Below are 115,343 nucleotides of genomic sequence, written 5' to 3' on the forward strand. Positions count from 1 at the left end.
GCCCTCGCTTGCCCCTTCCGCTTCGCTACAGGGCCTGCGCTCCGTCCTGTCACCCTTTTTGCGCTCCCTCCGCCTTCGTTCGGGCAGCTCCCGGTCTGGCTAAGGGCTGTTTTTACAATAGGTGGCCTTTATGCCCGCCATCCCTTCGCTGCCCATTTTGTCCGCCCCCCGCCCGCCACCCCCGGCCTTTCATTTTTGATTTTGCCGTCCGCTGGCGCTCCCGGCCAGACATAGGTCGAAGGCGCGGCCTGCTGCGGCTCGCCCTCGCTTGGCCCCTCCGCTGCGCTACGGGGCCTGCGCTCTGGCTGCCGCCGCAGCGGCCGGGGGTGGAAGGGCGGCGGGGGCGGGGCGACAGTAATCCTATTTAGCGGGAGATTATAGCTGCCCGACGATAGTACCCTGATTGAGCGACCGACGTGAGAACCAGGCGCGCGAACACCAGCATCTGTACCCTGGTCAGCATTGTACTATCGCGCGGCGTCCGTGCTGGTAGATGATGGGAGCAACAGTTGAACAAAGGCTCAACAGCATCGCTTTGACCGGCGAAAGAATATTGGCCCGGCTTCAGTTACCCATCATCTACCATCCCGGACGTTTGCCGTTTGTTCCTGTATTGTTTTTTGAACTGCCTTTTTCCTTAGCTGGTTAATGATTGTCTTTCCGACAAGAGAATCCATTCATGGCCTGGTAGCCTACTGACCACCGCGGTCCCCCCAGGTGGATCGGCGCCGGCCTCCGTGGCACATAACTTCCCACCACCGGAATGAGCAAGGGAGCTACGGTGAAAACAGAAGGTTACTGGCACAGCAAATACTGCTGATCTGCCGCGCCGGCAAGCCTTATACTACTGATGTTGTGAATTTTGAGAAAAAGGTGGAGAGGTTAACGCCTTTTTAGGGCTTTTTGTTCCAGGTGAAACTTTTCCCTGGCTTCTTTCAGGTCTTTCAATAATAAATCTGGATGGCCCCAGTATTTCAGGCTTAATTCTTCCCTGATTTTTCTTACTTCAGCCACTGCGTCATACTTTTTACTTTTTTTCATGGTCGTTTGGCTTTAAGATTTCGCGCGGGGTTCTGATTTCTATTAACCGGTACCCCATACGCAAATTTATGGAATTATATAGTTTAATCCGGTCAAGGTTTACAATATGTTTAAAGTTCCAGCTGGCGAGGATATCAGCGCCATGCAATGTAGCAAGTGCAATATGTAGCGCATCGTTGTAACATTTGTTACTTAAAGCGCCTTCTGCAATGTAGGTTTCAGCCAGTTTAATGGCCTTTGGATGGCTTTTGATCTCAACCTTAAACCGGTCGGGGATTTCCGTCAGTTTGGCTTTAACTTCATCTTTTGCCGGGTCCAATTCCATCATGACTACATCAGATAAAACCAGTTTCTTTATGCCCTGTCTAAATTCATTAAGCAGCGCGTTACTATGTTCTTTAAATTCCTTATCAAAACAACCTCCAATTACTGAGGTGTCAGTATAAACATTCAACATGGTTGGTATTTTATTTAAGTGAGGAAGAGGGTTAAAACAAACTGCCTGATATAGGCACATAGTTGCCCTATGAACACCCGGTGTTCGTTGGTAATGGCTTTTTCATCTTAAAACATAGCTGAAGGACAACCGATCTGCGGAAGATGTGCCGGTTGCTTTGGGTTAACAAAAAGAGGGGTTATTCCTCCTCGTTCAGGTTTATGGAAGCCAGGAGGCGGCTTATTTGTCGCATCTTTCTTTTGCTGGCAGTTGGTTCCGGTTGGAGGGGGACAACTGGCAGTTTTTCATTAGTAATTACTAAACGGTTGCGTCGCACCTGGACATTAACCCGGTCACCAATAGCAAAGCCGGCATCATAAAGCCAGACACCAGCAAGTTGAATACAGGAAACGGATATCCATTGATCGGCTCGTTCCTGATGGAGTTGTTTGACTGTTAAACTTCTTGTTTTTAATTTGCTTTTCATATTGTTAACTATTTATCACAAATATACTGATTATGTTATAAATATGTAGTTTTATAAGTGCTATTTCAATAGTTTTTACGTCATTTTAATGTCATTTTGTGTTAACTATTTATCACATTCTGTATGCCCTTTGTGTTTGGTAATCTCACAACTTAACATTTAATTTTAAATCAGTAGTTTAGCGCGAAAATCATCCATTATGACATTTGGTGAAAAAGTTACCATTGCGAGGAAACAAAAGAAGTTAACACAAACGGAATTGGGAGATAGTGTTGGTACATCACGGGATATAATAGGAAAGTATGAACGTGATGAAACAAAACCATCAATTGAAGTAGCAGCAAAAATTGCTGATGTTCTGGACTGCTCACTGGACTATCTAATAAGAGATATTAACCCCGAAGACGCACTTGCGAAAAAAATCAGGCAGCTTTCTCCAATCAATAAGGAATACGTAATGGCTGTAATTGAAGCTTTTGAAGCTAAAGAGAAATTACAGGGTAAAAGATAAAGGCTCCCACTTACGCGGAAGCCTCTACACCAAACAAATCCCAAAGGTAACCACACCTTAGCCGGGAAACTATTTATCAGCGGCCTAACCGCCTTCATTTGACACTGCTGTCTGGCTAACCCCGGTCATGACGGTACCAGCAACGGCGACATAACCGGCAATTTTTACGATGATAGCAGGAATGGCGGGAATACCCATCAGGGCGCCGCTAATCGCTGTCAGAATCAGACCTATATTGCGCATCTTACTAAAAAAGGGCGGTGTTGATGCGGTGAGTCGTTGTGTAAGTTTCATATACACAGTTTAGAGGTGGAGAAATGCCGGCCCATGTGGACCGGGTTATTAAGGGTTTGGTGCTGCCGGCATACCGGAAACGTCCACCAAGGCCAGCGCGTTGTATGCGCCGTTTTTAAGGCTGTACAAGGCCCCGTTAACTTGCTGGTAGAACTCCACGCCCAAAGCCAGAAATAATGGCTTGGTGGAGTTATCCGTCACGTTTACGGTCAAATTCATGACAGCAGTCGGGGTTGCATCGATGGGCAGCTCAGCACTGGCGGCACTTCCATTGATGAATGTTTCCGCCTCGAAATCAATCTCCGCACCGGCTGCCTGGACTTTGAAATGGGTAGCACCTGCAGGAGCGGCCACCATGTTGATGGGGACGAACGCGGGAATATCGACGATCAGGGTACCGGCAGCGCGATCAATAGCAGTGCTGAATGGAGCGTACAACGTACCGCCCAACCGCGCATTGCTGTTGAATTCAAAACCTTTGAGCAGCTCGGCCTCACCGTCGATGACGTTACGTTGTCCACGCACGTTGGTTGCATCTGCCTGAATCACCTTCACCATTTCACGGGTCAGGCGGGACGACATATAACTGTCGCCTATGCTGAGCAGCAACGCCCGGAAGGCGGTCCGCAACAGTTTACCGGCTTTGCCGGCGCGTCCAAATTCCGCTCCGTTCTCACGGGTCCGGACAAACGCGGGATCTGTTGCGATGCGGTTGGCATCAACGCCGCCTTTCTCACGTGCCAGGTGTCCGGCTTTCGTTTTGTAAAAGGTGATATTGCCGATTGTTCCTTTCAGGGGAATGATTCCACTTTGTCTTGCCATATAGAAACAATTGAATGATAGAATGGGCTGTTTGCATAGCCAAGCCCGTTAGGCTCACATCTGCGCAGGATGCACTACTTTTGCGGTAACCACCCCAAACCTAAGCCGGCATTTTAACCCAGAAAAATTTCCATTCCGATTATGCCATTTTCGCAGAAAATAGTACCTAACCGCATAGTGATTTATGCAAAAGACGTGATGAACATTACAGGCAGAAGTGAGCGGACCGCCCGGAAGATCCTGCAACAGATAAGGCAGGCCAGCGGGAAGAAGAAGGGGGATATGATAACCATAGGGGAGTTTTGTCGGTTTACTGGTCTGGAAGAAACTATTGTTACTAAATTTCTAGTATCTTGACGGAAGAAAAAAGATATAGTTGATACATTACGTATGTGTTAAGCTGGGCTCTGAAACAGTTATTTCAAGGGAACAATTTTTATAATGGGAGAGAAACAAAAAGTCAATCAAACAAACATTCCTAAATGTCCTATTTGCGGAAACCCAGCAAATAAGACTAATGTCCATTTGATTCCATGGTTTATAATTAAATACTATGTTACAGAGGCAGGCGGCGGAGCAAGAGATAAAGAACTCTCGTTTAGCATATCATCAGGACATTTTACCAGAATGTTTGCTGGCCGTAGTGTTCTGCCTGATAAATTGGAAGAATTCGGAGATTTACACGATTTAGAGAAAGAGCAAAGTAACCCCTATGCACGGGATTATCTTTGGTGTAGTAAGTGTGAGGAGAAATTTTCTAGGTTGGAGGCGATCTTTGCGGTTCGATTTAAAGAGGAGAAAATTCGCAGTATGAAAAATCTTCCAACCCACAACAATCAGGATATACTGATAGATACTGGATTTGATAATTCGATCTATCAGCTATTTGTTCAGTCGATATTTTGGCGGTGCTCAGTTGGTAAATTTGATGGATTTACATTGGACCCTCCTATAGAGAGTAAGATAACGGAGAATCTGAGAGAAGCATTTAAACAACCTGATTTTCTCCAGCTGAAGGCTGGTGATCAAGTATCTTTGGTTCATAGCTTTCCACTCCTTACATCATTCATGTATGCCAAGCCAGACGACGACCCGACTATTAACTATATAATGATCAATAAAGCTAACTCTCCATATTTCATTATGGCTGAAAAGTGGTTGTTTCAGTTGTTTGTAAAAGATGTACACACGCGCTCATCTCAAGAGTGGCTGTATGGCTTACGAACCACCATTGATGCTAGTGCGTTGTACCCCAAGGTCCACAATACATCTCATGCAATATTGCTTACAGAATCTGTAAGTAATGAGTTTCATAAAAATAGGCTTGATTACATAGTTGTGAAGAAACGTCAAGGGATACTCAGGGACATTCGTGGGGCTCATAAGCAAGTGTTTGGACGTAAACCATCCATACACATAGAACATTATATTTATAAACAATACTTAGCTCATCGAGAAGCCGGAAACCCGGAGTTCCAATCATTTATTCTTGCTTTTCTTGACTTGAAAAAATTATGATGCTTATGGGCTCGACGGAACTTGTTCAGGCTGCCAGAATCCTAAAGTGGCTCAATGGTAATTTACAACTTGGAGAGGCTTCATTGAAATACCTAGAGAAGAATATGCTTCAGCAATATTCACTGCCCAACTGGAACCAGGGGGAGTTGAATTTATTGCGTGTTACAATGTATTGCACAGTCAACAGTATGCTAATATGGTATAACTCTTTTGAAAAAGAGTTCCTTGCCGGATTCCGTACTGCTGCCATAGCCTATGATAAAACTAACTTCATCGAATTAAATAAGGTCTGTAAGTCGTACTTTAATGTTATCCGGGAAATCTTTCCCAACCTTAATGACATTCGAAATACTATTTTGGCGCATGGCTACAGATGGAACGACAAAACATTTCTTAACGATCATGAAATAGATACATTCATGAACGAGATAACCAACAGAGGCTCTCTCTTGGAATACTATCAGTTGAGTAATATTTCTAATTTGGTATTTAAAGAGATAGAAAAGGTTCATGGAGAAATTAATGCTGAGCTAAATGTAGATGAATCTGACAAATTTGAGGAATAGTATTGACTCTGGTTGATTGTTAGGTAATTTATGGTAATAGACCAAATTGCCGGATTTCTCCGGTAATACAAAGCCATATCAAAAGCGTATATACTTTACCGTTTCAGTGAATAATATAATTTAAGCCCGTTTGTGCTTATTTAGCAAGGGTTTTCGTATCTTTGTAGTGTTGTAAAGTTCTTTCAAACCTCTACAAAATAAGCTAATCCAGAAGGATACAAAATCGGATACACCAGCAAAAAAATCCTTGAAAAGCGGCGCTAATTAAGCCTTTGATATAGTCCCAGCGGGATCACGAAAGACTCTAAAACCTGCGCCCAGCGCAGGTTTTGCTTTTTTAGTCGAAGGCTCACTTTTGGCGGATGCTGACATTTTCACCCATAACAACAAGCAAAATGACCATAAACTGTAAAACCCCCGCCAAGAAAAGGTTTCACATTTTATGTTTTCTATCCCCTATAAAAACTTTTCAATCAATTTTTTCCTGGTTTTTTTATCCAAGGCCTTATCAAATGCTTTTTCAAATGCAGTAATAAATTCTTCTGCTTTTTGATGAGGAGTAATGGAAGGTGTTTTAACTGTTTTTAAATGCTTTGCGGTGGCAGTCTTAGTTCGATTATTGCTGCTTTGATTTATATATCCTTGCCCCATTGGTATCCAGCAACAATGTAACTCTACTTTTTCTGTTTGTTCGACTGTGCCGTAACTCTCTAAATAAAAGGAGCTTCCTTTTTTAATGGGGACGGTCATGGTATGCCCTTTTCTGAAATCGTTTTCGTATCCACTACGACTGCCAATCAACGACAAGTAAAAAGATTTACCACCAGATACCAATTTAATCCCTATTGCATGGTCTTCCGCTTGCTTAAGTGCAGATAAAGAAACAACTACATATCCATCTGTGGTAACAGTGTACTTATTGGCCTTACTGGGAAAGTAGTTTGATTCAATAAATAATGAGGTGTTGCCCAAAATATTTATTTCGCGCTTAGGTAAGTTGGTTAAGATAGAATTTGATATCGTACTCTTTGAAAGCAGGTCGGTTGAAAGTTTACTGGCTGCATAATTTGATAAATTGATGCTATCAATTACCGTTACCTGATTGAACGACTCATTCGCATCTTTGATCTTCACGAGATATTCCTGGTAGTGCGTTTTGCCTGCTTTGGTTGCTTCGATAATGAAGGTGGTATCACTTGTCAAACCTTTATCAATCCTATAGAATTTAGCAGTCTGGGTAGTCGGTTTTAAGTTTGTTTTTGAGTATACTTTAAATGCGTCGCCATTGCTCTGCCAGGTCAACTGGAGCCCTTTGTTTTTCTCAAACTCAGCCACCGGATGACCTGTAGCAGTTAAAGAGGAAGCCACCACATTGTTCAGAAAAAATGCTTCTTCGCCGGATTTCTTAATATCTAAGGTCGTTGTTTTTTTCATGTATTTATTTTCAGTTGCTTTGGTGGAGTTTTCTATTACTTGAATACCTGCGATTCCGCTGTTCTGGTTGACAGTTCCTTCCAGTGTGATTTTAATTTCCGCATTCACTGCTTTATCCTCCGCGGTGTTTTTGAAAGGAATTGTTTTCATATTGGGTGGATTGCTATTCGGATTTGCTGCCAATCTCCAAGGAGCCCATAGAATTGAACCCGTAGGGGTGGGGGATACCCGATACATGTCTGTAGCACTATCTCCAATTGGTATCTGCACTGTAATATCCTTGCAAAGAATTGTTGGATTTGCCCCGATGGTAATAATTATTCTGGCAGTAGCAGGTTTGTTAGGCGAACTGATATTAACCGGACTGGGTTCAGTTTTGATCGTATAGGAGAGTAGTGGAGTTGAGTTACTTTTTTTCATAGTTAATGTAAAGATGAAACCATTACGAAGATGAAATTTTATGACACCTGCTTACCTCAAATACCAGGCAATAGATGCGTATCACCTACCCCAATCCAATAATAATTAACCTTTGCATCGCCAAATCCGCCTGACTGGAGATAGAAAGAAGTGCCTTTTTTTACAGGAATAATTTTGGTAGTAATATTGGGTGCTGTACAGGTAGCGTCACCGATGGACAAGGTTAGCTGTATATTAGTCCCAATCAGCACGGAGGACGCATCTATGTTGACGATTAAAAACCCATCCCCGCCGGCAATATATGGCATGTTCGGAGGATAGGAGCCATACTGGATCGTAGAAAAATTAAATGCATCAAAAAATACCTGTGAAATATCCAATGATTTAATCACCGATAAATCACTAATCACCGCATCGGGGGCATTCACATTCAAAACGTATTGCTGATATACGGAGTTGTTATCTTTTATTGCTTCAATGATAAAAACTGTATCGGTTATCAGCCCTCCGGACATAACGTATTGCTTGCTTTCTCCCTGTGAGATAGGCTTTAGGTCAGAGCCCGCATACACGTTAAAGTAGTCTCCATTGCTATCCCAGGTGAGCTGTATGCCCCGGTTCCTGTCTGGTAAAGCGGCCGGTACCCCGGGTGTATCCAAATAGGTCACAATGATGTTATTGAGGTAAAGTGTTTCTACGGCAGTTTTTGTAATGTCCTGCAATTGTTTTCTCATCATATAGGTTACATTATTTATTAATGTTGAATCTTCTTTTATGACAATGGCTGCAATGCCGCTACTGTCATTTACAGTGCCATTAATCGTGATCTTGATGCCACTGGTAACTGCTTTGTTTTCGATGTTATGCTTAAAAAGAAAAGTGGTGTAATTGCCATCACTGTCACTCATCCCTGGTACCACATCTGTACTCAGTATCCAGTCCGGATTGTCGTTGGTGCCGGTAGGGACGGGACTTACCTGGTACATATCAGTTGCATCATTGCCAATCGGCACCTGTATGGCGATATATTTGCAAAGCACATCCGGATTTGCTGCAACTGCGATTTCGATGGTAGCTGCAACAGGATCGTTGTCTGCGCTTATATATACAGGCGATGGTGTTGTGGAAATAGTATACTGCAACAACGTGGCTGTTTGATCCCTTATTGCCATAGCTTATTTTGGGTGATTTTAGGGAGATGAAAATGCATTTATTGCAGGAATGAATCGATTAGTAGATCTCTTGTCTCTGCCTTGAGCTGCTTTTCAAATGCGACTTCTAAGGCTGCAATAAAGTCGGCCGCTTTTTGTTTGCGCTCACCTGCTTGTTTTGCAAACCAGGCCTGCCCTAAGCTTCCTTGACCTATTGCTGTCCACAGGCAAGTCATCCAGCAGGAGTTACTACCTTGATGATTATAATAGCAGGTGACCAACAAGCGATCTCCTTTTTTAACCGGAATGGTCATAGTATTGGCCGAATACTGCCCGGTGGCTGAAGTATGGTAATATTGGGCCTGCCCGCCTGAACTGGGCCAAACCTGCAGGGCTACGCTTGCGCAATCGTCGCTAATAGTGGTGTTCATCGAGATGGTAATGGTGATGAATCCATCTGAGCTGGGGGAGTAGGTGTTATTCGGGAAATTTAATCCGTCGTAAAAAACGACGCTGTTGCTAAGGATGTCTACTGTTCCCTGGGACAGACTGGCAGACTGGTTTACATCTATTTGAGTGAAGGAAGCCTTTGATCTCTCTAACTTAATAAAAAACTCCTGGTAAAGAGTTTGGCTGTCTTTTGTTGCTTCCACAATAAATACGGTGTCACTCGCCAAGCCGCTGCCAATATCATAGTATTTGTTACTTCCCTCGCTCACCGGGGCAGTATTGCCGCCGGCATATACTTTGAAATAATCCCCATTGCTTTGCCATTGCAACTGAGCGTCCCGGCCACTTTGTAATAAGGTGACAGGAATGCCTGGGGTATCAGTGTATGTGGCGATAACGTTGTTTAGGAAAAAGGTTTCCTCAGCCGCCTTGGTGATGTCTTCAGGTTTTTGTCTGGTCATATAGGTGCCGTCTGTAGTGAGAGTAGATCTTTCATTGATGAGTATTACCGCAACGCCGCTGCTACTATTAACGGTGCCATCTACGGTAATGGTAAACGGGGTGTTTACCGCCATGTCTTCCGACACATGCTTGAATAGGAAATTTTTTGAATTACTCGTGCTGGTACCCATGCCGGGTACCACATCCGAACTTGGCGCCCAATCGGGGTTATTACTGGATGCCGTGGGTAGTGGACTAACCTGGTACATGTCCGTGGCATCGTCCCCTATGGGCACTTGTATGGCAATGTATTTACAGTCTACATTTACATTTGCGCCTGCACTGATGATGACCTTTGCCGTAGCCGGATTATTTGCCGAGCTTATATTCACCGGTGAAGGCTCCGTTGTTACATCATAACTCAGTAGCGTAGAAGATTGATCTCTTTGTTCCATATAAATTTTTGACGATGATCGACGTTATTGGAGATAGCTCTCTATGAGTTTATTTTTTACATGCTCATCCAACTCTTTTTCAAATGCCATCTCTAGCGCACCGATGAACTGGGCTGCCTTTTGCCTTTTTTTATCTACATGCAGTGAGGTGTCATTTATGATATTCATGTCAGTATTATTTTCATGATCTTCGCTTTCGATGGCGGTTGCAGGTGGTATTCCCAGTGGTAAGAATGAAATGTTGTAATATACAGGCGTGGCAAAATATCCGTATTCGACAATATAGGGAGTGCCTTTTTTTACAGGTATCGTCAATGAACCTGGTGTTTCCCATGATGGGTTACCTACAATAGACAAGCCATATTTTTTATCGTATATTTTTATGGTGATAAAGCCGTAAGCTGTCAGGCTCGTTTTTGCAATGACAGCATCAACAAGGAGAAAGCCATCAGCCTCGGCTACACGCGATGCAATATTTCTCCTTATTGTGCCTAAGGAATAGATGGTACTGGATCTGATGTCGCATTTGTCGAAAACCGTTATTTCACTGAAAGTCGTTTTAGGTTCATCAATGTTTATGATATACTGCAGATATAAGGTTTTATCGCCTTTGGTAGCTTCAATAATGTAGGTGGTGTCTTTTTCCAGGCCGCTAATGTTGTAATATTTATTGCTGCTGGTCATTAAGGGCTGGGAAGATGTACCTGAGTATACGCGATAAATATCCGCGTTTCCTTCCCATAGTAATTGAATAGGTTTGTTTTTTTCAAAAACCGTAATGAATGCAGTAGGAGAACCTATATAGGCAGCCCTGATGTTTTTTAAGAAGAAGGCTTCTTCCGCTGCTTTCGTGATGTCTTCAGGTTGTTGTCTGGTCATATAACTGTTGTCATTTATGAGGGTGGAGGATTCGTAAATTTGAATGGTGGTAACGCCGGAGATATTATTTACAATGCCGCTGATACAAAATGTCACGTCCTTTGTAACAGCTTTATCTTCACTGGTGTGTGTGAATGTAAATACCTTCGTGTTTTCCGTATTGTGAATTACATCAGGAGGTATGATGGTACTGGGCGACCATTCTGGTGGTAATGGCGGCGCCGAAGGGATGATGGGGGCAGGATCTTTGCGATACATATCGGTACTTGCATCACCAATATTTACCACTATCTGTATTCTTTTGCAATTCACATTTGGATTAGCCTTTACTGCAATCAATATTTTGGCCGTCACCGGATCATCGGAGGTGCTCACATTCAACGGCGTAGGATCTGTACTAACGGTATACTGTAGCAGTGGTGGTTTGACGTCTGCATTCATTAGTATTAATTTTTATCAGTTGATAAATTGGTCACGAATTGCAATACCCCTTCCCTGATCATGGCTGGCACTGGTGTCATTTGCGCTTTTTCATTTGAAATATTGAGTCCGTATCCTTTCCAATCAGCGTTGACTGACCGGTCCCACCAGCTCCAGCTGCCATTTTTTTCAGCTATAGGAAGATGATCAATGCCATCTGGAAATATAGTGACGGTGTCTGTATTCTGATTCGCTCCAATGCGTGTCAGCAATGGTCCTACCGTGAACGTAATTTCCATAGACGATAGTGGTTTGTCGACGAACTGATTAGGCAGCAGTAATTCTTTTACAGGGAAGATGCCGGTAAATGCGTGTATGCTTGCCCGTGGGTCCATCAGCAGGGTGATGTACTTTGTAGTGCCATCAAAGGTCAGCTGCACATAGTTGCCATCTGCTTGCTGCAAAGGACCAATCTGTTGTACATAGTTTTGGCCACTTGCGGGAACAGCTACACTATTAAACTGATTGTATTGCGTCTCCTCAAAATACCCTATGACACCATCAGCAGGAGAGGAAAGATCACCAAATCTGATACTGAAGGGGGAAGAGGTGAATGCGGGGATATTCGCATTTGGTGGAACCGGCCTGACGGGTGCAGGCCAGTCGCATGGCCCAATGGGCAGTCCATCCAACTCAAATTGCAACCTTGTTCTGACTAATGCCAGTGGGCGGCCTATCAGCAAACTGAGATTTTGGTCGGTCCTGTTGCCTAACGGATCGGTTGTCCAGAGCGTTGTATCAATCGCCCCAATGAACGCATGAAACTCATTTCCTGATTTAGTAATGATCGCTTTTACAAAAGCGCCGAGTTGAGGAGAGGCGGTGGTCAGTAAATCGATCGTGGTGATATCATTATGCGGCGGCGCGATCCAAACGGGATGTTGTTCACCCTGACTATTATATCTCAACGCCACTTCACCTGCATTGGTACCATCCGGTAGAAATACCAGGATTGATTTGTCGAGATGATTGGATAATACCCAGCCGCATACCGGGTTTACATCTACTGCAAGGTTGAGCAGATTATTATCATTTTTATAATCCACCAGATCGAAGTTGAACCTTGCCGGCTGCAATAGCCTTGGTGGCAACTGAAATGGTGCTTCAATGTTGGCAGAGAGTTTATTTTTTATCGACAGTGCCTCGTCCACGATTAATGGGAAGCTCTCGTAGCTATGTACCCCTTCATCGTTGCCGTATCTGATATAAGGGAGTACCCTTCCGAATTTGTCGTAAATAATCAGGTTAATGAAATAGAATTGCCCGCTGCGGATGGCGTGAAATGGATAGTCGCTCGGACCGCCAATTTTCACGGCTGGCAGTGAATTAACCATGCCTTGCCCGTAGGTAGGCGTGTCGTAAGGCGGGCTGGAGGTGGTATCAGGATAACCAATTACTTTGGCGAAGGTGAGCTGCTGGTTCTTATAGGTGAATTGTTCAAAAGAGGGGCGTCTGTAGGCTCTTATATCTCTTTGCGTCAAATGTTCATTGAATGAAACCAGCTCCTGGCTGAGGAAGCGCCAGTTATCGGTATCCTGGATGGCCTGGTTGATCTCACTGAAGGGGCCTTCGCTATCGCCATACAAATTAACGAATGCCTGAAGCCTTGCGCCAAATGTAAACTGCGTATGCGGGCTCAGTAATGACCTGCCGCTAAAGGATGGTGGCTGGGCAATTGTTTGCTGTGATACGCCTTTAGGATTAGGTTTCATGTCGTAATCGGTACCGTTGAATGTCCAGTTACGATAGGTGGTACCATCTTTCCATTCAAATGGTACTGGCACATACATCACCTGCCATTCCATGTACATGGGGTTCCATTTCTGTCTCCACATAGCAAGATCTGTATCTGGTAATACACCGTTGGTATAGATGCTGCTGTCATGTGCTTTCATCTCCTGGCTAACCTGATCTTTATCTGCGCCGGCTTTTGCCGCCAGCAATGCTGCATTGGCGGGGTCTAGTAGGAAAAATTCCTTGTATAGTGGCTGCACTGCCGCAGGCACAGCGCCAAAATTATTGATGGATGGAATAATATTGCCCAAACTATCTGCACTAAGCGTATTTCCCCCTAGCTTAATCCTATCGATGATATGAGTCGATAGGCGAATCTCAAGGCTGGTTTCCGGGTCAGCCAGCGGATCTGGCGTAACGCCGGAGATGACCACGGAAGGATTGCTGTTATGCCAATATCGTGGCATGTTTACGGCCTTCAGAATTTTGCCAGGTCCGAGGTGACCGTTGCTAAAATTGGTAACACCTTGGTTGAATGCATCTTCTGCGCTCAGTCCTGGTGTAGTTGCAGGCTGCGGAACCTGGTTAAGCAAGGCGTTTACTACTTCTAACTGAGCAAGCACTTTTCTGAGATCGCCGTCAGCATTGTTTGGATCGATAAATGGCGCCAGATCTGAATCATCTAAGTGGATATTGTTTACAAATTGCTGTGCATCGGCTTTGAGGTAGCCATGCTTCCACCAGGAGCTGTTGAGGTTCCATTGCAAGGAATAGAGTTTGCCTAGTTCCTGATCCAGCTGACGTTGGTTATTGTTTAACTGTACAAGCCATGTTGTTTCATCGGGGGTGAGCGCAATGGTAGGGTTTTGCTGGTTGTTATCGGTGGTGTCGGCAATAACTTCCCATCGGGTACCTGCAAACTTAGCATCGAACCACTCTTTTTTTAGGCGTTGGCTGATGGCTGCATCGCCATCCGTTTCGTTGAGGTATGGGAGCATGTCATATTGAAATGCCCGCAGGAGTTCTACCAGGTCGGCAGCATTGGAATAGCCGGGAATATTATGGAGTTGCGTGCCCACTAACGTGGTAAAGGCATCGATGCTGTTGTTGGCAATCGCAATGGTCATGTTATTGGTGTCCCTGGTGTCCTCCAGTTCATCTGGTATAGGGAAGTTGGTGTCATTGGCTTTCCAGGCGAGTCCGAATGACATGCCTGTATAAAAAGTGGTGTCGATGCTACCTGGATCATCCCCTTTTGCGATCGTCCAGTTGAGGGCGGCCAGCACGTCATTGATGGACTGTCCGGCGGTAAATCCATTTACTTTAATGATATCGGATGGATTGTTTGCGTACCAGCCACATACGAAATAGCTGAGCGTGGTTTGATCAGGTACGCCGTTTAGATCGTCATAAAAGGAGAAGACGCCGAGGTTATGAGGTACATAGCCGCTGAAGTCAAGGTTGCCGGGGGCTACGGTGTGGAGGAATTGATAGTCTGCCGCCATTTCAGACCACGAGCTCAATGGTGTTTGTACGCCCAGGTGCGTATAATAGCTGGTGTTGGCGGGGTCGTCGCTCATAGCTTCCGGCCTTCGTTGATTTCGCTTTGGATCACTGCTATTTCTCCAATAATTAACTGTTTCTTTTGTGACCATAATGGCAGAGGCGTTGTCGGCAGTGCCTTTAGGGCAGTCGCTTTCCTGTACCCAGGCATTGGCAACATTGTTTCCGCTGGTATCTCTATGTATCCTTACAATCAGCCATCGATTGGGTGCTAATGGAAAATTGCTGCCATTATCCAGGCTTCCCGAACGAAGCGAGCGGGGTAGTGTCCAGTGTAGCCAGGCGCCTACTTTCATATCCAATACATCGTCTGTAAAGCCTTCTGGCTCTGCATCATGAAAAGTATCGTCGGCCAGGTTGGCGTATTCAAATCGCCACGTTCTGAATTGGTTTGTCTTTTTTAATACTGAGTTTATCAGTAATACATCCAGTGCCATAGGCACCATAGCAGGTGTGCTCATACTTTATTTTTAAGATGCCTGGCTATTGAAAACAATCGCTTCGGCAGATTTAATCATTTGAATGGCGAAGGTGGCGGAGGTAAGTGCATTGCCTGGTACGTTGATATTTTTTTGTTTCAGTGCCGTCACAATGTTCTGTATAAGGCCCTGGGAGCTGTCTGGGGAGATGTCAAGTACCCTGCTGCCGGCTGCGCGCATAAATAACTTTTTAGCGCCGGTCAGATCACGTATTTGAAGGAAGTCCACCTGGTCACCTGTGGTTCCGCTGGTGGAGATGTTTCGCAAAACGATTTTGCCGTCATCATCAACGCCAAACCCTAGTGACTCATTAGGTTCGCTAAAGGCAACATTTATCGGTACGCCATCAAATATTACCAGGAGGATATTAGGTGCGAGGTGGTCCATCCGTATTATTTTCAGGCTATTGCTGGTGTCATCCCTGGCTTCGATCTGAAGGTTGGGCCAGCCGGTGACGAGCGCGGAGCGCAGCAGGAAACCGCTCATGATATCAGGTGTTGTGCTGGTTTTCATCGAGGGTTTTCTCAGGAGTTGTGCCCGTATATTCCCTACGCGATCCTTTGCTTTTGCTAACACCCGCTTTCTGATCTGCTGATTGAAATACACAGATTTGCTGGATTCCAGGCCCAGGCTCATAGCACCATCAACAGCGGCATTGAGCCAGTTTTTGTCGAGGTAGAAGAATCGGAGGGACTCATCCGGCAGCAGCCGTTCATCGGGCACGAGGCTGTCGAAAGGCAGCTTATACAGCAACATTAGTTGCGATACCCAATCGGCGATGGGGTCATTGGATTCGTCTGTAAATTTATCCAGCTGCTCCTGTACATCATCAGTGGAGATGACTGCCTGGTAATTTTCCAACGAAAATGGTGCTTTGGTGGGGGCAGCCAGGTACGAACGTTTTACCACTGCCTGGTCGGCCACTGCTTTGATTTGATGAAGCCTTTCTGGTGTCATCAGTTGTAAGAAGTTGGACTGAATTGTTTCATCGCTCTTGAAATGAGGGGAGGTGTCGCGGTAGTAAAGTTGATCTGCTTTTCTGCTTACATTCTTTCTCAAATCAATCAACAACTGTTCAAACTTAGTATCACCAAGTGCTGCGGAGCGTCCGATTTCCCAGGCAGCTGCCAGTGATACGTCGAAGATGCCACGTGATTTATCGAAGATCAGCGCAGCATCTGCGCTGTTATAAGGGGAAGCAGGAGGGTTGGCCTTTGGCAATAATGGGGTTAGCGGGCCCCTGTACCATGCAAAGGTATTTTCTCCATTCCTGGTATGATAGGCCATTGGTACATAACCATCTTTAATACGTTTGCTGACTTCCTGTTCAGCATCGCCACCGCCGGTATTTATGGCCGGTAATTTTAACCATAGCAGTGTTGGATCTATTGTATTGGAGGTAGTAGTTTCCTGTGCTACCAGGTTAAGTACTAAGGCCCTGAAATCTTGTTTTAGATCCGGCAGGGAATAAAATGCCCAGCTATCCAGTGTAATGAGGGAGATGCTGCTAAAGCCGGAAAAATTTGCATTTGGATTTAGGTAATCGTGTAGCCCTTCCAGTGATACCAGGTGTACAATGTTTTTTACAGTCTTCACATCATCAGTAGTGGGGGCTTTGGCGAACTTGTTGGAGGCAATGACGGAGAATAAACCATGTTCATCCAATCCCATGATCACCCTGTTGCCGGTATTGATTTTGCGTACATGTGCCAAATACGGCAGCTCGTTGAGGTAGGGCATATGCTCCTGGAATACCTGTATGGGCATATTGATATATCTGCAGGGAGAGGAATCGGGAACGTCTGCTTCCAGCTCCGGCATTGGCACCAGTACATTTGCAGCCTGTTTTCTGAATGCTGCGATGGTCGTGCCTGTGGATTTAACAGTGGCATCGTCGCCATCTGCTAACTCTTCTTCCTGAAAAACGAGGAGCGCCATCCAGGGAGCGCCTTTTGTTTGCATATCCCTTTCCCATGGTAGCATCGGATCTTTCAGCACAATATGAGGTAATACTTCTCCATATAAACCGGTGGTTCCATTTGGAGGGTATCGGTTAATGACCTGTGAGGAGTCGATCGAATATTGCGGAGCACTTACAAAAAATTCCTGTATGGTCTCGAGGGGATCGCTGTTAATTGGAGTGCTGCCATCCATAAGGGATTGCGAAACATGAATGAAGTGGCTGCCTGCTGCCAGTGCTGGAATGTAGTTATCGTATAGTTGGAGATCTCCAATAGGAATCTCCTGGTTGATGTCCAGGTTTGTGCTCATATTTTATGCTATTTCCATGGGGATGCTGGTGAATAAATTATTTGCATTTGCGGCCATATCATTCATTGGATCATTGCTGCCGGCATAAATGCTGTGCTGTTGTAGTATGTTGTAGATATTGTTTCTTGATGCGGCAAGTTCGCCTGCGATGTTGCCTATATCCGAAATGGTTGTGTTGCTGGATGTTGGCAGATAATCGGCATTTGTAGGGTTACTCCTGTTAAGCGGGTTCTGAGGATTTTTGTCCTTCGGAATCCATTCTTTTTGCAGGGTAGCCATTTGTATTACCCCGAAACTACTGCCGGGTACGGCGCTTGGCCCAGTGATGCTATATCCGGTTAGCAAATCCGTCACAAGGTCTGCTGATGGTCTGCTGGGGCGCTGAACAAAATTACCTTTGCTGTCTTCCAATGGTGCTCCCCAAAGGTTTGCTACCAGCTTGTCTTTTATGGGCGTGAACGTCCAGGTACTTACATCTATCTCTGCATTATCTTTTGTTATTTTTACCTGATGTACTGCGTTTACCCCCTTTTTATTCATTGGCCGAATGTTGATATTGCTGCTATTTACATTGCCGCCACTTTTGCTGCATTGCAAGCTGCTGGCAGGGATTACGCTTTGGGTGTTAAAGGTAAAGGTGCCGGATCTGACCATCCATATGGTGGTAGCATTTTGGCTGGCTGTCTGATCGTTGTAGATTATTTTTCCGCCATCGCGCCGCAAGGTGGAGGTGAGCCCACTGGTTGCTACTACTTTTATAATGTCTGAAGGGGCTGGTAACATTTTTTTGAGCCCCTGCCATTCAAGTGGTTGTGTATTGGGATCGGAGGCGCCACCCGAACCAAAGTGTATCGTGATGGTAACCACAACTACATGCACTTTTACTTTTCCTCCCAGTGGTACGCCCCAGAGATCCAGGTCGGCACCGATATGTACGGTCACTGTTTTATGTACAAACCATACGCTTATTTTCACGGAAGCGCCTAATTCAATGCGCATGGTGGCAGTGAAAGAAAAAGGATGCCAGGCTACGAGCAGGTCTGCCTGTGCGGTAAACCAGGCTTTTACTGGTCCTGCCTGGAAGAGTACTTCAAGGCTGCCGCCGCCCATTGCGCAGGAAGGGGTAATGGCGAAGTAGGAGCCTCCTGTGATGGATACGTCGCTGGAAACGCGCCAGCTGTAGCCAAGGCGTTGTACTTTAGGGTAGTAATCAGGGATGCTGAAGGCGGGGTGGTAGCCGCCTGCTGTAACCACAAACTGACCCGCGTTGGGGTTGCTGCCAAACCAGAGGTTAAAGGCAAAGCCACCGGTGAGATGACAGTCTTTCGTGAGTACAAATGAATTCCTGGTCAAACTTGCCGCTACGCCAAAGTAGCCGTCCAGCGGCTGAAAGACTGCCGAAATCTGTAGCTCCACAAATACAAAGGCGTTGCTGGTAGATTCGCCTTGCGGTAAGCTTAGCCATGCCAGGCCCAACACAGCAAACTGCAACTGATGTCCGAATGCTGCCGCCAACATCAATTCGCCATTTACTATTTCCGCAATGGAAAATTTTACACCTGCAGCAAGCCAGTAATCGCCGGACTTTGGAGGTATCCATACTTTCGTATGGCCGCTGAGGTTAGGTTGCTCTCCTTCCAGTATCTGAAGCGTATGTATGGCAATGTCTTTAGGGCTGCCGGATTGCGGCGCTCCTATCGCCATCAGTGGAAAGTCGGATACTTCATCAAATCCTGGTAGCAGCAAATTTCTATTGATGCCAAATCCGCCCATTAAACCTGTAAAGATCAATGGGGGCGGGCCTCCTAACACAGCATTTACATCTACAAAAATGAATAGGGATGGGTTGCCATCTGTCATTTGCGCATAGGAACCAAGTGCGGAAAGGCCAAATCCTTCCGCCTCTACAATCAATACACCATCAAACTGGAATTTTATGTCATGGCCCAGTTGATTATCTGGCAGTCTTATTAAAGCGCCTTCAATGGTGAGGGCAGGGGTGGCGTAAGCAATACTGAGTCCGTTCAGGCCAAAAACGGGCGTGTAGTCTTTTAATGATATGCCGGCCGACAGGCCGTCAAGTGAGGCGGAGATAGGACCAACGGTCATGCTGGCATTGATCACCGCGCTAACTACAAAGTTCTCGTATTTGATACCTATACTCTTAATAAGTATTGGCCCTATTTGCTTTTGTATCAGGAATGAATGCACATTGCCGGTGGTATTGTCGTTGCTGGCATCCGCATTCGATTTGATTAGCTTTCCGTGTTGAGTAATATAGAAATTACCGGCAGACTGCTGCTCATAATTTAAGATCTGCATCAGCAGTTGTTGCGGGGTGCCATCGATGACTACATTAAAGCCGATGGAGATACCAGGTTTTAAAGTATTGCCTTGTATCTCATTTAATGTAAGGCCATCAATAGTTTTCGAAGTGATGATGAAGAAGGCATCGTTGATTTCGAATTTCCCTTTCAGTTCAGGGCCTACCATGGGCAATAACGCGCCGAGGTCTATTGCATTTGTAACGCCTATGCCGGCATAGGCAATATATTCCCACGTTGCCGGATTACCACTTTTCATGGCTACCAGGTCAAATTTGCCATCAAAGTTATTGCCGTAGGTGAGGTCAGCATTAATGCTCATCTGACCATCGGCAGGTGTGTTGTAGTTGATTTTCAGGCTATTGAGCAGGATATCTGGGATGCCGGTTAGGTCAATGCCTAAATTGCCGAAAAGACTGGTCAGGAGGTCTGACAGGGAGATGTCATCTGCTTCGCCACTGAATTTAAATTGCTGATCAAAGATGATATCGGCGGTGATGGAACTTTCTCCAATTACAAACCCTGCTTTCAGTTCATAATCTGTTTTTGAACCGTCGTAATGCAAATTGAGGACATAGTTGCTGCACACGGTTTCCGACATCACCACCAGATCCCAATAGGCCTGGAGGGCTAATGTATATTCGCTGCCTGCCACATCTCCCTGCAGTAGAAAGTTGCTAAATGTAAGCCCACTGAGTTCATCTGGTATTTTAGTACCGCTGTCTATTTCGTGGATGATATCGGCGAGCGCTATGGTACCCGGGTAATCGGCTTCTATTTGTTGGATATTCCAGGTACCATTATAGGCAGCGATGATACTAAAGTTCAGCGGGTCATTAAAAGTTTTCAATGGTATTGTACCACTTGCCAAAAATTTAACTGTAGTGGAGGTGTTGCCGTTTTTAGGATTTGTCCAGGCAACATTTAATACAAAATTTGTAAGGTTAAAAACCCCCAGGTTAACCCGTGTATTGCTTTTCTGGCCAATGGTGAAGATAACCCTGTTGATACTTTTTGGTGTGCCGAGGCTGGCGGTGATATTAAATCCTTTGAGTGAAATGGAATCAAATACCTGGCCAATGGTAGATGGAATAAACTGCTGGAAGTTAGTGCCCGCTGGAAGAATAGCCTGTGCTACTGTGCCGGAGGCGATATTGGCTAAAGTGTAATTATCATTGAGTGCGTTGCCTTCAATTCTTAACACCTCTGTACTTTGATCGATGTCAAGTAGCAGCTGCATATCTCCGGCGGTGGTGCTAACAGCGGAGATGATGTCTTGAACGAGTTGTTGAGGCGCGGTGATCTCCACGATGTATTGAAGATTGCTTACAGGCAAGCCGTCAAAGAGGGTAAATGATGATAGCAGGTCCGTACTTAGCTTCATAACAGGGTATGGATATGAATTGTTATGGACGATAGGGCCTGCGCCATTTACATCTAAGGTCAGGCTACCGAATATAGCCGGCAGTTTCGATAGTGCCTGCAATGAAAGCCTGGTGCCGATGTTGAGTCCTGCCGCAAGTGGAATGGCATCCGCCGCATTGGCCGACCATAACTGGTATGTACCAACGACTTTAGTGGAATATATAAAATAGGTGGCGCTGCAGCGTATTTGATTAAATGGGAAAACGTTGAGGATTGGAAAGCTGTCTGTCCATTGCCAGGAATCTTTCATCTTAATATTTAGGATGAAATCCACAGCCCCATTTACGTTGAAGGTAAGTTCCTGTACATTGATGTTGGTTTGATTAAGCAAATCGCAGCTTCCATTATTGATGGTGACGCTATTATTATTGTTAGGGTCTGGGATGTCGGCAACGCTAATGCCATTAATCTTGATAAAGGAGGCAGTGTCTAAGCCATAAGCCGTTTGGATGGCGGTGATCTGCGCATTGGAAAGAATAGTGTTATCTAACGTGATACTGCCGGTAGCAGCCTGTTTTCGTAGTTGAGCTACTAAATCGTTTATTGACATAAAATGTTAATTAAGTGCAGGTGGGATAAACTATTTGTATCGGATAATTTTAAATGTGCTGAGGTCTGGTGTGATGAAGCAGTCCTGTGGTACAGCATCAAATATTTTTACCCCTGTAATGAACATGGTGGTTCTGCTCAGCTGTTCAGCTGATTTGACGTAGGAAGTATATTTTGCTTCTATTGCCTGGACCTTCGCCATTCCGCCTTGTATATAGTCAAATAAGTCCTTCGGTTCTGCCGGGTTCTCTGTGGAGATTATCAAAGGGGCTCTGTGATCAGTGATATTGAGGTTGGCCGAAATGGTCTTCTTCAGGCTATTGTGAATGGTGAGTCCTGGGCTGTTTTTGTCCGGTGTGGCTTTGGTTTTGAGTACTTTGACACCCCTATAGGTATAAAAAATATTGCCCGGTGGATTATTGTAGGTGGCTAGTACACGTGAAAAAGTGATGTCTTCATTGGAGCCGATGAAATACGGGCTGAAACTCAGGTTATCCGGAATTTTATTGAAATTCCATAACACGGCCTGTTGTAGAAATCTCAAGGGGTCCATTGCCTGCAGGTTAATTGCTTCCTCTATTGCAAACCTGCCTTTGTAGGGCTTTCCATTGTAAATTCTATCACTGAAAGCTTCATCTGGTAGCATGGTATTTTCGACAAAAAATCCCACGCCGTAATATTGGTCGTTGGTGGCAGTCTCAATTTGATTAAAACCGGGAAAGGCATCTATATGACAAACATTATCATCTAGCATCCAGATTTTTTTACACGCCAGTCCGCTATTTTTATTTTGATAATTGATATCTTTAAAAAATTGGAAAACAACATACCTGCTCATGCCAAAGCCAAGGCACAAATCAATATTAGCGTTGTTGCCATTGAAGGATCTATAGGTGTTCCATCCGATAATTGTGATGCCCAACCCATCCAGTGTTGTTTTGTAATGTTCATATTCTGACTGGTGTACAAAAAGATAAAAGTTTCTTTCGTCCTTTTTATATCGTTGAGGAAAGTAGAAGGGTACAGGTCCGTACTTGAATACCTGTGGGTCTTGTACTGTGTTGGTGTAATTGGTGGCTACCTTTATTGCATTTTGCCCGTTGGTGATAGTTGCTTTGATCCAGTCTGCACGTCCGGAGGATACAATTACAATGGGTGGCAACTTTGTTTTTTGTTCATTGGCAATGATTTCGTCATCTGTTATTCCCCGGAAATAGATGGCTGTTAAACTAACTTTTTGTTCTTGTAGTACCTTTATGCGCTTCTGGAAAAGTGCCTGGATAGCCGGTATGTTGTTGATTTCAATAGGTGGGGGTGGTACATTTGGCCCTGCCATTGGTGCGATAGATGTTAAGGGCATGTATTTATTTCTTATCACTTCGCCACCTACCATGTATGTCGGATTGAATTTAGCTTTTACATCAGGATTCATAGTGATTAGTATTTATATCGGAGCAGGATAATTTGTTTGAGGGTGAAATATGTATCATAAGAGATCCGTTCCACTCGCGCAGGAATAGCACAAATAGATATAATAAGGTGCAAGGCTAGCAATCCTTGGATGAGGGATCTATTATTAGTTTTTTAGGATACGATATGTTTAATTATTGATGGTTAGAGGTACTTATAACAGACTTAAAATTTCAAGTTCGTAGTAGAACAATGGTTTTATTAAATGGTTCAATCTGTAGAAATTTTTTTTTGTATAGAGAGATGTAGGTCAGTCCGATGCCTGGCTGTAACTAACTTTTAGGTAGCGATTAAATATATAAAGAAAGAGGCCGGCCCTGCAATGCAGGATGCCGGCCTCTTTTTGTAATCTGGCTATTAGAAGCCTGGCCCGATTGTAAAACCTTTTACACTTGTAGCAAGCATGGCTCCTGCGGTAGCAGCGCCAGTAGTAAGATTGATGGTGTATACTTTTGTGACGCTGCCTACGGTTAACACCGCATATGCTGTGCCGCTGTTGCCGCCGATGTCAAATCCGTTGGTGGAGGTGGCGGTAACACCCAGCGGGCCTACGCTCACAAGTGTGCCATTGTTTGGCGGATCTTGTTTGTAAAGGCGGTTGTTCAGTGCGTCAATGTCAAAAAGCACGGTGGTGGTAGCGCCAGCCACGTTGTTAGTATATGCAGCTGCACTTATTATCGCGGTACCTGGGTTTAAGGTGACGTCTACTGCTGCAACGGTGCCATCTGTAGGGTTTAACCGCAAGTTCTGTCCGCTATTACTTACCACCCTGATACGGTCTACCGTAGGGTTAAAGTCGAAGCCAAAATCAGTGCCTGCCAGCAAGGTAGTAAATGGTGCCGCACTCACAGCGGTGGCTACACCTGAAGCTGCGTTGATGGTGTATAGTCTGCTAGTGCTGCCCAGAGCGTACAACTGTCCGTTAACAGGTCTGAGATCTATGCCTAGTACTCCTTCTCCAGCGGCCAGGCCGGTGATAGCTTTACTCACGGGAGCTGGATTTAATGGATTAAATATTACCAACTCGTTGGTGGCGCTCACGGCATACGCTACCGGCTCTGTAGGTATGGCCACTGAAATGATGGTGTTACTAAATTCGTTTTGTAGCTTGGTGGCTTTGCCGGTGGTGGTATTGATGCTGTATAGATTAGTTTTTCCACCTGTTTTTAATGCGGCGATGGCGACAGTGCCATCAGGGTTGATATCAAAATCACCGGCCTGTTCAATATCTATTCCCAGGCTGCCCACTTCTACCAGTTTGCCATCATTGGGAGGATCTTGTTTGTAGAGTTTGTCGGTGGTAACGTCTATCACAAATAGCACGGTGGTGGCGGCACCTGCTCGGTTCATCGTGTAGGCGGCAGCGGTAACGTTAGGGCTGGTGACGCCGTTTAAGTTGGCGTCTGTGGCCGCGATACCGCCGGTTTCAGGATTGAGCCGGAGGTTTTGACCAGTGGAGGTAACCATGCGAATGCGGTCTACTGTAGGGTTGAAATCTACCCCTATGGCAGTGCCGCTGATGGCGGGTGTGAAAGCGGTTGTGCCAATGGCCCTTGCAGCGCCGCTTTGCGTGTTGAGCACGTAGATACGGCTACTGCTGCCTATACCATAGAGCTGACCGGTGGCAGGCCGAAAGTCAATGCCTAACAGTGTTTCACCAGCTTGCAATCCGGTAATAGCAGTTTGACTGATCACAACAGCGGGATTTTTGGCGTTTACATTCAGCAACATATTAGTGTTGGTGAGTGCGTACAAACTGAGGTCCGGCCCGGTGATGCCATTGTCTACTTTGTTGTCGTCATCTTTATGGCAGGAGGCCGTGAGGAGTAATGTCAGCAGTGCATACGCCACAGTAGTGCGGTACGAAAAATAGGTTAGTAATTTCATTTAGATAAAATTTAGAGATTAATTTTGAAATGCTGCCAGCCAGGTCTTTTGTCATTCATTGACATACCTCCACTGTGCAGTACAGATATGGCCTTTTGGTGGTCATACTTCCCAAGAAAAACAATGATTTGCATCTACCTACGTGAAATCGCAAAAACTGGTTTTACTGCATGCAAAATGATGCGCGAAGGCGGCCCTTGACATGCAGGAGAAAATGATGTTGGCACATGCAAATAAAAGGGGGAGCAATAAACGTATGGGGTTAACAGACCTGTAATTGTTGCTTGTATTGGAGCTGGCGTAGCACTTCCATCGCCTTAGGTTGCACAGTCGGGGTGGAGCCCCGATTTATTTCACCACTTCACTCACAAGAATAACAGGTGCAATATTAGTGTAATTTGCAAAATCAGCACGAATCGCATCTCTGTTTGGAGCAATGGCTGCCTGGTATTCTTTCAAACTTTTTACATAAAAGATGCCTATCGCCATATAAGGTAATGGCTGGTTAGGGATACCGCTCGACAACCCTTTTTCAATCGTATATTTAACCAGGTTGGACCCTAAATAACCTGCCACCATGGGCATGTGTTTCGTTTCATAATACTCCATGTTGAAGGTTTTACCCTCAGCATAAGGGTACATTACTGAAACCTTTATTAAGCCTTTGTCAGTGATGGCGCTTTGAGTGGATTTTTCTGATTCTTTTTTCTGACCAAATGCAACGAGACTGCTACTCATAAACAAAAACGATAATAATAGAGCGGACTTCATGGATAAAAAGTTTTATATAACAAGATATAAAAAATTGTAATGAAGAACAAAAATTACAGGATGTTTGGATTGTTATGAGGTTTATCGTAATATTGCGATGTAATATGTGTTGAAACTATGGGCATCACCAAAACAGAATTATTTACCAAACAGCAAAATGACATAGCCGCCATGGGCAAAGCCATCGCGCATCCTGCCCGTATTGCCATCCTGCAATACCTGGTTAAAAAGAATGCCTGCGTCTGCGGGGATCTGGTCGACGAATTAGGACTGGCACAGGCAACCACTTCACAACACCTGAAAGAGCTGAAAACTGCTGGTATTATCCAGGGATCTATCGAAGGGGCCAGTGTGTGTTACTGCATTAATCCCAGAGTCTGGAAGCAGTACAAAGAACTGTTTAACGCGTTCTTTAAAGACGTAGACCCGCAAGGTAACTGCTGCTAAAAAATTTTTACTACTATTAATCGCAATATTGCAATAATACAATTGAATTTAAGCATTATGAGTACTGACGAACAAAAGAAAGAACTGGTAAAGCAGAAATACAGTGAAATTGCTTTACAGGATAAATCCACGAACGCAGCCTCCTGTTGTGGCTCCGGTTGTTGCTCTACCGAAGTTTATAATATCATGACCGATGATTACACGACACTGGAAGGTTACAACCCGGATGCCGACCTGGCACTGGGATGCGGACTTCCTACACAGTTTGCGAAAATCAAAATAGGAGATACGGTCATTGACCTTGGCTCGGGTGCAGGTAACGACTGCTTCATTGCCAGACACGAAACCGGCGAATCCGGTAAAGTGATTGGCATTGATTTTACCCCTGCTATGATCAACAAAGCCCGTGAGAACGCTGAAAAGCTGAACTACAATAACGTTGAATTCCGGCAGGGCGATATCGAAAAGATGCCGGTTACTGCAAATGTCGCAGATGTAGTAGTAAGCAATTGTGTCCTGAACCTGGTACCTGATAAAGACGCTGTAATGAAAGAAATCTTCCGTGTACTCAAACCAGGTGGTCACTTCAGCATCTCTGACATTGTGCTGCAGGGAGAATTGCCGGCTACCATCCAGCAAGCGGCTGAAATGTATGCCGGCTGCGTTTCCGGCGCCATTCAGAAACAGGAATATCTTAACCTGATTGAAAATAACGGATTTCAAAATACCACCATCCAGAAGGAAAAAACCATCGTGATCCCGGATGATATTCTGACCAATTACCTCAACGCTGAGGAATTAGCAGCCTTCCGGGCAAGTAATACCGGTATTTACAGCGTTACGGTATACGCAGAGAAACCAGCGGCATGTTGCCCTCCGGGTTGCTGCTAACCAGATATTATTAGCGCCCCTGGCGATATTTCAGCCACGGTAGCTGTTTCGCCGGCACCCAAACTATTATTTATACACTATGCAAAATTGCAATCCTGCTCAACGTAAGCAATTGCGCTTCTTAGACCGTTACCTGACGCTGTGGATATTTCTGGCAATGGCCATAGGTATCGGCATAGGATATTTCTTCCCATCCTCGTCCACTCTTATTAATTCATTTTCTACGGGCACCACCAACCTCCCGTTGGCGATCGGATTAATACTGATGATGTACCCTCCGCTGGCAAAGGTGAAGTATGAAAACATGGGTGAGGTATTCCGAAATACGAAGGTATTAACGGCATCACTGGTACTCAACTGGATAATCGGCCCCGTGCTAATGTTTGCCTTGGCAGTTCTATTCCTGCATGGATACCCGGAATACATGACTGGACTGATCCTTATCGGCTTGGCCAGGTGTATTGCAATGGTGATCGTATGGAACGAACTGGCAGATGGTAACCGCGAATATGCAGCCGGACTCGTAGCCTTGAACAGTGTATTTCAGGTATTGCTATATAGCGTATACGCCTATATCTTTATCACCTGGCTGCCAACACTATTTGGCATGAAAGGAATTACGGTGGAAGTCTCCATCGGGGAGATTGCTAAAAGCGTAGCCATTTACCTGGGAATTCCTTTTGCAGCCGGTATTGTCAGCCGCTATGGCCTCATAGCACTTAAAGGAAAAGAGTGGTTTGAAAATAAATTTCTTCCTTTTATATCTCCTATAACACTGATAGCATTGCTTTTTACAATCGTAGTGATGTTCAGCCTTAAAGGTGAGCTGATCGTGCAGATACCATTCGATGTAATCAGAATAGCCATTCCGCTGGTCATTTACTTTGCAATCATGTTCCTGGTTAGTTTCCTGTTAGGAAAAGCACTGGGTGCGGACTACTCCCGTAACGCGGCCATCGCCTTTACAGCTGCCGGCAATAACTTTGAACTTGCTATTGCCGTGGCCATCGGTGTTTTTGGTATCAATTCCGGTCAGGCTTTCGTGGGAGTAATAGGCCCGCTGGTTGAAGTTCCCGCACTCATTGCCCTGGTGAACGTGGCATTCTGGTTGAAAGGGAAATTATACAGGGAGCCATCCTAACCATCAATAATCAAAATCTTATCATGAAAAAGGTATTAGTACTCTGTACCGGCAATAGCTGCCGCAGCCAGATAGCCGAAGGTTATTTAAGATATTTCGCCGGAGATAAAGCAGAAATTTATAGTGCCGGGGTTGAAACACATGGGGTAAACCCAAGAGCTGTTGCTACAATGGCTGAAGACGGTATCGATATATCTAACCATACTTCCAATAACATTACTGAATATAGTCACATTCCTTTTGATTTCGTGATCACCGTGTGTGACAATGCAAAGGAAAGATGTCCTTTTTTTCCAACCACCGCACAGAAATTCCATGAAAACTTTCCTGATCCGGCAAAGGTTACCGGCACAGAGGAAGAAATTATGCAGCAGTTCAGGCAGGTACGGGAGATTATAAAAGATTATACAAAATCATTTGTACTTAATAATCTGTAATGCAGTTAATAGGTGTTTCAGCATTAATAATTATTGTGGGGCCAACGGTGGGAATTCTATTCAGCCGCCGTTGTGTCACACTCTTCAACAGCTGGAATTCTGTTCGACAGCAGACAACACTCAACCCTTCCCCGTAATCCGCTTCTTATGCCTGGACCCCCATTCGCCTAACACCACTATCATGGGTTTCAATGTCTTCGCATAATCAGTAGGCAGGTATTCCACGATAACCGGCGTCTGGTCCGCCTTTACCACCCTTTGCACCAACCCGTTCAACTCCAAAGACTTCAGTTCTGTTGATAATACCCTTGCAGAAATGCCCTTAATGGCACGTTGCAATTCGTTAAACCTGTTGTACCCCGTCATCAGGGCAATAATAATACGGAGCTTCCATTTGCCGCCAAGTACATACATGGCATCCTCCACGGCCGATAACTGAGCTGCACATTTTGAGGCTTGTAATGCTGGTATTTCCATCTTTTTTATGAATTAAATAACCTGAAGGTTACTACTAACCTTTAGTATACTACTAACCTTTTATTAGCGAATGTACCTAATTTTGAGCCATCAAACAGCAAAAAACATGAAAAGAATATTGCACATCATTTCAAGCCCGAGAACAGCTCACTCAGCCAGCCGGAAATTAGGTAATGCTATCGTGGAAAAACTAAAAGCAAAATATCCCGGCAGTATAGTTACGGTGAGGGACCTGGCAAAAGAGCCGCTTCCACACCTGGACGAAGCACACATCGTTTCTTTTTTTACACCTGCTGAAAACAGAACAGCGGAGCAGTCAGCTACTATCAGGTATTCGGAAGAAGCTGTCAAAGAACTACTGGATGCGGATACCCTGGTAATAGAAGCACCCATGTATAACTTTACCATTACCTCAACCCTGAAAGCTTACTTCGACCATATTACCAGAGCCGGTATTACGTTTAAGCCCAGAGGTCAAGGGCTCCTTCCCGAAGGATTGCTAACTGATAAAGAAGCCTATATCGCTACCAGCTCCGGTGGAATTTATTCGGAAGGAGACCTGAAAAGCTATGACTTCGCAGAACCCTATGTACGCTCTTTTCTTTCAGTGATAGGCATCCGCGTCGCAGGCGTATTCAGGGCGGAAGGCCAGTCCCTTGTAGGACCGGAAGCAGCGCTGGAAACCGGGATTAAAAGCATAGCAACCTGGGAATAAGCCTTTACTGCAATATGGGTATATCCACCGTGCTACCCGGCAGCCATTCTACTTGCAACGGCGCTCCTGCATCCGCTATCGTTTCTTGACTAACATCTTTTCCAGTGCCATAATTCACCTGTGCAAAAGGATTCCGGTCAATATCTATCACCACCATTATTTTGCTGCCTGCCGGCAACAGCTTACTAATCATGCGGGATCTGCTAAATGGAAGTCGCTCAATTTTACCTGGCGTCAGCAATGTACGTTTAGTCCTGTCAGTTATATAACTGGCTCTCGCCAGATAGTACGACAATTGGAAATAACTGCCATCGGCGCGCACTTCATACAGCGCTACGTGAAAATCAATATCTTTCTTATTACACTTGATGTATAAATCTCCGGCAAAAGAGCCACTGATGATGGCTGCCTGCTGTAAAGGTTCACTGATGAATGCCAGTCCGTTATTTCCAGGGTATTCGGATTGCTCCAGCGGATATGGGTAATAGGAGGAGGTCTGTGCTTTGTCGGACAGGTCAACCGTTTGCCGGATGCTACCTTGCTGCTTTTTACTGTTAAGGCTGTAAAAGCCTTTATTTAAGCTGGAGTCCAGGTAAAATTTCCAGATGGTGTCATGCATTTTTTCGATAGATGGTACATGTCGCCAGCTATTGGTTTCCATTACTTCAAAGTTGATCTTATCTTTTAAGATAGCAGGTTTGACAGCACCTTTGAGCACATAATCCAGCCATTGGAACGTGATTTCCCGGGTATTGATCAGTGCTGCGCTATCTACCTTATATCCCCGCAATACGGCGGTGCCTCCTGTTTGTGTACCAAAGTGATCGTATGGGCCGATGATCAGGTAGTGCTCCGCAGCGGGGTTATAACGGTAATGGCTATACAGGTATTCCAGCCCGGAGATCTGTCCATCGTCATAATAACCTTCAATAGTCAGCACCGGAATGTTGATGGCAGCGAAGTCTTCCTTCCATGGCACCATGGCTTGAAAGTAGGCATCATAGTCAGGATGCGAGAGCCATTTTTGCAACCACGGTGATGGTGTTCCGTCAATACTGTCGATTTTATTAAAGGCAGCCCCGCTGTGATACCAGTTGTTCCGCATGCGCTGCCAGCGGTCATTATCATTGTTAACCGGGTTATCGGTGAACCGGTTGTTGGTAACATAAAATGCCCATTGGTAATTAGCGGTAAGGAATACATTGTTTTCCATGGGCAACCCCTGGCCGGGAATGGCAGCCACATAAGGAACGATTGTTTTTAACGCCGGATGCAGGTGTTTCGTGGCAGCCCACTGCGCAAATCCGGAATAGCTGCCGCCATACATGGCTACAGCGCCATCACACCAGGATTGCCTGCTGATCCAGTCAATCACCACGTTCACATCTTCACATTCCTTTTCATACGGGCGGATACTGTCCCTGCTAAGGTATTTTCCTCTTGCATTAGCCACTATCCCCGCATAGCCATGATCCGCCATGGATTTGGCTTCCCGTAAGGAACGCCCGGGATTGGCGTAAATAGTATAGAAGAGTATACCGGGGACTTTTGCTGTAAGCCTCTTTGCACGTACCAGTGTAGCCGTTAGCGTTACTCCCGCCGGCGATACAATAAGGATACTGTCTTCTACATGATAATCGTTTTCCATCGCTTTACGCAAACTATCATATTCGGCACCCGGATATTGTGCAAAGCAGTAGCTATAGCTGCTTAGTAAAAGCAGCAGTAATAAGTATTTCATATAAGATTGTTTTTTAAGGCAGTTGGGTAAGTTGTTTTAATCTGGACGCCTGCCGTACAGAGGTTTCAAGGAGGACGCCATTTTTCATAACGATGCTCATACTTCCGTTAGGCAATGTTCTGGTGGTGTTGATATGCCGGATATTCACTACCTGGTTTCTGTTAATACGACAAAATACGGCAGGGTCAAGGCGTTGTTCAAACTGCTGTAACGAGCTCCTGACAACACTTTTCTGATCACCGGCAACGATAGTGATGTAATTTTCACCGGCAGTGATGTAGCATATATCTGCTGGTTGCAGCAATATGCCCCTGTTACCATTTTTAATAAAAACAGGTCTGCTGTACTGATGGTCCTGGTGACGTGCTGCTAACCGGTCCAGCACGCGCTCCATAGCCACTGCAAACCGTTCCATCCGGACGGGCTTCAGGAGGTAGTCTACCGCATTGATGTCGAAAGCCTTTGCCGCGTATTGATCAAATGCTGTAACAAAGATAATCGTTGGTAGCGCTGGCAGTTGTTGCAGCAGGTCAAACCCAGACAAACCAGGCATCTCTATATCTAAAAAAATAATATCCGGCTGATGAGTAAGGATTAGTGCTTTTGCCTGCTGCACCTCTTGCGCCATACCAATAATGTTCAGCATCTGATAAGGCACAAGCAGCTCCCGCAGCTCTTCCCGGGCCGCTTTCTCGTCATCTGCTATCAGTACTTTATAGGTTCGCATGCATGGGTATTTTTATAGTAGCACAGACATTTATTTCAGCCATTTCTATTACCAGGTCTGCATCCCCATGATAGTACAGTGCCAACCGCTCACGGAGATTACGCAGCCCTATTCCGGTATTGGCAGAAGGCTGCCAGGTGCCGGTATTGGAAACAGTAACATGCAGGTATCCTTCGCGGCAGGCGGCGTCAATACTAATTTTTCCGCCATGCTGTTGACGCATGATGCCATGTTTGACCGCATTTTCCACTAACGTTTGTACACCCCACCGGGGAACAGGTACAGCTTCTGCTTCCGGAGCTATTTGAGTAGCTGCCTGTAATACATCTCCCCATCTCAACTGCTGTAATTCAAGATAGTCTTCCACTATTTCCAGCTCTGCTGCCAAAGGGACCAGGTCAGTGTTTTTTTCGTATAGTCCGGACCGTAGTAGGGATGCCAGCAGGTCAACGGCCCGGCGGGCTTGTTCCGGTTGATCCCGCACCATGGACTTTACCAGGTTCAGGGAATTAAAGAGAAAGTGTGGCTGCAGCTGTCCTGCCAGCTGCTGTAACTGCATTTGACTGGTGATCAGCTCCAGCCTTGACTTTTCTGTTGCCATCCTGATCTCGCGCTGGGCATAATGGTACATATGCCAGGCCAGCAGCCAGATGCTCATAAGCCTGATGCCGGCAATAAAAGTTACCTCGCCCGTGGCCGCGGCAAAATCCCGGAATGGAGGCCGGAAATCTGCCACCAGCCAATATTTCAGCAAATAGATTTTAGCGACGGTGACAATCATAAATGCTATGCCCATGATAACAGCGGCTGGTACCAGTCGCCATACCAACTGCTGAGGCGCCAGCAGCGTCCACCCGGCGCGGCGGGCTATCGTACGGTATATATGTGTAATGCCTATGTAACACACCATATCTGTAATGAAAAAGCAAATGGCGAGCGACCAAAGGAAGCCTTCGCCGGTAAAGCCCTTAAAGGCCCAGTACAGCGAGGCAGATCCCCAGCCCAACAGCTGGAGCTTCCAATAGCGGGATAGTCCTCTAATGCCTTGTTTTTTCATATTGTAAAGGAACAAATAATTTCAGGACTCAGGAATAAAAAGAGTGTCAGCGTAGAAATCCGGGTGACGAGCGTGCTGCTCCGCCATGTCTTTCCACATACGCTGAATTTCCACAATTTTCCTTACATTCCATCCATGAAACTATTGCCAATTCTATTCATCCTCTGTATATATATTAATATCACCAGCGCTCAACTGAATCCGGATAGCCTCTATCAATCCCTTTCCAATAAAAACATGACAAGTGTAGAGAGAATAAATACACTCAATACACTGGCTGCCTATTACAATCAAGACTCCACCAACCCGGCGCTCGTCATGGCCAATGAAGCCTACCTGCTCTCCCTAAAAGAAAATGACCGGAAATTACAGGCGGCCTCCTTGCTCAATTTATCAGAAGGGTATCTGTATAATGATCATTACGATCAGGCACTCAATTACGGCTACGCCGCACTGGACATCTGCGAGGCCCTGGGGAATGACAGTGCCACGGCCCGCGCGCTCACCAACCTGGGCTGGATCTTTTATGATACAGAAAACGGCTCTTTCTCCCTGCAATACCACCAGCAGGCACATGACCTGTATAAAAAACTCGGGAACCCGCGGCGGATAGCCCTTTCTTTGAACGCCCTGGGACTGGTATACCTCCTGAAAGATGATTTTGAAACGGCCGGAAAATACTTCGATAGCACCATCACCGTTGCGGAACAATCCCATAACAACGGTATGGTGGCAAGTGCCCTGGGCAACCGCGGCATCTGCGAAAATGAATTTGGCAGGTACCAAAAAGCCCTGGCTGATTTTGAAAAGGCCCTGTCCATTCTGAGTACAACAGATGTATTGGCCCATGCGGAGCTGCTTAACCAGATGGCGTTTTCAAAAATCAAACTCAAAGAATACCCGGTAGCAGAAAAGCTCCTGGCAGATGCCCGGGAACTTATTAACCAGTCAAACTCCAATACCAGGAAAGAAAAAATACTGGATAACCTGACCAGTTCCGCATTGCTCTACCAGGACCTGGGCGAATATAAGAAAGCCTTTAACGCACTCCAGGAGTACACCACCGTGCGCAACCAAATTCTCTCCAAAAACAAAAGCGAAGCAATTTCCGCCCTTAAGATCGAAAGGGAAGCCAAAGAGAATGAACGCCACATCATCACCCTGGAAGCTCAGAAGGAACTGCGTGCCTTCCAGAGAAATGCCCTGGCAGCCGGCGTGATACTCCTTATTATAATAGGAGCGCTCTACATCAGTAAAATGAACCAAAAGCGGAAAAAGGAAAAAGAGCTGGACGAAATGCGCCAGGCCCTCATTAAACGGGAACTTGAGGTGGCCATACACGAAAAGGAGTCGCTCAATAATAAATTAGAATACCGGGACAACGACCTGAAGAACTACGCGCTCTTCATCTCCCAAAGAAATGACATGATCCGTAATTTCATTGATGAACTAACGGTGCTGGATATACAGGGGGAAGCAAAACCGGAGAATATCGCCCGGTTCAATCGCCTCATCCATAAATTCCAGTACGACCTGGACAGCAATAAAGACACCCAGGATTTTAACCTCTCCGTAAATGAAATCCATAAGGACTTCTTCTTTAACCTACTCCAAAAGTTCCCGGACCTCACCGAAAATGAGCGTCGCCTTTGTGCCCAGATCCGGCTCAACCTGTCCATGAAAGACATCGCATCACTCAATAATATCTCCGTAAAATCAGTTGAAATGGCCCGCTACCGCCTCAGAAAAACCTTTCAGCTCGAACACAAACACAACCTCTCTGATTTTTTGCAGCAATTTTAAAATGCTGATTTTTAAATAGTTAAATCTCATGTAGGGGTCGTGTAGAGGTCCCTGTAATGCCTGTATAGAGGTCCCAAACCACTATGCCTTTGATTTTCCTGTCTACTTTACTTCCACCTCCGGTACTCCAAAAAAACACGTTAGAAAAACTACCTGGTGCCGGCGGGTAATTATCAACAAGCAGACTTTAAAACCAAAATGCGTATGTGGAAACAACTACGGAACAGTGGAATGCTTTTATTCCTCTTGTTTACCGGGCTAACCGTCTTCGCCCAAACTGCCAACCTTACGGGTAAGGTAACGGATGCCAAAGGCACCCCCATCCCGGGAGCCAGTATTGCCGTAAAAAATACCAGCAAAGGCACCGCCACCGATGCCAGAGGTGAATTCAGCCTCCCGGCAGTACCTGAAAATGCCATCCTCGTGGTATCAGCCATGGGATACACCGCCAAAGAAATAACAGTCGCCGGTAAACACCTGGTCATCTCCCTGGAAGAAAATGTAAAAGGCCTGGAAGAAGTTCTCGTGATCGGATATGGTACCCAGAAAAAAGGAGATGTAACCGCCGCCATCTCTTCCGTTAATACCAAAAACCTCGAAAAACAGCCATCTGGTAACATCGGCACCATGCTGCAAGGCCAGGCCCCCGGGGTAGTAGTGAGCTCCGGTACGGGTAATCCCTCCGGACAACCGGTAGTCCTGATCAGAGGCATGAACAGCATCAACAACGCAAGCCCGCTCTACGTAGTGGACGGCATCCCGCTGGAATATGCCTACGACATCAACCCCAACGATGTGGAGTCCATCAACGTCCTTAAAGATGCCTCCGCCGCCACCATCTATGGTGCGCGTGCAGCCGGCGGCGTTATTATCATCACCACCAAAAAAGGTAAATCAGGCGAGCCACATGTCAATTTCAGCGCCTATTACTCCTCGCTGGACCTGAACAACAACCTGCCATTGATGGATAAAGTAAGTATGAACAAAGTGGTGCGGGATGCTTTCGCTAACGACAACCTCACCGCCCCGGTATACGTACAGGACGATACCAAATATGCCAACTCCGACTGGGTAGGCGCTTTCACCAAAAAAGGTATTGAACAGAAGTACGACGTCGACGTTTCCGGCGCCTCCGAAAAACTTTCTTACCGCCTGTCCTACGGCCACTGGGAAAACTCCGGTACCATCATCAACTCCGGCGCTAAAAGAGATAACGTACGCTTAAACAGCGAAATCAAGCTGCTGGACAGCCGGCTGAGAATCATGCCTATCGTGGCCTACACCCGCTTCAATAACCAGGACTATAGCGACGTTAACGGAGATGGCAACGCAGGCTTCTCTCCATTTATGGAAATCTACAGAACGCTGCCGCATAAACGAATCTATGACCCGAATTCCCCCAACGGTTACGCCAAACCTGAAATTGAACTGGGATCGGGTAACCCCATCGGAGAAAGAATGCTCTGGAATGGCAGGTCGGTAGATGACTACCTGCAACTGAACGTGGCAGCAGATCTGAAACTCTGGTACGGCTTCTCCTATAACTTCACCATCGGTAAGAATATCGTAAATACTTATTCCTATAGCCAAACCAGTCCGTTCGACTTCGGCGCACTCTCGCTGGTGGAAAATCCCACCCGCTCTGAGAGTCGCGGCAGAAAAGAAAATTCATTATATACCCACCTCCTGAACTACGAAAAGCAACTGGGTAAGCATAACATCAAAGCCATGTACGGTTTTTCCCGGGAGAAGAATTTATACCAGGGAACCTCCGGCGCCGGCAATCACCTTAGCAGCCCGTTGATTGAAGCGCTCTCCGGCCTGATCATGGAAGGTAAGAACGACTATATCCGCGTTAACGGCTGGAACTATGGTAACAACCTGCAATCCTACTTCGGACGCGCCAGCTACAACTATGACGATAAGTATTTCCTGCAGGGAAGCCTGCGCCGGGATGGTTCCTCCCGGTTTGGTACCGCTAACCGCTATGGTACTTTCTATTCGGTGTCCGGTGGCTGGAACGTGCATAAGGAAAACTTCTTCAATGTGCCCTGGATCACGGAGCTGAAGCCACGTTTCAGCTATGGTACCGTAGGTAACCAGAATATTGACAACTTCCAGTACCTGGCCAAAATCTATTTGGCGAATTCCGATCCTTATCTGAATTATCCGTTCGGTAATTTACCTGCCCAACAAGTGTATGTAGGCGCCAATGCCGCATCGCTGGCCAATAATGATATTAAATGGGAACAGACGGCCACCTTCAACGGTGGTGTGAATTTTAGTATCCTCCAAGGCAGGGTGAGCGGTAGCTTCGACTACTTCAAATCAAAAACCAGTGATATGCTGGCGGAAACACCTATCCCTACTTCCTCCGGCATTACCGCCATGCCACTCACCAATATTGCGGACATGGAAAACCAGGGCTGGGAGTTCACGGCCACTTATCGTAGCCCCGCCACCAAAGCATTCCGCTGGGATGTTACTGCCAACCTCTCACATAGCCGCAATAAAATCATTCGCCTGGGTTACGAAGGGGGAGTGATCGCAGATGGCTTTGTGGATTATAACAACCGCGGCACTACGCTTACGAAGAAAGGCGAAGCATTAGCTTCATTTTATCTGTATAAAACAGATGGACTCTTCCAGTCGCAGGCTGAAATAGATGCTTATAAGAATAAAGCCGGGGACCTGATCCAGCCCAATGCTAAACCCGGCGATATACGCTTTGTAGATACTAACGGTGACGGACAACTCGATGATAATGACAAACAGCTGATGGGTAATGGTTTGCCTAAACTCGACTATGGTATCACTTTCAACGCCAGCTACAAAAATTTTGACCTCATGATTTTCCTGAACGGAAAAGAAGGCCAGAAGATGTATAACGGCGCTAAAATGTTCCTCTACCGCTACTACCGCTCCACTGATCTGATGAACGCCTGGACACCCACCAACACCAATACCAATATTTATCGCTTAAGCAATACCGATGCAAATGAAAACATGCGGGTGTCCGACTACTATCTGGAAGATGCCTCTTTCCTGCGCCTGAGAAACCTGCAACTGGGCTATACGCTGCCTCAGAAACTGGCTGCCAATATACATTTGGAGCGACTGAGGGTTTACGCCGGCGCCTATAACCTGCTGACATTTACTAAATATACCGGGTTCGATCCGGACTTATCCAATACCGGAATTTTCAGCCGCGGGGTCGACAGGGGCTACTACCCACTGAGCCGCTCTTATGTGTTCGGTCTTAACCTTGGATTCTAATCTGAAAAATTAAACTGACAATGATGAAACTAAAAATAACTGGCCTGTTTTTCACTGCAGTGATGCTGTTTTCCGGGTGCTCTGATAAGTTCCTGGATTTGCAGGATAAACAAAACCTTACCGAAAGCACGTTCTGGGCTACACGCCAGCACGCCTTGCAGGGCATCACCGCTACCTACGGTGCATTACAGGGTTATGACGGCGATAAATGGACCTTCTTTGAACAGGTATATGTAACACTTGCTTTTAAGGGAGATGATATTGATAATAATAAAAATGAACCTTACGGGAAAAACCTGGCGGCCTTTGTAAATAGTGCCGACGAATCAGGACCATGGAGCCTCTGGGCTACCTGCTACACCGGCATAGGCAGAGCAAACCAGGTAATCCAAAAGGTACCCGGCATCACGGTGATGACGGAACAGGAACGTAAGGAAATAGTGGCAGAAGCAAAATTCCTGCGCGCCTATAACTACTTCGTGCTCGTCAATGGTTTTGAAAATGTGCCGCTGGTGCTGGAGTTCGTAAAAGACCTCGACAAGTTACAGGTGCCACAGGCGCCCGCAGCAGAGGTATGGGCACAGATAGAAAAAGACCTGACCGAAGCCGAAGCAGTGCTGCCTGAAAGCTATGCGAATGAATATAAAGGTCGCGCTACGAGAGGCGCCGCTAAAGCCTTATTGGCAAAATCATACCTCTACCAGGAAAAATGGGCCCAGGCAGAAACTAAATTTAAAGAGCTCTATGGCAAATATGCACTCAATGCCAACTACGTAGATAACTTCAACGGTACTAAGGAAAATGGCCCGGAGTCTATTTTTGAAATTCAATGGAGCGGTGATCGTACGGTATCGGATGAACGACATCCGTTCAACTTTGAAGGCCGGCCTTATGCATTGGATGGCTGGGAAGTTTTTTATCCTTCTGATTGGGTGGTAACAGAATTAAAGAAAGATAAAACCGATGCGGGCGGATACAGCGACCGTGTATACGGTAACATCTTCTTTGATGATCCGAAATCAACCATGTGGGACCTGAATGATCCTGCCTCCGAAATTCCGTATGCATCAGTGGCGAGTGATCTCTCGCGCCCGGCTTACTATAACAAGTACGCCTATCCCAACGACAGAAGTGGCTCTTATGTAGGTTACAACATATCCCTGATCCGCTATGCAGATGTACTGCTGATGCTGGCGGAAGCTGCCAATGAAAATGGTAAAACCGGTGAAGCGATTGGGTTTGTAAACGAAGTCCGCACCCGTAGTCATGCCACAGCCATTGCTGCCGGCAGTATGAATAAGGACCAGCTGAGAGAGCAGATCCGTAATCACGAACGCCCTGTGGAACTGGCCATGGAATTTGGTATCCGTTGGTTCGACCTGGTTCGCTGGGGCCGTGGCAATACGGCTAAACAAGCTATCAAATCAGTACTGCAAAATCATGGAAAGCCTTTCAGCAACAACTACGTAGAAGATAAACATATTCGTTATCCTATACCATTGAAAGAGATCAACACCAATCCGCTCCTGAAGCAGAACAATTTGTATTAAAGTGTTTGCCGGCAGCCCATTGCCTGCCGGCAAACCTATTTCTTGATTAGCACGGATACAGAGATGATGAAATACAGTATTGGATGGCTGGTTGCCTTGCTATGCCCGATCAGCATACATGCGCAGCAACCTGCTCAACCCTGGAGTAACCCGAAGGTTCAAAACGAAAATGCCCTGGCGCCGTATGCCTGGTTTATTCCCGCAGCTACGGAAGCTGATGCATTACAAAATGCGCCATCGCCGTTTGTACAATCGCTGGACGGGGTATGGAAATTCCGGCTGGATTCCGCGCCGGCAGCCCGCCCGCAAAACTTTTTTGCTGAGGATTATGATGTGAGCCGTTGGGAAAATATTAAAGTGCCCGCCCACTGGCAAACGCAAGGGTTTGACCGGTTTATTTTTACAGATGTTGAATACCCGATTCCGGTAAATCCGCCATACCCGCCTGAACTTAATAATCCTGTTGGATCGTACCGCAGGGATTTTACCATTCCTGATAACTGGGGAGACAGAAATGTTATACTTCACTTTGGTGCTGTGAACTCCTTTTTCTTTTGTTGGGTAAACGGGAAATATGTGGGTTTAGGGAAAGATAGTAAAACAGCCAGTGAGTTTGATATCACCCGGTTCCTGCGTAAAGGCCGCAACACTTTGTCGGTCCAGGTATTTCGCTTTAGCGACGCTACCTACCTGGAAGGCCAGGATATGTGGAAGCTAAGCGGCATTGAGCGAAGCGTGCAATTAATTGCCAGGCCTAAAACAAGGGCGCAGGATTTCTTTGTAAAAGCAGGGCTGGACAGCAGTTATACCAACGGCCTCCTTCAGCTGGACCTGCACTTTAATACCCCCGTGAAAGGAGGTTACCTGCAAGCTAAGTTGCTCGATGATAACAATACCGTGATCATGACGCGTCGCGCAGCGCTGACGGGGAGTGAAAATTACCAGATCAGCCTTGTAGTTCCAAACGTGAAATCCTGGAATGCCGAAAATCCATCTCTCTATAACCTGTTAATTGCCTACTATGACACGCATGGAAAGTTAATAGAAGTGATTAAACACCGTACCGGCTTCAGAACCCTGGAGATCCGGAACGGACTGCTGCTGGTCAATGGGGTAGCCATAAAAATAAAAGGGGTAAACCGCCATGAGCATAATATGTACACCGGCAAGGTGATCACCAGAGATGAAATGATAGCGGATATCAAACTGATGAAGCAATACAATATCAATGCGGTGCGTAGCAGTCACTATCCGAATAGTCCCGACTGGTACGAACTCTGCGATGAATACGGTTTGTATGTAGTAGATGAAGCAAACATTGAATGTGATGGTATGTCGTTTTCTCCACTCCAAACGCTATCAGATAAGCCGGAGTGGAAAGAGGCTTACCTGCACCGGACGCGGCGGATGTTTGAAACGAATAAGAACCATTGCTCGATCATCACCTGGTCGCTGGGCAATGAAAGTGCTTTCGGGGAAAATTTTATCGCTACCTATCACTACCTGAAAACGATGGATAGTACGCGCCCCGTACAATATGAAGCCGCAGGCAGAAATGAATATACAGATATCGTTTGCCCGATGTATAAATCGCCTGGTGTAATGCTGGAATATGTGAAAAAATGGAATCCCCGTCCATTCATTCAGTGCGAATACGCGCATATGATGGGCAATGGCGGTGGTAACCTGAAAGATTACTGGGACCTGATTTATCAGCATCAGCAATTGCAGGGAGGCTTTATCTGGGATTTCTCGGACCAGACATTCAAGCAAAAAGATAAGCAAGGCCGTGAGATCTGGGCATATGGCCGGGATATGGGACAGGTGGGACTTACCAGTGATACCAGTTATTGTGCGGATGGATTGTTTGCGGCCGACAGGTCACCGCACCCGCAGGCCTTTGAGTTAAAGAAAGTGATTCAACCAGTCACCTTTGAAACCGTGCCGTTATCCGCCAGCCAATTACGGATTATTAACCGGCTGGACTTTACAAACCTGGAGCAGTTTGACTTTTCCTGGTACATCCGATGCAATGGGGAAACGGTGGCTAAAGGTCCCCTGCAAGTAGGTGCTGTATTGCCACACCAGGCAAAAACGGTCCCGTTAACATTGCCGGCACTTAGCAATAAAGCATATTTCCTCACCGTTGAAATGCGTACAAAAAATGCAACAGCGGTACTTCCGGCAAATCACCTGCTGGCCTGGGAACAGTTTGAATTGCCTTGCAGCCCGCAGGATACCGCATCGCCGATTGCGCAAAAAATCAATCTCTCCCAAAACGCTGAACAGATAAAGATTACAGGAGATGATTTTGAAATTACTTTCAGCAAAAACACCGGCTGGCTGAGTGGTTATAGTTACCAGCAGCAGGCCATTATGCAATCACCACTGGAGCCTCACTTCTGGCGTGCGCCTACAGATAATGATATCGGAAATAGTCAGCAGATGCGTTGTGCGGTTTGGAAAGATGTAATGCAAACTGCGCACCTGGATTCCATCAGACTTGATCCTTACAAGGCAATCATCCGCACCTGGCATTCCCTTCCGGCAGTAAAGGCGACCTACCTGGCCACCTATACTGTTTCAGGAGATGGTGCAGTGCAGGTAACAGTAACTATGAAAACCGGTAAAGAAACTATGCCCGAACTACCGCGTTTTGGTATGCGTACCATCCTGCGTGGCGCATTTGATAATGTGGCCTGGCTGGGGCGCGGGCCATTCGATAACTATGCCGACAGGTACACGGCCGCCGCGGTGGACTTATACCGCATGAAGGCAGATCAGCTGTTTCATCCATATCCCCGCGCCCAGGAAAGTGGCTACAGAACAGGGGTACGTTGGATGTCGCTCACTGATCAGCAGGGGATAGGCCTCACCGCAAAAGGCACTCCGCAAATATGCGCAGGTGTACTGCATTTCAATATGGACAAGCTGGAATTTGACCGGCATGCAGCTGAAAATAATCATGGTGGCAGTATTACCAACGAAGACCTCGTATGGTGGAATATTGATTACAAACAGTCCGGCGTAGGTGGTGATAACAGCTGGGGAGCCACACCGCATGCAGCGTTTATGTTGCCCTACCAGGATTACAGCTATTCTTTTATACTATGCCCTGCAAAAAAATGATGAATATGAGCAAATGGTTGATCCTTCTACTCGGACTATCGCTGCAACAGGCGTATGCACAACGGAGTAAATACCCGGATGTTTTAAACCTGCGTACAAATCCACCTAAAGGACAAAATATAGCAACCAATGTATTCAGTGATATGGGGGCTTGGCATGCCTATGCACTGCCGCAACAGCCGGCCGATAACGGTGCTTTTATTGGTCCGCTGGTCATGGGGATGCAAGGAGCGTGGCTTTCGGATGCCTTTTCAAGACTAGAGCTTATTGAAAATAATCAACGGATAGACCTTGCCGCTGCCCGGGCAAACGCTCACTATTTTCCCGGAATGCTGATGCAGCAACTGGTAATTGATCAGCTGGAAATTCAGCAGCAATTGATTTTTGTATCCGGCAGAGAAGCCTTGCTGCATACGCACATCACCAACAAAGGGGGCGCTGTCCGAACACTGGACGTACGTTATGTGGGTCAATCACGTAGGCGCGTTACCGTTAATAAGGAATCGGGTGTGCTGCAGTCGGGTGGTTTTGTAATTGTTTTTCCGGGAGATGTAAAGCTATCGGCCGACAGTTTTCACTACCGGGCCAGCCATCCCGGTGTGTCCATTGCTCCCGGCGCAAGCTATGCACAAACACAGGTACAGGCTTACTATCCTGATTCCGTGTATACGCCGGCGTTATACGATTTGAATAAAGCCTTGGCGGAAAATGAACGTAGATGGAATGGTTACCTCGACCGGTATTTTTCAGGAGCCCCCATGCTCACCGCAGCACAGCAACGCCTGGCGGTGAAATGCATGGTTACGTTGATCACCAATTGGCGCAGCAGTGCAGGCGATATACTGCATGACGGCGTATTTCCTTCCGTTAATTACCAGGGCTTTTATGGCGTGTGGAGCTGGGATAGCTGGAAACAGGCAGCCGGTATCGTCACCTTCCATCCGGAATTAGCAAAAAATAATATCCGCGCCATGTTCGATTACCAGGATGCACATGGGATGGTAGCGGATTGCATTTATGCCGATCAGCGGGAAAATAACTGGCGCGATACAAAGCCGCCACTCGCGGCCTGGGCCGTGTGGGAAGTGTTTCTGCAAACAAAAGATACCGCCTTTGTGAAAGAACTATTACCCAAACTGGTGCGCTACCACAATTGGTGGTATGCCAACAGGGACCATGATCAGAATGGTTTATGTGAGTACGGATCAACGGACGGTACCCGTATTGCGGCTGCCTGGGAAAGCGGAATGGACAATGCCGTGCGGTTTGACAGTGCCGTCATGCTACAAAATAAGGAGGGGGCCTGGTCCCTCAATCAGGAAAGCGTGGATCTTAATGCCTACTTATATGCCGAGAAAATATATCTCCACCAGCTACATACCGTGGCAGATGAAAAAGCCAGCTATAGTGAACAGGCAGCGAAATTAGGGGCTATCATCCGCAATAAATTTTATGATAAGCAGGAAGGATTTTTTTATGATCTGCAACCCGCTACGGGAAAGCTGGTGCGGGTAGATGGCCCCGAAGGCTGGATTCCCTTATGGGCCGGATTAGCTACGCAGGACCAGGCGAAGACGGTGTTGGGCAGAATGAGTGATCCGAAAAAATTTAATACCAAAGTGCCATTTCCAACGCTTGCTGCCGATCATCCGGCATTTGATCCCATGAAGGGTTATTGGCGAGGCCCTGTATGGCTGGACCAGGTAGCTTTTGCCACCACAGGCCTGCGCAAGTACGGATATAAAAAACAGGCCGCAAAGTTTGAAAAGCAACTGCTGGAAAACGCAGCAGGATTGCTCACGGATGCACCCATATCTGAAAACTATCATCCCCTGAGCGGTAAAGGTTTGAACGCAAAGAATTTTAGCTGGTCCGCAGCTCATTTGTTAATGATACTGAAAAATAAATAACGTCATGGAATTTACAGCAAACGAAGTAAAGCAGCTGGTGCAAAAGCACTACCTGCTGGGAGTAGAAGTAGCTCCTTTGCAGGGTTACGATGAATTTAACTATAGGATCACTGATACCTCCGGGCGGAAATTTATCCTCAAAATAACCGGCGAGGAAAAGCAATACTCTTTCCTGGATGCACAACTGCGTATCCTGGATCATCTTACTGTCACCGACGTAGCGTGGAAATTCCAGCAAATACTGCGGAATAAAAATCGCCAGGAATTAACGCCGGTGTTCAAAGATGGGAAACAATATTACGTCCGCATCCTAACGTGGCTGGACGGGGAATGCTGGGCCACTGTACCGCTGAAAACGAAAGAATTGTACCTGGACCTTGGTCATTTTCTGGGAGAAACAGATGAAGCCATGCGGGAGTTCCAACACGATGCGCTACACCGCCATTACACCTGGGATATCAGTACGGCTGCGGACGCCAACAAATTACTACATCATATTCCTGACCCTGAAAAAAGAAGACTGGCAGGCTATTTTTTGCTGGCTTTTGAAACGGAAGTGCTGCCGGTATTGCAGGACCTGCGTCATGCCTGCATCCACGGGGATGCGAATGATTATAATGTGCTGGTGCAGCATGGGAGAGTCAGTGGACTCATTGACCTGGGCGATATGGTGTATACCGCGCTGGTAAACAATGTAGCCATTGCCTGTACCTATGCCATGTTTAACGCCGCAGATCCGCTACAGGCGGCCGCATGGGTAATTGAAGGGTATCACCAGGCATTTCCGCTCACGGAGCAGGAGGTAGACCTGATCTATTATCTGATCGCAGGGCGTTTATGCATTAGCGTTACACAGTCTGCATACCAGGCTTCGCAGGGGTCCTCTAATAGTCATCACTTTGTGACTGAAAAAGACGCCTGGCAACTGCTGAATGCCCTTATTCAAATCAATCCCCTCCGGGCTGCGGATACCTTCCGTAAAGCTTGTGGTATGGCGTCATTGATCAATAAGGAAGATGATTATAGTCAGCTGCTACGGGAGCGAAAAGCGGTGATAGGCCGCAACCTTAGCATCAGCTATCGGAAACCGCTGAAAATTGTAAAGGGCGCCCTGCAATATTTATATGATGATAAGGGAGATACTTATGTGGACTGTGTAAATAACCCGAGTCACGTAGGGCATTGCCACCCGGTAGTAGTGAAGGCTATGCAGCGGCAGATTGCCACACTTAATACCAATAGTCGCTATCTGAGCGATCACCTGGTGGCATATGCTAAGGAGCTGCTTAGCACGCTGCCACCTAACCTGGCGGTGGTGTACTTTACCAACTCCGGCAGTGAGGCCAACGATCTGGCCATTCGCATGAGCCGGCATTTTACAGGCCGCAAAGAAGTAATGGTATTGGATCATGCCTATCATGGCACCTCCACGGTAGCCATGGAAATGAGTCCTTATAAATTTGATGGCAAAGGAGGATTCGGGCAAATGCCCTATATCCATAAAGCAGTTTCTCCGGATTTGTACCGGGGCGAATTTCGGTATGATGATCCGCAGGCCGGTGAAAAATATGCAGCGGATGTAGCACAGATCCTGGAGCGCAACCCCGGAAAAATTGCAGCGTTCATTTGTGAAACATTGCTCGGTGTTGGAGGGCAAATCCCTTTGCCTGATAACTATCTTACACAGGTCTACCAATATATACGGGCTGCCGGCGGGGTATGCATTGCCGACGAAGTGCAGGTGGGCTTTGGAAGAGTAGGAGAGAAATTCTGGGGCTTTGAATTGCAGCAGGTGCAACCGGATATTGTGGTGCTGGGTAAACCTATCGGCAACGGACATCCGCTGGCGGCAGTAGTGGTGACGAGGGAAATAGCTGATGCCTTTGACAATGGGATGGAGTACTTCAATACTTTTGGCGGTAACCCCGTATCCATGGTCGCCGGCCGTGCGGTACTGGAAGTGATCAGGTCCGAACAAATGCAGCAGCATGCCCTGGAAACCGGCAACTATCTCATGGCAGGACTACGCAGCCTGATGGAAAAACATCGAATCATCAGTGATGTTCGTGGATTCGGACTCTTTATCGGCGCAGAAATGGTGAAAGACCATGTGACGATGGAGCCAGCGGTAGACGAGATCAACGCCGTAGTGGAGAAAATGAAGGAGCGGGGCTTCCTGCTCTCTACGGACGGCCCCCTGCACAATGTGCTGAAAATTAAACCACCCATGGTTTTTAACAAGCAAAATGCTACTGATCTGGTACGCCATCTCGATGAGGTATTAACTGCAATTAATAATTAATGCTATGAATAATTTGGAATTAATCCTGGAGGGCCTGATGCGCCGCTACAAACAAAGGGTGCCCGATGTGAACCGGGTGATTACAGCCATGATTGCGGAAGGGCTGATAACTAATGAGCAGGAAATAGAAAACGATCATATCGCTTTTCGTACCATAGGCGTACCGCAGCTGGGTATACAATCCCTTGAAAAAATCTTTATCCATCACGGCTATACGAAAAAGGACTACTATTATTTTGGGGAGAAGAAACTGGATGCTTACTGGTATGCGCCGCCTGCACCTAAGCTGCCCCGCATTTTCATTAGTGAACTACGGGTGAAGGACTTGTCGGCCGAAGCACAGGAGCTTATACATAGCTATACGGATGAAGTAACGGTTGATCCTGTGGACGCTTTGCACCTGGACGATCCGGCCCAGGTGGATGCATTTCTGCATAGTGGGTTATGGCGGCTCCCGACTTACGCTGACTACGCGGCCCTGGCGGTTGAAAGCGAATATGCCTCCTGGACTATTTATAACCGTTATTACCTGAATCATTTCACCATTAGTGTACATAACCTGAAAGGGGAGTATGGCGATATTGTATACTTCAACGAGTTCCTGGAAAAGCACGGCCTGAAACTAAATGATGCCGGTGGCAAGGTGAAGAAAAGTCCGGATGGACTGCTGTTGCAAAGTGCCACTGTTGCCGGCATGATTAACGCCACTTTTGCAGGGCAGGAGCAGCACCCGATTGCCGGGTCGTATGTGGAGTTTGCAGAGCGCAGGTTACTCCCCGGGCATGAGCAACTGCCGGAGGCAGCGCGGCGCGAAGGTTTTGAAGCAGCTAATGCCAATAAGATATTTGAAAGTACGTATTCATCACAAACAAATAAGTAGCAATGAAATTTTTAGAAGAACTGGGTATCAAGGCGGTGAATCCAGGTATCAGCACAGGCATTAAATGGAAGCGGGGCAATGATGATATGGCTTCCTTTTCACCGGTGGATGGGCTGTTGATAGCAAGCGTTGGAATTGCTGGCAGGCAGGACTATGAGGAAGTAATTCAAACAGCCACCCAGGCATTTGAAGAATGGCGCGCAGTACCAGCTCCGCGCCGGGGGGAGATCATACGGCAGATAGGGGAAGCCCTGCGTGCAAAAAAGCAGGCACTGGGAAGCCTGGTAAGTTGTGAAATGGGAAAGAGCTTGCAGGAAGGTTTGGGAGAGGTACAGGAAATGATCGATATCTGTGACTTTGCGGTGGGCTTAAGCCGTCAGCTCTATGGCTTGAGCATGCACAGTGAGCGTCCTTTGCACAGGATGTATGAGCAATGGCATCCGCTGGGAATAGTGGGCATTATTTCCGCATTCAATTTTCCGGTGGCTGTTTGGAGCTGGAATGCTATGCTGGCAATGGTTTGCGGCAACGTATGTGTTTGGAAGCCCAGTGAAAAAACGCCATTGTCGTCCATTGCCTGCCAACATATAGTGGCAGAAGTGCTGGAACGCAATGGTATTCCCGAAGGCGTACTTTGTTTAGTTAACGGGGGGAGAGAAGCAGGAGAGTGGTTGGCTGCGGACCCCCGGGTGCCTTTAGTATCAGCTACTGGTTCTACCCGTATGGGAAAGGCGGTAGCGGTAACGGTAGCTGCCAGGTTAGGCCGCTGCCTGTTGGAACTGGGAGGGAACAATGCCATTATCATATCCCATGAGGCAGACCTGGACATGGCCCTGGTGGGCAGTTTATTCGGCGCCGTAGGAACGGCCGGGCAGCGTTGTACCACCACACGCCGGCTAATTATTCATGAAGCAGTTTACGATAATTTCAAAGCAAAGCTGGTGAAAGCATATGGCCAACTGCGTATTGGTAATCCGCTGGACGAAAACAATCACGTGGGTCCGTTGATTGATCAGGCGGCAGTGGATGGTTATCTGACTGCCATCAGCGCCTGTAAGGCGCAGGGGGGTAAATTTATTGTAGATGGCGGGGTATTAGGTGGTGCAGGTCACGAAAGCGGTTGTTATGTGAAACCCTGTATTGCAGAAGTACAGCCGGATTACCCTATCGTACATACGGAAACATTTGCGCCCATTCTGTACCTGATGAAATACAGTACGCTGGAGGAGGCCATTGCAATACAGAATCATGTGCCGCAGGGCCTTTCTTCCGCTATCATGACTTTAAATCTCCGGGAAGCTGAACTTTTCCTTTCTGCTGCTGGCAGCGATTGTGGGATTGCCAATGTAAACATTGGTACCTCCGGTGCGGAAATCGGTGGTGCGTTTGGTGGAGAAAAAGAAACGGGAGGGGGGCGTGAGAGTGGCAGTGATGCCTGGAAAAATTATATGCGCCGGCAAACGAATACGATCAACTACGGTACGCAGTTGCCGCTGGCGCAGGGAATTAAGTTTGACTTGTAAAGAGGTAAATATAAGACCTTCGCCCGTGAAGGTCTTATATTTACCGGTCTTGCTACACGCTCCAGGCCCTGATGGAGGCTTCAAGCTCCTCCTCAGATTCCGGTAGTTGCATTTGCAGGCCCCGGGTGATGCCTGCCTGCACATTTTCAACGTAAGGCTTGAAACTGGTGTTGTATTGTGCAAATGCTGCGTGATAGTCATTGTTTGCATGTAGCGCTTTCGCCAGCAGCGTTGCGCCTTGTATGGCCAGGCTGGTACCCATTCCTGTAAAAAAGCTGGGAGCATGTGCGGCATCGCCCACGAGGGCAACACGCCCTTTTGTCCAGGAGGGCATATGGATCTGGCAAACTTCATCGAAATAAAGGTTGTCGGACTGAAGGATGGTATCCAGGATTTCAGGAATTTTCCATTGCTTGTTGTTTCCGAAGTAATGTTTCAGTATCAACTTCTGCTGCTCCTGATCTCTGTAATCCCACTCCAGTGCAGGCGCTCTGAATACGAGTGCCGCGACGGCGGTGTCTTTGAACTGATAGATTACTGCCTGTTTACCTACTTCCCGGTATATGATGCCGGTATCCTGTGGTCTGCCGGTGGCTATATGACCCGCATCGGCAAAAGCGAAGTATGCACCAAAAAATTGTTTGAAGTTACTTTCCTTGCCAAAAACCAGTGTCCTTACCAGGGAGTGGGTGCCGTCTGCACCGAATACGAAATCAAAATTGCTTTTGGCGGCGCTTTCAAACTCCACCTCCACGTGGTTCTCCTGTTGTGTGAGGTAAGTGATACTGTCACTGAAGATAATGTCCACCTCCGGTTTGGGAACTATCCCGAACAGGATCTCCAGCAAATCGCCCCGGTGAATTTCTATATCACCCATGTATTGCTCCTGTTCATTGATGGAAACAGTCGCCAGCGTTTCATTTTGGGCATCCACGATTTCAATGGGGTGAACAAACTCCTTTGATTTAATGGCTTCCCATATGCCCATTTCCATGACAATATCTAACGTCTGCCCGCGTACGTCAATGGGGGAGCCGCCTGTTCTGAGCCCTTCTCCGCGTTCTACCACTGTTACCTGGTAGCCGAATTTGTTTAGCCAGTAGGCCAGCGTAAGGCCTGCAAAGCTTGCTCCTGAGATTAATACTTTTTGTTTCATACCTGCAAAATTTTAAGATGTTGCTTGTCGTATCAAAAGTAGTTGTAGCTTTATAATTAAAATACCTATATAGCGTCAAAAAATAGTCGTAAAACGATGGAAGATATAGACAGAAAGCTATTGCAGTATGCTGCTAAAGTTGGGTTGTCAGTAGAAAAGGATTTTAAGCATTTTGATGTTAAATTCTTTAAAGCCTTTGACTTCCTGCCTGACATGGCCATGCATTTCAGCGCGTTTGTGGTTAAAAAGAATTTCACACGCCTCACGGCCACCTCTGCTATCAAAAACAGTATAGGTTTTATGTTTTACAATATTTTTGAAGACACGATCGCCGCGCGTCAAACCCGCCGTGCCATTGATAGGCCCCATGTGCGCATATTCCCTTTTGCGATACCGCAGAAAATCCATTTCACCAAAGACACACATGTCACTCATATCTCCATAAGTATCAGTGCCGATTACCTAAAGACATTGCTGAGAGAAGAAGCAGACAACTTTCAATTTCTCCTCGATAGCACCAATAATTTTTTAATGGAGGAAATCATGACGGACGATATGCTGCGCACCGTCAATGACATCGTAAAAAAGGAGGAACCCGCTGCTTTAAAGGGCTACTATTACAGAATAAAGGCAATGGAATTACTGCTGTACTTACTGGATAGTTTAAGAAAGCGGGAGAAGCCGGCGCACCAGCAACTCAGCGGGCGCGATATTAAAGCCATTTACCAGGTGCGCGATAAAATCAGCTCCTCCATCGACAAGCCAACCAGCATTGCAGCATTAACAAGGATAGCCGGCATGAATGAACATAAACTTCGTAGCGTGTTTATCCAGGTATTTGGTATGGGGATTTATGACTATTACCAGCACCTGCGCATGAAAGAGGCGGCGCGACTTATACGTGACGAAAAACTAAGTGTATCGGCAGCAGGCTACCAGGTAGGCTTTGAAAACCTGAGCCATTTTTCCCGGGTATTTGAAAAGCATATCGGTAAAAAGCCTAAAAAGTATAGCAGTGAGGTGAAATAGCCAGCAGATATTCCTATAATTTCCCATCTTTTTACCCTATCTTTTGGCCTTACCCATAATGTGAACACGTATGAAAAACAAACTATTAATCTTATTGCCACTGCTGTATTGCATGGCCTGTCAGCAAGCTGCCAAAAATGACAGCCCGCAATGGGTAAGCCTTTTCAATGGTAAAGACCTTAGCGACTGGATCGTAAAAATCCATCACCATGAAGTAGGCGATAACTTTGGTAACACCTTTCGCGTACAGGATAGCATCATCCAGGTGCGCTACGACCAGTATGGCGATTTTAACGACCAGTTCGGTCATCTTTATTATAAACAGCCGTTCTCCCATTACCACCTCAAATTTGAATATCGGTTTGTAGGGAAATGGTATCCTTCTGCCCCTGATTATACGCTGCTCAACAGTGGCGTCATGTTCCACTCGCAGGACCCACGCAGCATGCCTAAAGAGCAGGATTGGCCAATTTCCGTGGAAATGCAGCTGCTAGCCGGTTTGGGAGATGGCAATGCACGTCCTACCGGAAATATGTGCTCCCCCGGAACCAACGTAGTATACAAAGGGAAACTGGACCCACAGCATTGTATTGAGTCCTCTTCCAAAACATATGATGGCGAACAATGGGTACGGGGTGAACTGATTGTACTCGGAGATTCACTCATCACGCATATCATTAACGGCGATACCGTTTTGCAATATTCACAGCCACAGATTGGTGGCGGGGTGGTAAATAATTATAACCCGGCAATAAAAATCGACGGAAAGCTGCTATCCGAAGGGTATATCGCTTTACAAAGTGAAGGGCAGCCGGTGGACTTCAGGAATATCAGGATATTGGATTTGAGTCCGCGCAAATAATAACCTTTTTACACTTGCAAATAATATGAAAGCCAGCCACGGATGCATATTCCATGGCTGGCTATTATTCTCTCTGAAAATAAAAATGCTTAGTTGTTAACCCTCCCAAACTCCACCTGCATCTTCCCGCCAAACTGCCCCATTAAACTCCATATCCGTTGAAAGTCTGCCAGCAGATTTTTATTCACGCCATTAAGCCCCTCCAGCTCTGTATTAGAAATGAACAGCATGCCAAACCCCTTTTCAGGGTTGAAAAACAGGAACGACGTTACGCCGCCATCACCGCCGCTATGGCCAATGATGCCATTCTTTTTCATGATATAAAACACGCCGATATTGGGTTCGTTAGGGTCGATGTTTTTTGGAGTATAGGCCGCTGAAAAAGCCGGTTGCAGCATCGTTTTATAGGAGGCGGGGGAGAGCAGGGTTCCCTTACCTTCATGCCCTGCAATGTTTTCTTTCAGGAAAAGACTCAGCTCATGGCCAGAGGTAATCAGCCCTCCATCCGGATAGCAGATCGAGCTATACGCCGGATATGGCGCTTTCAACCCCGTATATAAAGTAGCACCTGGCGCAGTGGGGAACCATCCTGAATGATCCATGTGTAGCGGACCTAAAATATATTTCTCCGTATAGTCCGCAAAAGAAAGCCCGGATTTCATTTCTATCAGATAAGCCGCCAGGTCCGAAGCAATGTTGCTGTAGTCATACCGGCTGCCAGGGGCGGATTTATTGAAATTTTTCTTACTGTAAAATTTCCCGTCAGCGGCAAGGTAGCTTTTTAGAAAGGCGCCCAGCGTGGTATCGGCACCGGTAGCACCATAACCTTTCGCCATAATTTGTTGATAGAGCGCATTATTTACATCTACCGGTGGCGTATATACGTAAGTTTTCTTATAGTAATCCTGATTGTCCGTAATGCCGGAGGTATGCGTTGCCAAATGTTTTATCAGGAGCGGCTTGTCCGCCATATTGGGTAGGGCTACTTTAAATGGCAGCAGGTCATTCACCGGGGTGTCCAGGGTAAATAAACCCTGTTCCAGGGCTTTCATCACCGCCATGCCAATAAATAATTTACTGACGGAAGCAATCGGCTGCAATGTATTAGTGCCGTAGGGTGTTTGGCGCTGCAAATCCGCGTGCCCGAAACCATGTTCGTACAATAGGGTATCCTTATTCACTATGGCAACACTAAACCCCACGAATCCAGACTGGCTGTATTGTTGATTTAACAATTGCGTAAGTGAATCCCGCGTTGATTGGGCATTAGCAGCTAAAGAGAGCAGGCAAATTGATAAGAAGGTTTTGATAGGATGAAATTTCATAGTGCCTTTTTTGCGTCCAAAGGATTTAAACATTCGGTCTTCGAAGGTAATCCGATTTGAAGGAGCAATAAAAAAAATCTCAGGAGAAGATAATTATAGCGCACAAAAAAGGGAGCAATTACCATTGCTCCCCAATAACATTCTTTAACAAACTTAGGCTGCGCCTTAATTCCAATTGTCAATCTTCACATCATCCGGGTTAGGACTCCCTTTTCCTGTTTCTAACAGCTCCTTCAGGCTCATCAGGAACAAAGCCCATTTGGTACTGCAATGGTACATGAATTCCACTTCCTCCCGCCAGTTCAGCTGCTGAAACAATACAATCACATAGTCGCCATCCTGTTTCAGGTTAAATTTAACCGTAGTGCCAATCCATTCTTCAGGACCGCCAACCACTTCCCATTCAACCAGCTCAGGGGCCTGTAGCTTTTTTACTTCCATATCGAACCCGCCTGCGCCAAACCGGAACGCAATGATATTGCCTACCTGGTCACCTTCTCCGGTGGTGTCGTTCGTCCACCAGGCAGCAAGGCCCTCACGGGTGGTCAGTGCGTGGTAAACTGCGTCGATGGAAGTTGTTTTGATTCCTACCCGATGTAATATATTTGCCATGATTAATTATTTCCTCAAAGGTATCTGATTAATACAGCTTTCATCAGGGGGGATATGGACATTATAAATGGTCGATTTGGACAATCCTCAGCGGGCTGATGCCTGAGCTCGGACTTTGCTCAGGTACACAGCTCTGGCGTACCGCGGCCTGTTGTATCTCTGTAAAAAAACAGGATATACATGCAGTATGATATTCAATATCAGCAGCGATAAGGATTTAACCACACCAAATTTCAATGCCACATAGATATTAAAGCCCAGTACCACAAAAAAGATAATCGTATGGCCTAGTTCACTCACCTTGGTTTGATAATACAAGTGCTCCAGCGAGGCTGTATTTTTTCCTAACGGATTTGCTTTCCTGATCACCTTCTCCCAGCCAATAACTACCAGGAATTTTCGGAAGATATTCACCCCCAGCCGTTCGTAAATTTTACCACCTCGTTCCCAACTCTTCTGGTCATAGTAGGGCGAATTCAGCGGAACCTTTCCAATTGCATCTGTCAGCAAAAATGTAGACAACATCAGCAGGAAATTCAAAGACCAGGCGAAGGCAAAGCGGTCCATTTTAATGTAATACATCAGGGCAGCAGTTGCAACAATAGTAGCTACTACAATTAAAATGATGGTGAGTTTTTTTCTCATTGATTATATGGGTTTGGGATACTATGCTATCGTACAGTTCCCAAATATAAGCAAACATAAGATCAGGCCCATGAATTCTTCGTCGTGCATAACTATTTGTTTTTTATTTTTACTTTTAGGGAGATGAAAATACGCGGATGGACCATAGCAGCTGCAATTATCACCATAGCTTTGCTTGGCAGCAACACGGCAATAAAACAGACCCCGTATGTGCTGGCATACCCTGCCAGCTTCGGTAACCGCATCAACATCCCGGAGGATAATCCACTTACGAAAGAAGGCGTAGCCCTCGGGCGTTCCCTCTTTTATGAAACTAAACTCTCGGCCGGCAATAAAATATCCTGCAGTTCCTGCCACCTGCAGCAGCTGGCCTTTACAGATGGTAAACCACGCAGCACCGGCGTTGATGGGGTAGCAGGGGAGCGTAATAGTATGTCGCTCGCCAACCTGCTATGGGTAAGGAATTTTTTCTGGGATGGGCGGATGCCCTCCCTGGAGGACCAGGCGATTTTTCCCCTCACCGCATCGCATGAGATGGCTCAGTCGATGGAGGTATCGGCAGCTAAGCTAAAAGCTACCACCCAATACCCGGCCATGTTTCAGGCGGCATTCGGGTCTCCCGAAATAGATGAAAAGACTATTACCAAAGCACTGGCGCAGTTTGAGCGGACACTCATTTCCGCTGATTCCCGCTATGATCAATATATCAACGGTACTTACACACCAGATAGTGCGGAAAGGCACGGACTTAAATTATTTATGACAGCACCGGTGCCGGAAAGAAATATCCGTGGCGCCAACTGCGCCCACTGCCACGGTGGACCTAAATTCTTCCTGGAGCTGTTTCACAACAACGGACTGGATAGTATACCTGTGGATGCAGGGAGGGAAAAACATACCGGCATGCTGGCCGACAAAGGCCGGTTCCGTGTACCCACGCTCCGGAATATTGCAGTAACGGCACCCTATATGCACGATGGCCGCTTTAATACGCTGGAAGAAGTACTGGACCACTACAGTGAACATATCCAGGAGAGCGCCACGCTGAGCCCCGTACTGCGACAAACATCCAATACATCCGGGAGCCATTCGCTGCGACTCACGGCTACTGAAAAAAAGGATATCATTGCTTTTTTGCACCTGCTGACGGACAGTAGTTTCCTGACCAATCCTGCATTTTCCAATCCAAATAATTAAACATTGTATATGCGATATTCATTCATCTCCGGCTTGCTGATTACATTGGTTACTACTGCCACCGCAGTAGCGCAAACCGCTACTATTACAGTAGATGGAGAAGTTACAACACCGCTGAAGTTAAGCACAGCCGACATCAGCAACATGAAAAAAACAACGCTGCAGGCTACCGACCGGGATGGTAAAGCACATGCATATTCCGGTGTACCGGTAACGGATATACTTAGGTTGGCGGGCGTAACACTAGGGCCACGGCTGCGAGGGGAGAACATGGCTAAATACCTGCTGGTGAAGTCCGGCGATGGATACGAAGTACTGTTTTCGCTGGCGGAGCTGGACTCCAGCTTCACGGATCGTGTAGTAATATTAGCTGACCAGGTAGATGGAAAGCCGCTGCCGGAAGGGAAAGGACCGTTTCGTTTGGTAGTGCCGGGAGAGAAAAAGCCGGCCCGATGGATATGGGAAGTAACGGGGATGACGGTGCGGTTTGCAAAATGATGGTTGGAATTTATGGATAGCTTGGTTTGTATCCTTAACGAACAAGCTATCCGACACCCGTTGTCCATGCTTCATATGTCATCGCAAACTTCACTTCTCCATTGGCATAATTTCCAACCTGCGTCCATCCCTGCATGGTATAAAATCGCTCTGCACGGGTATTGGGAGCTGTACCTAAGTACACCGTATCCTGTGTTTGTTCAAAATACCAATCCACCATCAGCTGATGCAATTTTTTCCCTATGCCTTGTGCCGCAAAATCGGGGGCTACAAATAAAGCCCATATACTGTTTTCCTGCAAATCCACAATGGAGAAACCCACCAGGTGGCCATTTGCCTCGCACACCCATCCTCTTCCTTTTTCGGTAATGTAATATGCCACGTCGTTGTCGGTAACGAGTGCAGGATTGCTCAGGGTGTTTTCTTTCACCAGATGGCGTACCACCTGTATTTGCGGAATGTCTGACAGTAGAGCGGTTCTGAATTTTATGGGCATTTCAGTCTGTTTTACAGAGATGCAGGACCATCTGCCGGTGAGCTGTTGTATTGCTGGTCAGTCACGTGTTCCAGCCAATCCACCACTTTGCCGTTCAGGTTTTCCTGTGTAGCAATATGCGTCATGCCTGTAGTGGCAGTGGCGCCATGCCAGTGCTTTTCATTAGGTTCAAACCAAACAACATCGCCGGGGCGAATGGTTTCCACCGGTCCGCCTTCGCGCTGTACCCATCCACAGCCAGCTGTAACAATCAGCGTTTGGCCAAGCGGATGCGTGTGCCAGGCAGTTCTTGCGCCCGGTTCAAAGGTAACACTGGCTGCTGCTGCCCTTCGGGCATCGTTGGGATCAAACAGGGGATCTATTCTCACTGCCCCTGTAAACCAATCTTCCGGTCCTTTGGCGGAGGGCCTGGACCCTGTTCTTGTTATGTCCATATGTTGTTTTTTTTCCTACTTATTACAGAAAGGTGATGGTTGCATCCAGCTCCTTAAAGTTAAGCATTTCACTTACAGCTTCGGCATCTTGTTCACCATTTTGTCCACCCCGGACTTCAGCAGGCGTGGCGCCTTAAAGCGATATCCCAGCACTACCTGAAACATCACCCGGTCATCTTCTGTGATTACGTTGGAGCGCTGTTGCCGGAAGGCGGACTCAATAATGCGGGTATACGCGCCTGCAAAGAGTCGCGGCCCGTTATAGCCTACACTCACCAGCCCATCCAGCCGGAAGATGAAATTTTCCTGGCTACCTGTGGTGGTAGCTCCGCCCGCATGCCGGTTGGTGATCCGGCTGAAAATATATCCCGCACCCGGCGCCAGGCCGGCAGCGGCATAAAATCTCTCCCTGAAAATAAAATTATAGTAGTACCCCGCTCCAAGGAGGATTTCAAAGTTTTTACCTTTTTGCGTGTAGCCATTACTGGTAGGGGTGGATCTGTCGTCATTAATATAATACCGGTACAGCAACCTGGGAACGAAACTGCCCGCACTTTTTAACTGTCGCTCCGATTGCGTGAGAATAGCATTGGCAGAAAAATCAGGATTGAAGTTATAAGCAGTCATTCCCTCAAATTGAGTAAACACCAGGTCCGGAAACTGGATGTATGGCTGCCCCGGCGTCCAGTCAGGGCGATAGTCAGCTGTGTTCTCCAGGTAAAAACCCCGCACACGACTATACGAAAGCTCCTGCATCCAGTGACGCAGATTGATGCCGGCAGAAAAACTGCCGCCTTTGGTTCTGCCCTTTTCTGCATCGTCATTGTTGCCCGGAATAAAACGGGGGATAAAGGAATAGGACGCAGATATAAACCGGTAACTGACACCGAGTCGAGTTACACTGGCTGCATTGGGACTAAGCCTGATTTCGGAAGCAGGGGTGATGACTGCCAGCTTTTCAACATCCGTACTCTGCGTTAGTTTTACCGTCAGCCACTCATCCATTTTGGCAATGTTGCCAACACTGTCTTTTACGTGCTGTGACCTGGCTATAACGCCACATAAGGTAAACAACAGTGCCAGGGTATATTTCAGCATATTATTTTACATGTGGCGCGGGTGATTTTTTTAGGAAGATGAAAATGCCACTGGTTGAAGGTAGGAATTCTTTAGGAGGAGGTGCTTTCAAATTTTTGAAAATATTCTAAATAATTATACTTAATTTAAGCTCATCAAATCCATGAAGAACCATCTGCCGGACATCCCACTTGTCTGTTTCTGAGTGTTAGCCGTCATCTCCACGGTTGTTTTTGTATTTATTCATTTTTAATTCCACAACATGATACGCAAGCTTCAACTGCTATTCGTAACCCTTTTGTTAATTCTTTCCGGCTGTAGCAAAAACGAGCGTACTAGCCTGCAGTCACTCTCCGGCAACCAAAAAAGCGCAGTAGCTGCGCTGGGATCACCTGTTGGTGATGTAGTAGGTAAAATTACGGTAGGCTACCAGGGCTGGTTTGCCGCCAATGGCGACGGTTCCCCTATTAACGCATGGTGGCACTGGACGCAAAACTGGGGCGCTTCCCCTTCGGCCACCAACAATGGTATTAAGTCGTGGCCGGATGTGCGCGATTATACCAGTACTTTCGCCACCGCATGGCCTAACCTCAACAATGGGTCGGCCGCAAGATTATTCTCTTCCTTCACTGATCAAACGGTGAATACCCAATTCAGCTGGATGCAGCAAAACGGGATCGACTGCGCCGCGTTACAGCGCTTTAATCCTACCGGCGGCGAAGGCCCCGTGCGGGATGCGATTACCGCTAAAGTGCGCACTGCCGCCGAAACCTACGGTCGTAAATTCTATATTATGTATGATGTGAGCGGGTGGACAAACATGCAGTCAGAAATAAAAACCGACTGGACGAATAAGATGTCGGCCTACACCGCGTCTTCCGCGTACGCCAAACAAAACGGCAAGCCGGTGGTATGTATCTGGGGTTTTGGTTTCAACGACAACAACCACCCATGGTCCGCCGCCGTATGCCTGGATGTGATCAACTGGTTTAAAAACCAGGGCTGCTATGTGATCGGTGGTGTGCCTACGCATTGGAGGGAGCAGGTGAGCGACTCCAGACCCGCTTTCCTGGCTACTTATAGCGCGTTTAATATGTTGTCGCCCTGGATGGTGGGCCGCATCGGCAACATCGGCGACGTAGATAATTTCTATACGAATGTACAAACACCGGATCAGGCTTATTGTAATGCTAATGGTATCGATTACCAGCCCTGTGTGTTGCCGGGCGACTTACAGGAACACCAGCGCGTGCATGGTGATTTCATGTGGCGCCAGTTCTATAATATGGTACGCTTAGGTGCCCAGGGTATCTACATTTCCATGTTCGATGAATACAATGAAGGCAACCAAATCGCCAAGACGGCGGAAAATGCCTCCTTCATTCCGGCTGGTTCCAACTTTGTTACGCTGGATGAAGACGGCGTTGCCTGCTCGTCTGATTACTACCTGCGCCTCACCGGCGATGGCGGTAAGATGCTGAAAGGCCTGATACCGTTAACGGCTACACGTCCTACGCAACCTATCGTTGGTGGCGGTAATCCCATTACGCCACCTTATGGCAGCGTGATCACGCTCAAAAGCTCCAATAACCTGTATGTATGCAGCGAAAACGGTACCCAGGCGATGAATGCCAATCGCCCTGCTGCACAGGGCTGGGAGCAGTTCACCGTGATCAATCCTGGCACAGGTACCAATAAGGTTGTTTTGCAAAATAGTGGATTCTATGTATGTTCTGAAAACGGTACACAAGCCATGAACTGCAACAGAACGGCGGTTGGTCCGTGGGAGCAGTTCGACTGGATCGATAACGGGGATGGTACCATTTCTCTCCGTGGCAGCAACGGTGCCTATGTGAGCAGTGAAGGTGGTACCCAGGCAATGACCTGCACGCGTACTACTAAGGGCGCCACCGAAAAATTCAAGGTTAACCAATAAATCCTCCGCTGGAGGTGACAAGGAAACAGCGGGGCCAGGTGGCCTCGCTGTTTTTTTATGTCTTATCTTCATGGTATGAGTTCAGTACGCTACGGTATCGATGTTTTATTGTCCACTCCGCCGGAATGGAAATCAGCCAGGATTGGCCTGGTAACTAACCATGCCGCCTGTACGTCCGATTTTTTGCCTGTACGGAAAGCTTTGCTGGATAAAGGTTTTAAGGTTACGAAGTTGTTTTCTCCGGAGCATGGGCTGGATACGATTGGTGTGGATGGTGCGGAAATGCATGACGGAATAGATGTATTAACAGGGCTGCCGGTAACGAGTTTGTACGGTGGCAAGCTGGCCCCGAACGCGCAGGATCTGGCAGATATCGATATCGTACTGTTTGATATTCCGGATATTGGTTGCAGGTTTTATACCTATTTGTGGACCATGACTCACGTAATGGAGGCCTGTGCGCAGCATGGTAAACGGTTGGTGATTGCGGACCGGCCCAATCCCTTGTCCGGTGCCATGGTGTTGGCAGAAGGGCCCGGGCTGGAGGAGCGTTACAATAGTAGTTTTATAGGGAGATGGAATATTCCCGTGAGGCATAGCTGCACGTTAGGGGAGCTGGCTGATTATTTTAAGTCTGCCGGCAGTAGCAGCATATTACGGGAACGGATAAACGATTTTGATTTGACCATTATTCCCTGTGAAAACTGGCAACGTTCCTGGTTTTATCCGGATTGGAGTACATCGTTTGTACCCACTTCGCCTGCTATTCCTGGTTTTGAATCGGCGCTGTTATATCCGGGGCTTGGCCTGCTGGAAGCCACCAACATCAGCGAGGGGAGAGGCACGGCCACACCGTTTAGGGTGGCAGGTGCACCCTGGATGGATCATATACGCGTGGCCGTTATGCTCAATGAGCTACGTGCTGGCGTAACGGCCCGTCCGGTAAATTTCAAACCAACGGAAGGGAAGTATGCGCATCAAAAGTGTAATGGCGTTATGTTTCATGTAACGGACATACGGGAATTCAAACCTGTTACCTACGGTTGGCACCTGATCCGGGTGGTGAAGCAGCTGCACCCGGGATGGTTTGAATGGGCGCCATATCCCACCTTTGTGAATCCAAACGGGGTACGGCACCTGGACTTACTATCAGGTTTGAAAGATGCAGAAACGCTGCTGAGTGAAACCGAAGCGTCAGGCGTCCACCGTTATACTGATGCGGGTAACTGGGAGGAACGGGTGAGTGCTTATTTATTGTATAATTTGTGATACAACTACTTACCAGAATTTCCACCAGGGATTAGAAACAAACATTGGCTTCGCCACAACTCTAATGCGTTGTTTTTGTGGAATGAAATAGCTGAATCCCTTCATTGTTGCACCAAAAAAGACTTCTTCTTCCAATCTGTCCAGTGGAGCGCCAAAGTAGCGGCTGGCTACATCGAATACCAGGTTTTCGCCTACCTGGTCTTCCATATATGTTTCGCCGTCTATTATATATAAACGATTGCCATCTTCATCAATAGATGATTTTTCTAGCAATGGAAGTTCCTCTTGAAGGGCAGTTCCAAAGTCCAAAGTGGTTCCAGTATCTGCTGATCCGGCTCTGGCCCGTACTTTTATGCCGTTTTGGATGATGGAGTATCCCCAGAAATTTACGGTACTATGTAGCACCAGCGTACAGATTTCTGCGTTGGGAAACTCCTGTATCAATATTGCTTCCATAGGGGATATCTCGCTGGTAAGATTGATTTCGGGCAGATAAAAATCCGTTATCACCAGGCAATTTTGTACATGGCCAATGTAGATTTTTCCTTGATCAGGATAGATGGCGCGGTTCATTGAATCTTCGGCCGCAGGCTGCAAGTCAGGTAGATTCAGCTGTCCCAGGAGGTGATCGAACTCAATGTTTGACGAAGGAGAGATAATGATGGTAAATACTTTCCAGCCCATTTGTGATTCCTTTTAAATTCTTCTTAAATTATTTTTCTTCTTTTTACCTTTCATTAACGCGTTTTCTTCCCGCCAGTCACGAATCAACTCCAGTAATATTTTACCATCGCTTTTTATAACTGAGTAATCAGAAGAGGCAATCGTTCTTGGTATAAGATTGTTAAAGAGATCAAAGGTGGAACTGATTAGAAACATACCAAAGATATATCTAAAGAATCCATGCATGTCAAACAAACATACCAATGTTAGTCCAACAGCGGCTACTATTAAGGAAAATACAGGCCCAGCCAAAACCTGGATGATAGTTTGCTGCAGTGTCATGTAGTCCGCTTCACACACACATAGCCCTTTGTTCCAGGTAAGTGGATTACGTTTAATATATATTTCCAATAGGCCGTGGCTGAGTCTTATGCACCGCCGTTCATCGCCATAGGAGCCAACAAAAATGGTCACTGGCATCTGAGTGTATTTCATAGCCGGCAAGGCATGGCCTAACTCATGAAAGAAAATGCAAAAAAACCTTACAATGCCGAAGGTGGCAATAAGAGTGAGGATGATAAATAGGTCTGTCAATGAATTGCTGTTTAGGTATAGGAATCCAGCAAATATAGCAGATATGATCTACACCTTTCCATCTTTACAATGCTTGATAAGTTAATTCACCAATGGGCCCATTGGATTTACTTTCTCTCTTTTTTATTTCTTAGTGAGATGCAATTGCAGCATGTCATCGCGCAACCGGTCAGCTGTTTGTATCTCAAAACGTGATGCCAGTTCCGTGTTTGTTCCTAAAACGCCGCCATCGCCTACCACCAGCGGATGAATGTTGAAATAAATATCCGTCACCAGGTCCTGGTTAATAAAAGCATTGTAGGTATGCGTGCCACCACCTACAATAACTTCCTGGAAACCCTTTGTGGCCAGGTAGTCAATGGCCTCCTGCGGCGTTTGTACTATCTTGATTCCATCCATATTTGCGGCGGAGGACGAGAGCAGCACAAGGGTAATGCCTGCAAAATATCCGTTTGGATCAGTCAGGAATTGTTGCAGCAGGTCAAACGTTTTTTTGCCCACCACCAGGTTGCCCGCCTGGCCCACCAGCTGCATAAATATGGAAGAGGCTTCCTGCGGAATCTGGTGATTGGGATTGGTGGCCAGCAGTACTTTTCCGTTGGCCGAAATGTTCGCGATCAGTGTTACTTTCATCTTTTACAGTGATATTATTTGTCTGCAAAACTATCCTATCTTTAGGGGACAGGCACTATCCGTTACCTCCAGGAAAGTAAACAATACCATCGTATGAAATTGATAAGCGGCTGTGAAGCCAGTACAACCAGAGAGCGAACATTGGCACTTAGAGATGCCATTGAACTGCTGGGTGGCAAATGGAGAATAAGTATTCTTCAGTATTTGTCGTTCGGTACCATGCGCTTTAAGGATTTGCAGGAAAATATTGATGGCATTTCTCCGAAAGTGCTGACGAAAGAGTTGCAGGACCTGGAGCAGAACAAACTGATCATTAGAACAGTGAACAATACCAGGCCGGTAACGGTTTCGTACTCGCTTACAGCGCATGCATATGAAACACAGGCGGTGTATAATGCGCTGTTGGAATTTGGTGCAAAGCACCGCCAATTGATTAAAGGGAAGTAAGTTACTTGTCCAAAAAGCTTGCTACCATTGGCATTACATAGCTTGCCTGTTTGGAACCTATCTTCACGGTTGTAATTTCTTCCAGGTATTCCCCATGAATGCCCGGGATAATGGCCAGTTCCGCATGCGGGAGCATTCTGCTCAGCATAATGCCATGCTCCGGTTTTATCACATCCTTATCCGCTAAAATAATGAGGACCGGAGCCTGAATACCTTTCAACTGTTCATCCGGGATATCCTTGAAGTTAACCATGCGTTTTGCGTCTTTATCGTGCATGGTTTGTAGTCCATTTGCATCATTTTTTACCTGCAGGTAGGCCGTTTTTAATTCGGGTGGCATGTTGGAGAGCTGCGCTTTCTGCATAACGTCCCAGAACCAGTCAGGCATCCCATTGCGCTTGCAAAGTACGGACCCCAGTACCAGCTTATTCACCAGTTCCGGATGGCGGATCGCAATCTGGCAGGTGGTGGTAGCGCCATTACTGAATCCCAGGAAGTCGGCCTTGTCAATTCCCAATTGTTTCAAGAGCGCGGCTACATCGTCCGCATCCTGCTCAAAAGTCTCGTCCGCTGGCCTGTCGCTGGTGCGCCCATGGGCCTGTAGTTCCACTGCTATTACTTTTCTGTTTTGGGAGAGATAGGGGAGCGCCCTGCCAAAAGTGCTTTGTATGGTAGAACCGCCGCCATGCAGTAGTACCAGGGGCTTGCCCTCACCGTAAATTTCATAGTACATGCTGATGCCGTTAACAGCTGCATGGCCGCTGCGATGCGGCAGTGAGTCGGATGGTTGTGCGTACGCGTAGGAAGCTGCCATAAAAAATGTTATTAGCAAGATTTTTTTCATGAGTTACAATTTTAAGCTATTATGGTGCGCAAATTTTCCAGCATCTGCAGCCAGCTTGGATAGGCGCCCGTTTTCGTAGCCAGCGACTGTGAAACCGTTTGGCGAAGTTGTAGTTTGGTGGCACCATTATCTTCCGAGAATGTAACGGTCACCGTAGTTTCACCAGGCCAATCCGTGTCCATGCCGATATCAGCCGGGTTTATTGGTTGCCCGTTCTCGTCGGCATTGATAAGGGTGAACACTATTTTACGGTTAGGAATTATTTCCAGGTACTCGCCAATACACCAGCAGTCACCATGTACGGGATTGGAAATACAGGAATGAAATTTTCCGCCTGTTTTTATGTCCAGCTTTTTGTAGCGAATGGTGCAACCTTCCGGGGCATACCAGCGCATCAGTTTATCCGGATCAGTCCAGGCGCTGAACACCCGGTCAATGCTGGCGTTGAAGGTTTCTTCAATAAATACTTCCTTGTTTTGAACAGCGTTTGCCATATGTTACTTTTTTGATTTTTTATGGATAGTGGGCTGTTTGGCTTCCTCTTCCAGGAAACCTTTGAGGGCTTTGAGTCGGCTCGTCCATAGCTGATGGTACTGTTGCACCCATTCATGCACTTCGTTGAGCTTGTCCAGTCGTGCCTCGCACAAGCGTTCCCTTCCTTGCTGCTTTATACTCAGCAGGCCGCACTCCGTCAGGATTTTCAGGTGCAGGGAAATCGCCTGCCTACTCACCTCAAATTGCGCTGCAATCGCGTTTACGTTTACCGGTTGCTCCGCAATCATTCCTATTATCGCCCGCCTGGTAGGGTCAGCTATTGCCTGAAATACATCTCTTCTTGCTTCCATGATATGCAATCATTTACTTGCAAATATATATGCAAGTATTTGCTTGCGCAAATTTATTTTTGGAGACCTGCCTATACCATTCATTGTCGTAATTTTATTGCATCATGCAAGCGCCCGACATACACCATAAAGAATTTGCACCTCCTGCATCATTACAGGATGCTATCAGCTGTATCTGGTATACGGTGAGGGACTTCGGCGCACTGCAAACAGGGTTTGAGGTGCTACCCGATGGTTATGCGGAAATCATTTTTCACTTCGGCGACACCTGTGATATGTTTTACAACGGCCGGTTACATCCTATACCATCCCCGTTCATAATGGGGCTACTAAACCAACCCGTACACATTTATGCAAAAAACAAACTGGTGGTAATAGGCATCCGCTGCTACCCCTGGACGATCTTTGATCTGCTGGGCCTGCCCACCGGGCAATATGGCGTACAGCTGTTTGATCATCCTGTAGCAGCGCTTCAAGGCACTTTAGCTAAACTGGTACATGCAGAAAAACTGGACGAAGCTGTGGCCCTGCTGATGCAATATTTTTCAGATACCACTGCTGCCAACACCACTGACGCCACCCTTATTAAAGCAGGTGCCGCTATGAGAGCTGCCAACGGCACCCTGCCGGTAGCACAGGTAGCAGCCGCTGCACACGCCACCGTACGTACCCTGGAACGGAAATTCAAACAGTCCTCTGGTTTCACCGTAAAAGATGTATCCGGTCTGATACGCTTTGAACAGGTGCGTAACCACCTGTGGCTCTATCCGGATGTCAACATCGCAGGACTGGCCCTGGAACTGGGATACACGGATCAATCCCACCTGAGCCGGGAATTTAAACGTTATAGTCACACTACACCCGCCGCCTTCGCCAAACGCCCGCCTGACGATCAACGGTTGTAGGTCCATCAGGCATGAAAGCTCCTATTAAATCGAAAAACCATTTTGTCGCATTTTTACAAGCCTTCCTGCCTACCATATCGGAATTTTGTGTTTCAATTTTCAATAGAAACCATGACATCTGCCCAAAACATTCCCGATATAATTATTGCCGGTGCAGGCCCTGTAGGACTTTTCCTCGCCTGCGAACTGGCGTTAGCCCAATGCTCCGTGCTCATCCTGGAGAAAGAAGGACAACCCGATTCCCTGCTGAAGAAACTGCCCTTTGGTATGCGCGGATTATCCTCACCCACCATCACCGCTCTATACCACCGTGGTATGTTGCAGGAGCTGGAACTGCATAAGCGCATGAAACAGCCGCATAGCATCCCCGTACAGCAGGCAAAGCGGCCCGCAGGTCACTTTGCGGGCATCACCCTCAATTATGAGGACATTGATACCACGCAATGGCCGTATCAGCTGCCAGGCGCCCCTGAATTTGGTATGATGAGTGAAATGCATGAACTGGAAACCGTGCTGACCAAACGCGCTATTGCGCTAGGAGTAGACATCCGCAGGGGGCTCCCTATTACCACATTTACGCAACATGCAACCGGGGTAACCGTTCAGGCAGGCGATCAATCCTTCGAAACCAGCTGGCTGGTAGGTTGCGATGGGAGTCGCAGCGTGGTCCGCAAACAAGGTGGGTTTGAGTTTGCAGGCACCGAACCCGAATTTACCGGCTACTCCTGTAAAGTAGAACTGCAGGATCCCGAAAAGTTGAAGCCCGGCCGCAACGTGATGCCTACGGGAATGTACTTCCAGTCACAGCCGGGATACCTGCTGTTGCAGGACTTCGACGGCGGCGCTTTCCATAGCTCAGATAACCCCATTACCCTGGAATACCTGCAAACACTGCTGCGCCGCATCTCCGCCACCACGGTGACAATCACCTCTTTGCAGGTAGCCACCACCTGGACGGACAGGGCCCGCCAGGCCACCGCCTACCGCAATGGCCGCGTACTGCTGGCAGGCGATGCGGCACATATTCACTCCCCGCTTGGCGGCCAGGGACTCAACCTCGGCATGGGTGATGCCATGAACCTGGGCTGGAAACTCGCCGCTACCATACACGGTACCGCACCGGAAGGACTCCTCGATACCTACTTCACTGAACGGCATCCTATCGGTGCCAAAGTGCTGGACTGGTCACGCGCACAGGTAGCCATTATGCGGGCCACGCCGGAAGCCAGGGCCTTAAACGCCATCTTCCGGGACCTGATCAATACCCGCGACGGCGCCACCTATTTCGCCGGCAGAATATGGGGTATCCATAACCGTTATGACCTCGGTGCCTCACATCCACTGGTAGGCAGCAGCGTGCCGGACTTCGAATTTGAAGATGGTACCAGACTGGGAACAGAGATGTACGACGGGCGGGGCCTCCTGCTCAACTTCACAAACGCTTCCCTGCAAACCAACAACAACCAATTGAAGTACATCGCCAAACCAGTCAAAGATCGTTTAGGCTTAGACGTTATCCTGGTGCGCCCGGATGGAATTGTAGCCTGGGCAGGAACCGGTGAAGGGCTGGAACAGGCTATCAGCCGATGGTTTGCGTAGTTGTCGAAAGCCCGCTCAAAGCGGGTTTTTCCATCTCCCCCGAAAAATAATTTTCCCAATTTCGTAAACTCCTTTCCGGATCCGAGCTGCACCACGCGTTAATACCCAGTAGCTTTGCGCTGCGTTATAGCAAAATCTAAAAGCTACATGAAACTATTCTACTACTGTAAATCAGGATACCTGCTGCTCCTATTATTTTGCCTGGGTATCAGCCAGGCCTACGCCCAGCAACATGCCAGCATTGAAGGGAAAATTACAACCTCCGACGGACAGCCCGTGCCGGACATAGCAGTGGTACTGCTGGAGTCCCACAAGGAAATTATCACCAACAAAGAAGGTATTTATAAATTCAACCAGGTACCCAATGGCACCTACACCGTACGTGCTACCATGCTGGGACTACCGGCCATGAAACAACGTGTAACCGTGACCGGTACTGGTAGTTTTACCGCTAACTTCACCCTGAAAGAAAGTGCCGTAGGCCTTCAGGAATTTGAAATCACCACCCGCTCCATCGGGAAGGAACTGAACAAGGAAAGCAGAATCGTTTCCAAACTGCCGCTCAAATACATGGAAAACCCACAGGTATACACTACGCTGTCGGATAAACTGATGACAGAACAAGTGATCACTGACCTGAGCGACGGACTGAAAAACGCACCAGGCATCATCAAAATGCAAGGTAGCGTAGGCCGTAGCAGCGATGGCGCCGTGTACTATAACATGAGAGGTTTTCCTACCCGCGTATCCATGGTAGATGGCCTTCCTGGCCAAACCAACGGTGAAATAGATATGGCGAATGTACAGTCGGTAGAAGTGATCAAAGGCCCGTCCGGTACATTATTCGGTGGCGCTGTTACTTCCTTCGGTGGCCTGATTAACGTGGTAACTAAAAAACCACTGGACACCCTCGGTGGCGAAATTTCGTATACCGGTGGCAGTTATGACCTCAGCAGAATCACTGCCGATATATATGGGCCGGTAAATAAAGAGAAAACATTGACCGCCCGCCTCAATACCGCTTATCATACCCGCAACTCCCCGCAGGATGCAGGCTTCAGAAAGTCGTTCTTCCTGGCGCCGGTGATCAGCTTCAAACCTAATGAGCGACTGGATATTACCCTGGGAGCAGAGTTCTATTCCTATGAAGGCACCAATACACCAATAATATTCCTTAGCAGAACCCGCAAGTTTTTTGCTAAAAACCCTTCGGAGTTAAATTTTGACTGGAAGAGATCCAATACCAGCGAGGATATTACCCTGAAGGCCCCTTCTACAAACATTCATGGCCGTATCGACTATAAGTTAAGTTCCAACTGGACTTCCAGCACCAGCTTTTCCCGTAACATCCGCAAAACTGATGGTATCTATCAATACCAGTTCATCCGCGGCAACACCAGCGACGACCTGCTGGAACGTAACATCCAGTTGCAAAAAGCTGATGCTGCCACCACCAGCATCCAACAAAACTTTAACGGCGATTTTCAGATCGGCGGCCTGAGAAACAGACTGGTGTTTGGTCTGGACTACCTGAACCAAACCAACGACGTGAATAACTCCGCCATTGTAAAGTTTGATACCATCAGCGGTTCCAACCCTGACTATCGTAAATACAGTCAGCTGAACAGAGAAAGCGCCATCCGTAAAATCATGGCCGCGGAAGCCACGCCGGTGAAAACATTTATGTCCAACAACGTGTATGGTGCCTATGCATCAGATGCAGTAAATATTACCCGGCAGCTGATCGTGTTGCTTAGTCTCCGCCTCGACTACTTCGCCAGCGGTGGTACTTTCAACTATGTGAATGGTAAAAAAGATGGTGTGTATTACCAAACCTCACTGTCACAAAAGATGGGCCTGGTATACGAGCTGGTACCTGAAAAAGTTTCCCTCTTCGGTAACTATATGAATGGTTTTGTAAACGTACCACCAGTAGTGCAGCCGGTGGCTGAAGTAAATGGTAACTTCAAACCTACCTATGCCAATCAGATGGAAGGCGGCGTGAAGCTGAATCTCCTGGAAAACAGGTTCACCGTAACGGCCAGCTACTATGATATCAAAGTAAAGAATATTCTCCGCTCCGATATTTACAAGGCTAACGGTACCGACTACCCTGTAACCGTGCAGGATGGCAGCCAGCGCAGCAAAGGAGCCGAAATAGAAGTGATGGCAGTGCCATTCAAAGGCCTCAACGTAATTGCCGGATATGCGTATAACGACAGTAAACTTAATACTGGCGGTAAAGATGTGGATGGTACCCGTCCTGGTTCCGCAGGTCCGCCAAATATTGCCAACCTCTGGGCGAGCTATACCTTGTTTAAGGGCAGCCTGAAGGGAGTGGGCTTTGGTGCTGGTATGAACTACGCCAGTGAGCACGTGACCGCAGATGCGGTAACCACCGGCCGCTTTGTATTTGAGCCCTATACGCTCATTAACGCCACGGCGTTTTATGATGCCAATAAGTTCAGACTCGCCGTGAAGCTGGATAACATCACCGATGTACAGTACTTCGCCGGTCAGGGCGTAATCAGTCCGCAGATGCCATTCAACGCATCAGCGAGCCTGCTCGTTAGATTCTAAACCTGGTGGATACATAAAAGATAAGAACGATGCCGGTATTTCCGGTGTCGTTCTTTTTTTGTAGCCCGCCATCCCTGGCGGACCTTTGAAGCAGAGCCTGGTATTACATCTCCCCATAAAAATCCTAACTTAGGTAAAATATGAAACCATGACCCTGTTACAAGCATTACAGACCGAGTTTGAAAACGAGGTAAAGAGCACCCGCAGGCTATTGCAGGCAGTGCCTGAGAAAGACCTTTCCTACAAGCCTTCCCCGATTTCCTGGACCATGGGCGAACTGGCCCAGCACATTGCCACCATCTACTACTGGTATGTGGGCACCCTCACCCAGGACGTATACGATATGGCGGCGGATAAATTGGAGAGAGGCAGCCCCAATGATATAGCCGCTACATTACAACTCTTTGAAAGCAATGTAGAGAAGGCCAGGGCCGCATTGCAACAGGCCACAGAAGAAAGTCTGGCCGGCGACTGGACCATGAAAGTGGGTGACCGCACCATAATGGGGCCTATGACCCGCTCTGTGGTGGCCAGGGGCTTCCTGTTTAACCATATTTATCACCATCGGGGGGAAATGATTGTGTACCTGCGTGCTACGGGTAATAAGGTGCCTGGCATGTATGGCCCTACTTACGAAGATGGCCTTGGGAAATAAATTATAGCAGCGATGCCAGGTAAGAGTTACCTGGCATCGCTGTTTTTATTTACACTATATCCGCTATATTCAGATACAAGCTTGTCAACTGTATCAGCGGCTTCGGTTCATCCGTTAAATTCGAGAAAATTGTCAGGTTGAAATTCAATGCCGCATTGGCGGTGCCAGGATGGTAATCTTTGATCCACTGGTTAATCACTGATACCCAGTTGTTGATCATACCTGGCGGCGCCTTCTGTGGTTGCTGGCCCAGGTCAAATGTTTTGCCCGGCTGCATCATCACCGGCAGCTGAATGGTGTTACCCGCCTGGTTTACCTGGTAATGATAAGTGCCTGTTACGCTGAAGCTCAGCTTCGGTTGTGTATTTTTCACCAGCAATGCATCAAACAGGTTATTCAGTTGCGTCGCTAAATCCGCTTTTACCGGCTTACCCGTGATGGTGGCAATATTAATTTCCTCCGTACGTGCGAAGTTAGGGTAGTAGTAATTCGGGAATTCCACGGTGCCGGTCGTATATACGAAAGCGTTATTGGTAGGTTTGCCCGGTACCAGTTCCGCATTTCTGTCCAGGTATACACTTACCGCCGCATCCTGACGGGCGAGGATATTCAGCTTTTCCAATACTACCGTACGTTTGGCAATGGTTTGCCCGGTAGATGCCTTCAGTGGCCCATCCGCATTGCTGAAATAGTAACTGTATGGCACTGCGGTATAATCATTCGTTGTATACCCCTCCAGTTGAATTTTAGGTACGCCAATCGCCGCGATCACTTCCTGACTAATACCTATTGTTACAATCAAAACCCCATCGTTACCAACGCCTTCCTTCACTTCAAAATTATACGGAGGTTCTACACTGCTGATATTACGCGGGTCAAGTTGTAATACTTGTAAACCCTGACTACCAGCCTGTGTGATGATGTTACCGGTCATGTCGGTATAAGTCTTCAATGTGTTGGTAGCAGCTGCAATATCCGCCGGCGTACTGCTCATAGTGATCAGTTGCAGTTTATCCAGCGCCTCGTTTACCGCCGGTATTACCGTTACAAACTGTGCGATGGCATTAAAGGCATCCTTTAAACCAGCCAGATTATTAATGGCTCCTGTGATCAGGTTAAACCGCACGGTAAAGTGGAGGATATCCTGCGGATAGTGAAACGCCTGGCTATAGGAAAACAGGTAGTTCCAGTCGAGCAGGTCCGCCAGTACGGGATCAGCGCCATCGGTAGTCAACTCCCCGTACTGCCTGGTCATGCCCGGCACCGGAGGAAATACGTTGAGAGGCAACGGTACCTGCACCGGTGCTTTGGACAACTGCTGCGTAGCCAGGATACTGCTGTTTTTACTGAAGAACTGCAACCAGGAAGATGCTTTGTAATCCTTGATGCCCGGCAATTCTCCAATCTGATGCTCAATGGAACTGGCCGTGTAAGCCAGTTGCAAGTCCAGCAGCGACAATACTTCGCCACCTGTACCTTTGATGATCTGCGGTGAAGAAAGGAGGAATCGTACTCCTGCCTGCTTGTTGGTAGCGAGACTGATTTTCGGCGCCGTAAACTGCAGGTTCGGGATAGGCTCCTTCATTTGCTGTTCCACATTGCCATACAGGTAGGCGGGCCCGGTGAGGTTATTGTTGAATACATCGGCGGTGAACTCCAGTCCCGATTGTACGCTATAGGCATTGGATAATTTCACCAGCAGCGCCTGCCTGAAATCTTCCCGGATATCTTTGGTGTCGAGGCCCAGCTCGGCCGCAAATACGGGAACCATCAGGTCTTTGAGGATATTGGCGAAATCTTTCTTCTGCTCAATCAGCTTATCAAAGTAAATAGTGGCGTTCGGATCATTCGCTTTATTCTTCAGGTCTATGATCTGAATACTGGTCACGAAGGCAGGGCTCAGCAGCTCATCAAAGTTTTCAAATACCTGCTTGCACCAGCCGTTGATATCTACATCAATAAAATCTTTATTGACAGGAGGAGTGGAGCCATCAAACGGTGCAATTGGTACGTTGGTTCTGCTGATCAGCTGATTGGCCACCGGCCTTGGCGCAAATAATCTGGCGCCCGCATCCTGATTGATGGCATAACCCAGTGATGGTACAGGAGGAGCCGGCAGGGTACTCAGCCTGGTTACCCAGAGCACAGCGCCTGCGGTAACGGCGGAGTCGAACCGGTCCACACCTGCGGCAATCCGCAGTTCCATGGTTCCGCCGAAGGCTGCTTCAAAGTCGCTCACAAATTTCGTATAGTTATTGCCGTTACCCGTCGCTAAATCAGAGACAGGGGCAATGGCCGTCCGTGCCATCAGAATAGCCTCGTTGGAGTTTTCTGCCAGTGCCGTCCGACTTCTGCCTATAGAAAAATCAAGGGCAAGCTGGAAGATATCTTTTGTTTCAATACCGGCAGGGTCAATATTGAAGCTGATGATATGCTGCAATGCCGGCACGTCGCCGGTAGCATTACCGACTGCTCTGTTTTCGAGATATTGGTAAATAGATCCGATCCAGGTGCGTACCAATTCATCGGTTTGATCGGAATTCAGTACCTGCGGTTTGCCAGGAATCAGGCTGGTATTAACGCTCAGGCTAATACCATTTATATCAGTGAGCTGATACCATATTTGTTCGTACAATGCTTTATCGCCTGCAGCCTTGCTCATAATCGTAGAACTGGCTGGTATGGCGGCATTGGTGGAGAAACTGGCGGCACCTTCGTAGCTCTTCTTTTTATCAGCGCGCTGTATATCTTTTACCTGTAGGGAGATGTCAATGTTTTCCGGGAGGTTTTTCACGGAAAGCTGCACGGACTGTTTATCAGTGTTGAAGGTAATGCTGTCGATCTCTACTGCGGGGCTGAACTGGTAATTGGCTTTGTTGGTGGCTGATGCTTCATCCAGCAGATTGGTGAAGGCAGCAGTGAGTGTAGTATTGTTGACTACTGTTACTTTCAGTAAACCATCGTAGGAGGCCGCATCAAAGTTCAGCAGCACATTGAGCTCAGGCTGAGTACCGGTTTTAATCACCTGCCAGTTAGCGCTGACAGCCGGCCATCTGCTGAGGCCTATGAGCGTGTCATTGTATTTAATGAGTATTGGCGCGTTGTTCGGAAACTGATTGTCCTGGAGATTATCCAGTGTGGTCAGCAACGAATTACCATATATATCCTGCCAGCTGTAATCGATTTGCAGCAGGTCACCGAGACCCTGATAAGGATTGTTTTTATTATCAGGAGTTCCCAGTTGGGGTTGCTTTATTAGTTTCCGCAGCGTAATATATCCCAGGGAATCCGTGTACTGCCATGTATCCGATGCCGTTGGTACCGCAAACTTCTTGTTGCTGCTGGTATCCCCTTCAGGAATCACCGGACATACCGGCATGCTGATATGGCTTTCGCGGAAGAAAGCATTATCTGCCACATGATAGCCCAGCAGGGAGAAATTATTTTGCAGGAAGGTCAGCGCATAGTCTTTATCCGTAGGCTTGGCCGGTACTGCCGGCGGCACTTTGCGCACTGCCTTGATGGCCATCTCATTTTGTTTCACGGTGCTTTGGCTGGTCAGCGGTCCGCATTTAAACGTAATGCGCTTAGTCGGATCAAATAGGTCGCCTACATTTTTGTTGGCTACTGCCAGTCCCGATAAGGATATGCCGTAATACCCTGCAATAGTGGCCAGCGTGTTACCGCCTTTACCAGTGCCTACCACCATATTGTGGTCCGGAACATACAGTGCTGTGTATACTTCCAGCTTACTGTCCCAGTTGTCGATCTGTGGGTTTGCCTGCCGGAGAGACGCTGGTGTTACTTCAAACCACGCTGCTATGTCATTCAACAAACCACCGGGGGCCTGGTCTTTTACCATGTACACGCCGCCGGTGAGGGAGAGGGTAGTGCCTGGCCTTAATGGAACGTCTTTGTTTTCATCGGCTATCTGGTCGATGTCGGCAAGGAAGTTCCTCGCAATGTCTGCCAGGTTGTTCATGGAGCCTGCCGTTATTGCCAAATGCTGCATCAGTGTTTTGGCAAACAGGGTATGCGACTGGAAATCTACCGCCGGTGCAGTCACCAGTGTATTCATGTAGCTGAACACCTGGTTGAGGTTGGCGTTGCTGAACACCACCACTAACGATACGGTAGCGTTTTCCTGGTTATCGAAAATACGATCCGGCAGGCCGGCATCGCTTTTATTGTTATGGTAATAGAGGTAATAACCACCCTGACTGGTGATGCTGGCTTCCCAAAGTAAACGGATAAACGTAGTAGGGGACACGAGGTGCTGTGATCCTGTCAGCAGCTCCTTACCGCTCACGCCTACATGCGGCGCCGTAACGGTGGTAAGGTTTACCTGTGCAAGGCCTATCGTGAGCTCGTCCGGATTATCTGTTTGGATACCACCGCCGGCAGTAGCATCACTGCTTTGGGCATAGGCGATATGCAGACTATCGATCCATCCATCATTTGCTCCAACCTGATCCACCAGTTTTTCCAGCAGGAGAGTGTTGAAGCCATCGGCGCCAGCCACTTCGTAAGTGGTGGCGGTGCTTGGACTTCCCGGTACCGGACTGATTTTGCGGATGGTAAAGTCGACGCGGGTGGCCCATCCGTAGCCGTTAAACGGCGCCTCATTCATTTGCTGACTGGCTTCATCATAAGTGCCCAGGTACATGTTCATGTACGGATTAAGCTGATGGGCATTAGGATCGGGAACCTGCAGCAAGGCATCCGGCATCTTCCAGAGACGCAGCTGCTGCGGTTCTCCGGCGACGCCTGCATACGGCATGTTGATACCGGACGGAGCTACCCAGGTAATATCGGAATTGAATGTATAATTATTAGGTTCAACAGTGAACAACGGCGGAACCCCTAATGATACCAGTCCTACATCCAGGTAGTTTTTGGTGGCAAAGGTGGTCAGCGCTACGGCTTCCTGGTATTGCACGGACTCCGGCGTGATATCGATATCCAGTTTAGGCTGGTTATCAAAGTTGATCCACTTGCTGCCATTGTTGTTAAAGGTAAGTGCGAGACTTTGGCCGGTCGCCAGCACCGGCACCTGGAATTGCTGCCCGGTGAGTGCGAATAGGCCCGCTGCCGGTGGCAACTCGTAGGCATTCTTATCTCCCGTAACCCACATACCAGCAAATTTGGGCGACAAACCCTTGGTAGGCAGGCGCAGGCCAGCCATGTAATAGCGGGAAGTGAGGCCGGACAAATGCTGTAAGCCCTGCGTATATTGGATTTCCTGTAACAGAGCGCCCACGTTGAATTGTGGCAGTTGCACAATATTCAGATCAGCGTCGTCAGTGGTAGCAAAAATGTTCTTGATTGTTAAGTTCGCAGGTATGGCGGACAGCTGAGCGAGTGTTACCCCAAATTTGGTGGTTACCTCATTGAGGTTGTCTTTATCGGCTGACTTATATACAAATGCCGGTAATTGCAGGGTGGTGGCGGGCAGCAGCAGATCAGGAAGGGTGAGGATGTTACTCTTATCCAGCAAGTCTGCTACCGTTACTGTATCCCCGAAATGCTTTGCGATATTTTCCAGCGACTGCTGCGGCAGCGTGGTGTAGGCTGGTTGCGTGTCATAGGTGACAGACAATCCAGCTTTCAGCAGATCTCCGTTCTGCTGGTTCTGCAATGCCAGGCTTTTGGCTGTAAATCCGCCGCCATACAATGTTTTCGCAGCAATGGAGGTAAAGGTGTCATTCGTTTGCACTACATAGTGACTGTCGCCGATTGTAATATCGCTGCCAGTCGTCAGCAGATGTGCCTTGTTATCGGTGAGCAATTTTTCCAGCGTATAGGCGGCACTGTTAGTTAACCTGCCCGTATCATTTACCCATTTAACAATATCGCCGGTAGTTTGATCTAACTGTATCGGATATACGTAGCTCTTCAGTGAGTTGCTGGCCATCTGCAACATTTGCTTTGCCAGCAGTGCGTAGTAATCGGCAAATATAAAGCTGCCGATGGATGGCCCGTCGTCATCACTGAGGTGGAAGGCTTTATAGGCGGTGTTCTTGCCTGCTTTTTCCACAGCCAGTTCGTTGAAGTACACCCGCAGAGCCGCCAGGTAATCGGTGCTGGTAGCGTTGTAAGCTGCGTAGGTGTAAGCCAGTGGTGTTGCTTCGCCGGTGCGCTGTAGCGAGAAGCCTACAGCCGGCAGCATTGGGAAGTAAGTAGCATTGAGCTCGTTGCCATCGTTGGTGCCTTCCAGCTTATGTACCACTATCTTAAACTGGCGTTCCATAAAGGTGTTGATGTCCTTTTCCGGAACAGGTATAGGTTGATCAGCAGCGCTGAGGTAGGCCAGCACGGCTTCTATGGCTTCCTGCGTTACAATCAGTTCATCCACTTCTTTGGCTGTGAGGGGATTAGGCTGCATGGCTGCCATTACCCATCTGAACACCTGTTTGGCCAGGAGTTCAAAGGCGCTGTCGGTGCCGGTATTAAAGGCTTTGAGCTTGCTGCTGTGCTGATCATCCTGCGGCGCTTTCACCGATTCCATCATGAGCATGGCCACGGCACATGCCTGCTGAGCCGCCAGGGTAGGCGTCTGTTCATTCTCATCACGCGCGGCGGTAACACCCAGCGCCAGGTAGGCGGTGAGGTCCACCGGTGTAGGTGCAGCCTGCAGGTTGTCCCAGTTAAGCGTGAGGTTGGCGGCCAGCATTTTATGTTGCAGCAGTCTAACGGCCATGCCTGCACGCTCACGGCGGCGCAGCTGTGCGAGCGACAACTGTTGCCCACCATCTGCCCAGGGAGCGGTGCCGCCAACTGCCGGCAGGGTGAGGTGATGCTGTATGCGCAGGGAGAAGCTGAAGCTGATACTGATAAACAGGATCTTAATGCTGGCAGAAGCGGTTACTTTGGCCGTGAGCGCCAGTTCTATCGGCTCATACGGTGCAAAGTAGAACTGTGCCGTTACGCTGATTTCTATGTTTACGCTGGCCTTGATAATCGCAAAATCCACTGTGCCGTATAGTTTGCCGATGAGGCCCACGGTACCGCGGATGGAGAAATAGTAATCTGTTTCCAGGCGGTCCTTCTGACCGGTGGTAGCAGGCAGGTAAGGATTCCATTTGGCTATGACGCCTTCAATGATAGCTGCCACGGTTAAGCTGAAGCCCGCACTGAGAATACCCAGGTTGAATTCATAGCCCACACCTATCTGGAAGCCCACGCCAAAGGCTACCACGGGATTAAACAATCCCTTTTTAGACGCGGGCACCTTGGTGGTGGTGGCGCTGGATAATTTGGCGAAATAAAGGCCTATAGAGCCCATTACCGGTATAGGTGCCGGTACAAATATGATGGTTTGCAGGGTAAAGGAACGGGAGAAATCAGTGTTCCAGGGGAAGCCGAGGTCCACCTGGAAATCGCCGTTCGTATATACCTGTATGCCGAATACGGGTAATGTAATATTGAATTGTCCCAGGCGAATATTACGCATAATATCCGGCAGGGTAATTTCTGACTGGTATACGCCTACCGACTGGCTGATCTGCCGGTACATCACTTCAAACTGTAATCCCTTGAATACTTTAGCGGCATCACCGTTAAGGGCTATACGAAGTCCGTATAGTTTAGGATCGGAGAACACCACCTGCAAGTTAAATACGTAATCACTTGCCAATGCCATCACGCCTTGTCCGCTTGCTTTTGGCGGCGGATCTTCGCTGATGCGTATCAGTCCGAAGTCCATGCCTACCAGCCAGCCGCTGTTGGGGCTGAGCTGTACCGGTGGCGCTTTGCCGGCAGGCGTGTCCGGCAGTTTTTCCATGATGGTAATGGCCTGGGAAATACTGGTGGCGTTGGACAGGCCCTGTACATCCACATGTTGCCCGAGGGCAAGCATGCGCAGGTCCAGGTATTTATTGCCCTGTGCCGGTGGCGCTGGAGTAGTTTCCGGTTTGGAAGCATCCCAGCCCAGTGGCTTGCTTTGGTCCTGTTGCCACAGGAAACTGCCTAACAGCTGCACCTGTACGCCGTTTTGCGCAGGGTCCGGCTGATTGGAATTATAGCTGAGTTTAAATCCGGTGATAGTAGCGATGTTGATACCGAATAAGCCGATGTTGATGGGGTTCAGGTCTATTTGTAGTCCTACCTGTTTATCGGTGAAGTTGAAGGTGAGCACCAGATTATTGAGGGCAATGGCATCAAGGATGTTCCATGGTGCGCCCAAACTAAATTTGCTGCCGGTAGCCCATTCTACCATGGTTTCCACCATGCTGCCGATAGTGGTGGACTGTGTGAAACGAAGGGTGGCAGTGCTTTTATCGGGGTTGGTGGTGGTGATGATTTCACCTTCCAGCGGTCCCCATTTGATCCCGAATTTTTTAACTTTCGGATCGAAGTTATAGTATACGGTGAGGTGGATATTTTGCCAGATGATGTCTGCCTGCCCGGTGCCGAAGTAGCCAACCACAGGAGGGTCCGCCTGTAACAGGGATGCCAGCGATACCACCTGTTGCTGATGGGTGATAACTGGTACATGCGCTTTGCCGGTAATGGTTTCTACGCCGCCAAAGCTTTTGGTGCCACCGTTGTAGCCGAGCTTCATGTTGAGGTCCAGCGACAAATCAATGCCTGGTATCTTAATAGACTCCGCAGTTTTAGCGGTAAACAGCCAGGAGCTGGTAGCGGTTTCTATTTCAATGCTGAGGCCGTCGATGTCTATACTAAAATCGGTATCCCATTCCAGGTATTTCTTCAGGAAGTCGAGCAGTGGTATTTTCCCGGATGTTTGCTGTGCGATGAACTTCCAGCCGTTGTCCTTTCCAAGGTAATTGGCGGTGAGCAGCATACCTATGTTGGCGCCGTCGGGGAGTATGACGATGGAGCCTATGAGGCTGCCGGTGCTGGAGGTATTGTTACCGTTGAGCGTAAGGGAGAGATATTGAATCGTTAATACCGTACGGCCCAGTATAACGATGGGCCAATCCAGTTTTAGCGTAGTATCAAGCGTATAGGCGCCATTGTTAGTATCGTAGCTAATAGACAGCGCTGTGATTGCCGGTTCGGTATTATTAGGCCAGGAAGGGGATGCCCCAGGCCAGAAGATCTGCAACAGGTTGGTGAGTGGTAATTCAGGACTGATCAGGTCACCGCTGAAACGTAGCGCAGGTACCTGCGCACCCACCGTAATGCGTGGGGGATTGTCTCCTGTACCTATCAGCAACTCGCCACCCATTGCGGCGGAAATTTTCCTTTTCTTGAGATCACCGGGAGCGATAATTGTTATCAGTACATCCGCATTTTCAATGGCCAGGTTGCTGATCAGTGGCCATTTGTCGGGCGACCCAATGCGGACGCTCACCGCATCAATGATTTTCAGGTTTGAATTATAGGAGAAGGAAATGGCCTTTACACCAATGTTAGCGAGCTTTTGTACGGCTTCCGGCACATAGTTTTGCAGGTTTATACCGCCTACAAATCCCAGGAAAGTGGAAATGGAAGCGGGGGTGTCGAAGGTACCGGAGCCGGTGGTAATGCCCTGCTCATCCGGCAGGCTCAACTTTAGCGTGAGGTCCGTGTCTTTTAAGGTAACGCTGATATAACCGCCTGGTGGCATGTTGCCGTTGGATGCCGATACATGGAAGGTAGGAGAGGTGAACACAATCCATGGGATACCAGGTATACTCCATTCATCCTTACCGGTGAAAGTGGCGTCACAGGTCAGCTCGTCGTATTGCAAGGTAAAATTAAGCGTAGCAGTACTATCGATGCCAAAGGCATTAGAATTGCCTTTGAGTATGACTGCTTCTATCTGTCCTGCCTCGTTATTGCGGGAGGTCACTTCAGGGTCTGTGATCACCAGCTGTCCGCCGGTAGGTGCTACCAATGATTTGAAAATTGTATTGATCCCTCCCGATGGGAAAATGACGCCCAGCAGGTCCACCTGGGAGCTGGCTGCAATTGCTGCTTTGATGTCATTGAAAAGTTTTTCCAATGGACCGGGTTCATTTGCAGCGGTTGATTTAACCTTCGTGGTGAACACGGTGTTGTATATATTTATGAAGGTGGAGCTACCTATAACAATTTTATCGTTAAAGGACTTTTGGAAAAATTCCTGTACAGATCCAAAGTAGTTCCTGACCTCGTCAGTGTTAATGGAGTTAATAAACGTGGAGAGAATATTATTAGGTTGTAATGCTACACTGGTAGGCCAGGTATCCAGGTCGTACTGGATCTGGTTGGCCGCATTTTGAATTCCGGCAATCAGTTCAGCTGAGTCGCGGTCCCCTACATTTCCCGGCGCATAATTGTTCGCTTTTCCAATTGCGGTATAGCCTTCTGTATGAATATAGGGCTTTCCTGTGGTGATGGCCGGTACCGCCGTATTTTGGCCCTCAAAAATGGGCAGCTGGCCACTTACGCTCAGGATGTAATTGAATACGTTGGAGGGTACCCGCCCGGCCTGAATCAGTAAAACCCTTGTGGAACTACCTTTGAGCCAGGTCAATAGTTGCTCCAGTTTTTCCTTGGCTTCCTCAAACTCCACAGCTTTTACTACAATCTCGGGTTCCTGGTTAAATGATTTCTTTCTGCTCGCCCATGTAATTTCGGCCGCTATTTTTAGTTCTTGTTCTGAAGAGGTCGGTGATTTCAGGTTCCAGAGTACCTCTTCGTTTGCCGTCCTGCCGCCATTGGCAATGTTAGTCACCTTTTTCATGCTCATGGCTACATTGTCACCTGCATTATAGGAGCTGAAGTTAAAGAGGACAGGGCTTTTTATTTTTGTGGTGGCGCCATCCCGCAAGGCCGTATGTATGCTGGCAAGCGCCAGGGCCAGGCGGTCGCTGGCCGGCTTTCTGAAGAAAGATTCTACTGTTTTGGTGTTATCATAGATGACGCCATATACAGGGACGATTCCAAAATCTCTGATTTTTTCTTCTGTTGTAAAGCCCTTCAACATGCGAAGGAGGGCTGCGTCATTTTCCGTTTTTGCTACCCCAATGATATTTGTCCAGTCTGTTTCTGTGAGTTCCTGTATGCTTAAGGCAAAACTCCGGTCGGCAAAATGCAGCGGTGATAACCAGGCGAGGTCACCCTTGTCGGTATAGGGATAGGTATCTCCCGTACGACATAAAATTGTTTTTCCTGATTCAAGATTCAGTGCATAGATGTTCAGCTCTCCGAGTTCTTCTTTTTTGTAGAAGATAATATTGCCGGGGGTCAGGCCATCCCTGGCATAGGCTTTCACTATCCATTTATAAGGTTGTAACATCAGAAAACTCTTCACCATCAAGGGAAGGAAATCAGTCTCCAGGAATGACACGTCCTTCAAACCATTGATATAGTCACAGGCACCAGCAAAGCCGAAGTTTATTTCTTGCGTCGGAGGGTTATCAATCAGGTTATAGAGGTTGACGGTAGCCTGTCTTAGTTTCCCACCCACCCGCTTATTCTGTAGCTCCGGCAGCAGTTCAAATATTTTCGGAAAATCTTCATCATTATTTACAAATATTTCAATCGTTCCACGGTAGTCGTAACCGGGAGGTGAATCATACGGGTCACCGCACAAGCGACGAATAATATTTACAGGTGCACTATAGTGCCCATAATTGGGACCACCAGGAATATAACACCGGATGGTGGGTTGCTTAATGATAAATACCCTGAACAGATCTATTCCTCCCTTTAAAAACTCACGTCTGGATGAATCTATAGTGGCGCCAAAAAATGCAAAATCGGGAAAAGACATATATCAATTATTTATCGGTTAGATAATAGGGTCGTTAGGGGTAATTTTTGCCTCATGGTTGCTTTTGCTTATACATCGCATACCATCCTAATGCGTGCTTGTCGTCCGGAGCTGCCGGATCACCAAACAAATAAAACAACGTATTTCCGCTGGGCGGCAACTTCAGCAATCCAAGAAATTTGAGGGCTATATCCGTAAACATTAACATAAAGCTCTTTTTACCGGTGTCGCCTGCCTGAGTTAACCTGATCTGGCCTATGGAAAGCGTGAGCACAGTTTGCAGACTAATCATCTTTCCGCCGCCATTACTGCCGGGGAGAGCAATGCCCAGTCCCGCCTGATACTGATCGCCGGTACTTTCCGGATTCCAGGAGAGCAGGAGGTAGGAGTTGAGCCCAATATTTCCCGCCAATGCGCCGGGTGTACCCATGTTCAGTTTTAGCCGCAGACCATACCAGCCTTTATTTCCCGGGCCGGATAAAGGCATGTCTGAAATAATATCGAGGTAGCCACTGTCTTTCGGAGACTTTTTTTCCGCAGCAGTTACCAGGTTTTCAAGACTCAGCTGCAACTGATTATATAGCCCTGTAGTACGGATTGTACTTACATTTGGTGCCGGGTTAAACCTGATCTCATCTGCATCAAAGGAAAGTTGGTTTTTTCCGGGTTCATCGTCGGAATACAACATGCGTATGCCCAAATTTGCAAAATTCAATCCTTTGCGTAATAAGTCCTGCCCCGACTCATTGCCGAAGGAGAACAAATCAAATACAGTCTGGTCCTGTGTTTTAAGTGTGTTGAAGTCGATGTAGCCATTCAGTGCAAACCAGCTTTCCTGCTGTGCTGCATTGCGTTTAGAGCGACTACTGAGCACAGCACCTGTGATCTCTACTTTGTTAATAATATTACTGTTCAGGTAAAAAGCGTCATCATTCTTGCTGCTTAAACTATACACTGGCTGCCCCTGCGTGATTTGCAGGTTTCCGGTGAGCAATACGTTCTTATAAATATTTGCCGGATCATACACCCTTGATACGTTGCATCCGAATAATTTATTCAGGGTCAGCTGCGCATAGCTTTCAAACCCTTTCACGGCCGTGTTTTCAAACAATACTTTGAGCGCGAGCAGTTTAAAGTCGTAATTGGTCAGGGAGCCTGGCGCAATTGCTTTGATTGGCATCACATCCTTAAACCCTGGATCTAAATAATAAATCAGCCCGAAAAAAGAAGAAGGTTTAGTCAGCTCCGGCACGCCGGCGTTGTTAAGCGCTACCGGACTTACTTCAATACCCAGGTGATGGGCGTTGAATTCCGATGGGTCGGACACCCCGGCGATAATACCAGAAAGGTTATCCGGCATACCGGTAATGTCTATACGTAAAAACAAAATGCCCGTCCAGGTGTCGCTGGTGGCAATAGCTTTGAATTTCTCGAAGTAGTCGCTGGTTTGATTACAGGCATTCTGAAAATAATCCTGTAGCCAGTTGGAGAGTATGACGAGCTGCGAGGGGTCCGGCGTTCCTTCTGTTTGCGGAATGGAGAAGTCGCTGGTCTGACTCCATTTCTTCGGATTGGCCACCAGGCAGTTGGCCACATTTTCCGGATCGTAGAGCTTTCCTTTGCGTCCCTTGAAAATAATGATATTGCGGTAGTCGCCATAACTTTGTTTGGTACCGGTGTTTACGGTCAGTTCCCAGCCGCCTATCGTTACTTTGTTGGCAAAGCCCTGCAGGTATTTAGCATTGCTCACCACCAGGAATACATCGCTGGACTGCATGGCGGTGATCACCTGTTCGGTGGGACTATTAAACGCAATTTCATCCGTACCATTTTTTCCAAGGAGAAACTGGTTCCATTGTACAGCGCTGCCATCTTTATTCTGTGTGGTGGTGGTCAGTATGCCGTTTGGGGTGGTGGCGTAATGTGTTTCCGCTTCCTGTGCGTGTATCAGGTGCGCATTGGAGCTGGATTGTTTTGTAATGGCCTGTCGCCTTTGGGGAGATATTACAATCGCTTCCAGCGCAGTGATATCGTCCAGGGACATATCAAATGTTTGCTTGCCGCCTGTTACCCCTGCATAGGGGAACAGCGGGAAGAATTGTTGTTTATCTGCCTTAAAGGAAAACGAGATATTGGTAGGGTCCAGTATACCCTTGCTTTCATCCTTGCCTTTGGCATACAGGGAAGCACCGCTGGGCTGCGCGCTGTAAGGCACTGCTGTAGCGGATGGAGTATATAAGGTGGCCCAGGAAGTATAGTATTCCTCTGAAAACGGGGACGCCAGTGAATCGCTGGGAGCAGCTAACGGTGACGCGAGTACGAAAGGGAAACGCTTTACACAAGCCGGCTGCGCGGATTCAAAGCGTAGTATGTTCGTGCCCGTTAGTGTGAAGAACTCAGTACCGGATAAGCCGCCACCTAAATTTGGGGTAGTCGTTTCCGTTAGTACCTGAAAATCTCCTTCAGGCGCCATGTAATAAGGCATGTCGTAGCCCGGTGGTAATTCGCACAGCACATAGCCAGCCGGTTGGTCGGTGTCTGTAAGCGGCAGCAGTGTTACGGGTGCGCCAAATACGGAGCTGTAGTTAGACAACTTCGCCAGCGCGTTACCGGACACGATTTCCACCTGGTTATACGGCGGCTCTTCTATCTTTGTTATCTGGTACGCAAATCCTGCGTAGGTAAATTTTGTTCTCTTGGGATTATAGGGATCTATCGGATCATATTTCATATGATAGCCGGTGTATACAGTAGGGGCATCCTGCTGCGATGCCGCAAACAGGGGATAGCAGCAACCCTGGAAGGTATCAGGTGTTTCAGGTTTGGAAACAAAGGAATAAAAACCCTTCTGAGGAATGGAGATTCCTTCCTGTCCGTCGTTCTGTGCGATATCAGCCAGTATGCATCCACGTGCATCCGTGGTGAGGGGGATAAATACATTCTTTTCCAGCACGGGTGCGGAAGTTTCCGCAGTAGGAGGGTAAGTAATGGTAAGCCCCTGCAGATTGCCTTCCTTCAGCGAAGCGGTAACCGGACTTACGGCCGATAACAGGAAAGCGGCGCTTAATATCTCCACAGAAAAATTAGCGGACAGCACGATGCCTTTTTCCTTATCAGGTTGCAGCAGCAGTTGCTGGCAGCTGATATTGGGGCCTACGGTAGCCCATACTACGGAAGTATGTGCCAGACTGCCCGCGGGGTAGGATTGTTGCAGTACTGTTATCAGTCGCTGTAAATCCTTATCCGGGGGCGTACTTTTCACGAACACCAATAACCCGATGTGTGCGGACCAGGCCTCCTCGTAGGTGATAGTGGCCGGATACGTGACTGCCTCCGGTAAATAGTATCCGAAGAAGTTGAGGGAGCTACCTTCTTCGGCAGATATATACAGCGCTGTTTGCTGATAGCGTTGGAATTGGTTCATACTATTCAAATTTGAAGGCCACAATTTTATCTTCCGCCCAGTAGCCGCCACCGAAATTGTAGAGCTGCTGATAAAATCCCGGGCTACCGTTCACGTTTTGTCCGGCGATGTAGCCGTATGTTTTATCGGCTCCGGTTTTGTTTTCCAGCAGGATAGTACCGGTGAGGATCGCGTAGGTAGCGCCGGTGATCAGACAGCCGCTGGCAAGGTTGCCGCCAATCACATCTTTGGTAGGGGTAGTAGAGCCCGGAGCATCAGAGAAAGTGGACCTGAGCCAGCAGATGCCGCCGGAAGTACCGTTGGTGCTCATCAGCATCGTCACTATTACCGCATGCTTGCCCGGTGATAATTTTATGGAGCTGCCGGTAGCTACAAATCCAGCCGAATTTGGTGGAATAGATACCGGGCCTTTAATAACGCCAATGGTTACACTGCCGCTTACTTTGCCGGATGGGCCGGTAGGTCCCATAGGTCCTGATGGCCCCTGGATACCTGTAGCACCTTGTGTCCCTGTACCCGGGTCTCCTTTAGGTCCCGTAGGTCCTGATGGCCCCTGGATACCTGTAGCACCTTGTGTCCCTGTACCCGGGTCTCCTTTAGGTCCCGTAGGTCCTGATGGCCCCTGAGTACCTGTAGCGCCTTGTGTACCTGTTCCCGGGTCTCCTTTAGGTCCCGTAGGTCCTGATGGCCCCTGGATACCTGTAGCGCCTTGTGTCCCTGTTCCCGGGTCCCCTTTAGGCCCCGTAGGTCCTGATGGTCCCTGAATACCTGTAGCGCCTTGTGTACCTGTTCCGGGGTCGCCTTTGGGCCCTGTAGGTCCTGATGGCCCCTGAATACCCGTAGCGCCTTGCGTGCCTACACCCGGATCTCCTTTTGGTCCAGTAGGTCCTTCAACGCCGGTAGCGCCAGGATCTCCCTTAGGCCCTGTAGGTCCTTCTGGTCCCGTGGTACCCTGCGGCCCGGTGGGGCCGGTGGTGCCCTGTGGTCCGGTAGGCCCCGTAGGGCCGGTAATACTGTTTGCAATAAGTGTGACCCACCCCGTAGGACCTGTTACGCCAGTTACGCCCTGTGGCCCTGTAGGTCCGGTAGCTCCTTGCGGTCCTGTAGGACCTGAGGGTCCCATAGGTCCCGTCGGACCCTCAGGCCCCGTGCTACCCTGTGGTCCTTCTGGTCCCGTGGTCCCTTGCGGACCTGTAGCGCCGGTGGCTCCCGGCGTATCAGCAACATTTTGCAGCTCTTCTGTAGCCATAATAGGTGAGGTTGTGGGATTTATAATTTGGAGTATGTTTAAGTATTATCGGGGAATCAGGATCGGTTCCTGCTGCGGGTAATTTCTGCGCAGCCAGTCCAGCTCGGTACGCTCCGGCGTTCGCTGGTACCAGCCATTGTCCCAGAGGTCATACAACATGTTGAAGTATTCCTGGTACATCAGCGCCACCCGGTCCACACTAAAATTTTCTATCGCCCAGCTCCGGCAAGCTTCGGGATTAATCGTGTCAATATTTTCAGCGGCCCAGCAAAACTGATCGAATGTCCGGCAACGGTAGCCCGTTACCCCATGCAGTATATTCTCTCCAAATACCCCCCAATCACTACTGATAACAGGTGTGCCGCTCATGGCCGCTTCTATACTAACGCCGCCAAAAGGTTCTATGTAGTAGGTAGGCATGAATACTGCACGGGCTTTGGAAAGCAGCTCTTTTCTGGTAGCCACATCTGCAAAGCCAACATGTTCTACGTGACTGTCTCTGATAAATATCTGCTCCTGCTGATTTTCAAGGGTGCCCTGGCCCGCAATCAACAGCCTGGCGCCTATTTCACGGGTGGTTTGTACGGCTACATCCACACCCTTACGATGTGTGATCCGACCCAGGTACAAATACCAGTCTTCCTTCTGATCGGAAAAGGTGAAGTCGGCCGGATCAAAAAAGTTAGGAATCACGGCGTCATACCAGTTCCCGTTGCGGATCTGATTAAGTCCATATACATGCGCCATCCAGGTGTAAGATTCAAACACCCGGTACCTGGCAAAAATACTTTCATAGCCCACGCCTGATTCCACTACCATCATATCCTCCCCGAAAGCTTTTGCAATGGGTTCATGCCCCCATCCCCAGGCGCAAAGCAGGAAATCCTTCGGCTGCTGACGTGCTTTGATAGCTGCAATGGATTGCTGAAAAAAAGTCTGGTGGTAGTGATCCTTCGTATCAAACCGAAACTGCTCCGTGTGAAAGTTAGTCGCATAGTGCTGCTGTCGCAAACTTTCGGTTACCACGGAAATATGTTCGGTGCAAAGGGGATTACTTCCTTCGCAGCCATAATGATACACCTCATGTCCTAGCCTGGTAAGCATTGCACAGAGTTTGTATACTTTCTGGGTATATGCACAACTGATATAATACTGATTGGTGACCGTATGAGGGATACCGGGAATGTGAAATCTCATGGGATTCGTTGTGTTTTCTGGATAGTAAGGATCGTATTTTGAGGCTACTATTTTTTTCCGCTGCTGCCATTCACACTATTCGATAATAGATGCACCAACATCGTCTATAAATTTCATCTATTTTTTTTCATTTACAAAATAGATAATGAAAAAGGGGGAAATGCTCAAATCATACCCCGTGTTTTCACGGGTAAGTTTTTTTTAGGGGAAGACATCAATGCCGCTGCACTACAGTTCCAAGTAGTACCTTACTGTTACACGGTAAATCTGCCCATCCCTGCAACGGCAGACGCGAACCTTAGTTTGTACCCGGCTGCATGCGCCTGCCAGCCACTTTTGCATGAACTTGTAGCTTTTGTGCAATCAATTGTCGATATCGCTTTTTAGCAACCTTTAACGTAACAAATCCCCGCACAGGGATGTTTATCTTTTTGCATGATACAACCAAATCAATCGGTCGGCAGACTCTGCCACGTCATATTAACCTTACGTAAATAAAATAGCAGTAGTTATGAGAATAACCGTTACAAAGATCTGCAGTGTTTTGCTGACGGGGATATTATTTATCTCCCTCACCGCAAAGGCGCTGCCACAGCAAACAGATCCGGTGAAAGGTATAGTAAAAGATTCCGCAACAGGAGAAGCATTGATAGGTGTAACTGTGAGAGTACAAGGTACCAGCGCCGGCACTACCACCGGTCCTGATGGTTCTTTCACCGTCAGGATTCCCGCATCCACAGGCACTCTCGTTGTATCCTACCTGGGATACGTAGCTAAGTCGCAGGTCGTTAATGCCGGACAAACTAATATTGATATCCTGCTCGCTAAAGATCAGAACCAGCTGGGAGGCGTGGTAGTAGTAGGGTATGGCACCCAGCGTAAAAAGGATGTGACTGGCGCCATCGCCTCGGTAAAGGGTGAGGAGCTAGCCAAACAGCCGGTGCTCACCGCCACCCAGGCTATGCAGGGTAAAGTAGCGGGTGTGCAGATCATCAACTCGGGTCAGCCTAACACACAACCACAGGTGCGTGTGCGCGGTACCGGCTCGGTGATGGGAGGCGCCAACCCTCTCTATGTAGTGGATGGCGTGCTCACCGATGATATCCGTAATATCAACAACGCCGATATCGTAAGCATGGATGTGCTCAAAGATGCGTCCGCAGCCATTTACGGGGTGCGTGCAGCCAACGGCGTTGTCATCATCACCACGCGCAAAGGAAAAGCAGGGAAAATGGAAATCCGCTACGACGGACAAGCAGGCTTCCGCGAAGCGGCACACCTGGTGAAAATGGCCGATAGAAATCAATATGTCGACTACCTCAAAGATGCCGCCCCTTCCAAAGACCCCAATACCGACGCAGCCGCCTACGGGGGTTCCACCAACTGGTATGATGCCTTGCTGCGTAAGGCTTTTCAGATGAATCATAACCTGTCGGTATCCGGCGGTTCAGAAAAATATACCTACTACTATAGCGCAGGTTACATACAGGATGATGGCATCGTTAAAACAAATACATTCAAACGTTTTACGTTCCGTGCTAACAACGACCTCAATATCTCCGAAAAATGGAAATTCACTTCCCAGATTTCCTATTCAAGAGGCAGTGGCCAAAACGTTTCCCTTTTCGATATCTACGGCAACATTTATCGCGCAGCACCAGTTGTACCAGTGGAAGATGGCGGCCGCTATGGTAACACCTCCGCCTGGGGTAACGTGGCTAACCCTCTGTTACAGGTAGATAAAAAGAACTACCTGCAACAGGATTCACGACTACAGGGAAACATCGCGCTGGAATTTACACCGGTGAAATGGCTGAAGCTGCGCTCGGCATTCAACGCGGATCTGCGCTGGGGATACGACCGCGTATACAACTACCAATTCCTCAATGATGATAAAACTTTCCTGGTGGCCGGCGGTAACCAACGCCAGGATAACAGCAGACTACAAATCAATGATAGTCGCCAGCAAGGCTGGGTATGGGACAACACTGCCACCTTCGATAAATCATTCGGCAAACATAACCTGACGGTACTCGCCGGATCGGTCACAGAAGGCTTTTACAGCACCTTCCTGCTCGGTTCACGCATCAACGTGCCTGCACAAAAAGATCTCTGGTATCTCGACCTCGGTGATCCAAACGTACAATCCACCCTCTATAACCGGGGTGATAAATATGCACGGCAATCGTTCGTAGGCCGCGCTGCCTACAACTACGACGACCGCTACCTCATCAGCGCTTCCATCCGCGCAGATGGCAGTTCGAAGTTTAAAGAACGCTGGGGCTATTTCCCAACCGTAGGTCTGGGATGGGTGATGACAGAAGAGGCATTTATGAAAGATCAGAAAGTATTCGATTTCCTGAAGTTCCGCGCCAGCTGGGGCCGTTTAGGGAATGACAATATTCCAACCAACGCGTACATCAACACCGCAACGGTTAATCTCCCTTACTTCTTCGACAATAGCATTACGCAAGGTATTGCCCTGCAGGACACGAAAGACAACGGCCTGAAATGGGAAACCACCACTCAGTTTGATGTGGGATTTGAATATAGTCTCCTCGATGAACGCCTGAGCGGTGAACTCGACTACTACAGCAAAAAAACTTCTGATGCACTGATCGTGGTGAACATCCCCAGCATCCTGGGCGACCCGGACAACACTTTCATCACCAATGCTGCCTCGTTTAAAAATACAGGTTTTGAGTTCTCTGCCAACTGGAAAGATGACATCTCCAAAGACCTGAGTTACAGTGTGGGAGGTAATATATCTTTTAATAAGAATGAAGTGACCAACCTCGCCGGCGGACAAGCACTGCTGGGTGGTGGCGTAGGTCAGCAAAGCTATGTAACCCGCACGGACAATGGTCAGCCGGTAGCCAGCTTTTATGTGCTGGAATCATTAGGTGTGTACCAGAATCAAAGTGAAATTGACAGCGACCCCAATATCAAGAACGATCCTAACAAAGGCAATATCAGGCCCGGTGACCTTCGCTATAAAGATGTGACCGGCGATGGTATCATCAACTCCAGCGATCGGCAGTTTGTAGGTTCTTATCAACCTAAATACTTCTATGGTTTTAATCTCGGTTTAAAGTATAAAGGATTTGATTTCTCTGCTGACTTCTATGGCAGCGGCGGCAATAAAATCTACAATGGTAAAAAGGCCTTTCGTTTTGAGAATACCGATAACATTGAATCAGATTATGAAAACAACCGCTGGAAGGCGGATCGCCCTTCTGGTACTGATCCACGGCTGATTACCTCCAACCTGCCGGCATCCACTTATTTTGTTGAATCCGGCAACTTTCTCCGCTGCAATAACCTCACTATCGGTTATAACCTCCCGGAGCAAACCTTGAAACGTATCGGCATCAATAAATTTCGCGTGTACCTCACGGCGCAAAACCTGTTTACTATTATGAAGTTTACAGGCTTTAGTCCCGAGCTGCCTGGCGGTACTATCGACTACGATAACAGCATCAACAACCGTGTGAACACAGCCACCAATACCACTAACAACTCCAGCGGCATACTGGATGCAGGGATTGAGCTGAATGCTTATCCGATCACCCGTACGTTTGGATTTGGTGTCAATGTTTCATTCTAAAAAAAGTAACTCATGAATAAGATATATGCATTAGCCGGTGCCGCGTTTATCACAGCCCTGTTTGCCTGTAATAACTACCTGGATGTGAAGCCGCAGGGGCAGATTGATGAAGAAGCAGCTCAAGATGATCCGGGATCAGCGCAAAACCTGGTGACAGGTATTTACAATAATATGTGGGTGGGAAAGCTCCATGGTTTTCCGTTTATCGGTGTTACAAATATCGCTTCCGATGATGCCGATAAGGGTAGCAGTCCGGATGATGCGGCGCCAACGCAAGGGCAGCTGGATAACCTGACCATGGATGCGAACAACACTACATTTAATGACCTGTGGTCTGGTTATTACCAGGCCATTGCAAGGGCTAATAAAGCACTGGAAGCGCTGGAATCCTCCACGTCGCTGGATGCGGCCAGCAAAAGCCGTTTGCAGGGGGAAGCACATTTTCTGCGGGCTTACTTTTACTTTAACCTGGTGCGCATTTTTGGTGGCGTTCCCAAAATTGATAGGGTGCTGACGCCGGCTGAAGCGGCGCAGGATCAGTATCAAACCCGTGCCACTACGGATGAGATCTACCAGCTTATTATTGCTGACCTGGAATTCGGGCTGGTGAACCTGCCGGCGAAAGGAGGCAGTGGTAGTCAGGTAGGTCGCGCTACCAAAGGCGCCGCGGCGGGTATGCTGGCTAAGGTGATGCTGTACCGCCGTAACTGGCAGCGTGCCTATAGCCTCTCTGATTCTGTCATTACCGGGAAGGTAGGGCCTTATGTACTGGCTCCTGATTACGCTACCATCTGGCGGCAGTCCGGCGCCAACAACACAGAATCTCTCTTCGAAATTCAAACCGGTACCAATGCTACCTGCGATGCTGCGGTGGAGGTTTACAGCAACAGCCAGGGTCCGCGTGCCGGTGGCAAGCGTGGCTGGGCAGATCTGGGATGGGGTTTTGGTGGTCCTTCGCTGAGTCTGGTGAATGAATACGAAGCCGGCGATAAACGTTTAGCCGCTACCGTTATAAGGGTGGTTCCTGGTGGCACTGTGCTCTGGGATAATTTTCGTATACCCGGCAGGGATAGTGTAGAAAATGACCGCTACAATTACAAGGCGTATCATAGTCGCACCCAGGAGCTATTTTGCGGCAATCAGGACCGCCTGCCTAAAAACTTACGCATCCTGCGTTTAGGAGAAATATTATTAATTCATGCAGAAGCGGCGCTTGCATTGGGCAATGGCGGCGCAGCGGCTACGGATATCACGGCGTTGCGGGAGCGTGCCGGACTCACAGGCAAAGGCACCGTTACGCTTCAGGATATATGGCATGAAAGGCGGGTGGAGCTGGCCATGGAGCATGACCGCTATTTTGAACTGGTGCGGGAAGACGGCCTGGTGCCGGGAACAGCAGTAGCAGCATATACGAAGCATGGCAAAACGTTTGTGGTAGGAAAAAATGAAGTCTTTCCGATTCCGTTTACCCAGATTCAGTTCAGTCAGGGTAAGCTGCAGCAAAATCCAAACTACTAAGTATGACTTTAAAATCATTACTGACCCTGTGCTTGCTGGCAGGTATACTAACGGCCGGTGCGCAGCGTAAGAAGGAAGCAGCCCGGCCGCAGCTGGGCGATTCCGCCTTACTAACGTTGGTGCAGCAACGTACTTTTAACTACTTCTGGAAATTTGCGCACCCGGTTTCCGGGCTGGCACCGGAACGTACACCCACGCCGGAAACTGTCACCATTGGCGGTTCCGGCTTTGGGGTGATGGCGATTGTGGTAGGAGTGGAGCGGGGCTTCGTTACACGGGAGGAAGGGCTGGACCGGCTGCTGAAAATCGTGAACTTCCTCTGGAAGGCGGACAGCTACCATGGCATATGGCCACACTGGCTCAACGGCACTACCGGCAAAACGATCCCTTTTGGCCGTAAGGACGACGGGGGGGACCTGGTAGAGAGTGCGTTTATGTTCCAGGGGCTGCTGGCGGTGAAGCAGTACTTCAACCGCGATACGCCCAAAGAAACGGAGCTGCGTAATAAAATCACCTGGATGTGGAATGACGCCGAATGGAGCTGGTATACGCAGGGCGGACAAAGTGTGTTGTACTGGCATTGGTCGCCCAACAACGGCTGGTCCATGAATCACCAGATTCATGGCTGGAACGAATGCCTGATCGCTTACATCCTTGCAGTAGCATCGCCAAATTTTCCGGTGTCGCCAAAGTTGTACCACCAGGGCTGGGCGATGAGCAATTATTTTTATAACGGGAAATCATACTATGGTATCAAACTGCCGCTGGGCTTCGATTATGGAGGGCCTTTGTTTTTTGCACACTATTCCTTCCTGGGATTGGACCCGCGGGGATTGAAGGATCGGTATGCCGACTACTGGGAGCAAAATAAGAATCATACGTTGATCAACCGGCAATATTGCATTGAAAATCCGAAGCATTTTAAAGGCTACGGGCCTGACTGCTGGGGGCTTACGGCCAGTGATAACCATGAGTTTTATAATGCGCATTCACCCACCAACGATCTCGGGGTGATTACGCCAACTGCGGCGTTGTCGTCATTTCCGTATACGCCTGAATATTCCATGCAGGCCCTGAAGTACTTCTACAATAAGGTAGGGGACCGGCTATGGGGGGAATATGGTTTTTATGATGCGTTTAATGAGTCCGTTGGCTGGTATGATAATCAATACCTGGCCATAGACCAGGGGCCGATAGTGGTGATGATAGAGAATTACCGCAGCGGGCTGTTGTGGCGGTTGTTTATGTCGAATGTGGAGATTCAGGAGGCGTTAAGGAAGCTGGAGATGAGTAGTCCTTGGGTGAAATGAAAATAACAGATGGACCTGCAGGGCATGCCTTGGCGTTTTTTTAAGACGTGGATTATTCATAAACTTTGAACGCCTGCTTATCTTGAAAAAGAGTGTTATAATAAAACGCTGTGGCACTGCGTTACACTTGGTTGATAATTTCTTTAAAAATTAAACCAAGTCTATGAAAAAGCTATTATTATTTGTATTGATTTCCACTTCATTAACCATGGGCTGCACAAAGCAGTCCAGCACTCTCGATTCCCTTTCAGGTGCCAGCAAACAGATGACAGGTGCAAAAGTGGCCACTTCCTATGTCCCGATTGATTTTAGCCTACTGGATATTGGTGCACTGCACAACAAACATGTAATATGGCTACTAGACAGCATTCAGGGGCTCCCAAAGATGGATGACATCGTTGAAAACGGCAGGCTCTTCTTTGGCGGGATTGACTTCACTCCAGTAGAATTAACAAACGGACAAGTATTTCAATATACATTGTCTATCTCTAAGGAATTAGCATCTGTTGGTTATGATTTCAGAAATCTGCTTCATCCTAATGTCAGTGTTAATGTAAAACTGTATATCAACAACCTGCTTACAGGTATAGATAACAGCAATACGTTCAGTGAAATGCTTGATGTAATTAATTCTGTAGATACAGATGCTCAGCAAAATTTGACAGATGCCGATCTGGATATAATAAAGGGTACCTGCATCATAGCCAGATACTCTGCAGCACTATGGTCGCCAATAGCAGAAGGTGGCTTAGGCTATTATGACAAGGCTATGCAGCGCTTTCCTGCAATGAGACGCACCGGCGGACCAGGGCGGTTTGTAATTGGGGACGCTTCTGCTTCTGCACAATATTTTACCGGGCTCGGCATTGCCGCAATAGTTGGTTGGGGAGTGCCAGGTGCTAATGCTGCAATATTAGGTGGATGGGCTGTAGCTGCTGGCTTAGGTTCCTTATGTACCCTCGTAGGCGCAGATACTGTACCCGTGCCAGGTGAGCCGGAAAATATCAGGTATGATCCGCTACAGAAGTCACTGATATTTGAAGTTACTCCATTCAAATTAGAATTTTAGTATGAAGATTTTAGGAAAAATTAATGTCAGGAACTTCCTGATCCTTACCTTGATAACAGCTACCGTCTTCTACTGCGTATATGGATTACTAACGGATGGTGAATTGTATTGGATTAACAGAAGAGCAATCGTAAGCCTTATTAGTGGTGTTATTGCAACCTTAGCCATTGGCTTCCTTGGACTAAAACGTCCCAATAAAATTGTGGAATAAGGACTAGAATCAACTCGACAAGCAGCAAGAACAAGGATGGTGTTTTCCACTCCTGGTCAGTGTTTAAAATAAAAAGTGAGGCGGCAGGGTGAAGTCCCTGCCGTTTTTATCTGCATTCCGTACCTTCACCTTATGTTCAAACAACTGATCGCTCACTTGCCGCACTTAAAAGACCGCTTCCAAAAATACCTCGACCTGTTTGAGCCGATGGAAGTACCTGCGAAAACGATCCTGCTGCGTGAAGGTGATATTTCCAGAAAGGCTTTTCATGTACAAAGAGGTTGCCTGCGGGTATGGTTCAATCACCATGGCCGGGATATCACCTGTCAGTTTATGTTTGAAGGACAACTGGTTTCAATCGTGGATAGTTTCCGGACAGGTACGCCCAGCAACTTTACCATTGAGGCGATCGAGCCTACACTGGTGCACGTGATGCACAAGCAGGATTATGATGCCATGATGGCGGACCTGGGGCAGGATAATGATTTTTTGCGGCAAATGCTGGATGTGGTTTTTGAGCGGCAGTTGCACTACATGCGGGAGTTATGGTCGTTTATCCGGGATACCCCGCAGGAGCGGTACCAGCACCTGTTGCGCGACCGTCCTCAGCTGGTCCAGCGGGTGGCGCAGCATTACATCGCTTCCTACCTGGGCATTACGCCGGTGCATCTGAGTCGTATCCGTAATAAGATAGCCAGGGAAAATCCGCCATCCGTTATTTCTTAACAAATGTTATCGCCTGCCGGATGGCTGCTGCTGACCTTTGCTTAAAAAAAAGCAACAGATATGAAAGCAGCAGTAATAAATGGTTTCGGCGAAGTGCCACAATATCTCGATTTTCCGGCACCAATAGCGGCGGCAGGGCAAACAGTAATTCAGGTGAAAGCTGCCGTGCTGGAGAATTTTGACAAGGGGACCGCTTCTGGAAAACACTATTCCAGCAAGGACTTATTTCCTTCCTTTCCCGCTATTCCAGGCATCACCGGTGTGGGCACCACACCGGAGGGTAAGCTGGTGATGTTCCGCGACCCTCAGCCACCGTATGGCTCCTATGCAGAGCAGTCAGTGGCCGGCGTTATTATTCCCGTGCCCGAAGACATCAGTCCGGCGAAGGCCACGGCTATTCCACCATCAGCCATCACATCTCTCTTACCACTAAAATATACCGCTAAACTGCAACCGGGAGAAACGGTGTTGATACACGGTGCTACCGGTGTATCGGGTCGTATAGCCGTGCAGGTAGCCAGGTTGTTAGGGGCAGGGCGCGTTATTGGTACGGGTAGAAACAAAGCCTCACTTGAAATAGTAAAGCAGTTGGGTGCCGATGAAGTGATTGATCTTAATCAGCCGGAAGAGCAGCTGGAAGCGGCATTTGCATCATTGGGAAGTATCAATGTAGTCATTGATTTCCTATGGGGGCGGCCTGCGGAACTACTGATTAACTCTTTTATGCCCAAAGAAGCAGGGTTTGCCAGGAGAGAGATCAGGTATGTGCAAATCGGTACCAAGGCGGGTTTTGATATTACCCTTGCGGGTGCGGCCCTTCGTACGTCCGGATTACAGTTGATGGGCATGGGCAGGATGGACTTTGCAATAGTACTGGAAGAGCTCCAATACATATGGCAACTTATTCAGGATGATAAGTTGTATATGGAGATAGAAGAGGCGCCTTTGGCAGATATTGCAGCGGCCTGGCAGCGGAATGACCTGGCTGGTAAAAGGCTGGTGATCGTGCCGTAGTGACACCAGGATATTCTATTTTGAAAATCTCGCCATTTATGTAAATTTGTTCTATTGTAGTACAAAACTTATTCTAAATGGTTAACGGGATTAAACCAATTGCTGCCAAATCGATGGCGGAGAGAGTAGAAGCCAGCTTGCGCGAATACTTCACCAAAGAAAATTTTAAACCGGGAGATCCCCTGCCAACAGAGCTGGAACTGGCGGCAGCCCTGGGTGTAAGCAGAAACGTAGTGCGGGAAGCCCTCAGTCGTTTTAAGATGCTCGGCATCATTGAAACGAAGAAAAAAACAGGCATGGTCATTTCCAACCCAGATATCGTAGGGACTTTCGAGAAAGTGCTAAATCCCGAAATCATGGATGAGGCCACCCTGCAGGATTTATTTGAACTGCGGCTGGTGCTGGAAATGGGTATAGCAGATCTGTTGTTTCTCCGCAAAACCGACGCCGACCTGGACGAGCTGGAAGAAATAGCAGCCCGGGAAGTAAAAGATAAAAACTTCCGGATCAGCACGGAGATTGCCTTCCACGGTAAGCTCTATGAAATGACCGGCAACAATACCATGAAGCGCTTTCAAAACCTCCTGCTCCCTATCTTCGGCTATGTGATGAAACTGGAAAATAAGAAATTCGTTTCCGGTAAAGTCACCCACCAGGATTTGGTTAAAATACTACGTAAAGGAACCGTGAAGGAGTTTAAGGAAGGGATGCTGTCGCACCTGCAACCGCACTTCGACCGGTTAAAATAGTCTTCATTAATCCGATAATTTATGAAAAGAACCAGGGCCTTTAGCCCTGGTTCTTTTCATTTAATCGGGAGCGGAAGGCTCCCGATTAAATGAAAATTCAAAAGATAATTTTGAAATAAAAAAACAATTCCTACATTTATTATGTAGAACATAACTACTAATACTATTTTTACGTTATGAAAATTTGATTCCACGCTCAGCATGCGCGGCCGCGCCTAACTGTTTTCGTGGTGAGGGGAACCTATACTCATTACACACTTAAACTCACGCAAATGAGGTTATTGAAACTTTGTTGCTGCCTCTTTTTACTACTGGGAGTAAAAGAAAGCTCCGCACAAAACGGCGGATTAATCGTATCCGGCACCGTAAAAGACTCCGCCACCAAAGAACCACTCATCGGAGTCAGTATAGCCGTAGCCGGTAAAGCCGGAACAGGCACCGCCACCGGCGCCGACGGCCACTTTACACTTAAACTGGCATCCGGCAATGAAACACTGCTGTTTCGAATGATGAACTATGCCACCAGATCAATCCCGGTTAACAATCGCGCCAACATCGACATTATCCTGGCATCTTCTTCCTCCCAATTGGGAGAAATTCTCGTAGTAGGCTATACAGAACAATCTGTAAAAAAGAACACCGCCGCTATCTCCAAAATGGATATAGCGGAACTGAAAAACAATCCGAATCCTAACCCGGTGCAAGCCATGCAGGGAAAAATCGCCGGCGTATCCATTCCCATCAACCAGGGCCAACCCGGCGTTGGCGCCTCCAACATTATCATACGCGGTGGTACCAAACCCAACGTATACGGTACCGGCCTGGGTAACAACAACGGCGCCCAGGTAGGCAGCGTGGAAGGTACCAGTCCACTCGTAGTGGTAGATGGAGTTTTCCGCTCCATCAACGATATCAACCCGGATGATATCGAATCCATGCAGGTCATGAAAGACGCCGCCTCCACCGCTATCTACGGCGCACGCGGCGCCAACGGCGTAATCGTAATCCGCACCAAAAGAGGAAAACTCAATACCCGGTCCACGGTTACACTCAACCATCGCACCACCTGGGAAACCCAGGCCCGCGACTACGACTACCTCTCCGCCGCGGAATACCTGCGACTGGCCCGCACTACCGTTGCCAACACGGACGACGCCCTGGATAAAAACAACCTGCTGTATAACGCCGGATTTTCCGCCGGTACCAAACTGTTCACGCAAAAAGGACAATTCGGTAAAAGCACCTACCTCACTGCGCTTTATGATAACATCGTGCAGGTGGAAGGACAAGCCTACGTCGATAACCTCCTCGCCAACGGATGGCAAACCATGGAAGATCCCATCAATCCCGGCAGCAAACTGCTTTTTGCGGATAACCACTACCAGGATATGCTCTGGAACACCGGTATCAGCAACCAGGATAACGTTACCCTCAGCGGAGGTACGGATAAGGCCGACTATAACTTCTCCATGGGATACACCAACCAGAAAGGCGTACTCGTAGGCACCAAATATCAACGATACAACGCACTGGGTAATTTCGGGTACCGCGCATCGGATAACCTGAAGCTCGACTTCATGATCAACTACCAGAACGTGATACCAAATTACGTGGATGCTTACCAAAACGACCTCGTTCGCGCCATCCGCATCACACCACTGATCCGTACCTTCAAGGACAACGGCGATCCCGCACTGGGAGAGCTTTACACCGTGCGTAACCGTTTTCATACGTTAAAGTATGACGATATGCGCACCAATACGGAACGAATGGTGAGCAGGGTAGGAGCCGATCTCACCATCACCAAAGGCCTCCACTGGCGCCCCTCTGTATCCTACGTTATTGACGACTATACGGAGCTGTTCATGCGCAAGGCCACTCCGGCGGATGAAATCCAGCCTGCCCAGCAGCGCTGGAAAGATGATTACACCAACGCCTCCCGCCAGCTCATGCTGGACCAGGTATTGCAATATGATTTCAGCCTCCGCACAGACCATCACTTCAGCGCACTCGCCGGCATGAACTTCACCCGTAATACCAACCACAGCAAGGATATGGGTTCACAACGTGCCGCTAACGATTACGTATATACGATAGAGGAAGATCCCACCACCAGCATCAACGGACAAGTGGTCAGCAACGTAATGGATTTCCGCACCGCCCTGGGAGAGTCAAGGTCCGCCAGCGTTTTCGGACAGTTCAGTTACGATTATCAAATGCGCTACCTGCTTGGTGGCTCCCTGCGATATGATGGCTTTTCTAACTTTGCACCTGGCAACAAATACGCACTGTTCCCATCCCTGTCCGCCGGATGGAATATTGACCAGGAAAAATTCTGGCACAGTAACCTCGTGAGCAGTCTGAAACTCCGCGCCAGCTGGGGCGCAGCAGGCTTAAGCGGACTAAGCATCGCCGATACCTACGGCGCGTATAGCAATGTGAGCTATGCGCTGAATTCGGGAATATTACGCGCTGGCCTGTCCAACCCCAACCTGCGCTGGGAATCCACTGTAACGACAGACATAGCCATTGACGCGGGGTTGTTTAACAACCGCCTTAACGTCTCCCTGGATTATTATAATAAACTTACCAATGACAGACTAACCACCAAGCCGCTGCCATCTGAAGCGCCATTTCCTGATATTACCTACAACAACGGTTCCCTGCGCAACCGCGGGATAGAAGTAGCGGTTGGAGGCACTGTCATCAAATCAAAATCATTCAGCTGGAACGCTAACCTCACCTTCGCGTATAATAGAACTACCATAACGGCACTGCCGGCAAATGGTCGCGCTAAAAACCGCCAGGGTGGCGATGTTATCTATGATAAATCCAGCAAGTCATTGGTAGAAGCCGGTGGTCTTGCAGTGGGCGAACGCCCCTATGCCATCTATGCTTACAATGTGCTGGGCGTGTTTGCTACAGATGAAGAAGCGGCAGCATGGAACAGTCGTGTAAAAGATAATCTGGCATCTCCTCAAGGAATAAAAGTAGGTAAACGCGGCGGCGACTTCATTTTCGAGGATGTAAACAACGACGGCGTAATAGATACGAAAGACCAGGTATTTATCGGTTATCGCAACCCGGATAAAATGGGTGGCCTCCAGAATACCTTTACCTATAAAGGCATTGCGCTACGTGTAAACGCTGATTACGCTATCGGCCATATGATCAGCAATGGCGCCCTTGCACGTTCTATGGGCCAGGGCCGCGCCTTCAACGAAGGAGCACCCGCACAGGCACTCGCCGGCGATGTCTGGAAACAACAAGGGGACCAGGGTATGAAATATGCCCGCTTCTCCTTTGCGGATTATGACTACGGTCAGCGCAACTATCTCCGCAATGCCACGCTGGGTAACAATAACAGCTACAACTCTGATGTATCCGTGATGTACGAGAAAGGCGATTTCCTCGCCCTGCGCGAAATCACGTTGTCGTACGATATACCCGCAGCCATCCTCAAACGTGCAGGAATTTCCGGACTCAATATTTCCGGTAGTGTGTACAATGTGGGTTATCTGACTGCGTATAAAGGCCTGAATCCAGAGATATACAGCGGCTTTGATCCTGGTGGCTATCCACGTCCGCGACAATTTTCACTGGGTGCTAACCTGCGTTTCTGATCACTTAAACTTTGTATGATGAAAAAGATATTAGGTTTTATATTACTGCTGGTACTGTTTGCAGCCTGCGATAAAATACTGGAAGTGGAGCCACAGTCGCAGATTACAGACCAAGTGTTTTTCCACAACGAAGGAGATTTTGAGCCGAATGTAACCGGTATTTATTCCGTGATGCGGAGTATAGCCAACAACGTTACCTATGGTACGGAACGCGGGGAGGAGCTGATATCGGCTACCAACAGCCGCTTTGGCGTTGCATGGTCCCAAACGTTGTCGCCCGGCAATGGTGCCGTGAACTATTCCGAATGGTACCGCGGTATCGGTCATTGCAACCTGCTGCTCGATAAAATTCAGGCTTTTGAATTTGCAGCCACTCCGGATCTCAAAAAGAAGATAGTAGGTGAAACCCATGCCCTGCGTGCTTATTTCTACTATCACCTGCTACGTGTATTCGGTAGCGTGCCCATTGTGCTGGAAGCCATCACGGATGAAAATGTGATCCAGCATAAACGGAATACTGACCAGGAAGTAATAACGCAGGTCTTGTCAGATCTGGATGCAGCTATCGCACAATTCACCGCTATATCCAATTTTTCTAAAACTACTTATGCGTCTAAATATCGTTTTTCTTACGGCAGTGTGATGGCCATGAAAGCAGATGCACTGCTCTGGAAAGCCCGCGTGCTGGGCGGTGGAGAAGGAGATCTGCAGGCGGCAGTCACCGCCATTAACGAAGTGGAAAGTACAGGAGTGGCGCTGAACGCCGACTTCTCCAAAGTTACAGGAAACCGTGCGTCCGCTAATACGGAAGTATTACTGGCAGCCTACTACAGCAAGGATGAAACACCTGGTGGCAACTACGGCAAAAATGCTTTACCTTTTAAAGATGTGCTGGAAGGCGCTACCAATAAGGAACAGATTCCATACGTGAAAAATTCTACCAACGGCCAGGGCGCTTACCAGATTAGCCCGTTGTCGAAATCGCTGTTCAAATACACGGCAGACAAGCGTATTCCATATACCTGGATAGCGGATATGTACCCGGCAGGACCTAAGATCAGCTGGATCACCAAGTATCCCGGTACGGTGTATGCGGATGACCGTTATTCGGATAACGATATCATCGTATACCGGCTGGCAGACCTTTACCTGCTGAAGGCCGAGGCCTATGCAGCATTGGCGGATTTTGCCAATGCTAAAAAGTACCTGGATTTTGTACGGCAGCGCGCGGGTATTGAATTATATAATGGGGAGATGTCTGCCGCCGCTATGCAAAAGGAAATTCTGGATGAGCGCGGCCGGGAGCTTTTCTTTGAAAATAAGCGCTGGTTCGACCTGGTGCGTTTTCATAAAGGAGGCACCATTGACGTATATAAGTACGTACCAAACCTGAAGAATAAGACCACGCCGCTGTTCTGGCCAGTGAATACCACCGTGCTGGCCAATAATCCGAATATGACACAAACGGACGGGTACTGATTTTGTTTATAAAGATGATAAGGATGACTAACAAAAAAATATTTACGTTACTGATGGCTGCCGGCATAGCTTTGTTTGCCTGTAATGTTACCCGCCACACTGGCAATGCTGCTGTACCTGCATCCCGCGTAGTGTTTGAACCGGACAGTAAATATGCTTCCATGCGTATTCCTGCACTGGTGCTCACACCCAGGCAAACGCTGCTGGCCTTCTGCGAAGGTAGAATTGGCAATGCGAGCGACTGGGCGGATATGAACCTGATCCTGCGCCGCAGCACAGATGGCGGAAAAACCTGGAGTAATATCACCGTGCTGGATACGAGCCGGCAGTCGCCCTGCGGCAATCCTACGCCCATCGTGGACGACCGCGGTGTGGTGCACCTGCTCTACCAAAAGGACTACAAGGACGCCTGGTATATCCGTTCCGAAGATGATGGCAAAAGCTGGTCCGCGCCGGTAAACATTACGCAGGTATACGATCAGTTTAAACCGGAGTACAACTGGAAAGTGCTGGCGCCTGGTCCGGGCCATGGGATACAGTTGCACTCGGGGCGACTCCTGGCAGCCGTATGGCTGGCGGATTCCCGCAAGCTCACCCCTCGCAGAAGTCATGCACCATCCTGTGTGGCCACCATCTATAGCGACGATCACGGTGCTACCTGGCACAGGGGCGCTATCGTAGCGGATTCCACGGCATTGATTCCAAACCCGAATGAGAGTCAGCCGGTAGCATTATCTGACCAGCGTGTGCTGCTCAGCATCCGCAATCCATCTGCGGCCAGACGGCGTGCCTTCAGTGAAAGTGCGGATGGTATCTCCGGCTGGAGCCCTGCGCACCATGCCCCCGAGCTGTTCGATCCTACTTGTATGGCCAGCATCGTGAGTGTGAAAGCCTGGCAGCCGGAAGGTAAGCCGGCACTGGTGTTCGTAAATCCCGATAGTCGCGATATCGAAAAAACACCGCGAGCTAACCTGTCCGCCAGCGTTTCCCTTGATGATGGAAAAACCTGGAAACTGCACCGGGTGCTGGATAGCGGCCCTTCCGGGTACAGTGATATGGCTGCCGGAAAAAACGGGATCATCTACTGCCTGTACGAAACCAATACACAAAATAACAAGGGATTCAACTATAGCCTGGTGCTGAAAACATTCACCACACAATGGCTGCAGCAAACTAATAACCAGAAATAACCGACAATGAAAATACAAGGATTGATTGCTGCTACGTTCAGCACATTTAATGAAGATGGCTCACTGAACCTGTCACTGGTTCCTTCTCTCGTAAATAACCTGGTTGCGCAGAGCGTTAAAGGCGTGTTTATATGCGGTACCAATGGGGAAGGGCCAAACCTGACTTCGGAGGAACGCATGGCCACTGTAGAAGCCTTTGTGAAGGCGGCCAATAAGCGTTGCCTCGTATTGGTGCATGTAGGCCACTCCTCTATAGCGGAAGCCCGCAAATTGGCTGCACATGCGGAAAAGGCTGGTGCAGATGCTATCTCAGCGGTGTCGGCGTTTTATTTCAAGCCGGCATCGGCTGGTATTATGGTGGACTGCATGGCGCAGATTGCGGCTGCAGCGCCAACCTTGCCGTTTTATTATTACCATATTCCAGCTATCACCGGCGTGGCGGTAAACCCACTGGATTTTCTGGAGCTGGCAGAAAACCGTATTCCCAACCTGGCGGGTATTAAATATACCGCCGCCACCCTGCATGAATACCAGGCTTGCCTGAACTACGGTAACGGTAAATATGATATCCTGTTCGGTTATGATGAGCTGCTGTTGCCGGCCCTGGCAGTAGGCGCCAAAGGGGCTATAGGCAGCACCTATACTTTCGCGGCACCATTATACCTGAAAATCCTGGAGCTATTCGGGAAAGGGGATATAGCAGGGGCCAGGGAGATGCAATACCACGCGGTGAAAATGATTCAATGCCTGGGATGGTATTCGCCCATCCCTACGCAAAAAGCAATAATGAAGCTGTTAGGCACTGATCTGGGGCCGTGCCGTCTGCCACTTACTTCCCTGGATACACTGCAGCAGGAGAAGATTGCCCAATACCTGGAAGAGATCGGGTTTGCCTACGTATTACAAAAGGTGAAAGACCTATGAACCGCAAGTACCACTTATTCTTAATCGTTATACTAACCATGCTGATGAACGAGCATTGCAAAAACCTGCCGGCCGTATCGCTCCACTGGGATATGCTGCCTGCCATCCCCGACACCACGGGGTTTGCAGGCTCCTTTGCCGGAACATCCCATGGGGCGCTGCTGGTAGCCGGTGGAAGTAATTTCCCCGGCGGTGGTACGCCCTGGAACGGTGGAAAGAAAGTCTGGTACGATCATATCTACGTCCTGGAAAAACCGGACGGCGCCTGGAAGCTGGCAGGAAAACTACCACGGGCATTAGGCTACGGCGTATCAGTAGTGGACAAGGAAGGCCTGATATGTATAGGCGGCAGTAATGCCGAAGGCCATTACAGTGAGGTGTTCCGGCTGCGCTGGGTAAACGGCGCCATAGAAACGGATACGTTACCCTCCTTGCCCGCCACCCTGGCCAATAGCAGCGGGGCATTGGTGAAACAGCGTATATACGTTGCCGGTGGTTTACGTACGCCCGTTGCCGATAGTACAGTTGCTGATTTTTATATGCTGGACCTTCAAGCGCCTGCCGGTGGCTGGAAAGCACTGCCGCCCTGCCCGGGCCCTGCGCGCATGCTGGCCGTGGCCGGCGCTACTGATGACGAATTCTTTCTATTCAGTGGTGCCGCCTTGCAACAGGGCAAACGCACTTATCTACGGGATGCCTGGCTTTATCATCCGCAGCGAGGCTGGCAACGCCGCGCCGACCTGCCGCAGGCAGTGGTAGCAGCACCTTCACCCGCATGGCTGGAGGATAGTATGCTCACCATCATCGGGGGCGACGCCGGCAAGGACGCCGCCGCAGCGGCAACGCTGCGGGAACAGCATCCGGGCTTTTCAACGGACATATGGAGTTACGATATAAATCATGATAGATGGATGCTGAAAGGGAAAGTACCCGTTCGCATTAACGCGGACGCACCTACGAATCCCAATGGTAGTTACTGGGCGCCGGTAACCACTACCTTGGCCTGCTGGAATAATATGGTTATTTTACCAGGAGGTGAGGTGCGGCCCGGCGTCCGTACGCCACATGTATGGGCAGGAAGTAAACGATAAACGTTATGAAAAACAGTAAATATTATCCATGGGTGGTAGTAGGCCTGCTCTGGTTTGTAGCTTTACTCAATTACCTCGACCGCCAGATGTTGTCGACCATGAAGCCCGCCATCCAGCAAAGCATTGCCGAGCTGGAAAGCGCTACCAGCTTCGGCCGGCTCATGGCTGTATTCCTCTGGATATACGGATTGATGTCGCCGGTTAGCGGCATCATTGCTGACCGCATCAACCGCAAATACCTCATTGTAGGCAGTTTGTTTGTATGGTCGGCCGTAACCTTGCTGATGGGCTATGCTACTACCTTTAATCAGCTGTACTGGCTGCGTGCCGTAATGGGCATCAGTGAGGCATTGTATATCCCTGCGGGACTGTCACTCATCGCGGATTATCACCAGTCGCGCACGCGCTCCCTGGCCGTAGGCATACATATGACAGGCCTGTACATGGGGCAGGCGCTGGGAGGCTTTGGCGCTACCATTGCAGCTACTTTCTCCTGGCAGCTGACCTTTCACTGGTTTGGCCTCATAGGCATCGTATATGCGGTAGTGTTACTATTGTTCCTGCGGGAATACCGGCCACCGGTGCAGCAACAAGCGCGACCCGCCTTCTTCAGCGGTATCAAACTTGTATTCCTGTTGCTGCCGTTCTGGGTCATTTTCCTCTATTTTTCTATCCCAAGCATCCCGGGTTGGGCCATCAAAAACTGGCTGCCCACGCTGTTTTCAGGTACGCTAAATGTGCCAATGAGCGAGGCAGGACCACTGGCCACCATCACTACGGCGTTGTCATCGTTTATAGGTGTGCTTATAGGCGGACCCTTGTCTGACCGCTGGGTGCAACGCAACCTGAAAGGGAGAATCTACACCAGCGCCATAGGGCTTAGTATGACGATTCCGGCATTGCTGTTCCTTGGCATCGGGAATAGTCCGGCTTTCCTCATTGCGGCCGCGTTCTGCTTTGGCGTCGGCTTTGGTATGTTCGATGCCAATAATATGCCCATCCTCTGCCAATTTGTAGCACCAGCCAATCGGGCTACCGCTTATGGATTGATGAATATGGGCGGGGTGTTTAGTGGAGCGCTGATCACGGATTTTCTCGGGAAGTCTACGGATGCGGGGCATCTTGGGCGCGACTTTGCCCTCATGTCGCTCGTGATTTTGGCTGCGGTAGCTAAGTTGCTGGTATTCCTCCGGCCGGTAGGGCGGGATTTTGGTGCCCCTTCCTCATAGAGACGGGCTGCGCCCGTCTCCCCACATAATCCTCTTCGCTAAACATATTTCGGGTAGTCATTCGGGTTTGGAGATTAGGTTTTTAGAAACGGGCGCATGTCATCTCCCCAAAACAGAAAATGCCGCCTTGCGGCAGCAAATTCTGATTTAAACTATAAAGGACAGATGTTAGTATCGGAGAATGGTAAATTCTGTACGTCTGTTCAGCAAATGTTCCGCTTCCGTACATTTCACCCCGTTGGCGCATTTGTTAATCAGCTTGGTTTCACCGTAGCCTTTGGCCGTAAGGCGATTTGCCTTAATACCTTTGCTTACCAGGTAAGCCACAGTGGAAGCGGCTCTTCGTTGGGAGAGTCCCATATTGAACGCATCGTTGGCACGGGAATCGGTATGGGCGCCCAGCTCAATTTCCCAGGTTGGATTATCCTGCAGAATGGTCACCAGCTTATCCAATTCTTTGGCAGCGTCCGGGCGTATATCCGCCTTGCCCAGGTCAAACAGGATGTTCTCTATTTTTATCGGCTTACCAATGGCAGGCTGCTCCATAGTTTTGTCTTTTCGTGTAGCCAGTGCCGTAGTGGTGACCGTATCTTTGGTAATGGTGGTGTACTTCGCTTTATGGAAGCTCAGTTCATATTTTCCGCTGTCGATCACCTGCTCATAACGTCCATCCTTATCAGTAATGATTTTAATGGTATTAGCAGGATTCCGCAGCGTAATTTGTACTTCCGGCAAAGGTGCACCTGTTTTACGATCGGTAACAATGCCGCTGATAGTGAACACTGGCTTAGGTGGAGGCGCAGGAGCAGGAATGAAACGGTAAATGTCATCGCTGCCTTTTCCACCTTCTCGGTTGGAAGCGAAGTACAGCGCGCTGTCGAGTAAAGCCGGCGCAAAATCATCGTGACTGCTGTTGACCGGTATGCCGGCGTTTGTGACTACCCAGGCGCCGTCTTTTTTAGTTGCAGTGAAAATATCGAGCCCGCCCAGTCCGGGATGCCCATCGCTGGCAAATATCAGGTCACCATCCCTATTAAATGTTGGCGTACGCTCGTTTCCGTTAGTGTTAATACTGCTTCCCAGGTTCACCGGATCACTCCAGTTATTACCTTTTTTTACAGAGACATAAATGTCCGTACCACCCTGGTGTTGCGGCCCCTGGCTGGCTACAAAGTAGAGCGTGTCACCCGCGGGATTAACCCACGGATCGCCCACAGAATATTGCAGGGTGGCATTAAATGGCAGGGCAGGAGCCAGTATCCAGCGTTGCTTATCGTTGCGGTTTATTTCCTTAATGCCGATGTTCATGGTCAGAATGGAATCCTTGCCCAGCGCTGATGCTGCGCGCTTCTCCAATGTGGTGACTGCCAGAAACATCGTACTGCCGTTAGCGTTATAGGTGGCATGGGAGCTATGGTAATCGCCGTTGACACTGCGTTTCTCCAATGGTTTAATCACTGCGCTGTCACCAGTTGTTTCATACAGGTGCAGATAGCTGTTACCCGTCCATGTATACATCCGCTTCTTAATATTTTCGTTTTCAAAGAATCCGGATTTACGGATATCCTTGTACGGCCGGTCGGATGCGAAAATGTATTTGTTATGTTGTTTGGTAATACTCCAGTCGGACCAGGCGGAATTCAGCTGCTGCATATTTTCCAGTTGCCCTTTTCTGAGCAGCGCTTCCGGGTTGGCGGCCATTTCACAGCCTGCTTTCATGCTTTGTGCCAGCCGGTCCGCAGGATTCGCCTGCAGGTAATGATCCAGTTGTGCCAGCGCCTGTGTGTATTGCTGATTGTTCATCAGCATGGCCGCGTAGTGGAGTTCATCCGCAGGTGTGGCCTCCCCGGTAGCCATCAGGTGGGCGTACCAGGTTTGCGCCTGGGGATAGTCTTTAGTAAGGCGGTAGCTTTCTGCCGCCCCTCGGGCAGCCTTGGCACTCATTTTTTTATGATAAGCTTTTTCGAACAGCGGCTTCGCCTTCTCGAAGTTATATAACTGAAATGCCTGGTATGCTTGGTATAGGCGTATTGCGCCTTTGCGAGCTGACTGCCGGTGGTAGCCAGCAACAGCAAGGGTAGTAGTTTCCTGGTGGTCATGGTCATGAGCAGTACGGGTTAAAAGTAACGTGGCGACATCATCCTTGCATTTCTGCGTTTGAAGAAATATCCGATGGACAATTCATGCGTAGGATAGCTGGTAGCAGCCGTTCCGTTCATGGTCATGTCGTAAGCATAACCCAGGCGCAGTTTGTCGTTCACAAATATTTCCGCCATAGCCACGAGTGCTGCCGGTTTTTTGAGATTGTTTTCCAGGTTGCTTTTACGCAGGTAGGTAGAGCGGTAACTGCCACCCAGCCAGAGTTTCTGGCTGATCAGTATAAACGCATTAATGTCTACGCTGGTAGGCCCTGCCAGGTCTTCTTTCACCAGTAATCCCGGTTTCAGGATCAGTTCTTCCGATAATGGCAGCAGTCCTCCCATGGTAAAATAGATATGTGGCTTCATAGGCAGTATCTCCTTGAGTGCTTCCGTTTTCTGGAAGGTTTGCGTCAGCAGATTGCTGGCGGAGATGCCTGCATAAAAACGTTCTCTGTTATAAAACATACCAAACCTGGCATCCGGCATCATGCGGTTATTTTCCCCGTTTACCAACGCCGGATCAGTGATGGAAGAGGAAGTGCTCAGCATGGAAATATCCAGCCGCTGTTGCATGAATCCTCCGCTAATGCCGAGTGCAAGCCGGGAGGAGCCATCTTCGTTCAGGGGTATACGGTAGGCATAGGTACCATATACCGATGTGGTATTAGAGGCACCCAGTTTGTCGTTCATCACCTGTAAGCCCAGGCCTACGCGATCATTGTTGGCACTCCCGTCCACGGCCACCGAAAATGTTTTGGGCGCACCGGGATAGGTGGTCCACTGATTCCGGTAAAAAGCGTGGATGTTCCATTGCTCCCTGTAGCCGGCATAGGCGGGATTCACGTAGATCCCGTTAAACATGTACTGGCTAAACTGTGCGTCCTGCTGTGCGGAGGCGGTAACTCCGCACAGGATAAAGATTAGAACAGATAGGACTTTATTCATTGGTATTCTTTTCAGCATGAGTATTAATTATCGCACCAGCTGTATCCAGCCTTTTAAGGATACTTTACCATTCGCAGGTGTGTTACAAATGAGCTCGTAGTAGTACGTGCCCTCATTGAGGCCTGATCCATCCCAGTTGTTGCGGTAGTCGTTGGAGCGGTACACGATGTTGCCCCAGCGGTTAAACACAATCAGCTGTGAGTTCGGATACCGGTCGATACCGAGGATCACAAAGCGGTCGTTGATACCGTCCCCGTTAGGTGTGAAGGCATTCGGAACAAAAATATCCGGTCCTTTGGCGTCAGAGTTGGAAGTGGCGGTGTTGTTATCCGGATCAGGATCGGCATTGCCGCCTGCTACGGTAGCGGTGTTATTCACTACGCCACCGCTGAGCAGCTTAGCCGTGAGCTTCAGTTTCACCGTTTGGCCTGGGGCCAGTGTATCCAGTTTCCAGCTCATGGTTTTGGAGATGGGATCGTATCCTTCCTTGCCATTGTCTGCGGAAGTCTGTATTTGCATGTCGCCAACGTTGTTCGCCAGGATGTCCGTTACGACTACGTTGCTGGCGCCTTTGCGGCTGTTATTAGTCACGGTGATTTCGAAGGTGACGTTTTTACCTACGGCAATTTCTGCGGGCGGTGTCACAATCACTTTCTTAATGGCCAGATCTACCAGGCGTTTCGTTACATCAATTGTCACCGTGGAAACGTTGGACGCAAAGCCCGACTGATCCTGGATATAATAGGTAAACTGATCAGTGCCTCCGAAGCCTGCTTCTGGTGTATAGGTCACGGTGCCGTCGCCATTATCCACGATGGTACCATGTTGTGGCTGATCTTTGATGAATACGGTATGGCCGGTATTGCCATAGGTATCATTTTTAATCACATCTATCGTTACGGGGTCCGGCTCTTCCGTGCTGGCAGCATCGTCTTTTGTGCTCAGTGGCACTGGTGTTGGTATGACGGTGCTGGAGTTGTTGGATAAGTCACGGTCCTTTTCATTACCGGTGATGGTAGCGGTGTTGGCATAGTCGCCGGTTTTATTCACGGTGGCGGTGATACGCAGTTCCACGGTAGCGCCGTTGGCGAGGTTACCGATGGTCCAGCTGCCATTGTTGAACCTGCCTGTTTTTGTGTCGGCTGATTTGAAGGTATAGCCGGCAGGGAGTATATCCGTTACCGTTACACCTGTTGCTTCGTTTGGCCCGTTGTTACCGGCGGTGATGGTAAAGGTTACATCGGAGCCATGCGGCGGTCTGGTATTGGAGATAGTTTTTATCACCTGCAGGTCGGTTACAGTTGGTGTAACGGTGCTGGTGTTATCATCCGGCGTTTTATCTTTTTCAGAGGCTTTGATCACGGCGCTATTGCTGTAATCGCCCGTTGCTGACAGGTTAGCGGTGATGTCGATGGTAGCGGTTTCACCGTTAGCCAGGTTACCGATGGTCCAGATACCGGTGCCGGCATTATAGTTGCCTTTGCTGGTATTGGCCTGATCGAAGTTGTATCCTGATGGTAGTATATCCGTTACTGTTACATTGCTGGCATTGCCTGGCCCATCATTTTTAGCGGTGATGGTGAAGGTCACCTGGTTGCTGGTACCTGATTGCGGACGGATGTTTTTAACCACGCTGATGTTGGCAACCGGAACCGGTATAGGCGTTACGCTGCTGTTGTTGTTAGCGTTGTTACGGTCGGCCTCCGTACCGCTGATGGTAGCGGTATTAGTATAAATACCGCTGGCCAGTACTTGTGCTACCACCGTGAGGGTAGCGTTGCCGCCGCTGTTCAGTGTGCCGATGGACCATTGACCGTTGGCAAAGCTACCGGTAGCCGGTGTAGCGGTGAGCAGCGTATAGCCGTCAGGGATGGCATCCGTTACTACCACGTGGGTGGCTGTGCTTGGGCCATGGTTGCTGGCGGTAATGGTGAAAGTTACGTTTGTACCTACATCTGGTGTGTTGTTATCCGCGGATTTAGTGACTTCCAGGTCTGCTACAGCCACACGGGTAATGGTGACAGCACTTGTATTGTTCGTAGCTACGGGATCATGTTCCTTACCTGAAATGGCTGCACTGTTAAGGTAATTGCCTTCCGGATTCACAGTGGCGGTAATGGTCAGCATTTTGCTGCCGCCACTGTTCAGCGTGCCGATGGTCCAGATGCCGGTGGTGGCATCATAACCAGGGGTAGCGCTTACGAAGGTAAAGCCTGTAGGAAGCTGGTCAAGCACCTTTACTTGTGTAGCCGTGCTTGGGCCGTTGTTAGTGGCTTTGAGTGTAAACACTACTTGTGCGCCTGCATCGCTGGTGATTTTATCAGCGGTTTTTTCTATTGCCAGGTCGGTAATTGGGCGCACCACTGGTGGCGTAATACCTGCGGTATTATTGTTATTATCATTATCCTTTACGGGAGATGTGATCGTTGCGGTATTATCATAATCACCGGTAGGGAGCACTGTAGCGGTAATGGCAAGCGTTGCACTTTGTCCGATCGTCATACTGCCGACGGTCCAGATACCGGTGGTAGCATCATACGCACCTGTGGAAGCAGTAGCTGATTTGAACTGGTAACCGGATAACAGTTGATCCGTTACCGTTACCGCCGTGGCTGTGCCTGGTCCATCGTTTTTAGCGAGGATGGTGAAGGTAACGGTACTGCCGGCGTCTGGCTGGCTGTTATCGATAGTTTTGGTCACGCTCAGGTCGGCCACTGGTACAGGTACCGGGGTAACACTGCTGCTATTGTTGGTCAACTGGTGATCGGTTTCCGT

80 protein-coding genes (1 of these 80 running past the window's edge) are annotated in these 115,343 nt (G+C 48.2%); 41 read left to right on the top strand and 39 right to left on the bottom strand.

Going from position 1 to position 115,343, the window contains the following annotated elements; all coding sequences use genetic code 11:
• Positions 1-882: 882 nt before the first annotated feature.
• The 3 genes from KW844_RS10220 to KW844_RS10230 all read right to left on the bottom strand — a co-directional run bounded on the left by KW844_RS10220 (position 883) and on the right by KW844_RS10230 (position 1,964).
• A complete protein-coding gene (locus tag KW844_RS10220; RefSeq protein ID WP_168764094.1) occupies positions 883-1,041 on the bottom strand; it encodes a hypothetical protein in 159 nt (52 codons plus the stop codon).
• Complete coding sequence (locus KW844_RS10225; protein WP_168764093.1) at positions 1,028-1,498, bottom strand: type II toxin-antitoxin system VapC family toxin; 471 nt, start codon at positions 1,496-1,498, stop codon at positions 1,028-1,030. The genes KW844_RS10220 and KW844_RS10225 overlap by 14 nt, the downstream gene beginning before the upstream one ends.
• 178 nt (positions 1,499-1,676) lie before the next feature.
• The gene (locus KW844_RS10230; RefSeq protein WP_168764092.1) at positions 1,677-1,964 is read right to left on the bottom strand and encodes a SymE family type I addiction module toxin; all 288 of its coding nucleotides are present in this window, start codon (positions 1,962-1,964) and stop codon (positions 1,677-1,679) included.
• 199 nt (positions 1,965-2,163) lie between these two features.
• Here KW844_RS10230 and KW844_RS10235 point away from each other — a divergent pair, with 199 nt between their 5' ends.
• Positions 2,164-2,475, top strand: a complete 312-nt coding sequence (locus tag KW844_RS10235; RefSeq protein ID WP_168764091.1) for a helix-turn-helix domain-containing protein — start codon at positions 2,164-2,166, stop codon at positions 2,473-2,475.
• Between the two features lie 84 nt (positions 2,476-2,559).
• On the opposite strand, the gene KW844_RS10240 is transcribed toward KW844_RS10235, so the two are convergent.
• Entirely contained in the window at positions 2,560-2,769 is a 210-nt protein-coding gene (locus tag KW844_RS10240; RefSeq protein ID WP_218376620.1) for a hypothetical protein, read from the bottom strand.
• Positions 2,770-2,817: 48 nt separating this feature from the next.
• Complete coding sequence (locus KW844_RS10245) at positions 2,818-3,591, bottom strand: hypothetical protein (RefSeq protein ID WP_218376621.1); 774 nt, start codon at positions 3,589-3,591, stop codon at positions 2,818-2,820.
• Between the two features lie 141 nt (positions 3,592-3,732).
• Here KW844_RS10245 and KW844_RS10250 point away from each other — a divergent pair, with 141 nt between their 5' ends.
• The 3 genes from KW844_RS10250 to KW844_RS10260 all read left to right on the top strand — a co-directional run bounded on the left by KW844_RS10250 (position 3,733) and on the right by KW844_RS10260 (position 5,675).
• Complete coding sequence (locus KW844_RS10250) at positions 3,733-3,948, top strand: hypothetical protein (RefSeq protein WP_218376622.1); 216 nt, start codon at positions 3,733-3,735, stop codon at positions 3,946-3,948.
• An 84-nt stretch (positions 3,949-4,032) separates the two neighbouring features.
• The gene (locus tag KW844_RS10255) at positions 4,033-5,109 is read left to right on the top strand and encodes a hypothetical protein (RefSeq protein ID WP_218376623.1); all 1,077 of its coding nucleotides are present in this window, start codon (positions 4,033-4,035) and stop codon (positions 5,107-5,109) included.
• 5 nt (positions 5,110-5,114) lie between these two features.
• Positions 5,115-5,675, top strand: a complete 561-nt coding sequence (locus tag KW844_RS10260; RefSeq protein ID WP_218376624.1) for a hypothetical protein — start codon at positions 5,115-5,117, stop codon at positions 5,673-5,675.
• A gap of 456 nt (positions 5,676-6,131) precedes the next feature.
• On the opposite strand, the gene KW844_RS10265 is transcribed toward KW844_RS10260, so the two are convergent.
• From KW844_RS10265 to KW844_RS10310, 10 genes are all read right to left on the bottom strand, one after another.
• Positions 6,132-7,529, bottom strand: coding sequence for a hypothetical protein (locus tag KW844_RS10265; RefSeq protein ID WP_218376625.1), 1,398 nt, complete (start codon positions 7,527-7,529; stop codon positions 6,132-6,134).
• Between the two features lie 56 nt (positions 7,530-7,585).
• Positions 7,586-8,701, bottom strand: a complete 1,116-nt coding sequence (locus KW844_RS10270) for a hypothetical protein (RefSeq protein WP_218376626.1) — start codon at positions 8,699-8,701, stop codon at positions 7,586-7,588.
• A gap of 38 nt (positions 8,702-8,739) precedes the next feature.
• A complete protein-coding gene (locus tag KW844_RS10275; RefSeq protein WP_218376627.1) occupies positions 8,740-10,026 on the bottom strand; it encodes a hypothetical protein in 1,287 nt (428 codons plus the stop codon).
• A 24-nt stretch (positions 10,027-10,050) separates the two neighbouring features.
• Complete coding sequence (locus tag KW844_RS10280; RefSeq protein WP_218376628.1) at positions 10,051-11,346, bottom strand: hypothetical protein; 1,296 nt, start codon at positions 11,344-11,346, stop codon at positions 10,051-10,053.
• Between the two features lie 5 nt (positions 11,347-11,351).
• Positions 11,352-15,143, bottom strand: a complete 3,792-nt coding sequence (locus KW844_RS10285; protein WP_218376629.1) for a hypothetical protein — start codon at positions 15,141-15,143, stop codon at positions 11,352-11,354.
• A gap of 9 nt (positions 15,144-15,152) precedes the next feature.
• Positions 15,153-17,432 carry a hypothetical protein gene (locus tag KW844_RS10290; protein ID WP_218376630.1) on the bottom strand — a complete coding sequence of 760 codons (2,280 nt, stop codon included), beginning with the start codon at positions 17,430-17,432 and terminating at the stop codon, positions 15,153-15,155.
• Between the two features lie 3 nt (positions 17,433-17,435).
• Complete coding sequence (locus tag KW844_RS10295) at positions 17,436-21,731, bottom strand: DUF6603 domain-containing protein (protein ID WP_218376631.1); 4,296 nt, start codon at positions 21,729-21,731, stop codon at positions 17,436-17,438.
• Positions 21,732-21,761: 30 nt separating this feature from the next.
• Entirely contained in the window at positions 21,762-23,162 is a 1,401-nt protein-coding gene (locus KW844_RS10300) for a hypothetical protein (protein WP_218376632.1), read from the bottom strand.
• A 395-nt stretch (positions 23,163-23,557) separates the two neighbouring features.
• A complete protein-coding gene (locus KW844_RS10305) occupies positions 23,558-25,087 on the bottom strand; it encodes a DUF4394 domain-containing protein (protein ID WP_218376633.1) in 1,530 nt (509 codons plus the stop codon).
• Between the two features lie 348 nt (positions 25,088-25,435).
• Positions 25,436-25,858, bottom strand: coding sequence for an EthD family reductase (locus KW844_RS10310; protein WP_218376634.1), 423 nt, complete (start codon positions 25,856-25,858; stop codon positions 25,436-25,438).
• Positions 25,859-25,975: 117 nt separating this feature from the next.
• Between KW844_RS10310 and KW844_RS10315 the strand changes: the two genes are divergently transcribed.
• The 4 genes from KW844_RS10315 (at position 25,976) to KW844_RS10330 (ending at position 28,774) form a co-directional block, all read left to right on the top strand.
• Complete coding sequence (locus KW844_RS10315) at positions 25,976-26,305, top strand: helix-turn-helix transcriptional regulator (RefSeq protein WP_218376635.1); 330 nt, start codon at positions 25,976-25,978, stop codon at positions 26,303-26,305.
• Between the two features lie 57 nt (positions 26,306-26,362).
• Complete coding sequence (locus tag KW844_RS10320) at positions 26,363-27,196, top strand: arsenite methyltransferase (protein WP_218376636.1); 834 nt, start codon at positions 26,363-26,365, stop codon at positions 27,194-27,196.
• Positions 27,197-27,275: 79 nt separating this feature from the next.
• On the top strand, positions 27,276-28,337 hold the full coding sequence (arsB, locus tag KW844_RS10325; RefSeq protein WP_218376637.1) for an ACR3 family arsenite efflux transporter: 1,062 nt from the start codon (positions 27,276-27,278) through the stop codon (positions 28,335-28,337).
• Positions 28,338-28,360: 23 nt separating this feature from the next.
• Positions 28,361-28,774, top strand: coding sequence for an arsenate reductase ArsC (locus KW844_RS10330; protein WP_218376638.1), 414 nt, complete (start codon positions 28,361-28,363; stop codon positions 28,772-28,774).
• Positions 28,775-28,894: 120 nt separating this feature from the next.
• On the opposite strand, the gene KW844_RS10335 is transcribed toward KW844_RS10330, so the two are convergent.
• On the bottom strand, positions 28,895-29,251 hold the full coding sequence (locus KW844_RS10335) for a helix-turn-helix domain-containing protein (protein ID WP_218376639.1): 357 nt from the start codon (positions 29,249-29,251) through the stop codon (positions 28,895-28,897).
• A gap of 106 nt (positions 29,252-29,357) precedes the next feature.
• Here KW844_RS10335 and KW844_RS10340 point away from each other — a divergent pair, with 106 nt between their 5' ends.
• Positions 29,358-29,966 (top strand): FMN-dependent NADH-azoreductase, encoded by a 609-nt coding sequence (locus tag KW844_RS10340; RefSeq protein ID WP_218376640.1) that lies wholly within the window; start codon positions 29,358-29,360, stop codon positions 29,964-29,966.
• 4 nt (positions 29,967-29,970) lie between these two features.
• Here the strand turns inward: KW844_RS10340 and KW844_RS10345 are convergent, their stop codons facing one another.
• The 3 genes from KW844_RS10345 to KW844_RS10355 are packed head-to-tail and all read right to left on the bottom strand — an operon-like array spanning position 29,971 to position 33,491.
• Positions 29,971-31,707 carry a CocE/NonD family hydrolase gene (locus KW844_RS10345; RefSeq protein WP_218376641.1) on the bottom strand — a complete coding sequence of 579 codons (1,737 nt, stop codon included), beginning with the start codon at positions 31,705-31,707 and terminating at the stop codon, positions 29,971-29,973.
• Between the two features lie 13 nt (positions 31,708-31,720).
• A complete protein-coding gene (locus KW844_RS10350) occupies positions 31,721-32,434 on the bottom strand; it encodes a LytTR family DNA-binding domain-containing protein (RefSeq protein ID WP_218376642.1) in 714 nt (237 codons plus the stop codon).
• Complete coding sequence (locus tag KW844_RS10355; RefSeq protein ID WP_218376643.1) at positions 32,421-33,491, bottom strand: sensor histidine kinase; 1,071 nt, start codon at positions 33,489-33,491, stop codon at positions 32,421-32,423. Before KW844_RS10355 ends, KW844_RS10350 begins: the two co-directional genes overlap by 14 nt.
• Before the next feature lie 135 nt (positions 33,492-33,626).
• Between KW844_RS10355 and KW844_RS10360 the strand changes: the two genes are divergently transcribed.
• The 8 genes from KW844_RS10360 to KW844_RS10395 all read left to right on the top strand — a co-directional run bounded on the left by KW844_RS10360 (position 33,627) and on the right by KW844_RS10395 (position 49,864).
• On the top strand, positions 33,627-35,294 hold the full coding sequence (locus KW844_RS10360; protein WP_218376644.1) for a tetratricopeptide repeat protein: 1,668 nt from the start codon (positions 33,627-33,629) through the stop codon (positions 35,292-35,294).
• Positions 35,295-35,498: 204 nt separating this feature from the next.
• A complete protein-coding gene (locus tag KW844_RS10365; RefSeq protein WP_218376645.1) occupies positions 35,499-38,570 on the top strand; it encodes a TonB-dependent receptor in 3,072 nt (1,023 codons plus the stop codon).
• 20 nt (positions 38,571-38,590) lie between these two features.
• Entirely contained in the window at positions 38,591-40,120 is a 1,530-nt protein-coding gene (locus KW844_RS10370) for a RagB/SusD family nutrient uptake outer membrane protein (RefSeq protein WP_218376646.1), read from the top strand.
• Positions 40,121-40,162: 42 nt separating this feature from the next.
• Positions 40,163-43,249 carry a glycoside hydrolase family 2 TIM barrel-domain containing protein gene (locus KW844_RS10375; protein WP_218376647.1) on the top strand — a complete coding sequence of 1,029 codons (3,087 nt, stop codon included), beginning with the start codon at positions 40,163-40,165 and terminating at the stop codon, positions 43,247-43,249.
• A 5-nt stretch (positions 43,250-43,254) separates the two neighbouring features.
• A complete protein-coding gene (locus tag KW844_RS10380; protein ID WP_218376648.1) occupies positions 43,255-45,159 on the top strand; it encodes a trehalase family glycosidase in 1,905 nt (634 codons plus the stop codon).
• Positions 45,160-45,163: 4 nt separating this feature from the next.
• The gene (locus KW844_RS10385; RefSeq protein ID WP_218376649.1) at positions 45,164-47,461 is read left to right on the top strand and encodes an aminotransferase class III-fold pyridoxal phosphate-dependent enzyme; all 2,298 of its coding nucleotides are present in this window, start codon (positions 45,164-45,166) and stop codon (positions 47,459-47,461) included.
• Between the two features lie 4 nt (positions 47,462-47,465).
• On the top strand, positions 47,466-48,341 hold the full coding sequence (locus tag KW844_RS10390; protein ID WP_218376650.1) for a DUF1338 domain-containing protein: 876 nt from the start codon (positions 47,466-47,468) through the stop codon (positions 48,339-48,341).
• Between the two features lie 2 nt (positions 48,342-48,343).
• Positions 48,344-49,864 (top strand): aldehyde dehydrogenase family protein, encoded by a 1,521-nt coding sequence (locus KW844_RS10395; protein WP_218376651.1) that lies wholly within the window; start codon positions 48,344-48,346, stop codon positions 49,862-49,864.
• Between the two features lie 52 nt (positions 49,865-49,916).
• On the opposite strand, the gene KW844_RS10400 is transcribed toward KW844_RS10395, so the two are convergent.
• Positions 49,917-51,020: an FAD-dependent monooxygenase gene (locus KW844_RS10400; RefSeq protein WP_218376652.1), complete on the bottom strand. Its 1,104-nt coding sequence runs from the start codon at positions 51,018-51,020 to the stop codon at positions 49,917-49,919.
• A gap of 96 nt (positions 51,021-51,116) precedes the next feature.
• Between KW844_RS10400 and KW844_RS10405 the strand changes: the two genes are divergently transcribed.
• Both KW844_RS10405 and KW844_RS10410 read left to right on the top strand, forming a co-directional pair.
• Positions 51,117-52,049, top strand: a complete 933-nt coding sequence (locus KW844_RS10405; protein WP_218376653.1) for a helix-turn-helix transcriptional regulator — start codon at positions 51,117-51,119, stop codon at positions 52,047-52,049.
• Positions 52,050-52,119: 70 nt separating this feature from the next.
• Complete coding sequence (locus tag KW844_RS10410; RefSeq protein WP_218376654.1) at positions 52,120-52,911, top strand: DUF1080 domain-containing protein; 792 nt, start codon at positions 52,120-52,122, stop codon at positions 52,909-52,911.
• Between the two features lie 89 nt (positions 52,912-53,000).
• On the opposite strand, the gene KW844_RS10415 is transcribed toward KW844_RS10410, so the two are convergent.
• From KW844_RS10415 to KW844_RS10425, 3 genes are all read right to left on the bottom strand, one after another.
• Positions 53,001-54,236 (bottom strand): serine hydrolase, encoded by a 1,236-nt coding sequence (locus KW844_RS10415; RefSeq protein WP_218376655.1) that lies wholly within the window; start codon positions 54,234-54,236, stop codon positions 53,001-53,003.
• Positions 54,237-54,401: 165 nt separating this feature from the next.
• Positions 54,402-54,848, bottom strand: coding sequence for an SRPBCC domain-containing protein (locus tag KW844_RS10420; RefSeq protein WP_218376656.1), 447 nt, complete (start codon positions 54,846-54,848; stop codon positions 54,402-54,404).
• An 87-nt stretch (positions 54,849-54,935) separates the two neighbouring features.
• Positions 54,936-55,493, bottom strand: coding sequence for a hypothetical protein (locus KW844_RS10425; RefSeq protein ID WP_218376657.1), 558 nt, complete (start codon positions 55,491-55,493; stop codon positions 54,936-54,938).
• A gap of 123 nt (positions 55,494-55,616) precedes the next feature.
• Between KW844_RS10425 and KW844_RS10430 the strand changes: the two genes are divergently transcribed.
• Together KW844_RS10430 and KW844_RS10435 are read left to right on the top strand one after the other, a co-directional pair.
• Positions 55,617-56,690: a cytochrome-c peroxidase gene (locus KW844_RS10430; RefSeq protein ID WP_218376658.1), complete on the top strand. Its 1,074-nt coding sequence runs from the start codon at positions 55,617-55,619 to the stop codon at positions 56,688-56,690.
• A 9-nt stretch (positions 56,691-56,699) separates the two neighbouring features.
• Positions 56,700-57,188, top strand: coding sequence for a molybdopterin-dependent oxidoreductase (locus KW844_RS10435; protein ID WP_218376659.1), 489 nt, complete (start codon positions 56,700-56,702; stop codon positions 57,186-57,188).
• A 46-nt stretch (positions 57,189-57,234) separates the two neighbouring features.
• On the opposite strand, the gene KW844_RS10440 is transcribed toward KW844_RS10435, so the two are convergent.
• The 3 genes from KW844_RS10440 to KW844_RS10450 form a co-directional block, all read right to left on the bottom strand.
• Entirely contained in the window at positions 57,235-57,684 is a 450-nt protein-coding gene (locus tag KW844_RS10440) for a GNAT family N-acetyltransferase (protein ID WP_255578336.1), read from the bottom strand.
• 11 nt (positions 57,685-57,695) lie between these two features.
• The gene (locus KW844_RS10445) at positions 57,696-58,118 is read right to left on the bottom strand and encodes a cupin domain-containing protein (RefSeq protein ID WP_218376660.1); all 423 of its coding nucleotides are present in this window, start codon (positions 58,116-58,118) and stop codon (positions 57,696-57,698) included.
• Positions 58,119-58,190: 72 nt separating this feature from the next.
• Positions 58,191-59,216 (bottom strand): DUF4421 family protein, encoded by a 1,026-nt coding sequence (locus KW844_RS10450; protein WP_218376661.1) that lies wholly within the window; start codon positions 59,214-59,216, stop codon positions 58,191-58,193.
• A 241-nt stretch (positions 59,217-59,457) separates the two neighbouring features.
• Here KW844_RS10450 and KW844_RS10455 point away from each other — a divergent pair, with 241 nt between their 5' ends.
• On the top strand, positions 59,458-61,131 hold the full coding sequence (locus tag KW844_RS10455) for a lectin (RefSeq protein ID WP_218376662.1): 1,674 nt from the start codon (positions 59,458-59,460) through the stop codon (positions 61,129-61,131).
• 75 nt (positions 61,132-61,206) lie between these two features.
• Positions 61,207-62,400: an exo-beta-N-acetylmuramidase NamZ domain-containing protein gene (locus tag KW844_RS10460; protein WP_218376663.1), complete on the top strand. Its 1,194-nt coding sequence runs from the start codon at positions 61,207-61,209 to the stop codon at positions 62,398-62,400.
• 9 nt (positions 62,401-62,409) lie between these two features.
• Here KW844_RS10460 and KW844_RS10465 read toward each other — a convergent pair whose 3' ends face one another.
• The 3 genes from KW844_RS10465 to KW844_RS10475 all read right to left on the bottom strand — a co-directional run bounded on the left by KW844_RS10465 (position 62,410) and on the right by KW844_RS10475 (position 64,290).
• Complete coding sequence (locus KW844_RS10465) at positions 62,410-63,084, bottom strand: hypothetical protein (RefSeq protein WP_218376664.1); 675 nt, start codon at positions 63,082-63,084, stop codon at positions 62,410-62,412.
• 12 nt (positions 63,085-63,096) lie between these two features.
• On the bottom strand, positions 63,097-63,657 hold the full coding sequence (locus KW844_RS10470) for a DUF4344 domain-containing metallopeptidase (protein ID WP_218376665.1): 561 nt from the start codon (positions 63,655-63,657) through the stop codon (positions 63,097-63,099).
• A gap of 123 nt (positions 63,658-63,780) precedes the next feature.
• Positions 63,781-64,290: a dihydrofolate reductase family protein gene (locus KW844_RS10475; protein WP_218376666.1), complete on the bottom strand. Its 510-nt coding sequence runs from the start codon at positions 64,288-64,290 to the stop codon at positions 63,781-63,783.
• Positions 64,291-64,383: 93 nt separating this feature from the next.
• Here KW844_RS10475 and KW844_RS10480 point away from each other — a divergent pair, with 93 nt between their 5' ends.
• Positions 64,384-64,737 (top strand): helix-turn-helix domain-containing protein, encoded by a 354-nt coding sequence (locus tag KW844_RS10480; RefSeq protein WP_218376667.1) that lies wholly within the window; start codon positions 64,384-64,386, stop codon positions 64,735-64,737.
• Between the two features lies 1 nt (position 64,738).
• Here the strand turns inward: KW844_RS10480 and KW844_RS10485 are convergent, their stop codons facing one another.
• The 3 genes from KW844_RS10485 to KW844_RS10495 are packed head-to-tail and all read right to left on the bottom strand — an operon-like array spanning position 64,739 to position 66,426.
• Positions 64,739-65,551, bottom strand: coding sequence for an alpha/beta fold hydrolase (locus tag KW844_RS10485; protein WP_218376668.1), 813 nt, complete (start codon positions 65,549-65,551; stop codon positions 64,739-64,741).
• Positions 65,552-65,592: 41 nt separating this feature from the next.
• Positions 65,593-66,075 carry an SRPBCC domain-containing protein gene (locus KW844_RS10490; RefSeq protein ID WP_218376669.1) on the bottom strand — a complete coding sequence of 161 codons (483 nt, stop codon included), beginning with the start codon at positions 66,073-66,075 and terminating at the stop codon, positions 65,593-65,595.
• A gap of 3 nt (positions 66,076-66,078) precedes the next feature.
• Positions 66,079-66,426: a helix-turn-helix transcriptional regulator gene (locus tag KW844_RS10495; protein WP_218376670.1), complete on the bottom strand. Its 348-nt coding sequence runs from the start codon at positions 66,424-66,426 to the stop codon at positions 66,079-66,081.
• 104 nt (positions 66,427-66,530) lie between these two features.
• Between KW844_RS10495 and KW844_RS10500 the strand changes: the two genes are divergently transcribed.
• From KW844_RS10500 to KW844_RS10515, 4 genes are all read left to right on the top strand, one after another.
• Positions 66,531-67,331 (top strand): helix-turn-helix domain-containing protein, encoded by an 801-nt coding sequence (locus KW844_RS10500; RefSeq protein ID WP_218376671.1) that lies wholly within the window; start codon positions 66,531-66,533, stop codon positions 67,329-67,331.
• Positions 67,332-67,442: 111 nt separating this feature from the next.
• Positions 67,443-68,930: an FAD-dependent monooxygenase gene (locus KW844_RS10505; protein ID WP_218376672.1), complete on the top strand. Its 1,488-nt coding sequence runs from the start codon at positions 67,443-67,445 to the stop codon at positions 68,928-68,930.
• 147 nt (positions 68,931-69,077) lie between these two features.
• The gene (locus tag KW844_RS10510) at positions 69,078-71,510 is read left to right on the top strand and encodes a TonB-dependent receptor (protein ID WP_218376673.1); all 2,433 of its coding nucleotides are present in this window, start codon (positions 69,078-69,080) and stop codon (positions 71,508-71,510) included.
• Positions 71,511-71,658: 148 nt separating this feature from the next.
• Positions 71,659-72,165: a DinB family protein gene (locus tag KW844_RS10515; protein ID WP_218376674.1), complete on the top strand. Its 507-nt coding sequence runs from the start codon at positions 71,659-71,661 to the stop codon at positions 72,163-72,165.
• 49 nt (positions 72,166-72,214) lie between these two features.
• Here KW844_RS10515 and KW844_RS10520 read toward each other — a convergent pair whose 3' ends face one another.
• Genes KW844_RS10520 through KW844_RS10535 form a run of 4 tightly spaced genes read right to left on the bottom strand, consistent with a single transcriptional unit; the run spans position 72,215 to position 89,742 of the window.
• Positions 72,215-83,872, bottom strand: a complete 11,658-nt coding sequence (locus KW844_RS10520) for a hypothetical protein (protein WP_218376675.1) — start codon at positions 83,870-83,872, stop codon at positions 72,215-72,217.
• A gap of 52 nt (positions 83,873-83,924) precedes the next feature.
• Positions 83,925-87,296, bottom strand: a complete 3,372-nt coding sequence (locus KW844_RS10525; protein WP_218376676.1) for a hypothetical protein — start codon at positions 87,294-87,296, stop codon at positions 83,925-83,927.
• 1 nt (position 87,297) lies between these two features.
• Positions 87,298-88,545, bottom strand: coding sequence for a hypothetical protein (locus KW844_RS10530; RefSeq protein WP_218376677.1), 1,248 nt, complete (start codon positions 88,543-88,545; stop codon positions 87,298-87,300).
• A 45-nt stretch (positions 88,546-88,590) separates the two neighbouring features.
• Positions 88,591-89,742, bottom strand: coding sequence for a glycosyltransferase (locus KW844_RS10535; protein ID WP_218376678.1), 1,152 nt, complete (start codon positions 89,740-89,742; stop codon positions 88,591-88,593).
• A 511-nt stretch (positions 89,743-90,253) separates the two neighbouring features.
• On the opposite strand from KW844_RS10535, the gene KW844_RS10540 reads away from it, so the two are divergent.
• The 13 genes from KW844_RS10540 to KW844_RS10600 all read left to right on the top strand — a co-directional run bounded on the left by KW844_RS10540 (position 90,254) and on the right by KW844_RS10600 (position 109,482).
• Positions 90,254-93,349 (top strand): TonB-dependent receptor, encoded by a 3,096-nt coding sequence (locus tag KW844_RS10540; protein WP_218376679.1) that lies wholly within the window; start codon positions 90,254-90,256, stop codon positions 93,347-93,349.
• Between the two features lie 12 nt (positions 93,350-93,361).
• Positions 93,362-94,867 (top strand): RagB/SusD family nutrient uptake outer membrane protein, encoded by a 1,506-nt coding sequence (locus tag KW844_RS10545; protein ID WP_218376680.1) that lies wholly within the window; start codon positions 93,362-93,364, stop codon positions 94,865-94,867.
• Between the two features lie 2 nt (positions 94,868-94,869).
• Complete coding sequence (locus KW844_RS10550) at positions 94,870-96,177, top strand: glucoamylase family protein (RefSeq protein WP_218376681.1); 1,308 nt, start codon at positions 94,870-94,872, stop codon at positions 96,175-96,177.
• Positions 96,178-96,340: 163 nt separating this feature from the next.
• Entirely contained in the window at positions 96,341-97,246 is a 906-nt protein-coding gene (locus KW844_RS10555; RefSeq protein ID WP_218376682.1) for a hypothetical protein, read from the top strand.
• Between the two features lie 343 nt (positions 97,247-97,589).
• Positions 97,590-98,183 (top strand): Crp/Fnr family transcriptional regulator, encoded by a 594-nt coding sequence (locus tag KW844_RS10560; RefSeq protein ID WP_218376683.1) that lies wholly within the window; start codon positions 97,590-97,592, stop codon positions 98,181-98,183.
• A gap of 60 nt (positions 98,184-98,243) precedes the next feature.
• Positions 98,244-99,197: a zinc-binding alcohol dehydrogenase family protein gene (locus KW844_RS10565; RefSeq protein ID WP_218376684.1), complete on the top strand. Its 954-nt coding sequence runs from the start codon at positions 98,244-98,246 to the stop codon at positions 99,195-99,197.
• 77 nt (positions 99,198-99,274) lie between these two features.
• Complete coding sequence (locus tag KW844_RS10570; RefSeq protein WP_218376685.1) at positions 99,275-99,946, top strand: FadR/GntR family transcriptional regulator; 672 nt, start codon at positions 99,275-99,277, stop codon at positions 99,944-99,946.
• A gap of 272 nt (positions 99,947-100,218) precedes the next feature.
• On the top strand, positions 100,219-103,569 hold the full coding sequence (locus KW844_RS10575; RefSeq protein WP_218376686.1) for a SusC/RagA family TonB-linked outer membrane protein: 3,351 nt from the start codon (positions 100,219-100,221) through the stop codon (positions 103,567-103,569).
• Positions 103,570-103,587: 18 nt separating this feature from the next.
• On the top strand, positions 103,588-105,048 hold the full coding sequence (locus KW844_RS10580; RefSeq protein ID WP_218376687.1) for a RagB/SusD family nutrient uptake outer membrane protein: 1,461 nt from the start codon (positions 103,588-103,590) through the stop codon (positions 105,046-105,048).
• A 23-nt stretch (positions 105,049-105,071) separates the two neighbouring features.
• Positions 105,072-106,238, top strand: coding sequence for an exo-alpha-sialidase (locus KW844_RS10585; protein ID WP_255578337.1), 1,167 nt, complete (start codon positions 105,072-105,074; stop codon positions 106,236-106,238).
• Between the two features lie 6 nt (positions 106,239-106,244).
• Positions 106,245-107,162, top strand: coding sequence for a dihydrodipicolinate synthase family protein (locus KW844_RS10590; RefSeq protein WP_218376689.1), 918 nt, complete (start codon positions 106,245-106,247; stop codon positions 107,160-107,162).
• 44 nt (positions 107,163-107,206) lie between these two features.
• The gene (locus tag KW844_RS10595) at positions 107,207-108,253 is read left to right on the top strand and encodes a galactose oxidase (protein WP_218376690.1); all 1,047 of its coding nucleotides are present in this window, start codon (positions 107,207-107,209) and stop codon (positions 108,251-108,253) included.
• A 5-nt stretch (positions 108,254-108,258) separates the two neighbouring features.
• Positions 108,259-109,482: an MFS transporter gene (locus KW844_RS10600; protein WP_218376691.1), complete on the top strand. Its 1,224-nt coding sequence runs from the start codon at positions 108,259-108,261 to the stop codon at positions 109,480-109,482.
• A gap of 168 nt (positions 109,483-109,650) precedes the next feature.
• On the opposite strand, the gene KW844_RS10605 is transcribed toward KW844_RS10600, so the two are convergent.
• The 3 genes from KW844_RS10605 to KW844_RS10615 all read right to left on the bottom strand — a co-directional run.
• Positions 109,651-111,426 carry an OmpA family protein gene (locus KW844_RS10605; RefSeq protein ID WP_218376692.1) on the bottom strand — a complete coding sequence of 592 codons (1,776 nt, stop codon included), beginning with the start codon at positions 111,424-111,426 and terminating at the stop codon, positions 109,651-109,653.
• Positions 111,427-111,599: 173 nt separating this feature from the next.
• Positions 111,600-112,568, bottom strand: coding sequence for a type IX secretion system membrane protein PorP/SprF (locus KW844_RS10610; RefSeq protein ID WP_218376693.1), 969 nt, complete (start codon positions 112,566-112,568; stop codon positions 111,600-111,602).
• A gap of 27 nt (positions 112,569-112,595) precedes the next feature.
• On the bottom strand, positions 112,596-115,343 hold the 3' portion of the coding sequence (locus KW844_RS10615) for a gliding motility-associated C-terminal domain-containing protein (protein WP_218376694.1). It continues 4,530 nt past the right edge of the window; 2,748 of the gene's 7,278 nt are visible here — the last part of the coding sequence; the start codon falls outside the window, past its right edge; the stop codon is at positions 112,596-112,598.

The sequence above is a fragment of the Chitinophaga sp. sic0106 genome, assembly GCF_019219075.1.
Lineage (GTDB): Bacteria > Bacteroidota > Bacteroidia > Chitinophagales > Chitinophagaceae > Chitinophaga.

Bases quoted from the DNA above. Each gene is read 5' to 3' on its own strand.
- KW844_RS10220 (WP_168764094.1), bottom strand. From the start codon at position 1,041: ATGAAAAAAAGTAAAAAGTATGACGCAGTGGCTGAAGTAAGAAAAATC.
- KW844_RS10225 (WP_168764093.1), bottom strand. From the start codon at position 1,498: ATGTTGAATGTTTATACTGACACCTCAGTAATTGGAGGTTGTTTTGAT.
- KW844_RS10230 (WP_168764092.1), bottom strand. From the start codon at position 1,964: ATGAAAAGCAAATTAAAAACAAGAAGTTTAACAGTCAAACAACTCCAT.
- KW844_RS10235 (WP_168764091.1), top strand. From the start codon at position 2,164: ATGACATTTGGTGAAAAAGTTACCATTGCGAGGAAACAAAAGAAGTTA.
- KW844_RS10240 (WP_218376620.1), bottom strand. From the start codon at position 2,769: ATGAAACTTACACAACGACTCACCGCATCAACACCGCCCTTTTTTAGT.
- KW844_RS10245 (WP_218376621.1), bottom strand. From the start codon at position 3,591: ATGGCAAGACAAAGTGGAATCATTCCCCTGAAAGGAACAATCGGCAAT.
- KW844_RS10250 (WP_218376622.1), top strand. From the start codon at position 3,733: ATGCCATTTTCGCAGAAAATAGTACCTAACCGCATAGTGATTTATGCA.
- KW844_RS10255 (WP_218376623.1), top strand. From the start codon at position 4,033: ATGGGAGAGAAACAAAAAGTCAATCAAACAAACATTCCTAAATGTCCT.
- KW844_RS10260 (WP_218376624.1), top strand. From the start codon at position 5,115: ATGGGCTCGACGGAACTTGTTCAGGCTGCCAGAATCCTAAAGTGGCTC.
- KW844_RS10265 (WP_218376625.1), bottom strand. From the start codon at position 7,529: ATGAAAAAAAGTAACTCAACTCCACTACTCTCCTATACGATCAAAACT.
- KW844_RS10270 (WP_218376626.1), bottom strand. From the start codon at position 8,701: ATGGCAATAAGGGATCAAACAGCCACGTTGTTGCAGTATACTATTTCC.
- KW844_RS10275 (WP_218376627.1), bottom strand. From the start codon at position 10,026: ATGGAACAAAGAGATCAATCTTCTACGCTACTGAGTTATGATGTAACA.
- KW844_RS10280 (WP_218376628.1), bottom strand. From the start codon at position 11,346: ATGAATGCAGACGTCAAACCACCACTGCTACAGTATACCGTTAGTACA.
- KW844_RS10285 (WP_218376629.1), bottom strand. From the start codon at position 15,143: ATGAGCACACCTGCTATGGTGCCTATGGCACTGGATGTATTACTGATA.
- KW844_RS10290 (WP_218376630.1), bottom strand. From the start codon at position 17,432: ATGAGCACAAACCTGGACATCAACCAGGAGATTCCTATTGGAGATCTC.
- KW844_RS10295 (WP_218376631.1), bottom strand. From the start codon at position 21,731: ATGTCAATAAACGATTTAGTAGCTCAACTACGAAAACAGGCTGCTACC.
- KW844_RS10300 (WP_218376632.1), bottom strand. From the start codon at position 23,162: ATGAATCCTGATGTAAAAGCTAAATTCAATCCGACATACATGGTAGGT.
- KW844_RS10305 (WP_218376633.1), bottom strand. From the start codon at position 25,087: ATGAAATTACTAACCTATTTTTCGTACCGCACTACTGTGGCGTATGCA.
- KW844_RS10310 (WP_218376634.1), bottom strand. From the start codon at position 25,858: ATGAAGTCCGCTCTATTATTATCGTTTTTGTTTATGAGTAGCAGTCTC.
- KW844_RS10315 (WP_218376635.1), top strand. From the start codon at position 25,976: ATGGGCATCACCAAAACAGAATTATTTACCAAACAGCAAAATGACATA.
- KW844_RS10320 (WP_218376636.1), top strand. From the start codon at position 26,363: ATGAGTACTGACGAACAAAAGAAAGAACTGGTAAAGCAGAAATACAGT.
- arsB (WP_218376637.1), top strand. From the start codon at position 27,276: ATGCAAAATTGCAATCCTGCTCAACGTAAGCAATTGCGCTTCTTAGAC.
- KW844_RS10330 (WP_218376638.1), top strand. From the start codon at position 28,361: ATGAAAAAGGTATTAGTACTCTGTACCGGCAATAGCTGCCGCAGCCAG.
- KW844_RS10335 (WP_218376639.1), bottom strand. From the start codon at position 29,251: ATGGAAATACCAGCATTACAAGCCTCAAAATGTGCAGCTCAGTTATCG.
- KW844_RS10340 (WP_218376640.1), top strand. From the start codon at position 29,358: ATGAAAAGAATATTGCACATCATTTCAAGCCCGAGAACAGCTCACTCA.
- KW844_RS10345 (WP_218376641.1), bottom strand. From the start codon at position 31,707: ATGAAATACTTATTACTGCTGCTTTTACTAAGCAGCTATAGCTACTGC.
- KW844_RS10350 (WP_218376642.1), bottom strand. From the start codon at position 32,434: ATGCGAACCTATAAAGTACTGATAGCAGATGACGAGAAAGCGGCCCGG.
- KW844_RS10355 (WP_218376643.1), bottom strand. From the start codon at position 33,491: ATGAAAAAACAAGGCATTAGAGGACTATCCCGCTATTGGAAGCTCCAG.
- KW844_RS10360 (WP_218376644.1), top strand. From the start codon at position 33,627: ATGAAACTATTGCCAATTCTATTCATCCTCTGTATATATATTAATATC.
- KW844_RS10365 (WP_218376645.1), top strand. From the start codon at position 35,499: ATGTGGAAACAACTACGGAACAGTGGAATGCTTTTATTCCTCTTGTTT.
- KW844_RS10370 (WP_218376646.1), top strand. From the start codon at position 38,591: ATGATGAAACTAAAAATAACTGGCCTGTTTTTCACTGCAGTGATGCTG.
- KW844_RS10380 (WP_218376648.1), top strand. From the start codon at position 43,255: ATGAGCAAATGGTTGATCCTTCTACTCGGACTATCGCTGCAACAGGCG.
- KW844_RS10385 (WP_218376649.1), top strand. From the start codon at position 45,164: ATGGAATTTACAGCAAACGAAGTAAAGCAGCTGGTGCAAAAGCACTAC.
- KW844_RS10390 (WP_218376650.1), top strand. From the start codon at position 47,466: ATGAATAATTTGGAATTAATCCTGGAGGGCCTGATGCGCCGCTACAAA.
- KW844_RS10395 (WP_218376651.1), top strand. From the start codon at position 48,344: ATGAAATTTTTAGAAGAACTGGGTATCAAGGCGGTGAATCCAGGTATC.
- KW844_RS10400 (WP_218376652.1), bottom strand. From the start codon at position 51,020: ATGAAACAAAAAGTATTAATCTCAGGAGCAAGCTTTGCAGGCCTTACG.
- KW844_RS10405 (WP_218376653.1), top strand. From the start codon at position 51,117: ATGGAAGATATAGACAGAAAGCTATTGCAGTATGCTGCTAAAGTTGGG.
- KW844_RS10410 (WP_218376654.1), top strand. From the start codon at position 52,120: ATGAAAAACAAACTATTAATCTTATTGCCACTGCTGTATTGCATGGCC.
- KW844_RS10415 (WP_218376655.1), bottom strand. From the start codon at position 54,236: ATGAAATTTCATCCTATCAAAACCTTCTTATCAATTTGCCTGCTCTCT.
- KW844_RS10420 (WP_218376656.1), bottom strand. From the start codon at position 54,848: ATGGCAAATATATTACATCGGGTAGGAATCAAAACAACTTCCATCGAC.
- KW844_RS10425 (WP_218376657.1), bottom strand. From the start codon at position 55,493: ATGAGAAAAAAACTCACCATCATTTTAATTGTAGTAGCTACTATTGTT.
- KW844_RS10430 (WP_218376658.1), top strand. From the start codon at position 55,617: ATGAAAATACGCGGATGGACCATAGCAGCTGCAATTATCACCATAGCT.
- KW844_RS10435 (WP_218376659.1), top strand. From the start codon at position 56,700: ATGCGATATTCATTCATCTCCGGCTTGCTGATTACATTGGTTACTACT.
- KW844_RS10440 (WP_255578336.1), bottom strand. From the start codon at position 57,684: ATGCCCATAAAATTCAGAACCGCTCTACTGTCAGACATTCCGCAAATA.
- KW844_RS10445 (WP_218376660.1), bottom strand. From the start codon at position 58,118: ATGGACATAACAAGAACAGGGTCCAGGCCCTCCGCCAAAGGACCGGAA.
- KW844_RS10450 (WP_218376661.1), bottom strand. From the start codon at position 59,216: ATGCTGAAATATACCCTGGCACTGTTGTTTACCTTATGTGGCGTTATA.
- KW844_RS10455 (WP_218376662.1), top strand. From the start codon at position 59,458: ATGATACGCAAGCTTCAACTGCTATTCGTAACCCTTTTGTTAATTCTT.
- KW844_RS10460 (WP_218376663.1), top strand. From the start codon at position 61,207: ATGAGTTCAGTACGCTACGGTATCGATGTTTTATTGTCCACTCCGCCG.
- KW844_RS10465 (WP_218376664.1), bottom strand. From the start codon at position 63,084: ATGGGCTGGAAAGTATTTACCATCATTATCTCTCCTTCGTCAAACATT.
- KW844_RS10475 (WP_218376666.1), bottom strand. From the start codon at position 64,290: ATGAAAGTAACACTGATCGCGAACATTTCGGCCAACGGAAAAGTACTG.
- KW844_RS10480 (WP_218376667.1), top strand. From the start codon at position 64,384: ATGAAATTGATAAGCGGCTGTGAAGCCAGTACAACCAGAGAGCGAACA.
- KW844_RS10485 (WP_218376668.1), bottom strand. From the start codon at position 65,551: ATGGCAGCTTCCTACGCGTACGCACAACCATCCGACTCACTGCCGCAT.
- KW844_RS10490 (WP_218376669.1), bottom strand. From the start codon at position 66,075: ATGGCAAACGCTGTTCAAAACAAGGAAGTATTTATTGAAGAAACCTTC.
- KW844_RS10495 (WP_218376670.1), bottom strand. From the start codon at position 66,426: ATGGAAGCAAGAAGAGATGTATTTCAGGCAATAGCTGACCCTACCAGG.
- KW844_RS10500 (WP_218376671.1), top strand. From the start codon at position 66,531: ATGCAAGCGCCCGACATACACCATAAAGAATTTGCACCTCCTGCATCA.
- KW844_RS10505 (WP_218376672.1), top strand. From the start codon at position 67,443: ATGACATCTGCCCAAAACATTCCCGATATAATTATTGCCGGTGCAGGC.
- KW844_RS10510 (WP_218376673.1), top strand. From the start codon at position 69,078: ATGAAACTATTCTACTACTGTAAATCAGGATACCTGCTGCTCCTATTA.
- KW844_RS10515 (WP_218376674.1), top strand. From the start codon at position 71,659: ATGACCCTGTTACAAGCATTACAGACCGAGTTTGAAAACGAGGTAAAG.
- KW844_RS10520 (WP_218376675.1), bottom strand. From the start codon at position 83,872: ATGTCTTTTCCCGATTTTGCATTTTTTGGCGCCACTATAGATTCATCC.
- KW844_RS10525 (WP_218376676.1), bottom strand. From the start codon at position 87,296: ATGAACCAATTCCAACGCTATCAGCAAACAGCGCTGTATATATCTGCC.
- KW844_RS10530 (WP_218376677.1), bottom strand. From the start codon at position 88,545: ATGGCTACAGAAGAGCTGCAAAATGTTGCTGATACGCCGGGAGCCACC.
- KW844_RS10535 (WP_218376678.1), bottom strand. From the start codon at position 89,742: ATGAGATTTCACATTCCCGGTATCCCTCATACGGTCACCAATCAGTAT.
- KW844_RS10540 (WP_218376679.1), top strand. From the start codon at position 90,254: ATGAGAATAACCGTTACAAAGATCTGCAGTGTTTTGCTGACGGGGATA.
- KW844_RS10545 (WP_218376680.1), top strand. From the start codon at position 93,362: ATGAATAAGATATATGCATTAGCCGGTGCCGCGTTTATCACAGCCCTG.
- KW844_RS10550 (WP_218376681.1), top strand. From the start codon at position 94,870: ATGACTTTAAAATCATTACTGACCCTGTGCTTGCTGGCAGGTATACTA.
- KW844_RS10555 (WP_218376682.1), top strand. From the start codon at position 96,341: ATGAAAAAGCTATTATTATTTGTATTGATTTCCACTTCATTAACCATG.
- KW844_RS10560 (WP_218376683.1), top strand. From the start codon at position 97,590: ATGTTCAAACAACTGATCGCTCACTTGCCGCACTTAAAAGACCGCTTC.
- KW844_RS10565 (WP_218376684.1), top strand. From the start codon at position 98,244: ATGAAAGCAGCAGTAATAAATGGTTTCGGCGAAGTGCCACAATATCTC.
- KW844_RS10570 (WP_218376685.1), top strand. From the start codon at position 99,275: ATGGTTAACGGGATTAAACCAATTGCTGCCAAATCGATGGCGGAGAGA.
- KW844_RS10575 (WP_218376686.1), top strand. From the start codon at position 100,219: ATGAGGTTATTGAAACTTTGTTGCTGCCTCTTTTTACTACTGGGAGTA.
- KW844_RS10580 (WP_218376687.1), top strand. From the start codon at position 103,588: ATGAAAAAGATATTAGGTTTTATATTACTGCTGGTACTGTTTGCAGCC.
- KW844_RS10585 (WP_255578337.1), top strand. From the start codon at position 105,072: ATGACTAACAAAAAAATATTTACGTTACTGATGGCTGCCGGCATAGCT.
- KW844_RS10590 (WP_218376689.1), top strand. From the start codon at position 106,245: ATGAAAATACAAGGATTGATTGCTGCTACGTTCAGCACATTTAATGAA.
- KW844_RS10595 (WP_218376690.1), top strand. From the start codon at position 107,207: ATGAACGAGCATTGCAAAAACCTGCCGGCCGTATCGCTCCACTGGGAT.
- KW844_RS10600 (WP_218376691.1), top strand. From the start codon at position 108,259: ATGAAAAACAGTAAATATTATCCATGGGTGGTAGTAGGCCTGCTCTGG.
- KW844_RS10605 (WP_218376692.1), bottom strand. From the start codon at position 111,426: ATGAGTGCCAAGGCTGCCCGAGGGGCGGCAGAAAGCTACCGCCTTACT.
- KW844_RS10610 (WP_218376693.1), bottom strand. From the start codon at position 112,568: ATGAATAAAGTCCTATCTGTTCTAATCTTTATCCTGTGCGGAGTTACC.